This is a genomic window from Lachnoanaerobaculum sp. OBRC5-5, assembly GCF_000296385.1.
Lineage (GTDB): Bacteria > Bacillota > Clostridia > Lachnospirales > Lachnospiraceae > Lachnoanaerobaculum.
This window is the reverse complement of record NZ_JH815185.1, coordinates 223,631-338,973: the sequence shown is the minus strand read 5'-3', so window position 1 is coordinate 338,973 and position 115,343 is coordinate 223,631. Positions and strand designations below refer to the sequence as shown.

At 36.5% G+C, this 115,343-nt stretch carries 111 protein-coding genes, 1 pseudogene and 1 riboswitch (2 of these 113 running past the window's edge); of the genes and pseudogenes, 15 read left to right on the top strand and 97 right to left on the bottom strand.

All coding sequences use genetic code 11. The features are described 5' to 3' along the window. The 6 genes from HMPREF1135_RS01600 to HMPREF1135_RS01575 all read right to left on the bottom strand — a co-directional run. Window positions 1–32, bottom strand: partial view of a hypothetical protein gene (locus HMPREF1135_RS01600; protein ID WP_007591278.1) — the beginning only. Its footprint begins 838 nt before the window's first position; only the first 32 of its 870 coding nucleotides appear in the window; it begins with the start codon at window positions 30–32; the stop codon falls past the left edge of the window. Window positions 33–265: 233 nt separating this feature from the next. Continuing rightward, a complete protein-coding gene (locus HMPREF1135_RS01595) occupies window positions 266–805 on the bottom strand; it encodes a DUF1697 domain-containing protein (protein WP_007591277.1) in 540 nt (179 codons plus the stop codon). A gap of 25 nt (window positions 806–830) precedes the next feature. Then, on the bottom strand, window positions 831–1,376 hold the full coding sequence (locus HMPREF1135_RS01590; RefSeq protein WP_007591276.1) for a DUF6609 family protein: 546 nt from the start codon (window positions 1,374–1,376) through the stop codon (window positions 831–833). Between the two features lie 37 nt (window positions 1,377–1,413). Further along, on the bottom strand, window positions 1,414–2,442 hold the full coding sequence (locus HMPREF1135_RS01585; RefSeq protein ID WP_007591275.1) for a S66 family peptidase: 1,029 nt from the start codon (window positions 2,440–2,442) through the stop codon (window positions 1,414–1,416). A 149-nt stretch (window positions 2,443–2,591) separates the two neighbouring features. Beyond that, a complete protein-coding gene (locus HMPREF1135_RS01580) occupies window positions 2,592–3,554 on the bottom strand; it encodes a ComEC/Rec2 family competence protein (protein ID WP_007591274.1) in 963 nt (320 codons plus the stop codon). After that, window positions 3,551–4,096 carry a hypothetical protein gene (locus HMPREF1135_RS01575; RefSeq protein WP_007591273.1) on the bottom strand — a complete coding sequence of 182 codons (546 nt, stop codon included), beginning with the start codon at window positions 4,094–4,096 and terminating at the stop codon, window positions 3,551–3,553. Before HMPREF1135_RS01575 ends, HMPREF1135_RS01580 begins: the two co-directional genes overlap by 4 nt. A gap of 187 nt (window positions 4,097–4,283) precedes the next feature. Between HMPREF1135_RS01575 and HMPREF1135_RS01570 the strand changes: the two genes are divergently transcribed. Further along, window positions 4,284–5,780, top strand: coding sequence for a BCCT family transporter (locus tag HMPREF1135_RS01570; RefSeq protein ID WP_007591271.1), 1,497 nt, complete (start codon window positions 4,284–4,286; stop codon window positions 5,778–5,780). Here the strand turns inward: HMPREF1135_RS01570 and HMPREF1135_RS01565 are convergent. The 8 genes from HMPREF1135_RS01565 to HMPREF1135_RS01530 form a co-directional block, all read right to left on the bottom strand. Continuing rightward, entirely contained in the window at window positions 5,767–5,994 is a 228-nt protein-coding gene (locus tag HMPREF1135_RS01565) for a helix-turn-helix domain-containing protein (RefSeq protein ID WP_007591270.1), read from the bottom strand. The genes HMPREF1135_RS01570 and HMPREF1135_RS01565 overlap by 14 nt on opposite strands. Before the next feature lie 87 nt (window positions 5,995–6,081). After that, window positions 6,082–7,011 carry a glycosyltransferase family 2 protein gene (locus HMPREF1135_RS01560; RefSeq protein WP_007591269.1) on the bottom strand — a complete coding sequence of 310 codons (930 nt, stop codon included), beginning with the start codon at window positions 7,009–7,011 and terminating at the stop codon, window positions 6,082–6,084. Then, a complete protein-coding gene (locus HMPREF1135_RS01555; protein ID WP_007591268.1) occupies window positions 7,004–7,849 on the bottom strand; it encodes a LicD family protein in 846 nt (281 codons plus the stop codon). The genes HMPREF1135_RS01560 and HMPREF1135_RS01555 overlap by 8 nt, the downstream gene beginning before the upstream one ends. Window positions 7,850–7,951: 102 nt before the next feature. Next, window positions 7,952–9,298, bottom strand: a complete 1,347-nt coding sequence (locus HMPREF1135_RS01550; protein ID WP_007591266.1) for a hypothetical protein — start codon at window positions 9,296–9,298, stop codon at window positions 7,952–7,954. An 11-nt stretch (window positions 9,299–9,309) separates the two neighbouring features. Beyond that, window positions 9,310–11,160 (bottom strand): beta-carotene 15,15'-monooxygenase, encoded by a 1,851-nt coding sequence (locus tag HMPREF1135_RS01545; protein WP_007591258.1) that lies wholly within the window; start codon window positions 11,158–11,160, stop codon window positions 9,310–9,312. 8 nt (window positions 11,161–11,168) lie between these two features. Then, window positions 11,169–11,963, bottom strand: a complete 795-nt coding sequence (locus tag HMPREF1135_RS01540) for a glycosyltransferase family A protein (RefSeq protein ID WP_007591256.1) — start codon at window positions 11,961–11,963, stop codon at window positions 11,169–11,171. A 137-nt stretch (window positions 11,964–12,100) separates the two neighbouring features. Further along, window positions 12,101–13,768 (bottom strand): DUF5722 domain-containing protein, encoded by a 1,668-nt coding sequence (locus tag HMPREF1135_RS01535; protein ID WP_007591254.1) that lies wholly within the window; start codon window positions 13,766–13,768, stop codon window positions 12,101–12,103. Between the two features lie 102 nt (window positions 13,769–13,870). After that, window positions 13,871–15,553 (bottom strand): DUF2142 domain-containing protein, encoded by a 1,683-nt coding sequence (locus HMPREF1135_RS01530; protein ID WP_007591251.1) that lies wholly within the window; start codon window positions 15,551–15,553, stop codon window positions 13,871–13,873. A gap of 77 nt (window positions 15,554–15,630) precedes the next feature. Here HMPREF1135_RS01530 and HMPREF1135_RS01525 point away from each other — a divergent pair, with 77 nt between their 5' ends. Next, complete coding sequence (locus HMPREF1135_RS01525) at window positions 15,631–16,194, top strand: hypothetical protein (RefSeq protein WP_007591250.1); 564 nt, start codon at window positions 15,631–15,633, stop codon at window positions 16,192–16,194. A 22-nt stretch (window positions 16,195–16,216) separates the two neighbouring features. On the opposite strand, the gene HMPREF1135_RS01520 is transcribed toward HMPREF1135_RS01525, so the two are convergent. The 7 genes from HMPREF1135_RS01520 to HMPREF1135_RS01495 form a co-directional block, all read right to left on the bottom strand. After that, window positions 16,217–17,563 carry a citrate synthase gene (locus tag HMPREF1135_RS01520; RefSeq protein ID WP_007591248.1) on the bottom strand — a complete coding sequence of 449 codons (1,347 nt, stop codon included), beginning with the start codon at window positions 17,561–17,563 and terminating at the stop codon, window positions 16,217–16,219. A gap of 1 nt (window position 17,564) precedes the next feature. Next, the gene (locus HMPREF1135_RS01515; protein ID WP_007591245.1) at window positions 17,565–18,197 is read right to left on the bottom strand and encodes an AAA family ATPase; all 633 of its coding nucleotides are present in this window, start codon (window positions 18,195–18,197) and stop codon (window positions 17,565–17,567) included. A 22-nt stretch (window positions 18,198–18,219) separates the two neighbouring features. Continuing rightward, complete coding sequence (locus HMPREF1135_RS01510; protein ID WP_007591243.1) at window positions 18,220–19,017, bottom strand: ABC transporter ATP-binding protein; 798 nt, start codon at window positions 19,015–19,017, stop codon at window positions 18,220–18,222. Window position 19,018: 1 nt separating this feature from the next. Then, window positions 19,019–19,870 (bottom strand): ABC transporter permease, encoded by an 852-nt coding sequence (locus HMPREF1135_RS01505; protein ID WP_442852201.1) that lies wholly within the window; start codon window positions 19,868–19,870, stop codon window positions 19,019–19,021. After that, window positions 19,842–19,925 carry a hypothetical protein gene (locus tag HMPREF1135_RS14520; protein ID WP_432706863.1) on the bottom strand — a complete coding sequence of 28 codons (84 nt, stop codon included), beginning with the start codon at window positions 19,923–19,925 and terminating at the stop codon, window positions 19,842–19,844. The genes HMPREF1135_RS01505 and HMPREF1135_RS14520 overlap by 29 nt, the downstream gene beginning before the upstream one ends. 140 nt (window positions 19,926–20,065) lie before the next feature. Continuing rightward, window positions 20,066–21,055, bottom strand: coding sequence for an ABC transporter substrate-binding protein (locus tag HMPREF1135_RS01500; protein WP_007591239.1), 990 nt, complete (start codon window positions 21,053–21,055; stop codon window positions 20,066–20,068). Window positions 21,056–21,143: 88 nt separating this feature from the next. Beyond that, entirely contained in the window at window positions 21,144–22,010 is an 867-nt protein-coding gene (locus HMPREF1135_RS01495) for a patatin-like phospholipase family protein (protein ID WP_007591237.1), read from the bottom strand. Between the two features lie 132 nt (window positions 22,011–22,142). Between HMPREF1135_RS01495 and HMPREF1135_RS01490 the strand changes: the two genes are divergently transcribed. Continuing rightward, window positions 22,143–22,661: a COG2426 family protein gene (locus HMPREF1135_RS01490; RefSeq protein ID WP_007591235.1), complete on the top strand. Its 519-nt coding sequence runs from the start codon at window positions 22,143–22,145 to the stop codon at window positions 22,659–22,661. 45 nt (window positions 22,662–22,706) lie between these two features. Here the strand turns inward: HMPREF1135_RS01490 and HMPREF1135_RS01485 are convergent, their stop codons facing one another. The 16 genes from HMPREF1135_RS01485 to HMPREF1135_RS01410 all read right to left on the bottom strand — a co-directional run bounded on the left by HMPREF1135_RS01485 (window position 22,707) and on the right by HMPREF1135_RS01410 (window position 40,191). Then, window positions 22,707–24,311, bottom strand: a complete 1,605-nt coding sequence (locus HMPREF1135_RS01485; RefSeq protein ID WP_034243283.1) for a potassium/proton antiporter — start codon at window positions 24,309–24,311, stop codon at window positions 22,707–22,709. A gap of 2 nt (window positions 24,312–24,313) precedes the next feature. Beyond that, window positions 24,314–24,679, bottom strand: a complete 366-nt coding sequence (locus HMPREF1135_RS01480) for a phosphoribosyl-AMP cyclohydrolase (RefSeq protein WP_007591231.1) — start codon at window positions 24,677–24,679, stop codon at window positions 24,314–24,316. 37 nt (window positions 24,680–24,716) lie between these two features. Further along, a complete protein-coding gene (locus tag HMPREF1135_RS01475) occupies window positions 24,717–25,250 on the bottom strand; it encodes a Holliday junction resolvase RecU (protein ID WP_007591230.1) in 534 nt (177 codons plus the stop codon). Then, window positions 25,222–26,244, bottom strand: a complete 1,023-nt coding sequence (locus tag HMPREF1135_RS01470; RefSeq protein WP_007591229.1) for an RluA family pseudouridine synthase — start codon at window positions 26,242–26,244, stop codon at window positions 25,222–25,224. Before HMPREF1135_RS01470 ends, HMPREF1135_RS01475 begins: the two co-directional genes overlap by 29 nt. After that, complete coding sequence (locus HMPREF1135_RS01465) at window positions 26,244–26,783, bottom strand: hypothetical protein (RefSeq protein ID WP_007591228.1); 540 nt, start codon at window positions 26,781–26,783, stop codon at window positions 26,244–26,246. The genes HMPREF1135_RS01470 and HMPREF1135_RS01465 overlap by 1 nt, the downstream gene beginning before the upstream one ends. Next, on the bottom strand, window positions 26,780–27,424 hold the full coding sequence (locus HMPREF1135_RS01460) for an HAD family hydrolase (RefSeq protein ID WP_007591227.1): 645 nt from the start codon (window positions 27,422–27,424) through the stop codon (window positions 26,780–26,782). Before HMPREF1135_RS01460 ends, HMPREF1135_RS01465 begins: the two co-directional genes overlap by 4 nt. Beyond that, window positions 27,421–30,579: a DEAD/DEAH box helicase gene (locus HMPREF1135_RS01455; RefSeq protein WP_007591224.1), complete on the bottom strand. Its 3,159-nt coding sequence runs from the start codon at window positions 30,577–30,579 to the stop codon at window positions 27,421–27,423. Before HMPREF1135_RS01455 ends, HMPREF1135_RS01460 begins: the two co-directional genes overlap by 4 nt. Beyond that, a complete protein-coding gene (locus tag HMPREF1135_RS01450; protein ID WP_007591222.1) occupies window positions 30,576–31,277 on the bottom strand; it encodes a pseudouridine synthase in 702 nt (233 codons plus the stop codon). Before HMPREF1135_RS01450 ends, HMPREF1135_RS01455 begins: the two co-directional genes overlap by 4 nt. Then, a complete protein-coding gene (locus HMPREF1135_RS01445) occupies window positions 31,277–32,683 on the bottom strand; it encodes an RsmB/NOP family class I SAM-dependent RNA methyltransferase (protein WP_007591221.1) in 1,407 nt (468 codons plus the stop codon). Before HMPREF1135_RS01445 ends, HMPREF1135_RS01450 begins: the two co-directional genes overlap by 1 nt. Before the next feature lie 66 nt (window positions 32,684–32,749). After that, window positions 32,750–33,415 (bottom strand): hypothetical protein, encoded by a 666-nt coding sequence (locus tag HMPREF1135_RS01440; RefSeq protein WP_007591218.1) that lies wholly within the window; start codon window positions 33,413–33,415, stop codon window positions 32,750–32,752. After that, window positions 33,408–33,911, bottom strand: a complete 504-nt coding sequence (gene coaD / locus HMPREF1135_RS01435) for a pantetheine-phosphate adenylyltransferase (RefSeq protein WP_007591215.1) — start codon at window positions 33,909–33,911, stop codon at window positions 33,408–33,410. Before coaD ends, HMPREF1135_RS01440 begins: the two co-directional genes overlap by 8 nt. A 2-nt stretch (window positions 33,912–33,913) precedes the next feature. Next, window positions 33,914–34,468, bottom strand: a complete 555-nt coding sequence (gene rsmD, locus HMPREF1135_RS01430; protein WP_007591213.1) for a 16S rRNA (guanine(966)-N(2))-methyltransferase RsmD — start codon at window positions 34,466–34,468, stop codon at window positions 33,914–33,916. Between the two features lie 3 nt (window positions 34,469–34,471). Continuing rightward, window positions 34,472–36,031, bottom strand: a complete 1,560-nt coding sequence (locus tag HMPREF1135_RS01425) for a L,D-transpeptidase family protein (protein ID WP_007591211.1) — start codon at window positions 36,029–36,031, stop codon at window positions 34,472–34,474. A 10-nt stretch (window positions 36,032–36,041) separates the two neighbouring features. Then, window positions 36,042–38,093, bottom strand: a complete 2,052-nt coding sequence (gene recG, locus HMPREF1135_RS01420; RefSeq protein WP_007591209.1) for an ATP-dependent DNA helicase RecG — start codon at window positions 38,091–38,093, stop codon at window positions 36,042–36,044. Window positions 38,094–38,163: 70 nt separating this feature from the next. Continuing rightward, complete coding sequence (locus HMPREF1135_RS01415; protein WP_007591207.1) at window positions 38,164–39,819, bottom strand: DAK2 domain-containing protein; 1,656 nt, start codon at window positions 39,817–39,819, stop codon at window positions 38,164–38,166. A 12-nt stretch (window positions 39,820–39,831) separates the two neighbouring features. Further along, a complete protein-coding gene (locus HMPREF1135_RS01410; RefSeq protein WP_007591205.1) occupies window positions 39,832–40,191 on the bottom strand; it encodes an Asp23/Gls24 family envelope stress response protein in 360 nt (119 codons plus the stop codon). Window positions 40,192–40,479: 288 nt separating this feature from the next. On the opposite strand from HMPREF1135_RS01410, the gene HMPREF1135_RS01405 reads away from it, so the two are divergent. Continuing rightward, window positions 40,480–41,202 carry an AzlC family ABC transporter permease gene (locus HMPREF1135_RS01405; RefSeq protein ID WP_007591203.1) on the top strand — a complete coding sequence of 241 codons (723 nt, stop codon included), beginning with the start codon at window positions 40,480–40,482 and terminating at the stop codon, window positions 41,200–41,202. Next, window positions 41,195–41,497: an AzlD domain-containing protein gene (locus HMPREF1135_RS01400; protein ID WP_007591201.1), complete on the top strand. Its 303-nt coding sequence runs from the start codon at window positions 41,195–41,197 to the stop codon at window positions 41,495–41,497. The genes HMPREF1135_RS01405 and HMPREF1135_RS01400 overlap by 8 nt, the downstream gene beginning before the upstream one ends. A gap of 31 nt (window positions 41,498–41,528) precedes the next feature. Here the strand turns inward: HMPREF1135_RS01400 and HMPREF1135_RS01395 are convergent, their stop codons facing one another. The 5 genes from HMPREF1135_RS01395 to HMPREF1135_RS01375 form a co-directional block, all read right to left on the bottom strand. Then, a complete protein-coding gene (locus HMPREF1135_RS01395) occupies window positions 41,529–42,218 on the bottom strand; it encodes a response regulator transcription factor (protein WP_007591199.1) in 690 nt (229 codons plus the stop codon). 10 nt (window positions 42,219–42,228) lie between these two features. Next, complete coding sequence (locus tag HMPREF1135_RS01390) at window positions 42,229–43,260, bottom strand: sensor histidine kinase (protein WP_007591196.1); 1,032 nt, start codon at window positions 43,258–43,260, stop codon at window positions 42,229–42,231. After that, entirely contained in the window at window positions 43,260–44,444 is a 1,185-nt protein-coding gene (gene metK, locus HMPREF1135_RS01385) for a methionine adenosyltransferase (RefSeq protein ID WP_007591195.1), read from the bottom strand. The genes HMPREF1135_RS01390 and metK overlap by 1 nt, the downstream gene beginning before the upstream one ends. A gap of 60 nt (window positions 44,445–44,504) precedes the next feature. After that, window positions 44,505–44,600: riboswitch (SAM riboswitch) on the bottom strand. A gap of 191 nt (window positions 44,601–44,791) precedes the next feature. After that, the gene (locus HMPREF1135_RS01380) at window positions 44,792–45,394 is read right to left on the bottom strand and encodes a Type 1 glutamine amidotransferase-like domain-containing protein (RefSeq protein ID WP_007591184.1); all 603 of its coding nucleotides are present in this window, start codon (window positions 45,392–45,394) and stop codon (window positions 44,792–44,794) included. Between the two features lie 152 nt (window positions 45,395–45,546). Next, window positions 45,547–45,996 (bottom strand): hypothetical protein, encoded by a 450-nt coding sequence (locus HMPREF1135_RS01375; RefSeq protein ID WP_007591182.1) that lies wholly within the window; start codon window positions 45,994–45,996, stop codon window positions 45,547–45,549. Between the two features lie 200 nt (window positions 45,997–46,196). Between HMPREF1135_RS01375 and HMPREF1135_RS14515 the strand changes: the two are divergent. Then, window positions 46,197–46,391, top strand: a pseudogene (locus HMPREF1135_RS14515) (IS1634 family transposase); the annotation flags it as partial. Between the two features lie 93 nt (window positions 46,392–46,484). On the opposite strand, the gene HMPREF1135_RS01370 reads toward HMPREF1135_RS14515, so the two are convergent. Continuing rightward, window positions 46,485–47,450: a hypothetical protein gene (locus HMPREF1135_RS01370; protein WP_007591180.1), complete on the bottom strand. Its 966-nt coding sequence runs from the start codon at window positions 47,448–47,450 to the stop codon at window positions 46,485–46,487. After that, a complete protein-coding gene (locus HMPREF1135_RS01365; protein ID WP_007591177.1) occupies window positions 47,450–47,911 on the bottom strand; it encodes a DUF4869 domain-containing protein in 462 nt (153 codons plus the stop codon). The genes HMPREF1135_RS01370 and HMPREF1135_RS01365 overlap by 1 nt, the downstream gene beginning before the upstream one ends. Window positions 47,912–48,099: 188 nt before the next feature. Between HMPREF1135_RS01365 and HMPREF1135_RS01360 the strand changes: the two genes are divergently transcribed. Together HMPREF1135_RS01360 and HMPREF1135_RS01355 are read left to right on the top strand one after the other, a co-directional pair. Further along, window positions 48,100–48,696: a TetR/AcrR family transcriptional regulator gene (locus HMPREF1135_RS01360; protein ID WP_007591175.1), complete on the top strand. Its 597-nt coding sequence runs from the start codon at window positions 48,100–48,102 to the stop codon at window positions 48,694–48,696. After that, the gene (locus HMPREF1135_RS01355) at window positions 48,693–49,259 is read left to right on the top strand and encodes an NAD(P)H-dependent oxidoreductase (RefSeq protein WP_007591173.1); all 567 of its coding nucleotides are present in this window, start codon (window positions 48,693–48,695) and stop codon (window positions 49,257–49,259) included. The genes HMPREF1135_RS01360 and HMPREF1135_RS01355 overlap by 4 nt, the downstream gene beginning before the upstream one ends. A 143-nt stretch (window positions 49,260–49,402) precedes the next feature. Here the strand turns inward: HMPREF1135_RS01355 and HMPREF1135_RS01350 are convergent, their stop codons facing one another. From HMPREF1135_RS01350 to HMPREF1135_RS01190, 33 genes are all read right to left on the bottom strand, one after another. Beyond that, complete coding sequence (locus HMPREF1135_RS01350) at window positions 49,403–49,840, bottom strand: GNAT family N-acetyltransferase (RefSeq protein ID WP_007591155.1); 438 nt, start codon at window positions 49,838–49,840, stop codon at window positions 49,403–49,405. 1 nt (window position 49,841) lies between these two features. Next, window positions 49,842–50,807: a DUF4846 domain-containing protein gene (locus HMPREF1135_RS01345; protein ID WP_007591153.1), complete on the bottom strand. Its 966-nt coding sequence runs from the start codon at window positions 50,805–50,807 to the stop codon at window positions 49,842–49,844. A 44-nt stretch (window positions 50,808–50,851) separates the two neighbouring features. Next, window positions 50,852–51,469: an SAP domain-containing protein gene (locus tag HMPREF1135_RS01340; RefSeq protein ID WP_007591151.1), complete on the bottom strand. Its 618-nt coding sequence runs from the start codon at window positions 51,467–51,469 to the stop codon at window positions 50,852–50,854. Window positions 51,470–51,546: 77 nt separating this feature from the next. Continuing rightward, entirely contained in the window at window positions 51,547–51,957 is a 411-nt protein-coding gene (locus HMPREF1135_RS01335) for a GNAT family N-acetyltransferase (RefSeq protein ID WP_007591149.1), read from the bottom strand. Between the two features lie 80 nt (window positions 51,958–52,037). Further along, window positions 52,038–52,307 carry a hypothetical protein gene (locus tag HMPREF1135_RS01330; protein ID WP_007591148.1) on the bottom strand — a complete coding sequence of 90 codons (270 nt, stop codon included), beginning with the start codon at window positions 52,305–52,307 and terminating at the stop codon, window positions 52,038–52,040. 68 nt (window positions 52,308–52,375) lie between these two features. Continuing rightward, window positions 52,376–53,854, bottom strand: coding sequence for an ABC-F type ribosomal protection protein Lsa(C) (gene lsa(C) / locus HMPREF1135_RS01325; protein WP_007591146.1), 1,479 nt, complete (start codon window positions 53,852–53,854; stop codon window positions 52,376–52,378). Window positions 53,855–53,881: 27 nt separating this feature from the next. Then, on the bottom strand, window positions 53,882–54,271 hold the full coding sequence (locus HMPREF1135_RS01320) for a bleomycin resistance protein (protein ID WP_007591144.1): 390 nt from the start codon (window positions 54,269–54,271) through the stop codon (window positions 53,882–53,884). A 28-nt stretch (window positions 54,272–54,299) separates the two neighbouring features. Further along, window positions 54,300–55,058, bottom strand: coding sequence for a class I SAM-dependent methyltransferase (locus tag HMPREF1135_RS01315; protein WP_034243279.1), 759 nt, complete (start codon window positions 55,056–55,058; stop codon window positions 54,300–54,302). 108 nt (window positions 55,059–55,166) lie between these two features. Beyond that, window positions 55,167–55,388 carry a hypothetical protein gene (locus HMPREF1135_RS01310; protein WP_007591142.1) on the bottom strand — a complete coding sequence of 74 codons (222 nt, stop codon included), beginning with the start codon at window positions 55,386–55,388 and terminating at the stop codon, window positions 55,167–55,169. A 98-nt stretch (window positions 55,389–55,486) separates the two neighbouring features. Next, complete coding sequence (locus HMPREF1135_RS01305; RefSeq protein ID WP_242824831.1) at window positions 55,487–55,741, bottom strand: hypothetical protein; 255 nt, start codon at window positions 55,739–55,741, stop codon at window positions 55,487–55,489. Between the two features lie 47 nt (window positions 55,742–55,788). Next, window positions 55,789–56,775, bottom strand: a complete 987-nt coding sequence (locus HMPREF1135_RS01300) for an ORF6N domain-containing protein (protein WP_007591141.1) — start codon at window positions 56,773–56,775, stop codon at window positions 55,789–55,791. 46 nt (window positions 56,776–56,821) lie between these two features. Further along, entirely contained in the window at window positions 56,822–57,142 is a 321-nt protein-coding gene (locus HMPREF1135_RS01295) for a hypothetical protein (RefSeq protein ID WP_007591138.1), read from the bottom strand. Between the two features lie 47 nt (window positions 57,143–57,189). Beyond that, window positions 57,190–57,570: a hypothetical protein gene (locus HMPREF1135_RS01290; protein WP_007591136.1), complete on the bottom strand. Its 381-nt coding sequence runs from the start codon at window positions 57,568–57,570 to the stop codon at window positions 57,190–57,192. Window positions 57,571–57,843: 273 nt separating this feature from the next. After that, window positions 57,844–58,686 (bottom strand): AraC family transcriptional regulator, encoded by an 843-nt coding sequence (locus tag HMPREF1135_RS01285; RefSeq protein ID WP_007591134.1) that lies wholly within the window; start codon window positions 58,684–58,686, stop codon window positions 57,844–57,846. A gap of 137 nt (window positions 58,687–58,823) precedes the next feature. Further along, entirely contained in the window at window positions 58,824–59,150 is a 327-nt protein-coding gene (locus HMPREF1135_RS01280) for an inorganic pyrophosphatase (RefSeq protein ID WP_034243276.1), read from the bottom strand. A 33-nt stretch (window positions 59,151–59,183) separates the two neighbouring features. Further along, a complete protein-coding gene (locus HMPREF1135_RS01275; RefSeq protein WP_007591130.1) occupies window positions 59,184–59,606 on the bottom strand; it encodes an Imm12 family immunity protein in 423 nt (140 codons plus the stop codon). Window positions 59,607–59,705: 99 nt separating this feature from the next. Beyond that, the gene (ispD, locus tag HMPREF1135_RS01270; protein WP_007591128.1) at window positions 59,706–60,398 is read right to left on the bottom strand and encodes a 2-C-methyl-D-erythritol 4-phosphate cytidylyltransferase; all 693 of its coding nucleotides are present in this window, start codon (window positions 60,396–60,398) and stop codon (window positions 59,706–59,708) included. A 35-nt stretch (window positions 60,399–60,433) separates the two neighbouring features. After that, entirely contained in the window at window positions 60,434–61,450 is a 1,017-nt protein-coding gene (tsaD, locus tag HMPREF1135_RS01265) for a tRNA (adenosine(37)-N6)-threonylcarbamoyltransferase complex transferase subunit TsaD (RefSeq protein WP_007591125.1), read from the bottom strand. After that, on the bottom strand, window positions 61,437–62,348 hold the full coding sequence (locus tag HMPREF1135_RS01260) for a ribonuclease Z (RefSeq protein WP_007591119.1): 912 nt from the start codon (window positions 62,346–62,348) through the stop codon (window positions 61,437–61,439). Before HMPREF1135_RS01260 ends, tsaD begins: the two co-directional genes overlap by 14 nt. Next, on the bottom strand, window positions 62,342–62,782 hold the full coding sequence (gene rimI, locus HMPREF1135_RS01255; RefSeq protein WP_034242850.1) for a ribosomal protein S18-alanine N-acetyltransferase: 441 nt from the start codon (window positions 62,780–62,782) through the stop codon (window positions 62,342–62,344). The genes HMPREF1135_RS01260 and rimI overlap by 7 nt, the downstream gene beginning before the upstream one ends. Next, window positions 62,772–63,482 carry a tRNA (adenosine(37)-N6)-threonylcarbamoyltransferase complex dimerization subunit type 1 TsaB gene (gene tsaB / locus HMPREF1135_RS01250; RefSeq protein ID WP_007591114.1) on the bottom strand — a complete coding sequence of 237 codons (711 nt, stop codon included), beginning with the start codon at window positions 63,480–63,482 and terminating at the stop codon, window positions 62,772–62,774. Before tsaB ends, rimI begins: the two co-directional genes overlap by 11 nt. Then, a complete protein-coding gene (gene tsaE / locus HMPREF1135_RS01245; RefSeq protein WP_007591113.1) occupies window positions 63,460–63,921 on the bottom strand; it encodes a tRNA (adenosine(37)-N6)-threonylcarbamoyltransferase complex ATPase subunit type 1 TsaE in 462 nt (153 codons plus the stop codon). Before tsaE ends, tsaB begins: the two co-directional genes overlap by 23 nt. 2 nt (window positions 63,922–63,923) lie before the next feature. Next, window positions 63,924–64,412 (bottom strand): YcxB family protein, encoded by a 489-nt coding sequence (locus HMPREF1135_RS01240; protein WP_007591110.1) that lies wholly within the window; start codon window positions 64,410–64,412, stop codon window positions 63,924–63,926. 1 nt (window position 64,413) lies between these two features. Then, on the bottom strand, window positions 64,414–66,573 hold the full coding sequence (locus HMPREF1135_RS01235; RefSeq protein WP_304411942.1) for a Tex family protein: 2,160 nt from the start codon (window positions 66,571–66,573) through the stop codon (window positions 64,414–64,416). 18 nt (window positions 66,574–66,591) lie between these two features. After that, entirely contained in the window at window positions 66,592–66,945 is a 354-nt protein-coding gene (locus HMPREF1135_RS01230; protein ID WP_007591106.1) for a hypothetical protein, read from the bottom strand. Window positions 66,946–66,958: 13 nt separating this feature from the next. Further along, the gene (locus HMPREF1135_RS01225; protein WP_007591105.1) at window positions 66,959–67,300 is read right to left on the bottom strand and encodes a DUF2752 domain-containing protein; all 342 of its coding nucleotides are present in this window, start codon (window positions 67,298–67,300) and stop codon (window positions 66,959–66,961) included. Window positions 67,301–67,350: 50 nt separating this feature from the next. Next, entirely contained in the window at window positions 67,351–68,568 is a 1,218-nt protein-coding gene (locus tag HMPREF1135_RS01220; protein WP_007591103.1) for a homoserine dehydrogenase, read from the bottom strand. A gap of 3 nt (window positions 68,569–68,571) precedes the next feature. Beyond that, complete coding sequence (locus HMPREF1135_RS01215) at window positions 68,572–69,015, bottom strand: ACT domain-containing protein (protein WP_007591092.1); 444 nt, start codon at window positions 69,013–69,015, stop codon at window positions 68,572–68,574. A gap of 125 nt (window positions 69,016–69,140) precedes the next feature. After that, complete coding sequence (locus tag HMPREF1135_RS01210) at window positions 69,141–70,856, bottom strand: phospho-sugar mutase (RefSeq protein WP_007591090.1); 1,716 nt, start codon at window positions 70,854–70,856, stop codon at window positions 69,141–69,143. 71 nt (window positions 70,857–70,927) lie between these two features. Continuing rightward, window positions 70,928–71,776, bottom strand: a complete 849-nt coding sequence (locus HMPREF1135_RS01205; RefSeq protein ID WP_007591088.1) for a DNA-3-methyladenine glycosylase family protein — start codon at window positions 71,774–71,776, stop codon at window positions 70,928–70,930. Next, window positions 71,769–72,662 carry an RluA family pseudouridine synthase gene (locus tag HMPREF1135_RS01200; protein WP_007591087.1) on the bottom strand — a complete coding sequence of 298 codons (894 nt, stop codon included), beginning with the start codon at window positions 72,660–72,662 and terminating at the stop codon, window positions 71,769–71,771. The genes HMPREF1135_RS01205 and HMPREF1135_RS01200 overlap by 8 nt, the downstream gene beginning before the upstream one ends. After that, complete coding sequence (locus HMPREF1135_RS01195) at window positions 72,662–72,934, bottom strand: metal-sensing transcriptional repressor (protein WP_007591085.1); 273 nt, start codon at window positions 72,932–72,934, stop codon at window positions 72,662–72,664. Before HMPREF1135_RS01195 ends, HMPREF1135_RS01200 begins: the two co-directional genes overlap by 1 nt. After that, complete coding sequence (locus tag HMPREF1135_RS01190) at window positions 72,934–75,480, bottom strand: heavy metal translocating P-type ATPase (protein WP_007591083.1); 2,547 nt, start codon at window positions 75,478–75,480, stop codon at window positions 72,934–72,936. The genes HMPREF1135_RS01195 and HMPREF1135_RS01190 overlap by 1 nt, the downstream gene beginning before the upstream one ends. Before the next feature lie 267 nt (window positions 75,481–75,747). On the opposite strand from HMPREF1135_RS01190, the gene HMPREF1135_RS01185 reads away from it, so the two are divergent. The 3 genes from HMPREF1135_RS01185 to HMPREF1135_RS01175 all read left to right on the top strand — a co-directional run bounded on the left by HMPREF1135_RS01185 (window position 75,748) and on the right by HMPREF1135_RS01175 (window position 77,268). After that, the gene (locus tag HMPREF1135_RS01185; RefSeq protein WP_255347314.1) at window positions 75,748–76,047 is read left to right on the top strand and encodes an HU family DNA-binding protein; all 300 of its coding nucleotides are present in this window, start codon (window positions 75,748–75,750) and stop codon (window positions 76,045–76,047) included. Then, window positions 76,047–76,286 carry an RNA-binding S4 domain-containing protein gene (locus HMPREF1135_RS01180; protein WP_007591079.1) on the top strand — a complete coding sequence of 80 codons (240 nt, stop codon included), beginning with the start codon at window positions 76,047–76,049 and terminating at the stop codon, window positions 76,284–76,286. The genes HMPREF1135_RS01185 and HMPREF1135_RS01180 overlap by 1 nt, the downstream gene beginning before the upstream one ends. A gap of 94 nt (window positions 76,287–76,380) precedes the next feature. After that, window positions 76,381–77,268 (top strand): class I SAM-dependent methyltransferase, encoded by an 888-nt coding sequence (locus HMPREF1135_RS01175; protein WP_007591077.1) that lies wholly within the window; start codon window positions 76,381–76,383, stop codon window positions 77,266–77,268. Between the two features lie 93 nt (window positions 77,269–77,361). On the opposite strand, the gene HMPREF1135_RS01170 is transcribed toward HMPREF1135_RS01175, so the two are convergent. The 6 genes from HMPREF1135_RS01170 to HMPREF1135_RS01145 all read right to left on the bottom strand — a co-directional run bounded on the left by HMPREF1135_RS01170 (window position 77,362) and on the right by HMPREF1135_RS01145 (window position 84,900). Beyond that, window positions 77,362–78,681, bottom strand: a complete 1,320-nt coding sequence (locus tag HMPREF1135_RS01170) for an HAD-IIIA family hydrolase (protein WP_007591075.1) — start codon at window positions 78,679–78,681, stop codon at window positions 77,362–77,364. Continuing rightward, window positions 78,678–79,637, bottom strand: a complete 960-nt coding sequence (locus HMPREF1135_RS01165; RefSeq protein WP_007591073.1) for a carbohydrate kinase family protein — start codon at window positions 79,635–79,637, stop codon at window positions 78,678–78,680. Before HMPREF1135_RS01165 ends, HMPREF1135_RS01170 begins: the two co-directional genes overlap by 4 nt. 51 nt (window positions 79,638–79,688) lie before the next feature. Continuing rightward, window positions 79,689–81,095: a sodium-dependent transporter gene (locus tag HMPREF1135_RS01160; RefSeq protein WP_007591070.1), complete on the bottom strand. Its 1,407-nt coding sequence runs from the start codon at window positions 81,093–81,095 to the stop codon at window positions 79,689–79,691. Between the two features lie 67 nt (window positions 81,096–81,162). Beyond that, on the bottom strand, window positions 81,163–82,107 hold the full coding sequence (gene msrB, locus HMPREF1135_RS01155) for a peptide-methionine (R)-S-oxide reductase MsrB (RefSeq protein WP_007591069.1): 945 nt from the start codon (window positions 82,105–82,107) through the stop codon (window positions 81,163–81,165). A 103-nt stretch (window positions 82,108–82,210) separates the two neighbouring features. Continuing rightward, window positions 82,211–82,603: an RrF2 family transcriptional regulator gene (locus HMPREF1135_RS01150; RefSeq protein ID WP_007591068.1), complete on the bottom strand. Its 393-nt coding sequence runs from the start codon at window positions 82,601–82,603 to the stop codon at window positions 82,211–82,213. A 194-nt stretch (window positions 82,604–82,797) separates the two neighbouring features. Then, window positions 82,798–84,900, bottom strand: a complete 2,103-nt coding sequence (locus HMPREF1135_RS01145; protein WP_007591063.1) for a flavocytochrome c — start codon at window positions 84,898–84,900, stop codon at window positions 82,798–82,800. 196 nt (window positions 84,901–85,096) lie between these two features. Here HMPREF1135_RS01145 and HMPREF1135_RS01140 point away from each other — a divergent pair, with 196 nt between their 5' ends. Next, complete coding sequence (locus tag HMPREF1135_RS01140) at window positions 85,097–86,044, top strand: 3-hydroxyacyl-CoA dehydrogenase (RefSeq protein ID WP_007591060.1); 948 nt, start codon at window positions 85,097–85,099, stop codon at window positions 86,042–86,044. 49 nt (window positions 86,045–86,093) lie between these two features. On the opposite strand, the gene sdaAA is transcribed toward HMPREF1135_RS01140, so the two are convergent. Together sdaAA and sdaAB are read right to left on the bottom strand one after the other, a co-directional pair. Then, window positions 86,094–86,963 (bottom strand): L-serine ammonia-lyase, iron-sulfur-dependent, subunit alpha, encoded by an 870-nt coding sequence (gene sdaAA / locus HMPREF1135_RS01135; protein ID WP_007591058.1) that lies wholly within the window; start codon window positions 86,961–86,963, stop codon window positions 86,094–86,096. Window positions 86,964–86,971: 8 nt separating this feature from the next. Continuing rightward, window positions 86,972–87,637: an L-serine ammonia-lyase, iron-sulfur-dependent subunit beta gene (gene sdaAB / locus HMPREF1135_RS01130; RefSeq protein WP_007591056.1), complete on the bottom strand. Its 666-nt coding sequence runs from the start codon at window positions 87,635–87,637 to the stop codon at window positions 86,972–86,974. A 186-nt stretch (window positions 87,638–87,823) separates the two neighbouring features. Between sdaAB and HMPREF1135_RS01125 the strand changes: the two genes are divergently transcribed. Together HMPREF1135_RS01125 and upp are read left to right on the top strand one after the other, a co-directional pair. Further along, complete coding sequence (locus HMPREF1135_RS01125; RefSeq protein ID WP_007591048.1) at window positions 87,824–88,699, top strand: hypothetical protein; 876 nt, start codon at window positions 87,824–87,826, stop codon at window positions 88,697–88,699. A 69-nt stretch (window positions 88,700–88,768) separates the two neighbouring features. Beyond that, on the top strand, window positions 88,769–89,398 hold the full coding sequence (upp, locus tag HMPREF1135_RS01120; protein WP_007591047.1) for a uracil phosphoribosyltransferase: 630 nt from the start codon (window positions 88,769–88,771) through the stop codon (window positions 89,396–89,398). 128 nt (window positions 89,399–89,526) lie between these two features. Here the strand turns inward: upp and HMPREF1135_RS01115 are convergent, their stop codons facing one another. From HMPREF1135_RS01115 to eno, 4 genes are all read right to left on the bottom strand, one after another. After that, window positions 89,527–94,476 (bottom strand): N-acetylmuramoyl-L-alanine amidase family protein, encoded by a 4,950-nt coding sequence (locus tag HMPREF1135_RS01115; protein ID WP_007591045.1) that lies wholly within the window; start codon window positions 94,474–94,476, stop codon window positions 89,527–89,529. Window positions 94,477–94,493: 17 nt separating this feature from the next. Beyond that, window positions 94,494–101,441, bottom strand: a complete 6,948-nt coding sequence (locus tag HMPREF1135_RS01110; protein ID WP_007591043.1) for an N-acetylmuramoyl-L-alanine amidase family protein — start codon at window positions 101,439–101,441, stop codon at window positions 94,494–94,496. Window positions 101,442–101,454: 13 nt separating this feature from the next. Then, a complete protein-coding gene (locus HMPREF1135_RS01105) occupies window positions 101,455–103,062 on the bottom strand; it encodes an N-acetylmuramoyl-L-alanine amidase family protein (protein WP_007591042.1) in 1,608 nt (535 codons plus the stop codon). 806 nt (window positions 103,063–103,868) lie between these two features. Further along, on the bottom strand, window positions 103,869–105,167 hold the full coding sequence (gene eno, locus HMPREF1135_RS01100; RefSeq protein WP_007591041.1) for a phosphopyruvate hydratase: 1,299 nt from the start codon (window positions 105,165–105,167) through the stop codon (window positions 103,869–103,871). Window positions 105,168–105,391: 224 nt separating this feature from the next. On the opposite strand from eno, the gene HMPREF1135_RS01095 reads away from it, so the two are divergent. Next, complete coding sequence (locus HMPREF1135_RS01095) at window positions 105,392–106,447, top strand: tyrosine-type recombinase/integrase (protein WP_007591040.1); 1,056 nt, start codon at window positions 105,392–105,394, stop codon at window positions 106,445–106,447. A gap of 27 nt (window positions 106,448–106,474) precedes the next feature. Here HMPREF1135_RS01095 and HMPREF1135_RS01090 read toward each other — a convergent pair whose 3' ends face one another. From HMPREF1135_RS01090 to HMPREF1135_RS01055, 8 genes are all read right to left on the bottom strand, one after another. Further along, the gene (locus tag HMPREF1135_RS01090) at window positions 106,475–106,756 is read right to left on the bottom strand and encodes a LysM peptidoglycan-binding domain-containing protein (RefSeq protein WP_007591039.1); all 282 of its coding nucleotides are present in this window, start codon (window positions 106,754–106,756) and stop codon (window positions 106,475–106,477) included. An 83-nt stretch (window positions 106,757–106,839) separates the two neighbouring features. Further along, complete coding sequence (gene smpB / locus HMPREF1135_RS01085) at window positions 106,840–107,301, bottom strand: SsrA-binding protein SmpB (protein ID WP_007591038.1); 462 nt, start codon at window positions 107,299–107,301, stop codon at window positions 106,840–106,842. Continuing rightward, entirely contained in the window at window positions 107,285–109,426 is a 2,142-nt protein-coding gene (gene rnr / locus HMPREF1135_RS01080; protein WP_007591037.1) for a ribonuclease R, read from the bottom strand. Before rnr ends, smpB begins: the two co-directional genes overlap by 17 nt. Window positions 109,427–109,469: 43 nt before the next feature. After that, complete coding sequence (gene secG / locus HMPREF1135_RS01075) at window positions 109,470–109,700, bottom strand: preprotein translocase subunit SecG (protein ID WP_034212181.1); 231 nt, start codon at window positions 109,698–109,700, stop codon at window positions 109,470–109,472. A gap of 78 nt (window positions 109,701–109,778) precedes the next feature. Beyond that, window positions 109,779–111,263: a bacterial Ig-like domain-containing protein gene (locus tag HMPREF1135_RS01070; protein ID WP_007591035.1), complete on the bottom strand. Its 1,485-nt coding sequence runs from the start codon at window positions 111,261–111,263 to the stop codon at window positions 109,779–109,781. Between the two features lie 67 nt (window positions 111,264–111,330). Then, on the bottom strand, window positions 111,331–113,751 hold the full coding sequence (gene pheT, locus HMPREF1135_RS01065) for a phenylalanine--tRNA ligase subunit beta (RefSeq protein WP_007591034.1): 2,421 nt from the start codon (window positions 113,749–113,751) through the stop codon (window positions 111,331–111,333). Window positions 113,752–113,800: 49 nt separating this feature from the next. Further along, window positions 113,801–114,820, bottom strand: coding sequence for a phenylalanine--tRNA ligase subunit alpha (pheS, locus tag HMPREF1135_RS01060; RefSeq protein ID WP_007591033.1), 1,020 nt, complete (start codon window positions 114,818–114,820; stop codon window positions 113,801–113,803). Between the two features lie 70 nt (window positions 114,821–114,890). Then, a protein-coding gene (locus tag HMPREF1135_RS01055; RefSeq protein WP_007591032.1) for an adenylosuccinate synthase crosses the window boundary here: on the bottom strand, window positions 114,891–115,343 show its 3' portion. 825 nt of this gene lie beyond the right edge of the window; the window shows 453 of its 1,278 coding nt (coding positions 826–1,278); its start codon lies off the right edge, out of view; it ends in the stop codon at window positions 114,891–114,893.

The window sequence follows — 115,343 nt, the reverse complement described above, 5'->3', positions numbered from 1 at the left end:
ACTAAAGCAATACACCATATTCTTTTTTTCATTTGTTGCCCTCCACTACAATATTCATCAGTGTAATAAATATACACAGAATTTTTAATATTATATTTATCACTTTAAATATTTATATTAACAAAATACCCTACTTTATATATAAAAATATTACATTTAACTTTTCAATTAATCAACAAATTATTTTCTTAAGATTTATTTTGTATTATCTAAATGATATAAATACAGGAAAAATTAGGCCTTAGCTATTCATATAACCTGGCCTTTATTTTTCAAGGATCTTAGCTGTCTTTTCAAATGTATTTCCATTCCGTATTGTTACCTGCTTATAAAATTCCTGTTTTATAAGCTTTTTGTGGTATATAGTTTTCATGTATTCCGATTCATCATACTTTCCCCAAAATACAGCATTTTTACCAATGTAAACTATTTCATTATAAAACGTGGATTTGTCTATAAAGTCAAAGATTTTGCTTCTATCCAAATCATAGGAAAAGAATAAAACGTCTCTTCTTGCCATTTCTTCATACCACCATTTTGGAAGTCTCTCCTTCTCTTTCAAGTACTCTTCTTTACTAATTAAAGTAAAAGGGATTGAAAAGTTAAAATTTGTCTCCAATAAATATTTTATCTTAGAGATACAACTTTCATAGCTTTCCCCACTGTTAAAGAATAAATTCCCGCTGTTAATGTAAGAATCAACATCCTCAAATCCCAATTCAGTTAACAAAACTTTCAATTCACTCATAGCGACTTTATTCTTTCCACCAACATTTATACCACGCAATAAAAGTATATATCTCAACTTACTTACCTCTATACACTAAAATTCATCTCTGCTTTGACGGCTTTGAAAAAAACAACAGGTAAATTCCAATTATGAACTTAATTGCCGCATCAATATATGCAATCACAGTTACAGGAATGCCTGAGAAAATATATCCTGTCAAAATATTCAAGGAACAAACAGCACCTAAATAAATCATTGATTTTCCATGTACAAAGTAATACATAAAAAAGTGTATTGCGGTCGCCATCAATGCTCCCAACCAAATCAATCTCCAATTCTCATCGGCAAAGAACGGTCCACCAAGTAGTGACATTAATACAAGCAATAAAATAATTGCATATAACGACACTTTTCTTTGAAATTCAGAGGAACTTCCATCAGACAATTTATTTAGTACTTTTTTATTCATATTAACAGAAAAAAAGCTGATAATATATCCTAAGCAAAACACCTGCATATTTATGATTTGTTTTCCGCCAACAAAAGTAGCCGCTAAAATAACTGCTGCTACCAAAATCAACCATAAGCCACATGCCCTCTTATAATTGAATTCCGGCTTCTCGTTTTTATTATATTTTAAAAACACATAGCCTCCTTAAGTATTTCTGCAACAAGCATCCGATTTAATTATCAAAAACAATCACCTGCTTATCTACATTTACCTCGGCTTCAACTCCGAAAGGAATAATACACCTCGGTGTTGCATGCCCCACATTTATATTATAAACAACAGATAAGTCTTTATCTCCGATTTCCTCAAGTAAAATTTGCTTATACTCCTCATAATATACCTCATCTTGAGGCTTTCCGACTAAAACACCTGAGAGCACATCAAATATTCCATAATCTTTTAAAGCTTCGATCATTTTTCTATATAGTTTCGGTTCAGGTTTTTCCTCACTTGTTTCCAACAATAAAATTTTATTCTTCCAACCTTCAAGACTTGGGAATAAATCATATTTTTTACAAAGAGATACCGTATCTTCAAATCTTGAATTATCAAATATATCATAAATTGAATCAATGCAACCGCCCAAAATCTTACCTTTAAATACCGGCTTACCGCAAAGTAATTCAAATCCGGTATTTTTATATTTTTCCATATCAACTCCGATAGAATTCTCACTGAAGTCTTCTCTTTCCTTATACCAAAACTCACTTGGACGTATTTCTTTTATTTTTCCTGTTGTAATAAGCTCCTCAAAGTATTTTTTTGTATATGGCAACATATCATTTGAGAGCTCACATATATCAGGTAAAAATGCCTGACCGTAGAATGTTTTTATTGCCACTTTATTTAGCATAAAATGATTTTTGGTGGTATCTGAAAAGCCTAAGAATATTTTTTGTTTAACGTGCCTTTTCAGCTCATTGTTTTCAAACAGATATGGCAAAAGTTTATATGTATCTACTCCTCCTATTGCACATAAAATCATATCAATAGAGTCATCCTTAAACGCTTCTATCAAATCTTTAGCTCTACATTCGGGATGTTCTTTTATAAAGTCCATACCCTTAAGCGAATTAGGCAAAAATTTAACCTCTATACCGTATTTATTTAATCTTTCCACACCTATTTTAAGTTCATGCTTAATAAAACTTTCTCCTAAAACACCACTTGATAAACTGACTATTCCTATTTTCTTTACCATAAATACCTCAACATTCTTCTATCTGTTTCAACATCTTTATTATACTATCAATTTTCATAAATTCACTATATTATTTATCATTAAAACAAAAACCGGTACAAGTATTGAATCCACAACACCTGTACCGGTTCATCATTTTTGGTATTAAATTATTTGATGGTCTGGTCTCCGTCCTTTATAACAAAGTTCTTCTTTGTTCCCAACTCTTCCATCCAGGATCTAACCTCAAGAGTCTTATAATTTCCGGTATTGTAACCTGAACCTCCGTCATTGTCCCAAAGCCACTCAGGAGCATTCCACATAGCTACCTTAGGTGCTATAAGCTCATAAACATCTTTGTTTACACCGTACTGACCGTGATGAGCCATCTGTACGATATCAGCCTTTAACTCTGAAGCAGGTACATCCGCCTTAAGTCTCTCACCTGCTGCAGGTCCCATATCTCCTAAGAATAATACTCTGGTACCGTTGTCAAAGTCTAATCTGAAAACTACGGATGAATTGTTGATAGAGTTTGACTCTATCCAATAAGGATCATTGAGTACATGTATGGCTACACCGTCTACATAGTAAACCTCACCCTTGCTTGTCATATGAGATACACCTGCAGGTAATTTTGCTATTGAGTTTCTGATAGTATTTACCATCTCGGCTCTATAGCTTTCATATTTGTCATACCATGCCTGCTCTCTTATATTGTAGTAGAATGCATCTATCTGCAATCCCTCAAAACCGTTCTCTGCAAGCTTTGTAAATGCGCCGCCGTGATCGCTGTGAGGATGTGATAAAATCCATGCACTTACTTCATTACCGAAACTCTTTATAGTTTCTACCAAGTGTGGCTCATCTGCAGGAAGACCTCCGTCTACTACAATAATCTTGCCGTTCTTTGTCTTAATGACAAAGCTCATCATCTGACTCTTTGTAGATGAGGTGAGCATATGGATTTCGGCACCGTTTAAATAAGTATCCGCATCTGCCGGTGCACCCATTACAACCTTAGGATACTTTGATGAACTCTTACCTATAACACCTGCAAATGATGTCATACTTGTACTAAGTACCATCAATGAACATAATGACGCCATCAGAATTTTCTTTAGAAGTTTCATTTATCCCCCTTTTTTTTCTGTAATTCTAAGTTAGTATTAGTCCCTGCTTCAATAACCTGATTCACAATATATCTGGAGTTTTCCATGATATCATCTTCTCTAAAAAGCTGTACCTCAAGATCATACTTATCAAAGAGTCCGCCATAAGAGTTTTCGCTTGATTTTTCTATAGAAAAATCCTGAGTTGCGGCATAATCATTTACTGCTTTAATATATTCAGTTCCGTATGCCAATGCTTCATCATCACTGATTTCATTTGACAGTGACCATATAAGCAATACCCTATTTTCATCAGCCTTAAAAGCCATATCAATATAATCACTCATCGGGTATAGAGTTTTGTCATTGAATTGCTCTTCTGCGTCACTTCTTATTTGAGTCCAATCCAAAGTTATATTTTTTTGAGTTTCAAATACAGGCTCATCCACCTCTTTATTCATCGAGGAATCTCTGACGACTATATCCGAATTTGCACAGGCTCCTGAAGATAAGGCAAATATTATAGAAACAATTCCTATAATATGTCTTTTAAATTTAATCATACATGAATACCTTTCCTTAGACATTTACTAACTTTTATATTATATCAAAGGGTTTTGTTTTGTGTAGTGTTTTTTTGATTATTCCATATTTTTTAAGATATTTTTTATATCTTGATTTATCGCTATAAAAATGTTATCATGTTCAATATCTTAGTAAATATTTTGTTTTTGAACATTTGGAGGCGTTATGAAAAAATCTGATATTGATTATTTTGTCACTATAGTTCCTTTTTTACTTGTGATATCACTTGTAATATTATTTTTCATATTTCCTGCTCAAGCCGGAAATATACTTGCACAAATAAGGAGCTTATTAAACAACAGCCTGGGAATATTTTACCTTATATTCGGTTTGTTTATATTCTTATTATCCATATATATTGCATTTTCAAAATACGGCAGTATAAAGCTAGGAAGCGGCAAAAAGGAACATTCAAACTTTGCATGGGGCACTATGATGTTTACCGCAGGACTTGCGGCTGATATATTATTTTATTCACTGTGTGAATGGATGCTTTATGCAAATGAAGGCAGAATCAGTTCTCTGGGAGATACTACACTTTGGTCCGCCACCTATCCTTTATTTCACTGGGGTCCTATTCCATGGGGATTTTATGTTGTACTTGCATCATGCTTCGGCTTTATGCTTCATGTAAGGAAAAGAACAAGGGCAAAATATTCAGAAGGACTTAGAGTACTTCTGGGTTCCAAAGTTGACGGTATTTGGGGGAAAATTGTGGACTTGATAGCGGTATTTGCACTTATAGCAGGTACGGCCACTACATTTTCACTTGCCACTCCGCTTCTTTCACAAACAGTTGCCAAACTTTTCGGTGTTTCAAATAATAATATACTTACTATAGCTATTTTGATTGTGACCTGTATTATTTATTCCGCCTGTGCTTATTTGGGCATTGACGGTGTATCAAAACTTGCATCCTGCTGTACTTATCTGTTCTTTGCACTTTTGATATATGTATTCTTCGGCGGCGGACATGGAAAGTTTATACTTGAACTCGGTTTTACTTCACTTGGAAACCTTGTGAATAATTTCTTTTCACTTTCAACTTATATTGACCCTACCGGGCAGACAACTTTTGCACAGGACTGGACAGTATTTTACTGGGCGTACTGGATGGTATGGTGTGTAGCCACTCCGTTTTTTATAGGAAGTATCTCAAAGGGCAGAACAATTAAAGAGGTTATACTTGGCGGATATATATTCGGTCTTTCAGGTACATTTATGTCTTTTATAATACTTGGAAACTACGGTATTGCACTTAATGTGTTCGGACAGGTAGACTTATTAAAGATATACAATGAAAGTCAGAACCTATACCAAACCATAGGTGAAGTAATATCATCTCTTCCATTGCCTTTTATAGCAATGATACTTTTGATCCTTGCTATGATTACATTTTATGCTACTACATTTGATTCCATAACACTTGTAGCCGCATCTTATTCATATAAGGATCTTGAAGACAAAGAACCTTCAAAAAAGATAAAGCTTTACTGGTCAATACTTTTGATACTGCTGCCTATAGGACTTATTTTTTCGGACAACTCCATGTCAAACCTACAGACTGTGTCCATTATCGCGGCATTTCCTATAGGAATTATAATGCTTTTACTTATAATTTCATTCTTTAAGGATGCCGATATGTACCTTAACGGTAAGTGAAAATTTCGTGATTCCAAAACTCGCCTATGGATATTGAAAATCCTATGGCGAGTTTTTCTATACTCAAAATACTTGGATTTTTAGTCCTGCCTGAAATGATGTCTTTTATAGTAGTCTTGGGAACACCGGATCTTTTTGATAATTCATAGATTGTAATATTTTTCTCATAACATAATAATATAATTCTTTTAGAAATTGCCTGTGATATATTCATATGCTCTCCGATTTTAGAAATGTATTTAAATTTAGAAATATACTTTTATTCTATCAAAAAAAGAGCCGTTTTCACAGCTCTTTATATTTAAAAATTAATTTTTTCCTCAACTATATATAAAGGACGGTCCTTTTGCTCGGCCAGTATAAGTCCCAAATATTCTCCTATTATTCCCACTATAAAGAAAAGTACCGAGAACATAAAGCATATCAAACAGATAATTGTTGCATAACCGCTCGGTGTACCTACTCTTAAAAAGGATACAACAGTATAAATCATCATTATGATAGCCAAAAATGCCGCCATTCCACCGGCATACATTCCAAGTTTCAAAGGAAGATTTGAGAATGTCATTATAGTATTCATCGAAAATCTGAAAAGTTTTTTTATTGAATACTTGCTCTCTCCCGCATACCTTTTTCTTGCCTCATACTCTATATTTGTGGTATTGAAACCTACATTCTGAACATAACCGCGAAGGAATCTTGTCTTCTCTCTGTAGTTATTTCTTAAAATGTCGGCAACCCTTTTTGATATTCCGAAGAAATCGGATGCATTACTTACAAGCTTCATATCGCTTACTTTATTGATCACTTTGTAAAATCCCGCCGATGTTATATTTTTCAATATACCTGCCGATTTATTCTCGGTTCTGACCATATTTATTATATCAAAGCCCGAATCAAATTTTCTAATTATTTCAGGAAGTAATGTAGGAGGATGCTGTAAATCGGAATCCATACAGACAATATAGTCTCCGCTTGCATAATCTATACCGGCAATCATAGCCGCCTCATGTCCGAAGTTTCTTGAAAAATGTATAACCTTCACATTCTCATCATCTCTTGATAATTTAAACAAAGTGCTTCTTGATCCGTCAGTACTCCCGTCATTTACAAAAATTATCTCATATGGATTATCAATTAATAGAAGAACCTTTATTGTCTCTCTGTAAAATTCAAATAAAACTTCCTCTTCATTATATACAGATACAATAATTGAAATCTTCTTACTCATATACTTCTATCTCCGTACTTCCATGCGTCGGTACTCTGTCAGCTTTTGGAGGAGGTGTCATATAGTCTCCGTAAACCAGCTGTAATACATTTTCGTATTCATCTATAATTGATAATGAAATATCTTCAAACTGAATTTTGATATATTTCTCATACCATCTGCTGTTTACCTCTATGTCGATATAATCCGGTTGATAATTGCTGTAATACCAGGTGTTATTTTTTCTGCCTTTATAAAACAATTTTGAAATCTTATCCTGTATACGGAATAGAAATTTCATAGGTATTATTTTACCGAAGATGGAGAAAAACAATATGGCGATTTTCATCATACCCTTATACTTCTTGAAATCAAGCTTCTTTCTATGTCCCATGGAAAGAAGATATATAAGCTTTTGAGTAAATAGTGTAAACTTTTTTAATGTTTTTTTGTTCGGCAGCTTATCTATTATAAATATATCAACCCAAAGATGATTGAGTTTACCTTTATATGGATCTTTTTTATCCTGTTTTTTATGTCTGATACTGGGCTTATAAATGATTCTTGGAGTAAAATCGTAAAATACCTTTCCTCCTTGAAATTCATCAGGCATTATAAATTCCAGCTTATCCGATAATTCTCTCTTAACAATTTTTCTGAAAGACTCAAAATTAGCTCTTGTCATTGCAATATCGGCATCATCATCCCAAGGTATAAATCCCCCATGTCTGATAGCTCCAAGCAATGTACCAGAGTCCAAAGTATAGTTTATTTTGTATTTTGTACATATTCTATCTATTTCCTGTAAAATATATAGATTTGCTTTCTGCAAAGCCAACATTCCGTAAGAATTATCCATTTATAGGCCTCTTTTCAAAAATATTTATATTTAAATATTAACTACATCATTCTACACTCTTTATACCTTACAAATCAACAGGAAACTACAATATTTATATCACTATTCAGAAAAAATATTAAGTTTTTTTGACTTGATAATACCAAGTGCTTCTCTTGTCTTCTTCGGATTATGATATTGTAAGACTTTTTTCAAAGTCTCATCGCTTTCATTCTCGAAATTCTTTGCCACTTCCATCTTCACTTCAAAGCTTTCCAAACGATACTTTGCCATTCTAAGCTCATTTCCGGCAGTGGAAATATTTCCTAAAAATACAAGTAATACAAATACTGAGACCACCGCCTTTGCCAATGGTGACATACTTTGTTTCTCTTTATTTACATGTATTTTCATATAAGCGAATGTCAACATCACACCTATAAGCCCCGCACCAAATTGAAGTGCATATCTTGAACTCATGGCATACAAAGGATTTAAAAAAATCCACCTTGTCAAAATAACCATGGCATGACTTAAAAGTCCTGATACAAGCATAAGCATCGGGAATAATGTAGACTCATATATTTTATATTTAAAATTCAAATACAGAGCATACAGATAAAAAAATATAACTACAGCTCCTATAATACTTGTTACAATGATACCTATTTCATATCTTTCCACTATACCGATGCTTAAAATATCTGATGCAAAGGTATTTAGCCCGAATAAAACAAAGTACAACGGATTTCTTCCGAATACGGCAGTCAGACTTTCTGTTGTTGCACCTGCATGTTCCGTATAAGAATTTGCGTATGAATACATAAATGCAGTCAAGGAAAGTATCACAGGTATTGCGAGTGTAAACATAATTTTATTCTTTTTCTTAATTGTGTATAAAACATATACAATTATCAAAGTAACACCATATGCAAGTGAATATGAACCTGCTGCAAACAGTATCGTGAACACAGGCAGAATAATATTTAAACCAAACTTTACTTTTGTTTCCCTGTGTATATAAGAATCAAGTATGTAAAAATGCAGTGCAAACAGAAAGAATGTAAAAAAATGTACCCAACCTGTTCCGTTAGTAATCATTTCCCATTGAGAAAGTGAAAAAACCAGCAGCATTACAAGGATAAAATATCTGAGATTTAAATTTTTGTTTGCCATAAATATTCCGATTATAATTCCCATAAGCGAAAGGAATATAACTCCCAAAGCCATATCAAACATTGTTGAATATTTAAAAAAGGCTACATTTATCATTCTTTCAAAATATGTTATAGGCAATCTTGTAAGTACATCCTTGCCAAAATAAGGCTTCGGCGAAAACGGATCCTTAAGATAGGTATTTATTATCCTAATATAATCCGTATAGACCACATCAAGCATTGCACTTCTTATATATGCACTCAAATATATGGCTCCGAATACCGGCATGAAAAACGCTAAAAACTTCTTCATTCACACACTCTCTAATCTATTTTTATATTTAAAATATAACTCAATCTGTCTTCACCTCTTTGTTCCGAAGCATCAGGCAGGTAAAAATTGCTCTTCAAATGTATATCCGTCAATGAATTCGGAGCGGTATCTATTTCATACTGTGTTATATTTGATATAAGATACAATGTCTCCTTTTCTCCGTTGACTTCTATTTCTATTTCTTCATCTCCGTCAAGCTCACCCGGATACATTATCTCAAAGTGAATCTCACCGTTTTCTCCTGACATCACATTAAGTTTAGCTTCTTCGTCGGTCCAACCGTCCGAATAATGCCCGTATACATTTTCAATCTTTATATTCTTTAGAAAATCCGTTACATCCTGATATGAATTATTTTTCAAATCTTCGGATAAAACTATCATATCATCATCGATCTGACCTATGGATCTGTAGCTTTCAATAAAGGTAACGATATCTTCTCTGATATTTTGATCATAGGCTCTGAAAAACTCAAGTGAATCAAATTTACTGAGTTTAAAATCATTTTTTATTATAAAAATTCTTTTATCGCTTAAGTCCTTACCATACTTATAATATGTTTCATCTGCCAGCGAATTTGCTCTGTTTTGACCTATGAAGATATATATATTATCATAATACCCTCTGTAATATATATCTGCCGCTATCATGCAAAATGTCCATACGAAAAGTAACACTACCGCAGTAAATGATACATGGAAAAGCTTTCCCAGTGAGGCTTTTATCTTTTTACTTTTCAACCTCTTTACTATGATACTTTTATCCACACCGTAAATATATGAGAACAATAAAAGCATAAATAAATACGGTGCATATACCCATCTCATCTCCACTCTTATAGTAACGGCGGATGACACCATACTTCCTATTATAAATCCTGTAAAAAGTAAAATATTTTTTATCCACGACAGTTCAATTTTTTTTCTGTATACAGCTATCGAATAAATAAATTTTATTATAAAAGCAAATGCAGCCAATATTCCTATTATTATAACAAGCTTTAGCGCCGTATTTACATTATGAAAATTTATTCCGTTAAGATGTTCAGGTCCCGTATTGATACCCAAGAGATATAAAATTTCAATTCTCATTGACAGGAAAAAGTCCGCAAGATTAAATGTCTCACTGACTTTTGAACCTCCCGTACCCTCAGGTACAAACGACTTCAGTGCAAAAAGTCTTATAAGTGTTATCATTGCAAATAATGCTATAGATATTAAGGCATTTAAAATTTTTCTTCTTTTCCCGACAATTGCCGCAAATATAAGCATCGGCAAAAGAACCATAAATCTTTCATGTGTAAAGCAATTTAAAAAATAAAATCCGCATGCATAATAAAAGTGAATATTTTTTCCGTTATTGATGTATAGATATAAAAAATATAACATCAGGAGTGCAAATACCAAAGCCATGGCCTCCATCACACCCAAAAACTGCCCTATATTATAATATGAAAATCTGGATATCAAAAACATTGAAGCCGGTATAAATGCCAAACCTCTTGACTTTGCCATACTTTTTGCAAAAAAGTAAACTCCTATTGATATAATTGCAGCTATAATTATATTTATAGGTACTATAAGTGAAATATTGTTTTTTAAAATACCCTGATATATCCATGCAACTATCCAGTATACCGGTCTGAATTTTCTGGTTTGTTCAGGAAATACATATTTAAAAAATCCCACTCCTCTTCTGGTTGACCACATAAAGAGGTCATCCTGATAGAGTCCTCTTATACTCATTCCTGCATTTATCACAAATGCAATACCTATAAGAAGTATTGAAAGCATAACATCCTTCAGATACTCATACTTTTCCTCAATTTTAATAATTGCCATAAATCCTCCTAAAAGTAAGCATTGTATGAACTTTGATATATTTTCTTATAAATATCCGCAACCGGCTTCGGCAGTAAAGTATCAAACATTATACTTTCCTCCATCTGCCTTGAATTATCTATTATGCTTTTTTTAGTTGTAGCCTCGTCATGTATTCTATAGCAAATACCCGGTCTTTCAGACAGTACAATTCTTCCTTCAAGTTTAGAGAGCTTAAGAAGGCACTCCCAGTCAAGTGCAAATTTAAGCTCCGATATAAATAAATCCTTTGGACAAAGTCTCTTATCATATGCACAGCTTGGTGCAATTATAGGATTACCGAATGTGATTGCAAGTCTTTTTACAAAAGATATATTATTTAAAGCATTTACTCTAAGTGGTAATCTGAGTATTTTTTTTACAATTTCCACCTTGCCGAATTGCTTTATCCTGCCGTTTTTTAATGTAATAGATGATGTTGTAAAAAGAGTCATATCAGGATATCTTTTCTTATACTTAAGCAAATCTTTTGTATAGTTTTTTAAATAAATATCATCCTGATGTGCAATGGTTACAAGCTCGGTTTGTGCCGTATTATAGGCAAACTGCCAGTCAAATCCGATATTTGATACATTCTCAGGCTTCTTCTTATCATTTACAAACACTTCAATATTATATTTTTTTGCTATGTTATATATATAATCGTTCGGTGTGGATGTGGCAATCTTTATATCCGATTTTACAATCTGTGCCTTTAAAGATTTTATACAGCTTTCTAAATATGGTGATTCTTTATATGCGCAAATAACAAATGTATGTTTCATAACTTCCCCGTCTTTGCTACTTTCTTTTTATAATGTCCTTTATTATACCATGAAAAGACAGCCATTGCATTATGTAGGGACATTTAAAAAATCCATGAAAAAGATTTTGCTTCTTCATGGATTTAAATTAAAAGAAATTATCTTCTGTTTTCCTGTGCCGCCCATCTGAAGTTCGGTACCAATTCCTGCCACTTACTTATACCTAAGATGCTCTTTGCAAAATCGGTATTGTCAAGAGTGTACTTTGACTTGTCAATATATCTGTATACTGTCCAAAGTTTTCTCTTTGATATAGCCTGAATTTCATCTCCTACATTCATGCTGCAGGTCCAAAGTCCGAATGAAAGTCCCTGTCTTACCTCAAGCGGTGCATCCACCTGACGGCTTAAGATATATGCCTCTATATACGGGTTTGAATCTACAAGATAGTATGAGTATGCAAATGCCGCAGCCTGCTCATTTTCAAGATTTCCTCTTGTAGGATTTGTAGCTGTAAATCCTTCCTCTGTAAGCATAATATGTCTTACGGAACCGTCATGCTTTTTAAGTGCATCCTGTGCAAAATAATCTGTAAGCTTATTTAAGTTTGCAAAGTTTATTACAGGAGAATCAAAGCTGTCCTTTATCCATCCTGTCTTTTGGGCATCATCCCAGAATTCCGGATCTGTCATAGGTGCAGGATATGGGTGATATGCAAGTCCCCAATCAATATCTCCATGCTCAAGCACAAGAGAATTGAAATTGTCTACTATCTGCTTTCCACCGTATTTATTCTTATTGTTTATCTCATTATTCCAGTTATAATCAAGTGAATAGAATACTCTGTCTGTAGAAGAAGTTGACTTGATTGCATTATAGAAAATTCTGAATGCCTTCTCATATTTTCCAGTATAACTTCTTACATCCATATCACCGATATAATTCCACTGCTGGTTGTTGATCTCATTTCCTATAATCCAGTTGGATACCTTACCGTGTGCGGTATTTTTTCCGTTGTATCTTTCCGCAAGGAATGATGCTATAGCCTCAGTGGTCTCAGTACCCTCTTTTGAAGACGCATTGAACATATAGTAGAATATGCTGTCTCTTCTCGGCATATTCGGATACATAAGCTCAGGATGAGCCTCATTATAACCGTTCAAAATAATAGCTGTAACAGTCATATCTTTTCCCGAGAAAGCACTTATTGTCTTATCATAGCTTTCTATAAGCGCCTTATTGAAATGATATGTCTTGCCGTTATAATTGTAATCTATACCGCTTCCTAAAATCTGGTTGAAAGCAATATTTGTAGATGCATGCTTTACACCGAGGTTAAATGCATCATCAAGCATCTTAAGCTCTATCTGCAAACCTTTCTTTGATGCCTGTGCCTTGTACGCATCAGTATTTGCCGCAACCGCCTCAGGATTTGTAATATATTTAAGTGAACTTACCTGAACATATTTCGATCCGTCAAAAACAGCAACCGCATAACTGTTGTACAATCTGCTGTTTTCACTGCCTTTATTAAGCTGATATGATTTTGTAACATTACCTGCACTTACCTTTTCAAGATAGTCGGTTCTGTTTCCGATTCCTTCCTCATACGGCTGTAATTCAAAAAGATAAAAATTACCGTCGGTACCTGCCATATCACCCGAGTTATTCATAGTGATATCTACTGTAGACTTATTTTCTCCTATCACAACCGATTCAATATTTGATGTTGCACTAAGAGCATATGCATTACTATGTAATCCGAGTCCAAGCATTGTTACTATAGCTAATGCAGATGCAAGTTTTATTAAATTATTTCTCTTCATCTTGCCTCCTTCTTTATATATTATAACTTATTTGCAAAAAAGCTTTGTTAATTTTTTTTTACATTTTTGTTATATCGTAAGTAAGTCTGTTTGCCCTTTTTATTACAGTCTTATACATACTGTACTGAATATTTTCAGCAAAGATATGGCATTTATAAGTATAAACAGGAATATAATATTTCTCTTGGTCTCATCCTTTATCACTATCTTATTATTCCTGCATATCATAAGCAGAGGCAATAGTACCGGAATAAAATATCTTCCGCTCACACCTTCTATAAATTCGGAACTTATCGGAGTCCATGCAATAAGCATTGATAAAAGCACCAAAAATACGACAAAAAATATACTGATACCTGTAAGCACTCTCTCTTTTACCTGCAGCTGCTTTTCTTTTGCTTCCCCGAAAACAGAAAATGTCATGCCTATATTAAGTACTAAAAATCCTATATACGGAATACCTACCACATCATCCGCATGTCCGAGATATGCTCCGAACATTGTTTTATGGTAATATTCAAGTTGCAAAAGCAATGTATTATAAAACAGCTTTACGGCCTTTAATTTGTTGTGCAATAAATAACCTATGGTGTAGCTCTCCTCACCTGCCCAATCAAGGCTTGAAGTAGTACTTGTGGAATATCCCACAACTGTAGCTCTGTTTACCAGATACATTGCAAATACCCATGACAATAGCACAACTACCGCAGATGCAAGAAAAAAAGCTATATTTTCTTTTTTTATCTTGCCGTCCACCTTACCTCTGAACTTAAACTTATACAACGGTATACTGAAAAGCAGTAAAAGCATAGGGAAGTAAACCATTTTACATGGTAAAACAAGTCCTGCAATAAGGGAAACTATGACCAGATCCTTTATATCAAAGTCCTTTTTTTCATGTGCAAGATAAAACACATAGGACACAAAAAAAATCATGCTTGAAATCATAACCGCATCATAGGAATATGAAGCCGCCAGTTCAATTGTGGTAGGAAGAAGGCTGACTAAAAAAATAAATTCTTTAAATCTTGGCAGGAAATATATTCCGAGAGTTCCCAATAATATAAATAAAATCAGATTTGCCGTTCTTCCAAACAGTACAAGATAAATGCTGTTAAGCCCCATTATTCGGGCTACAGTGATACCTGTTGCAGGTAAAAAATATACACTCGGTATGGTATTTACAGGCGCGTGTAGCGACTGTGCCTTTTCATAATCTTTGCCGCCAAAACTGATATAATTATCAGTGCCGCGAATATTCCCCTCTCCATAAAAAACCTTGTAAGATGTTTCTTCAAGTTTGCTCGAAATAATTTTCCCATGACTTCCCTCCTCCGGTATTAAAACATTCTCCTCTTCACTCTTCATTTTATCAAAAGTGTACTCTCCGTCCACATCTTCCAGCCAAAGATCCCCGGCCCTGATTATCACATGACCGTCTTTAACGGTTGCCTGCTTTCCAAGCATCTTATTTGATATTTTATAAGCCGATATAAAATGTGCTATTTCATCAGGTGCAGACATGGCAGGAAAAACATACATATATCCAAGTCCGAATATAAGCATTACAATCGGATATATCTTAACTATACTGAATTTTGTTATATTCAAATATATTCCCGATACGAGTAACAGCAAAAGAGCTGCCACAGATAATATAATATAGCTCTTACTTAAAAAGTAATCACTTGTATGTGATACTCCCAAGTTTACATATAAGCTTTGAATATAAGCAATCACAATAAATCCTGCTATGCAACCAAATAAACAGATGACTTTTTTCATAAACTCTCCAAATAATGCTTGTACTTTTTATAAATAGATATTACACTGTAATTACTACTATTGTAAAGGAGGTTATTATGGCAGGTTTAAAAAAGTTAATGTTTTGGGCAACTGTTGCAGGTGCTGCGGCAGCCGGAGTGTCATATATACTGAAGTATAAAGAATATCAAAGAGAATTGGAGGGTGAATTCAAAGATTTTGAAGACGAACTTTCAGATTATAAAACAGAAGATGCTACCGCAAACAGAAAGTATACGGCATTAAAGTCTACTACAGATGAATTCGTTACGGCGGCAAAGGACACCGCAAACAGTGCAAAGGGCATGGCAAATGCGGCTAAGGAAATGTTAAAGGATGTGGCAAACATTATTACAGATAATGTTTCTGCTGCCGGTGATGTGGCAAAGGACAATGCAAAGCCTTTGTTTGAAAAAGCTAAATCAAGCGTTGAACCTGTAGTTGACAAGGCTAAAAAGCAGCTTGATAAATTCGGAAAAGATGCCAAAAAATCCGATATAGTTGAAAACGACCTTGATTCCGATGTGGAAGTTGAATTCTATGAGATGGACTCCGACGAGGACAAAAAAGACCTGGCACAAAAGATTGATGATATTTTAGAGAGCAGTAAAGATAATAAATAAAAAGAGGCCTATGGCCTCTTTTTTATCTGTCCTTAAAAGGTGTATATTCTTTTAATTCACCCACATACTTTGTTGCAGGTCTCATTATTCTACCGTCATAAAGCTTGTTTTCCACATTATGAGCTACCCAGCCTATATTTCTTGATATAACAAATAAAGGTGTATAAAGATCTTCAGGAATACCGAGCATGTTGTATGCAAATCCTGAGTAAAGGTCTACATTTGAAGAAATAGTTGTTCCCTTTCTCTCAAATACCACCTTCTTTACAGTCTTTTCAAACTCCTCATAGAAATGATACTCGTCCAGTCTGTCCTTATCTTTTGCTACCGTCTCACAGTACTCTCTTAAAAGCTCCGCTCTCGGATCTGTGATAGTATATACCGCATGTCCGAATCCATATACAAGTCCGCTGCAATCAAAGAAGTCTTTATCAAGCAGTCTGTTTACGATATTTCTTATCTTCTTCTCGTCTGTGGTTATACCTATTTCATCCTTTATAGCCTTCATCATCTGTACAACGGAAATATTTGCACCGCCATGCTTAGGTCCTTTTAACGATCCTATTGATGCCGCTATAGTTGAATAGATATCCGTACCTGTGGATGAAACCACTACATTGGTAAATGTAGAATTGTTACCGCCGCCATGGTCTGCATGAAGAATAAGTATTGTATCAAGAAGAGCCGCCTCATTCTTTGAAAACTTCTGATCTACTCTTAGCATCTGCAATATGTTCTCAGCCATTGAAAGCTTCTCATCAGGATAATGTATTATCAAACTGTCATTATAAAAATAATGTCTCTTTGCCTGATATGCATAGCACATAATTACAGGAAGTGATGCGGATATTCTAATACCTTTTACAAGAGTGGAATATACGTCCACATTGTCAGGTTCTTCATCATAGTTGTATAGAGTAAGTACAGCATTTTGAAGCACATTCATCAAATTTTTTCCGGGATTTCTAAGAAGTACACTCTCAAAAAAGTTGCTTGGCAGTGTATACATACTTCTGAATACCTTTGAGAAATTGTCAAGTTCCACTTTATTTGGTAAAAATCCGAATAAAAGCAAGAACATTACTTCCTCATATCCTCTTGTGGACTTTGCACTTCCGTCTACAAGATCGTTTAGGCTGTAACCTCTGTAGTATAACTTGCCGTCTACATTGGTTTTTACACCGTCTATTATATCATAGCCCACTACATCGGATACTTTTGTAAGACCTACTCTTACTCCTGTACCGTCTTCATTTCTGAGACCTTTTTTTACATTGAATTCACTGAAAAGCCCGTTCTTTATTTCATTATAATTTTGGCTCTTACCGAATTCCTGTGCCAAAAAGCTGTCAATATAATTATCCTTCATTCTATAACTTACCTCTGATTTTCAAGTATTCCAGTATCAAATCCACACCCTGTTCAAGTGTAATCTTTGATGTATTAAGCGGAAGATCGTAATGTGTCATATCATCCCATTCTTCGCCTGTATAATACTTGTAATACTCTTTCCTTATTCTATTGTTTCTTTGCACTCTTCTGAGCGCTTCCTTGGCATCAACTCCGTCAACTTCCATTACTCTGTCAACTTTCTTTGACAAATCGGCATATACAAAAAGTGAAATAAAATCATCTTCTCCTGCCGAACTGAGTACAAAATCCGCACATCTACCTATAAGTATGCAGGATTCGCTTGCTACCAACTCTCTTATAACTTCGCTTTCAAATCTGAAAAGATTGTCGGGTGAAACGATATCGTCTCCTATGGACGGCTTATTATTTGCATTCTTTATTCCGCCTATTATTCTTTGTAAAATATTATGCCCCGGTTTCTCATCATTCATTCTGAAATATTGTTCTGCTACAGCTGAATGTTCTGACGCCATTTTTATAATTTCATCATCATAATACGGTATTCCAAGCTTCTCTGAAAGCTGCTGTCCTATTATTCTTCCACCGCTTCCATATTCTCTGTTTATGGTGATAATAAGTTTCTTATCCATAGTCCCCTCCTATTTGAATTCACTAATTGGCCAACATCATTCTGTCATTGGCAAACTCACCGCCGCTTGCCTCTTCAAATTTTCTTAAAAGGTCTTCAACCTTAAGTTTCTTCTTTTCCTCACCGCTTACATCATAGATCACTCTGCCCGAATGCATCATTATAAGTCTGTTACCTATATTAAGGGCATCCTTCATATTATGAGTTACCATCATTGCGGTAAGATTTTGCTCGGCCACAATCTGCTCTGTAAGATCAAGAACCGTCTTTGCAGTCTGCGGATCAAGCGCCGCCGTATGCTCATCAAGCAGTAATAGCTTAGGCTTTTTTAGTGTTGCCATCAAAAGTGTCAGCGCCTGTCTTTGTCCTCCCGATAAGAGTCCTACCTTTGATGTCATTCTGCTTTGAAGTCCAAGTCCGAGTTTTGCAAGTATTTCCTTGTAAAGCTCTTTTTCGCTCTTTTTAATTCCCCAGGATAAACCTCTTTTTTCTCCTCTTCTGAAAGCAAGTGCAAGGTTTTCATCTATCTGCATTCCTGCACTGGTTCCCATCATAGGATCCTGAAAAACTCTTCCAATATACTTCGCTCTCTTATGCTCAGGCATTCTTGATATATCAACACCGTCTATTATAATCTGACCGCCGTCAATGGGATATACACCTGCGATCATATTGAGCATAGTTGACTTACCTGCACCGTTTCCTCCGATTATTGTTACAAAGTCTCCCGGATTCAACTTGAGTGATAATTTATTCAAAGCTTTCTTTTCGTTTATTGTACCTATATTGAAGGTTTTACTGACATTTATAATCTCTAACATCTTATTCTCCCTTCGGTGAATAGGCTCTTTTAGCCCTTATTTTTGCACTCATTACAGGTACGGCAAGCGCAAGTGCCACTATAATGGCAGAAAGCATTTTCATATCGTTTGCATCCATTCCAAGCTGTAATACAATTCCTCTGATTACAAAGTATACAACAGAACCCACAACAGCCGCAGAAAGCTTCATCCAGAAAGATATTACTTTTCCAAGTATTACTTCACCGATAACTATAGCTGCAAGTCCTATAACTATAGCTCCCGTTCCTGCATTGATATCGGCATACTTCTGGCTTTGTACTATAAGTCCTCCTGAAAGACCTATAAGTCCGTTACTTATCACCAAGGCAAGAAGCTTTGCATGACCTGTATTTACTCCGAGAGCTCTGATCATAGCTTCATTATTTCCGGTTGCTCTGAGCGCTGAACCGAGCTCCGTACCGAAGAACCAGTATAGTATCATTATAATAAGTACAATAATAATTCCGCCGAGAATAACTCCGGCTACGGCGTTACTCATACCTGTAGCGTCTGTAAGCCATGAGAATATGGTATTTGTCTTTAAGAGCGGTATATTACTCTTTCCCATTACTCTAAGATTTATAGACCAAAGAGAAATCTGAGTAAGTATACCTGCAAGAATAGCCGGTATTTCAAATATTGTGTGCAATGCTCCCGTGATAAATCCTGCAATCATTCCCGCAAAAGTTGCAAAAAGAAGTGCAAGTAAAGGATTCATGTTGAAGTTTACAATCATAACCGCACATACACATCCGCCAAAAGCAAAACTTCCGTCTGCTGTCAAATCCGCTATATCCAGCAGTTTATAGGTAATATATACCCCAAGCACCATTGCTCCCCAAAGTATTCCCTGAGCAACGGCACCTAACAGTGCTGTAAACATTTATACCTCCAAAAAATTATATTTCCATTTAGGCTTTCATTATTTTATATTATATCACAAATTACTGCAATGTTAATTTACATATGAAAAACCTGTATAAAATTAACAAAACCGGCATATACCGGTCTTATTAATCTTTATATCTCAGTTCATTGAAATATTTGATGTATCTATTCCAAGTTCCTTTGCAACCTCTTCATTTATTGTAAGTTTGCATTTATCCTTTGATAAATAAGCTATCGGAATATCTGCAGGTGACTTTCCGTTTAAGATTTCAACAGCCTGCTCTCCTGCAAGCTTTCCAACTTCGAAGTAATCAATACCGTATGTTGCCAAGGCACCGTTTTCCACATGTGCGGACTCCGCTCCGATTATAGGAATCTTATGCTCTGTAGTGGCAATCATAGCAACCGTTGTCATACCTGCCGCAATAACATTATCGGTAGGTACATATATGGCATCCACCTTACCTACCATTGACTCAACCACTGTCTGAATCTCATTTGAACTTGAAACTGTGTATTCAACTCCTGTAAGCCCCTTCTCTTTAAGAGCGTCCATAGCCATTTGCGCCTGCAACTTTGAGTTTGCCTCGGCTGTACAATAGAGTATACCTACATTCTTTGCTTCAGGTAAAAGTTTTGTCAAAAGCTCAATCTGATCCGCTACCGGTGTAAGATCCGAACTTCCTGTAACATTTCCTCCCGGTGCGTCATTGCTCTCCACAAGGCCTGAAGCTGCAGGATCCGTTACTGCCGTTATAACTACCGGAATATCTGAAGTTGCTCCTGCTACCGCCTGTGCCGCCGGTGTAGCTATTGCAAGAATCAAATCCTTCTTATCATTTACAAGCTTGTTTGCAATAGTCTGTGCCGCAGACTGCTCACCGCCTGCATTTTGCTGCTCGATATCTACCTCAATACCTGCTTCTTCAAGTGCGGCTACAAAACCTTCATTTGCTTTATCAAGTGCAGGATGCTGTACATACTGCAAAACTCCGATTTTTTTAGCATCGGCGCTTACTTCCGATGAAGAATCAGCCTTACCGTTTGTATTATCCACTTTTGATCCGCATGCCATAAGGCTTGCTCCAAGGAGCATTGCCATTGCTATTGTCAAAATATTTTTTTTCATAAACTTCCCTTCCGTATAAATAAAACTTATTATGCAAGGGATTATACTATATCTGTTTTATTACGTCAATACCTTAAGGCTTTAAACATCAAAACTTTAAAGCAATAAAGTTCTTTATATTCTCAATATTTTTTAATCCCTCTTCATAGCCTTCATTATACAGCTTTTCAAGTTTTACACTGCTGTGCTCAAGCCTTTGTACAGTCACCTTATTCTGCGGTCTGATAATTAAAAGCTTACCCTCTTTAGCCAGCCCTTCCATTTCTTCCTGCATCCTGTTGTATCTTTCCGGTACAGTCATCAATTTTTCAACCAAATTAGGAAGCGGCTTAAAATATCTTCTATAGATGCTTTCATTTATCTTATTTACCGGCTTTTTCCTGTATCCCTCTTCTCTTGTAAGTACTACTATTGCTTTTGAATATCCGACATAAAATGCTCTTTTATATGCAATGGAGGTTGATATACCTCCGTCAAGATATTTCCTGCCTTCCACATCTATCATCTTTGACATTACAGGCATGGATGCAGACGCTTTTACTGCCGATATAATATCGCTGCAATTATTCTTATCAAAAAACTTGCTTTCTCCGGTTATTACATCTGTAGCTACAACTTCATATTTTTTCGTTTTATCATTAAATGATTCCCAATCAAAAATATCGTATTTATTTGAAATATCATCAAATAAGAAATCGAAGTTAAATATCTGTCTGGATTTAAACATGTTTTTATAACTTATATATCTCTTATCATGCAGGTATTTTAAATTGATTCTCTTTGATCTGCCCCTTTGTCTTGAAATATAGTTCATTCCGTTCATCGAGCCTGCAGAAACTCCGTTCACATATTCAATATATACTTCATTATCAAGCAAAGCATCCAAAACACCAGCTGTAAACAACCCTCTTAAAGATCCGCCTTCCAGACACATTGCCCCTTTTAATAATTCCATCTTTCTACCTCCATATCTTAATATATTAGCACCTTGATTGTAATTACTCAATCTGTTACAATCTAACTTATTCTGATTTTGGTAGAATATAACAATGATTATATAAAAATATGTTAAAACGGAAGGTAGTTTATGGCAGAAAAATTAGCAAAATCACTTATAGGAATGATGGGAGGACTGCTCTCTCTCAGCTTCGGAAAGCAATTGATAGTATTTATTATATCAATGCTCCCTATTTTGGAACTCAGAGGAGGTCTTATAGCGGCTTCTCTTCTAAAGCTTTCACCTGTTGAAAGTTATGTTATAGCAATTGTAGGTAATGCTATACCGATTCCTTTTTTACTGCTTTTGATTAACAAGATCTTAAGTGCTATGGAAAAGTCTAAATTTAAGCTTTTTAATAAAATGCACTCATTCCTACATAAAAAGATTATGAAAAACAAAGACTCCATAGAAAAATACGGATTCTGGGGACTTGTAATCTTTGTAGGTATACCTCTTCCGGGTACAGGTGCCTGGACAGGTGCGATAATAGCCGCCTTCCTTGAGATGGACAGAAAGAAAGCCTTCCTTGCAATCTGCTTAGGTATGCTTATGGCAAGTATTATAATGATGATTATATCATTCGGAGTAATATCAAATGTTGTATAAAAATAAGGGACTGTTAACCGTTTTTTCTACGATTAACAGTCCCTTTTATTGTATAGGTCCGTTGTTTAAAACCAGAGTATCTCCCTCATAAAGAGTTGTCTCACCGTTTGGAATAATAAAATCATCCCCTCTTATAATAAGCATTACAAGTGCATCAAGTTCCCCTGAAAGCTCTGACAGTGTGGTACCTTTTGAGAGTAATTTCTTGGTTAAAACAAGCTCGGTCATAATATAATATTCTTCAAAGTCAATAGACTTTGCAGCAAGAACTATAGTATCACCGCAGCAAAGCACAGTTTGTCCGTTTGGAACTATATCCTCACCCTCTCGTTTAATTAAAACTATCAATGTATCAGGCGGCAGATTTATATCACTGATACTTTTACCGCACCAGTTTTGATTTTCACTCACCGTAAGCTGAATAAATTCTATAGGTATCTCATCTCCACTGTAATCCGAAAAGGTTTTCATTACATCATAGCCTTCATCAATCATATCAATTTTCTTAGATATAAACGGAAGCAGGCTTCCCTGTACCAGTATTGAAAATAATACTATAAAAAATACATTGTTGAATATATCATAGTTTGCATCGGTATTTAATAATGCTGTAATTGCAAAAACGATGGACGAAGCGCCTCTAAATCCCGACCATGAAACAAGAAATATCTGATTCCATGTTGCCTTAAAAGGTTTCATAATTATTGTAATAACAAGAGGTCTTACAACAAATGTTATAAAGCATGCCAGAGCAAATCCTGTACCTGCAACAAATAAAAGTCTTGACGGATAGGCTAAAAGCCCAAGCAGGAAAAATATCAGTATTTGCATAATACCTGTTATACCGTCAAAGAAAGGTACCAACTCTTTCTTTCCTCTGATATCCGAATTTCCAAGTATAATACCTGTGATATACACACTCAAATATCCGTTTCCGCCGACCACTGTCGGCAATGAATATGAAAGCAGTGCAACCGCAATTACAAGCACCATATTAAATCCGGGTGTATTTATAATAAATCTGTTTATCAAATATTTGAAGATAAAAGCGATTAAAACACCTGATAATGCTCCCACAAAAAGCTGTAAAAACAGCATGTAAAAAACACTGCCGACTGTAATACTTCCCGATATCATAGTCACTGCAATCATTGTAAGCATATATGCAAAAGGATCGTTACTTCCGCTCTCCACTTCCAAAATAGATGCGGTATTATATTTAAGATTCAAATGTCTATCTCTTAATATGGAAAATACACTTGCCGCATCCGTTGAAGAAATCACCGCACCTATAAGTACTGAGTTTATCCATGAAAATTTCAGAACCAGGTATGCAAACATTGCCACAAACATTGAAGTAAGCACTACTCCGATGCTTGACAAAAGTCCGGCCTTTAAAAGTACAGGCTTTGCCTCCTTTATATTTGTTCCGAATCCTCCGTAAAACATGATAAAAATAAGCGCGAATGAACATATGGTTTCCGCCCGTTTGAAATCATCAAATCTGATTTTAAATATACCCTCAGATCCGAATACCATTCCCAGCAAAATAAATGCTAAAAGTACGGGTACACCTATTTTACTTGTTATAAGATTCAGTACTATACAAAGTAAAATAATAACTGATACAATCAGCAAAATATGATTCATCATTATATTTCCTCTATCTCATTTGCAAAGCAGCTTTTTTTGCTGTCGTCACATGCCGGACCCATAGGATAAACTTTTATTAAAAGCGCATTCTTTTCTCCGTTTAAAAACAGTTCCCTGACATATTGATAATTTCCGTATTTTTTTCCCTTTACTATAGACCTCTTATGAGATTTTGAGTAATAAGTCAAAAGTCCTGTGGCAAGTGTTCTCTCCCATGCATCTTCGTCCATATATGTATACATAAGTACAGTATGATCTATATAATCCTGTACTATCACCGGAAGCAGACCTTCACTGTTTAATTCTAAATCTTTCCACTCAAAGTTTGTTTTTCCGTTATAAATTCTTGCATCTATTTGTTTCATTTATGTCTCCTTTATATCCAACTTTTTCAATCCTCTTTTAAGATTCCTTACTGAGATATAAGCTAAGGCTCTCTAAATAATGCACTATAATATCACCCTTTTTAGGTATCAAATACTCCTCATTAAGCTCTTCATACTTAAAACTTTTTTTACCGCCTTCATTCATCCTTTCAAAAAAAACTTTAAGATCCTTTAGCGGTAAATATATTATCTTATCAAGTGATTTAAAAAATATAATAAGAAAAGCTATACCTCCTTGCTTTTCAAACTCCTCCATGAACTTAAACTGATGCTCATGTACATTGGCGAGTGAAAAGCTTGTACTTGCACATTCTTTTGCATCAAAACATACAGGTATTCCCTGAACAACTCCTATATAATCAACTGTGGACTTTTTCTCAAAATAAGCCAAAGTGATATGCCTTGAAGCTTTGTCAATATCAATCGGAGTAATCGGAGTGGGAATCTTTTGAATAAGTGCAAGTCCGCTTTCTCTGTACTTTTCATTGGAGTAGTTGATATACTCTTCCAAAGCGGATCCCCTAAGGCCTCTTGTTTTCCAAGTACCCATCTCCTATCACCTTTCTGAAATCATTATTATATGAAGCCTCAAAGCACTTTCCCTTTAAAGCTTTAAATGTATCCGTATCTGAAATATCACTGTTAGGATATACAAGTCTGAATGAATGTAAAAGCTGAGACTTTATACCGTACTCCTTTTTAAACTTTTCATTCACAGACTTCTCTCCGTATTTGAAATCCCCTATTATAGGATGTGATATTGAGGATAAATGCGCTCTTATCTGATGAGTTTTTCCTGTTATAAGCTTTACCAAAAGCAGTGTAGCATCTTTAAAATAATCAAGTACCTCGTATTCTGTCTGTATAAAATCCGCACCTTCAAAGGACTTATTTTTGACGGTAACTTTATTGGTCTTTTCATCCTTATAAAGCCAGGCATTAATACTTCCCGTTTTTTTCACTCTGCCTTTTACCAAAGCCAGATAAAATTTGCTCACAGCCTTTGTTTTTATAAGTTCATTATTTACTCTCAGGCCTTCCAGAGTCTTTCCGCAAACCATAAGTCCTGAAGTGTTTCTGTCCAGTCTGTTACATATGGAAGGCTTGAATGTATTTAACGCCTTAGAATCAAATTCAAGATATTCAAGTAAAAGATCGTTTACCGATATATCATTTTCATTTGATTTCTGTGATAAAAGACCTGCAGGTTTATTTATTATAACAGTATTTTCATCCTCATATACTATATATGATTCAAAAGCTTCTATACTTTTTTTATCAGCTTTGGGCTTCCCCTCTATATCTTTTATATTTATCGCCTTTTTCCCTGATAATTTTTCAAAACTTTCATCTGAAAACCAAAGCTTGATACTTGCCCCCGGCTCAAGCCTTTCCTTACCGTCAGCTTTTTTATCATTTAAAGTAATATTCTTTTTTCTAAGCATCTTGAAAATAAATCCTGTATTTGCATTTACAAATATTTTTTCCAAAACCCTGTCAAGCCTTTGTCCGCTTTCGTTTTTTCCTACAATTATTTCAATCATTATACTGAAAGGCTTTTAAAGATAGCCCTTATCTCATCTAAATTTTTGTCATTTACATCTTTACTTTGAACAAACTTTTTCATTTCACTAAAGCTGTCACAAATCTTCACACTGACCTTGATACCGCCTATTTTCATCCTTTCTTTGATAAATTCCTCGGTTTTTGACTTATCCGCCTTATTGGAAAGAATACCGAAGATTCTTTCTTCATTGATATATATTATATCAAGAGGCATTACCTGCTCCTTCATTGTAAGGATTATATCAAATAAAAAATGCTTATCATCAAGGTATTCCTTTATCTTCTCATATTCAAAAGATTTGTACTTAAATACCACCAAAAAAGGTGACAAAAGATTTGCCATAGGAAGCACCGTAAGTATGGATGAAACCAGCAGTATCCTTGAAATATCGGCATTTTTTGTAAGCTTTGAAGATATAAAAAGCAAAAGTATAATAAAAACAAAAAATCCTATAATTATTCCGTTTTTTATTTTAAAGTACTTTCTGTACCCGTACTCGCCTTTTTTCTTTGTCATAGCAATTCCCTGTAGTCGTCTATATAATAATCCGCCAGTTCCTTTTTTCTTTCTCTGACATCTTTTGAGAAATCATCCTCTATTGCACAAACCTTCATTCCTGCGGCTTTTCCGGCTACAACACCTGCTACCACATCTTCAAATACAAGACATTTTTCAGGGTTAACTCCAAGAAGTTCTGCCGTTCTTAAATACACATCAGGTGCGGGCTTTCCCTTCTTCACCTCATCAGATGTGGTGATAACCTCAAAATAATCCTTCATATTTAAAGAATTAAGTACAGCATCCACCATGTTTTTGTTATTGCTGGTTGCAATTCCCATTTTGATTCCTCTTGACTTTAAATGTTCCAAAAAGCATGTGCATCCCGGCTTTTCTTTCACTTCATACTTATATTTATCCAGCGCCATATCTTCCCAGTCCTGACAGATCTTTTCCACACTGTCTTTTATACCGAACTTCTTTTTAAAATAAACCGCCGTTTCATGAAAGCTTACTCCGTCTATTTCATTTTTTAAATTGTCATCGTATTCAAATCCGAATCTTTCCAAATACTCGGCGTCAATATCAGGCCACATCCACATGGAGTCTACCAAAGTACCGTCCAGATCGAATATACATGCATCTATATCTTTTATCATAAACTACCTAAATCTGTATTCTCATCTATAAGCTCGGGATATTCCTTACTGTAAGCCGTTATAACCTTATTTATCTTGCTTATCACTTCACTTCCCAAACTCATATAAAGTTTTTTATCTCCTACTATATAAAATTCCTTCTTTGCTCTTGTAGCCGCCACATTCATCATATTGGCCTCACTTACCGCCCAGCTTGCGGCACCCTTACTGTTTGTATCCGCTCCAAGCACCATAAATACTATAGGAGCTTCCTTTCCCTGGAAGGTATGAATAGTTCCGATATTTGTGACTTTTCCGTTTTCTCTTCTTGTAAAACCTATCTCATACAGCTTTCTTGCCAGTCTGTAAGCAACATTTTTGAAAGGTGATATTATATAAATAGTGTCACTCTCGTTTTTATCCAATATTTCAGGATTTGACTTTGCCATATCCTGTATCTTTTTTAGAAGAAATTCTCCCTGTTCTTCAACATACTTATCTACAGCTTTACCGCTTATATCATACCATCCGGTCTTTCCATAGCCTTCATTGCCCTGTACCATAAGGTTTTGATAAGAAATCTCATTTGATATGGTAAACATAGGATATTTGCAGCGCCTGTGTACCCAAAGCGGAATACCTATCCATGAGTCCTCTTCCTTTTCTCCTTTTGTGTAAAAACCGTATTGACTTGCTGCATCCACCAAGGTCTGTACTGAAGCGGACTCCGACAAGTACTTTTCGCTGACATTATAGCTTTTTGAAAGCAGTGCAAGCAGACCACCGTCCAAAGTAAGTACAGGCTTTATTTGGAAAGGATCTCCTACAACCATAATATTTTTGCTTCTGAATATCGCACCCACCGCAGCCTGAGGAAGAGCCTGTCCCGCCTCATCCACAAATGTATGTCCCAGAACATTCTCGTCAATATTTTTTAACATCCTTGAAAAACTGGCAAAAGTGGAACTGATAACAGGAATTGTAAGATTTATCCAATTCCAAGAGATATTTATCAGTCTCTTATTTTCCATATATTTACTTTGATTTCTCCATATGCTTACGGCAGCCTTAATATTTTTTCTGTTTTCATATAAAAACTGCTTTCTTACACCAAGAGCCGATACAAAAAGCTTTGATTGCTCCACTCTGTAGTTTTCATCAAACCACGGATTTGAAAGTTGAAGCTTTTCATATTCACTTCCAAAGTCAAGTCCCTTAGATATACTTGTATTATCAGTATTGAATTCTCTTATTATCTTAGAGTATTTTTCTTTTCTGTTATTTAAGTTTTGCTTCCAAGCTTCATACTGAGTATTCTCATTATCTGCCGCATTACTTTGCGTATCTATTGATTTTTTCAACTCATTTATTTTATTTTGAAGCTCATTTTCAAGTTTTCTGTAGGTCTCATCCTCATCAAATAATGCCTGTAACTTATTTTGCAAAGCATTTAATTCATTTGTAAAGCTCTTGTTTTTCTCGGAATTAAAGATAGATGAAAAAAATCCCGGTTTTTGACTCTGTTTGGCTTCAAAAAGCATTTTTTGATTTGAAATACTTCCTGCAAGTTCTTCTCTTTGTTTTTTAGTATGACTGAGTGAACTTGAAGCCTCATTAAGGCTTACAATTTTCTCCTTTACAGACTCTTCAGCTTGCTCCCTTAACACAGCAATCCTTTTTCTTCTCTCTTCATCCTCATTCAATAAAGTATTCTCGATTTTATTAAGTTCGGACTTTGCATTATAATAAGCGTCAAACTTATTTTGTAAGCTTTTTGCATCATTTCTAAGTCCCGATACTTTTTTATATTGAGTTTTAAATTTATTGTAAATTTCATCATCCGGCTCATACTCATTTTCAAGACAGTTTATTATACATTCAATCCTGTTGAGTATATTGGTCATATTGTCGGACTTGCCGCCTTCAAGAGAAAAGGAGCCCCAGAACTTTTCTTCACCTGTATCCTCAAGTATCAGTTCTTTTTTACTCTTTCCGTCTTCCTTTACCCAATTTTCTTTTACATTCTTGTTTGCAATCTCTTTAAAATAGTCTATGTTTTCAAGTTCAGGCAAAATATTCTCATCAATTCCCTCTTTTAGAGGCAGTTCATTTACAATATTTTGAACCGCACCGTTATTTGAACTTGCAACAACTATATTGTTTTTTGCAATACGCTCAGGAAGCTCGCCTATAGAAGCCTTATCAAAATATCTTGTCAGCTCATTTCCTTTCACATACTTTTCAGACAATCCGCATATGTCAAAAGCCTGCTTTACGATAAGCTGTGCGAATATATCTTTTAAGAGTGTAGTCTTACCCGTACCCGGAGGTCCGTTTACACTTCTCATTTGATTATTATCATACCCTATAGTAAGATTTACAGCCACCTGCTGCATAAATGAAAGCGCAAACTTTGTATTGCTTGGGAATCTTCCGAGAGGATAATTTTCAGGACTTAAAATCTTTTCAAACTCCGACTTATTAAACCCATAAGAATCTTTTTTGCTGTCCAAATTTTTCCTTCCGGCTGTTTTTCCATAAAGGTAATCATTCAGATTTTTATTATCAATTCTCTTAGCCTTTGTCAAATCGTCCACGAAAAAAGAATGAAGATTTGTGGCATCGGTTTCTATATTATTTAAAAGCTGTACACGACAATTCTTTAAATCGATTCCGTATTTATTCAAAACAGTTTCAACAGTCTTATCAAATTTTTCAGGATTATCTTCACAGTTTTCAAATCTTTGTTTCAGCTCATCTTTTAAATCCTCTTCAAACTTATGAAACTCCGACTCTGTAGGCACTTTTTTATAATATCTCATATATGCGCTTGCACTGAAAAATAAATTTTCATCAATATAGCGCAAAGTTTTATCAAAATACAGTGCCATACTGAATTTATCACCGTAATTTATATCGCCTTCAGGCTTTGCTATTCCATATGTTTTTCTTAAGAAATCAACCACCTCTCTAAAGGCAAATATATCCAAATAAAATACCAAACCTGAATTCTTGTATCTTCTGATATTCGCTTTTTCAATCAATGAATTAAAATAATCAAAGTATTTTTTATCTGTTAAATCATCAAGTCTCAGATTTTTTTTATCTCTAAGACTTATATCTCCCTCAGAGAGATGTTCAACCATGATCCATGCGTCTAAAATATTATTTTTCATCTCTTCAGCATCTCCATCTCAATATCCGTTATTTTTCTGCTTTCCCCTTTTTTCAGTTTCAAATCATCAAGTCTGAGTCCTCCGAAGGCAACCCTTTTTAAATAAGTCACCTCTCCTCCTAAAGCTTTTACCATTCTCTTTACCTGATGAAATTTACCCTCATGTATTGTAAGTATTATTTCATTAGAAGATATAATTTCAAGCTTTGCAGGTTTGGATACTTCACCTTCACCGATGTCCAGCCCGTTTTTTGTCATCTCCACGGCATTTTCATTTAGTCTACCTTCAAATATCGCATAATAAGTCTTATCCACATGCGATGAAGGTGATACAAGTCTGTGATTTAAATCCCCGTCATTTGTAAGTATCAAAATGCCCTCGGTATCCAAGTCCAGTCTTCCTACAGGTACAATATTTTTTCTCTTTGAATCTATCAGCTCCATAACTGTTTTATGTACATTATCTTTTGTGGCACATACATATCCTGCAGGCTTATAGAGGATAAATGTTTCAAACTCTTCTACTTCCACCTCTTTGCCTTCAAAGAATAATTTGTCTACTTCACTGTTTAGTTTTTCCTCGGGCTTTTTTACTATATTGTCATTTATCCTTATCTTACCGGCTTTTACATATTTTTTTATTTCCTGACGGCTTCCAAAACCGAGCTCTGAAAGGATCTTATCAACTCTGACAATCATTACATCCATCTCCAACCTTGATAATACTTATTTTTACAGCTCTTTTTATTCTGCTTTACAAATCCGAGTGAAAATCCGTCCACACATACAAGTCTGATTCCCATATACTCATCATCAGCCTCTATGGTTTCGCCCTTTAAATACTTTATTACTCTTTCATCCGTTGCACTTAAGTTTAAAGGATTTTCCCATTCATCAAATTTTATATTCATTGCCAATGCCTGAAAAGGCTCAAATCTGTTCTTTTTTATCTCACCCAGTAGCAAACCGGTTCTTATATAATGTAAACTCTTATCTATCAAAGCATCCTTTGGAAGATAGTATGCATAATCCTTATTTATAAAAATTCTCTCATAATCCCAGTCTCTTTTAATTTTTCCAAGAAACTCAAGTAACTCTTCCGGAAGCTTCGGTGATTTTCTTTTCTTTTTGTCTTTTGTTTTATTTTCATTTTTTTCAATGGCTCTATCATCTTTTTTAAGCCTTGCTACAAAATGTCCTTCTCCCTTTATCTTGTGTGGGAAAAGTCTTATTGTTCCCGGTAAAATTTTAGACTCTTCAAATCCGAAATCCGGCTTTATTTTATCTATTTTAAAGTCAGGATGATTTTCTAAAAATTCCGATAAGCTTCCCTCATCTTCCACTTTAGAATATGTACATGTGGAATATACCAAGGTTCCGCCGGGCTTTAACATCTTCGCGGCCTCGTTTAATATGCCTACCTGTAATCCTGTGAAAAACTCCGGACCCCTTCCAAGATATGCCCTAAAAACAGCACTGTCACGCCTGAACATACCCTCACCGGAACATGGTGCATCCACTATTATCTTATCAAAATATTCAATATACACCTTTGAAAGATTCTTCGGATCTTCATTTGTTATCAAAACATTGTCAATTCCGCTGACCTCAATATTTTTTTGAAGCGCTTTTACTCTGGAAGCCGAAAAATCATTTGATACCAATAAACCTTCACCTTGAAGATATGATGCTGCCTGAGTCGATTTTCCTCCCGGAGCGGCACAAAGATCAAGTACCTTATCTCCCGGTTTTATACCTGCCACCATTGCAGGTGTCATAGCTGAAGGCTCCTGTATATAATAAAGCCCTGCAAAATAATACGGATTTTTAGATATACTCTTTATTTTTTCAATATTACTTAAAGAAGGTGTTGTCAGTACTCCCTTTTCTTCTTCAAAGTAAAATCCCTCTTTGACCCACGGAATCTCTTTAAAATCTCTGTCAAGAATCTCCTTAAGTTTTTCCCCTGTAAGCTTTAATAAATTTGTTCTGATACCTACATATGGTTTCTCATCCAGAGATTTGATATAAGCATCATAATCACCTTCTAAAAGCTCCTTCATGGCATCTACATAGGACTTCGGTAAATCCTTTTCCTGTATCATATATACCTCAATCTAAATCAATCTTATTACGCAAAAAAGGGCTTGTTGCAAGCAACAGCCCCATAATTATTCCTGTGTATTCTGATCTGTCGGAACAATACTGGTTGCAAGTTCCTGTCTGTTCTTATCGATCTCTCCTGTATAAAACTGTAATGAACTCAAATATTGATTGAATCTGTTCTGACTCTCAATCATTGTCCCGGAGATTATTCCCTGAAGACTTTGAAGCAACTCATCGGTATAAGATATAGCCGCCTGTCTGACACTGTTGGCCTCATTTCTTGCATCATATACAATATTGTTGGCTTCCATTCTTGCATATTCCAATATTTTATCGGATTCCGCATATGCAGTCTGCATAATTTGATTTTCATTTACAAGTTGTGACTTTAACTTGTTTGCCTCGTTCATTATAGCATCAGACTCTTTTCTTGCGCTCAGAACAATTGCATCAGCCTTTCTCTTTGCCTCATCCTTTATGGAATTACTTTGAATATTTGCATCGAGTATAAGCTTCTCAGCTCTGTTTTTTGCATCTGTTAAAATGCTGTCCTTATTGCTGATAACTTTTTGTGACTGTGTGACCTCCTCAGGTATCTCCTGTCTCAACTCGTTCAATAAGGCTATAAATTCTTCTTTATTTACCTTTATTATTGAATTGGACAGTGCAACGGTTTTACACCTCTCCACAAACTCCTCTATCTCAGTTATCACCTGTTCAATTCTACTCATGATCTCTCCTCAAACCTTTTTCAATCAGTCTTTTCGTTACCATTTCTCTGATATGGTCTCTTACAAAATGACTGATATCTCCATTATATACCGCAATTTCCTTAACAATACTTGAACTCAGATATGAGTATTTCAAGCTTGAACTAAGAAAAACAGTTTCCAGATTCGGTGCAATTATTTTATTTGTCTGAGCCAATTGTAATTCATATTCAAAGTCTGTAATTACTCTAAGTCCTCTAACCAATATATTACAATTTTGCTCATGTGCAAAATCCACCAATAATCCTGCAAATTCTAAAACTTCCACATTAGGCAAATGTCCCACTACACTTTTTATCATGTTCACTCTTTCAGCAGGTGTGAAAAGAGGATCTTTGGTGTTATTGATAAGTACTCCTACAATAAGCTTGTCAAACATCTTTGATGCTCTTTCAATAATATCGATATGTCCGTTAGTAATAGGATCAAAACTTCCCGGATAAATAGCTTTAGCCATAGTCACCCTCGCTTATGCATAAAAATATGTTTATTAGACTTATACTCTTTGACCTTATCTATATACCAATCCTTTGATAAATGTGTGGTATCAGTCTTAAATTCTTCTTCAATTATAACCAATGTATGCTCATCAATCAATGTGGAATTTATTAAAATATCCAAACATTTATCTTCAAATCCCTTTTGATATGGCGGATCGATAAAAACAATATCAAATTTCTTTCCATGTGTTTTTATCTTTTCTAAATTTGCTTCAAAGCTTCCCTTAAGTATGGTAGCTTTATCTATCAGCTTTGTGTGCTCAAGGTTTTCTCTTATACACCTTATAGCCTCTCTGTCTATATCACAAAAATATGCTTCTTTTGCGCCCCTGCTTAAGGCCTCGATACCTATTCCGCCGCTTCCGGCAAACAAATCAAGGAAGGTGGCGTTATAAAGTTCATTTGAAATTATATTAAATAATGTTTCTTTTATCTTATCGGTAGTAGGCCTTGTGGAAGTACCCTTTGGCGTTTTTAAAATAAGACTTCTTGCAGTTCCCGAAATTACTCTCATTTATTACTGTCCTATTTCAACAGCGGATTTGATTTCTCCTGCCTGTGTAGTGTCGCCTATCGGCTCTACAGTTGCCTCTGTCGCACTGCTCTCACTTGAAGATGAGGATTCTGTAGGTGCAGGAGCGGCGACAGTCGGTGCCAAATTGTAGCAAAGTACAGGAAAACCGCTGTCAACGTAATCGTATAATTGCTTTGCTATTGCAGGCGGAAGGTTTACACAACCGTGTGAACCTGAAGTTCTGTATATTTGACCTCCGAAAGCTGATCTCCACGGTGCATCATGAAAACCGATACCTCCGTTAAAAGGCATCCAATAATCTACCGGAGTTGAATATCCTTCACCCTTTAAAGTTGCATTTCTGGTCTTATAAGTAAGCGGGAATGCACCCGGAGGTGTAGTCCAGTTCTTTGCGATATTGCCCGATACAAAATCACTCTCAAGTACCTTTGAACCGTTCTTTATTAAAAACATATGCTGAGTTGTAAGGTTTACTTCAACATATGAATTGCCGTAGTCATTCTCACCGTGTGAAGCCGCTTTTCTTGAGAACTCGGGTTCTCTCTTTGTGGTCTCACCTGCCTCGATAAGAGATTTTATAGTTGCCTTTTCCTTTTCGGCATCAACTTTCCATCCGTATGATCCCCCTGATATTGTTACGGTAGGACCGTAAGATGTCTTCAATGTTTTCGGCTTACCTACAGTGTTATAAGCATTTGAAATTGTCTTTACAAATGAAGCAACTCCCTCATCCGATATATTTACAGATCCGTCACTGTTTACAGTTAACCATTTATGTATAGTATCACCGTTCAAAACATTGAGCTTATCATATGAAATTCTGGCAGATATATACTTGTTCAAATTTGTAAGTGCAAGGTTAAGTGTAGGATCGTCCGATCTTTTTGCCGGCTTTTCATACAAGTCGTTTTCTTCATAGTCAAGATTTATATCATCGTTTAAAACGATGAGCTGACTCTTTATATACTCTTTTGCCTTCTTTACATCAAGTGTATTTCCCTCAACTTCAGGTATGATGGAGTATCCCGAACCCTGAACAAAATCGGAAATTTTCGCATCTACAGGCGCAACAAATTTGGACTCGTCAAACGCTCTCAGTTTTGAAACGGTTTCCTCAAACTTGTTGTCATCCACCGTAAATGAGGATTTGATTTTCAAGTCCTTTTCACCGCTCATATTTGCAATCCATGCCATACTGTTTTGCTGATGTAATAAATCCTCAAGTGAAGAGTCCTCAACAAAGGCAAGACCTACATCACTTCCCTTTATTATCTCATCATTGTTATCTCTTGATCTTATTTTACTCTCAAAATTATCTATCTGCTTGGACATCACCTGTCTGACTTCATCAACGGTTTTTTCCGAAGCATCTATGCCGTTTATTATTGTATGTGGGAAAAATTTTGTCCTGTAAGTGTTTGCTTTTACAGTATAGCAACCCGCTATGAATACAATTCCAAGCACCGCCACACAGAGTGCAAACTTATTTCCCTTCTTCTCTTTTTTACCTCTTTTTCTTGGTTCTTTTTTATTCTCAGCCATACTACTCCTATTAAAGTGCTAACTTTTTATAATGTAAATCCATGTAGTTATTTATTCTTTCTTCAAGCTTTTTACTTTCTTCTTCCCCTATATTCTCGTTTTGCACCATATCCACAGCTTTTTTTGCCATCTCAAATATATCATTGTCATTGTATATATCCGCAATTCCAAAATCAAGTTCTCCGCTTTGTGCAAGACCGAAAAGCTCTCCCGGGCCTCTTAAAACAAGATCCCTTGATGCAATATAAAATCCGTCATTAGAATTTCCTATAATTTCCAGTCTCTTTTTTGCAATATTTGAATTTGAAGTTCTGACAAATATGGCATAAGATTGTAATTCGCTTCTTCCGACTCTGCCTCGAAGCTGATGAAGAGTCGCAAGTCCGAACCTTTCGGCATTTTCAATCATGATAACTGTTGCATTAGGCACATCCACACCAACTTCGATTACAGTTGTAGAAACTAAAATATCTATCTCTTTATTTACATACCGAGACATTATATCATCTTTTTCTTTCTGTTGCAGTCTCCCATGTAACACTTCTATCTTACAATTTTGTGAAAATTTATCTGCTATTTTCTTACTGTACTCTATTACATTCTCCGCCTCGATGTTCTCACTCTCTTCAACCATGGGACAGATTATATATGCCTGATGTCCTTTACCTATTTCAAGTGATATATGCCTGTAGGCTTTTTCCCTGTCATTTTCCGTGATAACAGCATTCTTTATAGGTAATCTGCCCACAGGTTTTGTTTCTATAGTGGAAATATCCAGATCACCATAAAGTATAATTGCAAGTGTCCTCGGTATCGGTGTAGCCGACATTACAAGTACATGAACATCCTCTCCCTTATCTGAAAGAGTTGTTCTCTGCCTTACACCGAAGCGATGCTGCTCATCTGTTACGACAAGTCCGAGATTTTTAAACTTCACATCTTCCACTAGCAGAGCATGTGTACCGACTACAATATCAATCTCACCGGCTTCTATTTTTTCATAGACTGCCAAATGTTCTTTCTTTGTCATAGAACCTGTTAGAATCCCTATTTTAGGAGGATTTTCCAAGTTCCCCAATGTCTCTGACATGGATTTAAAATGCTGTTTTGCCAAAACTTCGGTAGGCACCATAACAACACCTTGAAAACCCGATTTTACAGCCATATATAGGCATATCAAAGCCACAACGGTCTTTCCCGAGCCTACATCTCCCTGTATCAATCTATTTGTAACCACACCTCTTGACATATCGTTTAAAATTTCATCTATCACATTATTTTGTGAATCTGTGAGCTTAAACGGCAGAGTGGACTTTATTTCTTCCAAATATTTGATTTCTTTTGATACTATATTTTTCGATTTTACTCTGAGCCTTTTATTTTTCAAAAGTTTCATTCCATATAAGAATCTGAAGAAATCATCAAAAGCCAGCCTTTTTTTAGATTCAAAAAGACTTGACTTACTTATAGGATCATGAATATTTCTAACAGCTTTATTTCTGTCTTCCAAAGAAAACTCTTTAAGTATGCTCTCAGGTAAGTATTCTTCAAAATCCTTGTCATCTATATATTCAAAAGCCGATTTTATCAGCTTCTCCATTGCATTATTATTTATACCTGCCGTAAGTGCATATATAGGCTTAAAACTGCCTATCTTTTTCTTGTATTCATCTATGGTATAAATTGTAGGATGTTCAAGCGTATTCTTGCTTCTCTTTGAGAATTTCCCCACAAAAATATAACTCTCACCCTGCTTTAGGGTTGCCCTAAGGTATGGGGAATTATACCATATTACATCTAATACATCAATAAAGTCTGTAACTTTCGTTACAGCTATTTTTCTGTTCGGACCGGTAAGTGATATGCTCTTAGTGATTGTAGCCTTTATAACTATTTCCTCATCCTTGTTTGCTTCTGAAATTTTTGTAGGAGCTTTGTATTCCAAATATCTTATAGGATAATGTTTCAAAAGACCCTTAACGGTCTTTATATCAAGCTTTTCCAAATATTCTGCTGTTTTTGCTCCTACGCCCTTTATATTTTTTACAGATATATCTATCAAGCCTACCTCCCTACAAAGTTTTAACTAGGTCGCCAAATCAGATATTTGACAGACCTAGTTATTAAAAATCTTATTCTACAGATATGAAATAGTAGTAAACAGGCTGTCCTCCAAAATGTAATTCAAACTCTACATTCTCGTATTTGCCAACCAATTCATCGCATAACTTGGTAGCATCCTCTTCACTTACTTCCTCGCCATAGTAAAGGCATACCAATTCACTTGAATCATCAATCATATTGGCAAGTGCCTTGTCTACAGCTGAATCAATGCTCTTATCTACACCTATTATTCCACTGTCTCCCAATGCCATAACATCATTTTCATGTATTTCAACATCGTCAATAGTGGTATTTCTTACCGCATAGGTGATCTGAGCCGACTTCACATTTGAAATCTCTTCAGTAGCATTTTCAAGATTTTCCTCAGCGCTTCTGTCCTCTGAAAGACTTATCATCGCTGTAATTCCCTGAGGAATAGTCTTGGTAGGTATTACTACAACCTTCTTATCTTCAACTATTTTAGCCGCCTGCTCAGCCGCCAAAATAATATTTTTATTATTAGGTAATATATATATAGTTTCAGCGTTCAAATGCTCTACGGCATTCAAGATATCCTCTGTACTCGGATTCATTGTCTGTCCGCCTTCAACAACCACATCAACTCCTATTTCTTTAAAAATTGATGTAAGACCGCTACCTGCACTGACACTTATAACTCCCATTTTCTTTTTCTTCTTTTGAGATTCAAGGATTTGATCAACTCCCTTGATAACTCTCTCTCTATGCTCTTCACGCATATTATCAATCTTAAGATTGGTAAGCTCACCAAAAGTCAATCCTCTTTGAATAGCCAATCCCGGATCGTTTGTATGCACATGAATCTTAACCACTTCATCATCAGCTACACATACAAGTGAATCACCGATTGAAGTAAGGAATTCTTTAAACTCCTCTTCATCCTTATCTGTAAATTCCTTATTTAAATTTACAATAAACTCTGTACAGTATCCGAACTTGATATCTGAAGTATCGATATCCTCTCTTGCGGCACCGTTTGCACTACCCTCAGTCTTTGTTGAAAGTACCACATCGCCAAGCTCTATCACATTTCCCTTAAGGCCTTCAAGTATACCGTGAAGTATAACCATAAGTCCCTGACCGCCTGAGTCTACCACTCCGGCTTTCTTCAGTACAGGTAACATCTCAGGTGTTTTCTTTAAAGTCTCATCACCATATGCCAATACAGCTTCCAAAAATGCGATAATATCATCATATTCATCATGTATTTCAAGGGCCTTTTCACCCATTGCTCTTGCAACTGTAAGTATTGTACCCTCTTTCGGCTTCATTACCGCCTTATATGCAGTCTCACTTGCCTTATCAAATGCAAGTGCAATTTCAAACACATCTACAACAGGTGACTCCTTTAATATCTTGGCTGCACCTCTAAAAAGCTGTGAAAGTATAACACCTGAGTTTCCTCTGGCACCACGCAATGAGCCCTGTGCTATTGCCTTACACATAGATGCAATGTCATCGCCTTCTTCAGCCGCCAATGTCTTTGCCGCCGACATTATTGTCATTGTCATATTTGTACCGGTATCTCCGTCAGGAACCGGGAACACATTCAGTTCATTTATCCATTCTTTTTTTGCTTCTAAGCTTTTTGCTCCTGTTATAAAAGCACTCTTTAGTGATTGTGCATCAATCTGCTCTAGACTCACAAAAAATCCTCCTTAGTCTATTATTCGTACACCTTCTACGAATATATTTATTTTCTTTACTTCCATTCCGGTAAACTTCTCCGCCTTATACTGGATAGTCTCTATTAGATTTTGAGTTATAGCACTTATGCTAAGTCCATACGCAACTATGATATGGAAATCCAAAATCAACTTATTATCCTCTATTTTTACACTGATGCCCTTTGTGAGATTTTCTCTCTTCAAAAGCCTTGATATACCGTCTGTTACAGAAACTGCCGCCATACCAACTATACCGAAGCATTCAACCGCCTGTATTCCTACATAGAATGCTATAACATCCGGATTTATGCTTATCTGACCAAGATTTGTATTGATTTGACCTTTGTTCATATAACCCTCCAATCATTTTATCGTCAAAAGACTTTATACTGTGGTCCTGCCACTTAACTATGAAAGAGTAAATACTTTTCGTAGTTTTATAGATATTTTTAATATCTCCCAAATATGCTATTGAGGTCCATAACACATCTAAGATACTTAATCATAACATTTTTTTATAATAAAGACAATGCAAGCTTTTATTCTGCCAAATCGATTATACTGAAATCGGTATAAATTTTTATTCCACAATACAATTTTTGTAGTACAATAGATACATCATTTTTTAGAAGGTTTTTTATGGAGTATAAATTCAGCAAAAATAAAGAAATTTTCTTTCTCGGCATCAGAGACGGTATTCCGATTGCTCTCGGATACTTTGCCGTATCATTTTCTCTTGGAATAATGGCTACAAAATCAGGGCTGTCCCCTTTTCAAGGACTAATAGCAAGTTTTCTAAACAATGCCTCTGCAGGGGAATATGCCGGTTTTTCAATGATTGCCGTATCTTCAACTTACATAGAAATCGCCGTTATCACTCTCATAGCAAACGCCAGATATCTTTTAATGAGTATTGCCATGAGCCAGAGAATAAGAAAGGATACACCTCTTCACCATATATTTATAATCGCACATATGCTGACTGATGAGGTCTTTGCCGTATCCATTGCAAGACCCGGAGATATAAATCCGTACTACACCTTCGGTGTAATGCTTGTCGCCTCGCCCGCATGGTCATTCGGTACATTCTTCGGTGCAATAGCGGGGAATATATTGCCTGTGAGGTTGGTTTCAGCTTTCAGCGTGGCGCTTTACGGAATGTTTATTGCAATAATAGTTCCTGCAGCAAAGTCTGATAAGATAATACTTACTTTGGTTATCATCAGCTTTTCACTCAGCTATATATTCTCTTTTAAATTTTTTCATATATCTGAGGGAATAAAAACAATACTTTTAACTGTGATAATATCTGCTCTTGGAGCAATATTCTTTCCTTTAAAGAACGGAGTAGCCGATGAATAAATGGATCTATATTTTTATAATGTTTGCAGTTACATATATGATAAGGGTACTTCCTCTTACACTAATAAGAAAAAAGATTAAAAACACATTTATAAGATCTTTTTTATACTATGTACCGTATGTAACTCTCTCGGTAATGACTTTTCCTGCAATATTAAATGCTACAATGTCAAAATCAGCAGCACTTGTAAGCTTTATTGTAGGAATTATTGCAGCGTGGTTTGGAGCCAATCTTTTTAAGGTTGCACTTCTATGTTGCAGTCTTGTACTAATTATTGAATATTTTATTGTATAAATATAGGGCCGACCTTTGTCGACCCTTATCTTTATCCTCTAAATCTGTATCCAACACCCCAAATAGTCTCTATAAATTGAGGTTTTGAACTGTCCTGCTCTATTTTTTCTCTGATATTTTTGATATGTACGGTAACTGTTGAAATATCACCCATTGACTCAAGCCCCCATACTTCTTTAAAGAGATCTTCTTTTGAATATACCTTGTTCGGATGTTTTGCAAGGAAGTAGAGTATATCAAACTCTTTTGCAGTCAGTGTTTTCTCTTCTCCATAGCCCCAAACTCTTCTGGAACCTGCATCTATCTTCAAATCTCTGATTTCTACAATGTCCTTATTTGCTGTTAAAACACCTGCCAACCTGTCATATCTGTTAATATGTGCCTTTACTCTTGCCACAAGTTCACTGGGGGGAAAAGGCTTGGTCATATAATCATCCGCTCCCAGTCCAAGTCCTCTTATCTTGTCAATATCATTCTTTTTTGCACTGACCATGATAATAGGTATCTCTTTTACAGCTCTTATCTGCTTACATATCTCATATCCGTCAACTCCGGGCAGCATCAAATCCAATAATACCAACTCATAGTTTTCATTTAACGCTCTTCCAAGTCCTTCTTTACCGTCAGTTGAAATATCGACCTCAAAGCCGGATATTTCCAAATAATCCCTTTCCAGCTCAGCTATACTTACTTCATCCTCTATTATAAGAACTTTGCCCATTTTATATCTCCTACTTCTTTAACTCTATGCCAACCTCTGTTCCTACACCGGGTTTAGACATAGCTACAACACTTCCTTCATGATTTTCTATTACTTTTTTTACAATAGAAAGTCCTATACCGCTACCTCCAAGTTTAGTATTTCTTGACACATCACTTCTGTAAAATCTCTCAAATATATGCGGCAAATCTTTTTCGTCTATCCCTCTGCCGTTATCCGAGATTTGTATATTTATTGCATCCGACGTTTCTGTGACTCTAAAATGAATTTCAGGTTCTTCCTTGTCCATATATTTCACAGCATTTGAAACGATATTGTTTAAGGCTCTCTTTATCTGTTCTTTATCCATATCTATAACAGTATGTCGGCCTACATTAACTATATACTCAAATTTTATTTTTATTGTTTCAAGTTCCAGATACAAATCCTTTGCATATTCATCAAAAAATTCTTTTACATAAATCTTTTCGTATTTATAGGACATGTGTTTTTCTGCAACTTGCGAATAATACAGCAACTCGTCAATCAATGAAGTCATATCATTTGTCTTATTATATATTGTATTCAGGTAATCTCTTGTCTTTTGAGGTGATGAGGCAACACCGTCAAGTATTCCCTCCACATATCCTCTTATTGCTGTAAGCGGTGTCTTTAAATCATGAGAAATATTACTTACCAGCTCTTTTGCCGCATCTTCGGAACGCTTTTTTTCTTCTTCATCTTCCTTTAACTTGATTCTCATTCTCTCAAAATCATTATATAAAAAAGGAATTTCCGAAAAATCTTTTTCATCCAATTGGTAATCCAAATCTCCGTCTGCTATCCTCTTTGTGGCGGTTTGCAATTTATCCAGAGGAACAAGGATTCTTTTATAAATCCAAACCCACATAACAACCGCCACAATATCTATTATGGTTACAAGAATGGTAAGCCAGATACCTATATTACCCGTAGTATCATAATTCATACTGTATATGAGAAGTATAGACGGTATGATTATTATAAGGCAAAATATCGAAAATAAACCGGAGCCGATTTTCATCAGATAGCCTTCTTAAGTTCTTCTACCTTATCAAGTCTTTCCCATGGAAGACTCAAATCATCTCTTCCAAAATGTCCGTATGCCGCAGTCTGCTTGAAAATAGGCTTTCTGAGATCAAGCATCTTTATGATTGCGGTAGGTCTTAAATCAAAATGCTTTCTGATAAGCTCAACTATTGCACTGTCACTTATCTTTCCTGTTCCGAATGTATCTACTGAAATAGATGTAGGATGAGCCACACCGATAGCATAAGATAACTGAATCTCACATTTCTTTGCAAGTCCTGCAGCTACTATATTCTTTGCAACATATCTTGCTGCATAAGCTGCCGATCTGTCCACCTTAGTACTGTCCTTACCTGAGAAAGCACCTCCGCCATGTCTTGCATAACCGCCGTAAGTATCCACTATTATCTTTCTTCCTGTAAGTCCGGAGTCTCCGTGAGGTCCACCTATAACAAATCTACCTGTAGGATTTATAAAGTATTTTGTATTCTCATCGACCATATCCTGTGGAATTATTTCATCAAATACATATTTCTTTATATCCGTATGAATCTGCTCCTGCTCCACATCCTCATCATGCTGTGTGGAAAGTACAACTGTATCTATTCTTACAGGCTTACCTTCCTCATCATACTCTACTGTAACCTGTGTCTTGCCGTCAGGTCTAAGATACTTAAGAGTACCGTCTTTTCTTACCTGTGTAAGTCTCTTTGCAAGATTATGTGCAAGATATATAGGGTATGGCATAAACTCTTTTGTTTCATCTGTAGCATATCCGAACATAAGTCCCTGGTCACCTGCACCATTGTCCTCATCCTCTTTATCAATATGCTCTCTTGACTCAAGCGCCTTATCTACACCCATTGCTATATCACTTGACTGCTCATCAAGTGCTACAAGCACACTGCAGGTATCACAGTCAAAGCCGTATTTTGCTCTGTCATAACCTATTTCTCTTACAGTTTCTCTAACTATCTTTTGAATATCAACAGTTGCCTTTGATGAGATTTCTCCCATTACAAGTACCATACCTGTAGTTGTAGCTGTCTCACAAGCCACTCTCGAATTCGGGTCCGCACTTAAATATGCATCCAATATTGCATCTGAAATCTGATCGCACATCTTATCAGGATGTCCCTCAGTAACTGATTCTGAAGTAAAAAGTCTTCTCTCTTCCATTTCTCTCCTATCTTTACACTTATATATAAAAAAGTCCACCAAATGGTGGACTAAGGTTTCCACTCATTGCTCGATTTCTCGCTCAGGTTGGCACCTTCCTAAAAGGGGTTGCCGTGACATCACAGATCCTTAACTCTCCGTCACTCTTAATAAGTGTATATGTATATACCCTTCAGGGCAAAATTATTTTGTTGCAAGCATAGTATACCATTTTCATATAGTTATGTAAATATTGTATTTTCTTAACAATGAATAAAATTCCTAGGGTGAAAAGTTTATTTCCACTATCCCTATGATACATCTTCCGTATTTAATTTTATTCAGCTCGGCAAACAGAGATTTTCAAATTAGTCTTTACAAATTACCTTCGAACCTTCACCATCAATTACAATTCCCTGACGGTTGTTAATTGGTAATAGATTTAAATCCGAAAACTTAGTCATTATTTTCTCGGTAACTTTCTTAAATGGTGCCATAAGATAATGCGGAAGAACATAGAAATCAATCAAATCAAGACCTAAATCATCTTTTTGTGAGTAATCCTCCGGCTTCTCGTCCATTTGTTCAATATATTGTATGGTTTGAGCACATATAATCGCACCTGCCGATTCACCAATCATGAGTTTTCCATTTGCTAATTCTTTCTTCAACAACTCATCAGTTCCCGTTTTGCGTAGTTGATCCATAAGGAAAAAAGAATTTCCGCCAGTAAAATATATAATATCCGCATCTTCAAAAACAGACTTTATTGTTGAATAAGTCTCCGTTGAAATATCAATTTCAGTTACGGCTGCTCCAAGTTTTTTAAATAGTTTTCGAGCCGAGCCAACATAACCTGTATAGCCTTCACGCAGTGAAGCTGTTGGAATAAATGCGACTTTCTTGTTATCAATTTCTTCTTTTATCAAACTTCCTACACTTGAAAAGTGCGAACACAAAAACAGTTTCATCTAAATTCTCCTTTATAAATTCAAATTTACCCATACTAGCAAACTGTAAATTTATTATTATATAAATCGGTAGAAATTCCACACATACTATACCTCAATACTTTTTGAGTTGATTCTACTACTTCTAATTCTCCATTAGACCAATCATCTCGTCAACTGCAAATTTGCCTTTCCGACATATATTTTTGTATTTCGTCAAAAGTTAATTTTCTAATCTGCGTATTTGGATACTCTTTATATTCTTCCACACGGAAAACAGGAAACATCATTTCACAAGTTTTATCTTTATTATTTCTTAGATATACTCGCAAGTCTTCACTATCCGCAAAGATTTTGTATGATAATCTACCATTCTTGTTCTTAATCTCATAGATTCCACAAGATTTTTTCATTGTATAATCAGCAGTTCTCAAATATAACTTAGCAATTTCTAATGACTCAAAGGGGAAATTCCAGCGTTGCAATCCTCTCTTTGGATCTTTAGAAATACAAATGCAACGACCACAAGAACCACAAATATATTGTATATGATTTTTTAAACAATCAAATGGCTTTAAAAGTGGTGTTGTTCTATTATTATCAGCATAACATTCCTTGCACATTTCAATATCACTCTCCTTCCGTAAATTTGTTTTTCAAGTGGTCCACTATAAATTCAAACAATTGGCTTATATATTTTAGCATATTTCAAATTATTAACATAGCATATATTATAAATAATGAAAAAGCCAACATGACCCAAAGTCCCGTCTTCCGTCGAAGTACTATGAAAGTTCCGAAGTTTTAAATTTCTAATAGCCTATATGACTTGATCAACTTTATGAGTGATTTTAGGGTGGTAAATAAAGGTGATAATACATATATCAATATATCAAGAGATCAGGCTATTAACGAAAAGATTAAAAAACCGGTTGGTTTTAGTAACCTTGATGCCCTCTATTTAAACAAAGCTGAAGTCGACAATTTCTTTCAAAACTGCATGCTCTTGGACACCTAGAGTACTAGGTTTTGAGAGAAACGACGGAAGTCAGGTAACATTTTCATATAGTTATGTAAATACGGTATTTTTTACAATAGCTTTATAATATTTTTATGGCTCAAGTTTAAGATGTGGAATCTGATTTAGTATCTTTTCCTTTACAATAGGCTGTATATAATACTTCGGCAATCTGCTTTTATTATATTTTTTAGCCTTGTCATTTTTACTCAGTTCCACTAATAAATGTGTAAAATACTGTTCCCAACTTTTATATTTTGTACTGTCCACATAATTATATGTTTCATTTAACTCTTCTATCTCTCCAATTACACCTGATTTTAAAATCAGCCATTCAAACGATTCCGGTAAAAACAATGCCAATTTGCCATAGCTTAGTTCCTGTGCCTTAACAAGGCTCTCCATTTCAGGTCCTATCGCCGCACCGTCTGCCACAACAATAATATTTAAGTCTTTATATTCCTCAAGAAGCTTTTTAATACCGGACTTTCCTCCTGCAGGTATACATTCTATACCCATATCTTTAACTGCATTTTTAAAAAATTGATTCCCCGAATTACTGTCTTCGGTAATAATCAGATCCGGATGAAATGGAAATCTTTTAAGATTCGGATTGTCATAAAATCTGTCTCTATCCAAATAAATTTTTTCTAAACTCTTATTTTTACCCCTTCCTTTAATCCTATATATCTCATCCACACTATATGGCAGTTGTTCCAGATAATTCCTCGTTATAAGAAGAAAATAATTATCACAGGCATCTATCTTTTTTGCAAATTCAGGTGAGGATATAAATTTGCTTCCTTCATCAATCACTACAACAGTCTTCTCTAAATTATCAAGCTCTCTCTCCCAGTTTTTCCCTTCCAATACAGCAATTTTTCCACCACTTATTTTTACTCCACTTTCTTTTCCCAAATTATTGTAATCTCTTACCATATCATATAATGTGGTTTTTCCTGTGCCGCTATTTCCTCTGAGAATAGTAATATTTCGCTTTAATGTAAAATCGTAAGAGTTTCTTTGGTTGCTTACCTTGATACGTATTTTCCCAATCATTATTCTACCTTCCCCTTAAGATAATCATTCGCAACATCCAAAAACTCTCTCATATTATGTACAATAAGCTTTTTATTTTTATTATTAAGAATACGAATCTCAAAATCTTTCTTTCCAAAATCCATTATATGATATAAAGCTATGGTAAAATCTCTTTCCTTTCCAAGCTTTAGAATCCACTTTGCACAATTATCTCCACAGTTTGAAGCATTAAATGTTTTTGTTGATTCATTTTTCATTAAAATCAAAGCTTTTACCCCACCTGATAATTTATCCGGTGGAATTTGTCCAAGTACAGGACTTTTAATAGTATGGGAATCCAAAACCTCCGACCTGTCAATATCTTTAATAACAGCCATTGCAAAATCATCTGTAATCCAGCCATCTTTATACCGATTACTAAAATACACTGATGTATTATATATTACATTATCCCTGTCGCCAAACCATACTCTGAGCATAATACTCCTCCATGTTTTTATAATATAGGCTTTCTAATTCTTTCTTATATTGAATATCTATTATATCATAATTATTTTTAATTTTATAAAATAAAACTTCTCCCACTACCTTATATTTCCCCTTGACAATAAAAGTAGACAGTGTATACTAATATTGTAGACAGTGTATACTTTTAGAAGAGGCGAATATGAAAAGAAATACGGAAAAATTAAAAGAAGATCTTATTTTAACCGGGGTGGAAGAAATAAAGCAATCCGGAATTGATAATTTATCGCTTAGAACCGTAGCCAAATCCTGCGGAGTGACTCATGGTACTCCTTATCGCCATTTTGAGAGCAAGGAAAATTATTTGAATGTTGTATTAAAGCATATTTCAACCTTACTTGATAATGAGCTTATTAAGGATATGGATGTACAGCAAAGTGCAGGAGAACAGCTGGTTCAAATGGGACTTAATTTGATAATTTTTTCAAAGAAATATCCTTATTTTTTTGAGGCATTATTTATCAAATTCCCGTTTAAATATATGAAATTCACGGAAAATACCATTTCAGACACCTCTGATTTCCCGGGATTTTCAAAGTTTAAGCATATTGTGCTGATGCTTCGAAAAGAGGAAAACTTTACAAATAGCGAAGCCGAGTCTCTGCTCCACTTTTGGAGTTTTATCTCCGGTCTTGCTGTAATCTCAGGAAGCCCTATAGGAAATGAACTGGATAATGTAACCATACAAAGTACTATCAGGCATATGCTTGATATCTATATTAAAGGAGAAAGAAAATGAATATTTTGATTATTTACGCACATCCAAATTGTAAAAGTTTTAATAATGCAATACTAAAGCAGGTGGAAAGTTCTATTCCGTCTACACATAAGATTAAAACCATAGACTTATATAAAGAAAATTTTGATCCTGTACTGAAATTTGATGAAGAAAATAAAAGGCGTGATCTTGCAAAAAGTCCGGAGACTTGCAAATATCGTGATATGATCAAAGAAGCCGATAAGCTTATCTTTATCTTCCCTATATGGTGGAGCGGTATGCCTGCTATTTTGAAGGGCTTTATCGACAGAGTGTTTGTATCCGGTTTTGCTTATTCTTATAAAAAAATAGGACTTGAAGGGCATTTAAAGGGCAAATCCGCATGGATTATCACTACTATGGATGCACCTGCCATTGTATTGCCTTTCTTTAATGATTACGGCAAGGTTTTAAAAAATCAGATTTTAAAGCCCTGCGGTATTACACCTGCTAAATTAACCTCATTAGCTACTGTAGAGTCATCCTCACAGGAAAAAAGGGAAAGCCTATTGAAAAAAATATCACAAATAGCTTCAAATATATAAAATAAAAACCATTAATAAATGGCTGTATATAAAACCTTCTATGATAATAAAATGATAATCCGAAATTTTCTTTTTATTAACACAGCAGCTAAAAGGGTATATCAGGATTTTCCCCGATATACCCCTTATTTATTTTATAAATATTATTTAATCCACTGTATAAATGCTGTCTTATCGGCACAATTATAGCCCGCATTTTTATAAAAGTTTAATGTTGATTCATCCTTTGAGCCTGTTAAAAGCATCATCTTATAACAATTCTCTTTTTTAGCTATCTCTCCCACAAAATTTAAACATTCACTTGCATAGCCCATGCCGCGATAATCTGCATGAGTCACCACATTTTCTATAAATGCATAGCTCCTTGCATTTCTTGTTAAATTGGGAATTATAACACAGACACAGGAGGATATTATTTTTTCGTCTATTTCATTAACAATAATATGATGATTCTTATCTTTTATAATGCTAAGCCAGACCTCCTCAAGATGCTTTGACATCTCCGGCAGACTGCTTTCATGTAAATGCAAATACAGTTGAAGTAAATCATTTAATTCATTTTCTTTTATCTCTCTTACCATATTAATCTACCTCTAAATAATCAAGCCTTTTTAAACTCTCCTCATCAAAGGTATAATTCTGTGTTCTTAAAGGATATTTTATCTCGCCTTCATAATACCATGGGTCCTCACTGTGAGCGGGATTTTTAATTATATGAAAACTTTGTGCCGGCATAAATCCCTGTGCAAGTAAAAATGCCTTTTCTCCTGCTTCATTTTCACAGATATCAGCCACCATTACCACATGTCCGGGACTTCCTCCCTTTATAAAAATATCCCCCACTTGAATTTCAGAAATATCTACAGGTCTTGACTCTTTTTCCATAGACAATGTGGATGAATAGGCAAATACAATGCGAAGATACTTTTTAAATGTTTCCTCACCACTGTCAGGATTTGCACTTTGCTCCCAGTACGGTTTATCATTTGAAAACTTTACTCTATACCCCTGTCTCCAGTGCTTAAAATCGCATACAAAGCCGTCTACAAATGTAAAGCTTATTTTATCCTGCTCTCCTGTCTTATACAAATATTCGGCATATATTCTCATAATGCTGTCTGCACATTGCTGCAAATCTTCTTCCGCCACTTCCATAGAAAATACTGCAGCATGACCTTCTCCGCCCTTTTCCCTCTTATCAAAGTAATACACAGGAGTACCGTCAGGCTCAAGCGGATAATTCCCTATAAAATCCGCAAAGCTTCCCTCATCCGCTTCAACCCTTTTATATCCCTTTGGAGTGATAAAACGGGTAAAAAGAGTATTTCCTTCGGGATTTATAAAATCTGAAAGTTTCACAGCACTTTTCTCAGTGTTTTCTTCCTTGTTCTCATTATCATTTGTTTTTGTATCATTACTATTTTCAACAATTGTGCTTTCTGCTTCCTCATTTGTGACGGTATTCATATTTTTACTCTTGCAACCCCAGCATGTGCAAGCCATCATAATGAGCAGTAAATAAAATTTATTTCTCTTCATAAAATTCATCAATGTCTGTATACCCCCTTTCAAACTCTTAAAATCAGATTTATTTACTTTAAGTACTTATCTATTTTGTTTCTATATTTTTTTAGAAGTTCCCTTGAATAAACTTTTTCATTTTTTGAGTCTCTAACTTCTTTCCAAAGGATAGCTGCAGCTTTTAACTTATCAGAATAATGATTGCTGCATTCATCTAAACAAAAGTCCTTTAGAAATTGATTCCATTGACAAGCTGAATTATCATACTTAGCGTAATCTGATTCACCATAATATACTTTCAGCATATCTTGTATCGTAAAGCTTAAATCATTTTCGGCTTTTACTTTCCTCCAAGCTGTTGCCATATCAGCATTAAATTTAAATAGATTAACACCTGTTACAGCCGAAAAATAATCTCTAAATTTTTGGCTAAAGGAAAATCCACATTCAAGCAATGGCGTATTTAAATTTATCGATTCATTTTGATTTTTGTTTACTTTCCTTACAGATTTTTCCACTCTATTTCCCTTAAAAAATTGTTCTATAATTAAGTTCAGTTCTTGCTTTGTGCATCTATATTCCAGCCCAAGAGATTTACAAATTTGTGAAAGTTCTTCTCGATACCAATAATATCTGTTAAATTCTTCAAATGATTTTATATCTTTAAAATCCGGTCTAATATCTTTCATCATCCCTCCTCTATAAATACTGATTTATCTATAATATTTATCATAGTAAATAATCCAATTCAAAACTACATTTCAAATTATAACTCTTTTGTATAATAGTACCTCTCACATGTATAAGGGTATTTTCCCAAGGCAAACACTTCTTTATAACCATGTTTTTCATAAAATTTCGGTGCTTGAAAATTAAAAGTATCCACAAATGAATACTTACAGCCTCTATTTCTTGACTCGTTTTCCGCCATTTCTAAGATCTTTGAGCCTATTCCTTGTCCCCGTAAATCGTCACTGACATATAAATATTCAATCTCAAGCCAATTCCCGAAAGTCTCCGCTACCATTCCTGCAACTAAATTCCCCTGTTCATCTTCCAAATAAATATTAAGTGGTTCGCTTTTAGACGGTTCTCTATTGGATCTATTGTATACTCTGATTAAATTTGCCAGTTCTTGAGTTCTTTTCGATTCAATATTTTCTAATTTCAATTTCATACTGTATAAGTCCTTCGCTATTTTGTACTTCAATTTTTTAAATTCTAATTACCGAGCTTAGCAAACATGGAATTGTTAATCTATAAGACTGTGGATTTTCTATTTCCTAGTAAATTTACTACTACTGCTCCTATAATTAAAACCGGAATGACAGTTGTTAAGGCTCCTAATGCATCCACTATTAAAGTCCATTCATCACCATAATTTTTCATCATCAGTATTTGAACAAATATTGACAATAAGCACAATGTAAAACTTAGAATTATTTTTCTATCTTTGTTTCCCTGTTTAATAAATGGAATTATCCAACTACCTAAACCCAAAATTAAACCGGTTAAAACATATAACATATAACATATAATATCCCCCCTTAACTTCAAATTTACCAAGACCAGTAAACCGGAAGTTGTTGTTTAGTTTATAATCGTATTATTTTATTAGCTATATCTTCTACAAACCTCTTATCGTGTTCCACAAATATTAGTGTAGGATTTGCTTCTTTTATAATTTCCTCAATCTGTATTCTTGATATTACATCTATATAATTTAACGGTTCATCCCAAACAAATATATGAGCCGGCTTTGATAAACTTACAGCAATTAAAACTTTCTTTTTTTGTCCATCGCTATAGTTCTTCATATCCATTTCAAATAATTCTCTTGCAAAATCTAATTTTCTAAGAATTGTTTTGCACAATGTTTCATCAACACCTTGCTCATGAATATACTTATTTAGACTACCCGTTAAATTTGATGTATCCTGAGGAATATATGATATTTTTAAATCACTTGCTAATTTTACATCACCTGAATACTCATGATGTAACCTTAATAAAATTTTAATCAAAGTTGATTTTCCGCTACCATTACCCCCATATATAGCCACTATATCACCTTGCTTTATCTCAAAACTTACATTACTTAATATCTGCCTTTCTCCATAATATGATGATAAATCGCAAACTGATATTAGAGGATTTTTGTGGTGATCTAACGGATGCAATAATAGTCTTTCCTTTGTTTCAATATCTTTTAGTAAATTTTGTTTTTCTTCTATTGCCTTATTTTGTCTATTCTCTAAATTCTTAGATTTTTTCATTAGCTTAGCTGATTGATGACCTATATGTCCCTTGTCCGGTTTTACGCCTGATACTTTCACACCGTTTTTAGTATTTTCAACTTTATCAGACCAAATTTGACTTTGTCTTGCAGCTTCTTTTAATCGTTTAATATCTTTTCTTAATTTCTCGTTTTCACTGATTTCAAATTGGTCTTTCATCAATTTATTTTCATACCACGATGTAAAATTTCCCGATTGTACATCAATAGAATTCCTGTTAATAGAAATAACATGATTGATACAGCCATCTAAAAAATCTCTATCATGAGATATGAGCAAAAAAACTTTTTTACTTTTCAGATATTCACTGACAATTTTTCTTCCGTCCATATCTAAATGGTTCGTTGGTTCATCTATAAGTAAAAAACCATCTTCTCTTGTAAACAAAATAGCTAAAAGGATTTTTGTTTGTTCTCCTTTAGAAAGCGTTTCAAACTTTCTGTAAACAAGACTCTCATCTACATTTAGCAAATTAAGTTCTCTAAATAATTTCCATTCTTCCTCATCTGATATTAGTTCTTTATATAACTCAATACTGAACTTTGAAGTATCACTTAAATCGGGTGGGAATTTAATAAAATCAACGCTTTTGCTGATTTTACCTTGATAAACTTCTTGGTTTAGAAGTAGCTTAAATAGTGTTGATTTTCCAATTCCATTTCTTCCTATTAACCCTGTTTTCCAGTTCGTATCAAATGAAAATGCTACATTTTCAAATATAGGTTTTTCATAGCCATAATATGAGAAACTAAGGTTTTCAATTTTAATTGTTGACACAAAAACACCCCCTAAAATTGGAAGTTATCAGTTTGTAAATCTCAATAAATATCCATTTGGATCTTGGATCAAGAACTCCATCTGTATTTCTTCTATTCCGTTAACCAAATATACACTTTTAGTCAGTTTTTTGTAAATCTCTAATTTTTTGTTTTTAACTAATGTATATAGTTTTTCAATATCATCAACTGCTATGGAAAAATTTATTCCTCTTCCTAAAGGATAAATTAATTCTCCTGTGTTCCACCCCTCATCATGAATTTGTTCAAACATAAACTGACTATCTTGAAAAGACATAAAAATAAATTTCTCGTTCTGTCGTTCGTACTCTATTTTAAATCCTAATTCTTTGTAAAATTTTTTAGTTTGAAGAATATCAAAAACTGATAATTCAGGAATCAACTTATTAAAATCCATACCAACTTCTCCTAAAATTCAAATTTATCTATTTCGATAATTTAGCTGATTTAGTTGCAATATATGTTTTAATATTCATTTCATGCAACCTACCGGAACCGTTTGTATCCTCATATATATCAAGCAGAGTAAACCCTGCCTTTAATTGTCCACCTATCTGCTCAGTTATATTGTGAGAGAACTGAATTCCTGAATTTCCTTTAATCATATATTCTTTAGCCGCTTTATCTTTTAATGGATTAAAAGGCATTTTCCAAACAATTTCTTTTTCTTCGTCATCCACAATGTAGTTTATCTCATTATTTAAACCTGCAAGAAGAATCCCACCTTTTTTCAGAACTCTATATGCTTCATTAAAAACATGTTGCACATCTTCAACATAACAGTTTGAAACAGGATGAAACACTATATCAAAAGTTTCATTTTCAAAAGGCAAAATTTTTGTCATATCACCTTCAATTGCTTTAATATTATAGCCCTCTCTTTCAGCAACTAAAAATTCGTTTTCTATTTGCTTTGAAGAATAATCAAGCACAGTACATTCTGCCCCTAAAGCATTAAATATAGGCATTTGCTGACCTCCGCCTGATGCTAAACCTAAGATTTTCTTTCCTTTTAAATCTCCCAGCCACTCATGTGGAACCGGAAATGTAGGAGTAAGAAAAACTTTCCATTCTCCATTTTTCGCACTGATATATGCATCATGTGAAGTTGGTTTCCCCCATTCCCAACCTTCCTCAACCCATCTGTCAATAGTTTCTTTATTTATATCCTGATATGTTTTCATTATTTTACTTACCTCCATAACAACTAAAAATTCACTAACCTTGGTAAACCATGATTTAGCTATACTGTTTATCATAGTAAACAATCCACTTCCAAACTGCATTTCAAATCACAACTCTTTTGTATAATAGTATCTCTCCCCTGTATAAGGATATTTTTTCAATGTAAACACCTCTTTATAACCATGTTTTTCATAAAATTTCGGTGCTTGAAAATTAAAATTAAGAGGTTCACTTTTAGACTGTTCTCTATTGGCTCTGTTATAAGCTCTAATTAGATTTGCCAGTTCATGTGTTCTTTCCGATTCTGTATTTTCCAATTTCAATTCCATACTGTATAAGTCCTTCACTATTTTGTACTTCAATTTTTTAAATTCTAATTACCGAATTTAGCGAACATGGATTTATCTCTCCATACGAACAAGAAACTCTATAGTGTCTTCTTCATATTTCTTTTTATTTGTAGTGTCAAAACCATGTTTCTTATAAATACTATTGCTTTTATATTTTTTTCTAATACCCATAAAAAATCAACATCTTTTTCTGCTATTCCATATTCTAATAAATCAGCCCCAATAGATTTTCCTTGAAGAGTAGGTTCAACAAATAATCTCCTCACTTCCCGTTTTTCGATTTGAATAAACCCTTTTACAACACCATAATCATAAACCCAAATGCTATCCAATTTACTTTTTTAATAAACTTCCGAAAAGGTGTCCTGTTATATACATACTAAATTTCCAAATCTTTATTGTTTAACATTCCAACAAACATTGTATGATACAAATCCTTTGCTGATTCTTCTATCTTGGTAATACTTGAGATTTTATTTCCTGCATCCTTCGATGATGCTCCACAAAGATAAAATGCTTCATTTTCCGTTCCATAGTCTATTGAAATATACCTATCATGATACTTTTTACCTGCAATCTTTATTTTTAAGTTAATGTTAGGGTAATCTCTTATAAAATCATTTAAAATACTTTTTGTAAGCATATCTTTATTTCTAACATTATCGCTAAATATGATGACTTCCACATTATCTTTTGCAGTTCTTAGCAGCTCTAATGTTTTTAAGCCTATGTAGTTATCTATCACAAAAATACTTTTCTTTGCAGACTTATATATTTTTGTATAGGCAACATCCGCTTCAATCTTATCTCCATTCATCAAAAGGAAATGCTTATAGGTGTCCGGGTCTATGAAATTTTCCATCACTTTTTTCAAATCTTCTTTAGTAGCCATTTGAGATTTTATTTCTGCAATATCCTTTGTATTTTGGTTTGTCTGTACCGCAATTTGCAACAATTCTTTTGAACCAATAAAGTCTTGATTCTCAATAATAAAGTCTTTCATCTGCTTAAACATTCTTATTAAAGCCTTGCTTTGCTTAACAGCAAGTTCTCCTCTTAATACAGTCATAAGCATATAAATACCCTGCTCTGTAAAAGCATAAGGTGGTTTTCTACGACCGCCCCAACTTGATGTCGATTTTTTCGATATCAAGTTTTCAAACTCCGACTTCGTCAACTGAAACATAAAATCATCATCAAATTTCTCAGCATTGTTTTTTACTTGTTCGTTAAATCTTGTCGTTGTATACCCATAAATTTCAGCAAGTTCAAAATCAAGCATAACTTTTTGATTTCTTATATAGTAAATCTTGTTTTTTATTGTAGTTTCGTCTATTACCACTATTTCTTTATTTTCTTCTATCATAAAATGAACCTCACTAAATTTATACTGACCGGTAAACAGGGATTTCTTAATTACTCATTTTTTTAATTAAGCTTCCCAAAAGATTTCCTGTTGTTGCAATTATACCGTATATCAATACATAAACAGCTGCACTTTCATTATAAAATAAAAATATAGTCGGAACAAAGAGTATCATAATTAGCAATAAAAACATCAAGTTAAAAGAATGCCTAATCCCATAAATTAGAGAAGTAAAAAAACAAATAATCGGAATTAAAATTAGTAAGAAGAATATACCGGTTCCTGTATCATTAATTAAAACAGGTAACACATAAAAAGCTAGAATTATCACTATTAAGTAAAGAGACATTTCTCTTATTTTTTTCATTTTCTTTACCTCCGTAAATTCACATACTTTATTTCTACAAACCCGAATTATCCCTTAATAGATAATTTCATAGAATTCATAGGGATTACTTCCAGAACAAAATGTTCATCACTAATTCCGGTATTTGGATGTGAATCTGCAATCTTTATGTTAAAATCTCCAACATAATATGAATTATCATTTGAAAAAGTACCAAAAACAATATACTGTACTCCGATATAATCAAGCATCCCACTTTCATCCGGTTCAAGGCTAATAACCTCAAGGGGTTTTTCGATATCGACACCATATTTATCCAGCCATAATGCCAATTCCGAAAATTCTTTTCTTGACTTAGCATAGTAAAGCTTACAGTAATCACAGTCACATAGCAATCCTGAGGATAATGAATTGTAGTACTCTCTCGTTTTAACTATATCTATCTTCATCCTTTAGTTCCTCTCCCGGAATATTTCCCGATAATATTTCTAATATAGATTTTACTGTACTTTTCATATTCAGTCCATATTTTAGTCCCGGCCTGTAGAAAAACTTTTCTGTATCTGCTCCACTACTATGATACTCGCAGATTCTTCAAGCTTTACTACAACTTTTCCAACAAAATTACTGAATACAGAAAAAGCACATATCTGAAAGATTTTATAATCTTAAAGTTATGTGCTTAGCTTTTACGCTATTCGATTATTTAGACATACCGTTTTTTAGGCTTTAGTTATAGGAATCCAAAGTTCCATTTTATAGTCTTTACTATCCATATCACCTTCGTAATAATATTCAAAGTCAGGTTTACCTGAATGTACATAGCCATGCTCAGGGAAAAATACTTCCATCGCATATTTCCATCCGTTATGAATACAATCCGGAACACTTCCTATTAACTCTACAACAGCATACTCTGCTTCTTCCACTTCCAAAACATCTAAACCCATGCTTATGGCTTTGTCTACATCATTAACAATATAGCCTGCCATGTAGTTTATTTTGCTTGGATTTTCTACATCATGACAAACGCCCATACTTTGACCGCTTCCCAAACTTGCAAGTTCATCATAGCTATATTTTTTATATAGCTTATTCCATACACTCGGACATAATGATGAATTGATGCTTTGTTCATTTACACCTGCAACTGTAAATGCTTGTTTCTTTTGAATTGTAATGTTCATGCTTCTTCCTCCTCTTACACTTAGTGCTAATTGCACTCGTGATACTAATTTGAACGGTTTCCCATTTCTTACCTCAGAGGGAGTAAATCCATGAAAATTCTTAAATGCTGTTCCAAATGAATCTGATGACTCATATCCAAATTTGAAAGCAACATCAATAATTTTTTCATCCGTATTTCTTAATATAACGGCTGCTTCCGTCAATCTTCTGCTTCTTAAATATTCTGAGAGCGTTGTTTCGGTCAGAATAGAAAACAAGCGACTGAACATTGAATAAGAGTATCCTGATAACCGGGTTACTTTCTTTTCGTCAATTTCATCATCGAGAACTGTTTCAAGATAATCAATCGTATTGTTAAACGACTTGATAATATTCATTTCAAATCCCCCTTTTTTTCGGTTTATTTTAGTATAGAGGAAGATTTCTTTTCCTACCCTACAACATCCGTACAAGTTTTATAGGTTTTATCTCATGGAAACTTATAGTATGCCACGTTCAACAAATTCAGATTTGATCATAACATTTCAATATGAGACTTGAAATATTTCTCTTGAAATCTAACAGCTTCTTCAATTTCTTCTACTGTAAACTTTATTCCTATTGGAGCAATAACCCATTTTTCTTCTACATCATCGTCCCTTTTGATAACAGCAATTAATTCTCCTTCATATTCATCTACTGCTTTATCAACCCCAAGTATATATACGTCTTGTTCTTCCCCATCAGGAGCGATTATTCCTTCAATATAACCATAATTGATTTGATAAATATGTTCAGGATAATCAGGATGAGCACTCCCAAGCTTACGATCAACTTTAACTTTTACAATTTTGCCAATCATATCTTCCTTCACCAAATTCAAACCTAACATCATCTACAAATTCCCAAACACCCTTTTAATCCCATCTTCATAACACCTGCTATCAAAATTCGACTTATACTTCATCGTTTTCGTCTTAATGATATCCGAAAGCTCTAAAAGATAGTCCTTATACATTTTAAGAAACTTACTTACACTTTCTATCTTTTTTGAGTTCCACTCATCAGGGCTAAAATGAACATATACCATAAACTTCTCCGCCTTAGAATAATATCTTGCCTGATAAATTCCTGATTCAAGATAATACTTTGATATATTTCCGCTAAGACAAACGCAAATATCCATCTTCTGCAATGCCTCTATCTCAACGCTATCAAAAGTTTTTTTCATTTCTTTTCTTACCATTCTTGCGGCAGATAGTATATTATCCAATATATCATCCGTTCCGCCGACAATAATATTCATATTAACTTTCATATTTCCCTCAAATTTCGGCTGTGAAGTTAAAAAAATCCCCCGACACTTGATATAATACCCAAAAAGCCGATGCAACCACAGGCTGCATCGGCTTTTCCATCAGCAATTCCCTGCGTCCAAAAACGCCTTAGCTATCACTATATCCTCAGGTGTGGTTACCTTTATATTTTTATAATCACCCTCTATCAGTCTTACCTTGGTATCGGTAAATTTCTCAACCACCATCGCATCATCTGTGATGCCGAGAGTCTTATAGTTGGTTTTATACAGCCTTTCAAATGCAGACTTTATTAAAACTATATCAAAACACTGTGGGGTCTGGATAATGCAAAGTGTATTTCTGTCAATTGTCTCACCGCCAAATTCTCCCTCTCGCACTCTTATAGTATCTTTCGGAGTTACTGCAGGGACAACCGCCCTATATTTAACAGTCTCTTCTATACATCTGTTTATAAGCTCCACACTTATCATTGCTCTGGCAGAGTCATGTATCAGACAGATATCGCCTATGGCTTCTTTTAAACCGTTGTATACGGAATCATATCTTTCATCACCGCCGGCTACAATACTTGTTACTTTAGAAAATCCATATCTTTTTATGACATCTTCTCCTACAAAATCAATATCATCTTTTGAAGTGACTACAATTATATTATCCGTATTACTTTCACTGAAGGCTTTTAAAGAATAGTATAATAAAGGCTTATCAAAAAGCTCTACAAACTGTTTCTTTTTCTTGGAACTAAATCTCTTGCCGCTGCCTGCGGCAAGTATTATCGCCGTACTTCTCATAATCATATTCCAATATCAATAAATACTTTTTAAAATCACAGTTCCAGATTCGGCACTGCATTAAGAGTCAAATCTTTAAAGTTTTCATTTAAATACTCAAAGTATGCGGCTACACCTATCATTGCTGCATTATCTGTACAAAATATCGGTGAAGGGAAGTGAAGCTTCAATCCTTCTTCACTGCATTTTTCTTCCATCAAGCTTCTAAGTGCGGTATTTGAAGCCACACCGCCTGCCATAGCTACATTCTTTATATTGTAATCCTTTGCAACTTCAACGGTATGCTCCACCAAAACCTCTACAACAGCTCTTTGAAATGAAGCTACAAGGTCATTTACATTTATCTTTTCACCGGTCATATTTGCCTTGTTTTGATAATTTAAAACGGCAGACTTTACACCTGAAAAGCTGAAATCATATTTGGAATCATTTACTCTTGCCTTTGGAAACTCTATCGCATGAGGATTTCCGAGTTTTGCCGCCTTATCAATCTTTGGACCTCCCGGATATCCAAGTCCCACGCTTCTTGCCACCTTGTCAAATGCCTCACCTGCCGCATCATCTCTGGTGGTCGCAACTATCTCAAAATCATTGTAATCTTTTACAATCGCTATTTCAGTATGACCGCCTGAAACGATAAGACATACAAAAGGAGGTTTAAGCTCCTCATGCTCTATAAGATTTGCAAGCACATGCCCCTTTATATGATGTACACCTATAAGAGGCTTGTTAAGGCCGTAGGCAAGTGCCTTTGCTTCGCCTACTCCTACAAGCAATGCTCCTACAAGTCCCGGTCCGTATGTAACCGCTATTGCGTCTATATCATCAAAGGTGACATTTGCCTCTTTCAGTGCATCTTTTATTACAAAATTTATATTTTCTATATGCTTTCTGGAGGCAATCTCAGGAACTACACCTCCGTATATTGTATGCAAGTCTATCTGTGATGAGATAACATTTGAAAGCACCTTTCTTCCGTCTTCCACAACTGCTGCCGCAGTCTCATCACATGAACTTTCTATTGCAAGTATTTTTACATTACTCTTCTTCATAACCAAGCTCTACACTCCATCCATCTCTTGCGGTTTCTATAACCGGACAGATTTTTTTCAGCTTATCGATATACTCATCCGGTTTATTCATTGACGGTGAATAATGTGTCAGCCACATTCTCTTAGGATTAGCAACTTTTCCGAGATTTGCCGCCTCCATCATAGTCATATGCTTATGTTCTTTGGCATTTTCTTCCTTTTCATCTTCACCATACATACCCTCACATATAAAGAGATCACAATCTGTGGCATAATCTGCAATAATCGGAACAGGTCTTGTATCTGTACAATAATTCACCTTAATACCTCTTCTTGCCTCTCCCATTACCATATCGGGAGTATATGTGCTATCTCCGTCAGTGATAGTTTCACCATGCTGCAATTTATTCCAGTATTTTAACGGTATATCAAGCTCCTTTGCTCTGGCAGCATCAAACTTGCCCTTTCTTTCAATAGAAATTCTGTAGCCGTAACATGTTACTCTATGACTTACCTTATACGCTTCTATCTTATAAGGTGCAAAATCTATCACTTCCTCATTTTCTCTAAGTTCATGGAACTGAATCTCAAAAGGAAGCTCCGGTGCTATAACTCTCATAGCATTTACAACTCTTTCAAGTCCCTTAGGACCTATGATAAGGAGTGGGGTGGTCTTTTCACAATTTCCTATTGTAAGCAAAAGTCCCGGTAAACCGCTTATATGATCCGCATGAAAATGTGTAAAACAAATCACATCTATAGGTTTCGGACTCCATCCCTTCTCTTTTATGGCAACCTGAGTACCCTCGCCGCAATCTATCAAAAGATTTACTCCCTCACATCTGGCCATCATTGAAGTCAGCCATCTGTAAGGTAGCGGCATCATACCCCCGGTACCTAATAAACAAATATCTAACATTTTATATATCCTTCCATTAACAGAGCATCATCTGTAGGATTTGAGTAATATTCTTTTCTGATACCTATCTTTTTAAAGCCATAATGCTCATACAGACTTATGGCGTCTTTATTTTGGCATCTGACCTCAAGAAAAACTTTTTTTACTTTCATATCTCTAAGATTTGAAATCATAAAGTTCATTAACTTATGTCCACAGCCCACTCCTCTGTACTGTTTATCGGTAGCTATTCTAAACAGCTCCGCTTCATCTTCATTTACTCTGAAAATAATATATGCCAAGACTCTATAGTCTTCTTCAATAACGATGCAATAATCGAATTTAGATTCTATAGAGTCTTTTATATTATTTTCGCTCCAGGCATCACTGAAAATATCACTTTCTAAGCTTCTTATTACTTCCACATCAGAAAGAAGCATGGGTCTAATCCACATTTCTCTCCCTTTCAGCCTGACTTTTTCTAAGATATTCCGGTCTCATATCATCGGAAACCATAGTTTTTCCTTCTTTAAACATCTCCATACCAAGCATTGCAATATTTGATGCCCTCTGTCTGTTCAAATTTGCCGGTGCAAAATCATGTGCAATTTCAAAGTTCTCATCAATATACTCCCTGAAAACCGGAACTCCGTCACCCAGGAAAACTATTCTTTCTATTTTTTCTTCTCTATCTGTTTCTCTTAGTATATCAAGTAATTCATCTATGGAAATAGCCATTGATTCTCTTATAACTTCCAATTTAGCTGCATTTTTATATATACCTGTATATACCTGATTTCTTCTGGCATCCATTATAGGTACAATCAGAGCATTACTTGAGTATATATTTAATGCCATAGCATCAAGTGTAGGCACATGAATAAGTGGCAAATCAAGTGCCAGCCCAAGTCCCTTAGCACTCGCAGCACCTATTCTAAGTCCGGTAAACGATCCCGGACCTCCTGAAATTGCAATAGCTGAAAGCTCTTTTAGATCAACACCGGTCATTTTTACTATTTCATCCAACATAGGCAATAATGTCTCTGAATGAGTCTTTTTAAAGTTTGTAGTATATTCCGCTATTGTCACATTTTCATCTATTATTGCAACTGAAGCCACTAATGCAGCACTTTCAATTCCCAAAATCTTCATCATCTATGCCTTCCACTGCTATTTTTCTGTAATCAAATCCCTTTTCAAGATCCTTTGATATAACAACCCTTATAATATTTGCCGGCAATGCTTCTTTTATAAGCTTTGACCACTCTATAAGAACTGTAGCATCATCATATATAAATTCATCAAATCCTATTTCATCAAGCTCGGAGATATCGGAAATCCTGTATACATCAAAATGATGCAGTCTCTTATCACCCTCATAGCTTTTCACTATATTAAAGGTAGGACTTACAATATCTCTTTTTATTCCAAGCCCTGCACCGAATCCCTTTGCGAAAACGGTTTTACCGACTCCAAGATCCCCGTCAAGGCATACCACCGCAGAACCGGCTCTTGCCTTCAGATTATTTGCAATCCTAAAGGCAATATCAAATGTTTCCTTATCGGAAAAACTCTCAAATACCCTTGTATTCATAACTATAACAAACTTACCCTTGTCTTTTCTTTTAAAACAGCAACTATTTTTTCTTTGTTTTCCTTTGTATATCTGTCAGGTAATAAATAGCCTCTGACAGCATCCACATATATTATTATAATCCCCGGCACTATCCTTGAACGAAATCCGCTCTCCCATTTAAAATCAATACTCTCTCCCTTTGATGAAACAACAATTCCCTCATCATTCATCTCAAGTGAAAGCCCTACTCTTATAGCCTCGCTTCTTGCCTGTTTAGCAGATTTTAAGTAAAGCATTGCCGGCTGTATTATCAAAAACATATTTGCCAATAAAACAAACATAATTTTTCTTGGAGTATCAATTTTATTCCAAGAAGTAATCATATAATAATACATTACTACTGTAAAAAGCACATTAAATATCAGTAGGAAACCTCTGTTGCTGTGATACATGGAAAAAAGCCATATATCCTTTGCATTAAGCTGCATATCTATTTTTATCTTATTCATATCAATCCAATACCATAGACAGTGCTATTCTCTTCTTTTTAAGATCTACGCTGTCTACCCTTACTTCAACAATATCTCCCACACTCACTGCTTCAAGAGGATGCTTTATAAACTTCTTGCTAAGCTTTGATATATGTACAAGTCCGTCCTGATGTACTCCGATATCCACAAAGGCACCGAAGTCAATAACATTTCTGACTGTTCCCTTTAATATCATGCCCTCTTTTAAATCTTCCATCTCCATAACATCAGTGCGTAGTATAGGCTTTTGCATCTCATCTCTTGGGTCTCTTCCCGGTTTTTCAAGCTCTTTTACTATGTCCTTTAAAGTTATCTCACCTATGCCGATTTCATCGGATACCTTTTTAAAATCAGTAATTTTCTTTGAAATACCGTTAAGTCCGGCAACCGTGATATCCTTTGAACTGTAGCCTATACTCTCTAAAAGCTTCTTTGTAGCTTCATAGCTTTCAGGATGTACACTTGTCATATCAAGCGGCTCTTTACCGTCATTTATTCGAAGGAAACCTGCACATTGCTCAAATGCCTTAGGTCCAAGCTTGGAAACCTTTAAAAGCTCTTTTCTGGTCTTAAAGCTACCGTTTTCCTCCCTGTATACAACTATATTTTTGGCAACAGCCTTTGAAATACCTGAGATATACTCTAAAAGAGGTGCTGAAGCCGTATTAAGATCCACACCTACCTTATTTACACAGTCCTCTACAACTCCTGAAAGTGCTTCTGAGAGTTTTTTCTGATTCATATCATGCTGATACTGACCGACACCAATGGACTTAGGATCTATTTTTACAAGCTCTGCCAGCGGATCTTCAAGTCTTCTGGCAATAGAAGCTGCAGATCTTTGACCTACATCAAAGTTTGGGAACTCCTCTGTCGCCAGCTTACTTGCGGAATATACACTGGCTCCGGCCTCGTTTACAATAATATACTCAAGCTTTGTATCAACCTCTTTTATAAGCTCCACAATAACAGCCTCGGATTCTCTGGAAGCTGTACCGTTTCCAAGTGAAATAAGACTTATATTATATTTCTTTATCAGCTCTTTTAATATCTTCTTTGACTCTGCCACCTTATTTTGCGGTGCTGTAGGATATATAACCTTGGTATCAAGCACCTTTCCGGTTTCATCAACTACTGCAAGCTTACATCCCGTTCTGAAAGCCGGATCCCAACCAAGTACCACTCTTCCTGCTACAGGAGGCTGCATCAAAAGCTGTGTAAGATTCTTTCCGAACACCTTGATTGCCTCATCCTCTGCCTTTTCTGTAAGACTTGATCTGATATCTCTTTCTATTGAAGGCGCAATAAGTCTCTTATATGCATCATCAATAGTATCTTTTAATATCTGCTCTGTATGTTCATTATGCTTTTTTATAATGCATTTTTCCAGATATCTGATAATCTCCTCAACCGGAGGGTCAAGCTTTACTGTAAGTATCTTTTCTTCCTCTCCTCTGTTGATTGCAAGTATCTTATATCCTGCTGTTTTTGAAACACTCTCTGCAAAATTGTAATAATTTTCATATACAGATTCTACAGTTTCATCCTTTGCCACAGAAGTCAGTATACCCTGCTTAAATGAGAGATCTCTTATCTTATTTCTAAAAGCCGCATCATCAGAGATTTTCTCTGCAATAATATCCATAGCACCTGCTATAGCATCTTCATGTGTTTCAACCTCAAGGCCTTCTTTATCTGAAAGGTATTTCTTTGCTTCCTCAAGTGCAGGCTGCTTCAGCTTTTCCTCGTAAATATCTGTGGCAAAATTCTCAAGGCCCTTTTCAATAGCAATCATTGCTCTTGTACGTCTCTTCGGTCTGAAAGGTCTGTAAAGATCGTCAACCGCCACTAAGGTAAGTGCAGACTCTATTTCTTTTTTAAGTTCATCTGTAAGCTTTCCCTGCTCCTCAATTGCCGATAATACCTGCTCCTTCTTCTCCTCAAGATTTCTGAGGTACTTTAATCTCTCATCAAATTGTCTGAGTATTTCATCATTTAAAGAGCCTGTCACTTCTTTTCTATATCTTGAAATAAAAGGAATCGTATTGCCTCCATCTATAAGCTTTATGGTGGCCTCAACCTGTGTGGTCTTTATACCAAGTTCTTCTGCGAGTATTTTTACTATATCAGTCAAAGTCATCTCCTCCATTATCTACAATCACTGTGCTATATAAGTTTGAATATAATCCTGTAATATTTTGATTTGCTCAGGCTTAAACATACTCATAATATTTGGATCTTTTAATTGTGTGATAACAAAAAGTATCATTAAGTATATAATTAAGCCTATCAATATACCGAATATTCCTGTAATAATACCTGCAACCGCTCTTCCCCTTATCCCACCTTTGGCTGAAATAATTCCGAATGCAACAGCAAATATTCCCATAGGAATACCCAGTGGAACTCCTGATGTCGGCAAAGCACACATATTCAAAACTATCGAAACTGTTCCGAATAGCAGAGCTCTGTTTTCCCATCTTCTTTTTGCAATACTTACGGTATCTTTCATCTATAATCCTCGTCTATTTTAATAAATCAATTCCTCTAAAAATTAAAAACCAGTCTTTTATAATCCAGTTTAAAATCATTATGGCAATTCCTATATATAACATCGGCAATACAATCTTGTCCTTATTTAAATGCTTGCCACTAATCTTATACTTTACTACAAAAGCGAAAAAAATAAAAGTTGCAATAACAGTATAAAGTACTGTGGGGTTATAAATAAAGCTTTTCCATATATTTCCCCTTACCAAAAATCTCACTGCCCTAGTTCCTCCACAGCCCGGACAATATAGACCTGTAAATTCATGAAATGCACATGGAGGTACAAAACTTAATAAAAATTCTAATATCTTTCTCATTTTCTTCCCAAATATAATTTTGGCACCACCAATGGTAGTGCCAATAAAAATTAAACTATCTTTGTTCTTATATATTTTATCACACCGCTCAGATTATTCAAAGCACTAAGGAAATCTTTTTCCTTAAGTACTCCTGTTATCAAAGCGAATTCGTCCTTGCCGTCAAGGTATACTTCTCTTGAATCCTTGAATTCGGACTTGCATTTTTCTATAAACTCACTGTCTCTACCCATAAATCTTACAAAATATCTATGGCTTGTCTCCTGCATATCTACAACTTCCTGCTTGTTCTCACCCCAGCCGAAAGGTACATTTCCATGCTTATTCTTTGCAATTGCAACAATGTCTGCAACTACTGCACTTGCAGTAGGAAGCTTTCCTGCACCGCTACCGTAGAGCATGCTCTTTCCAAGCATATTTCCCTCTACCATAATTCCGTTAAATACATCATTTACCATAAAGAGCGGATGATTATTTTCAACCATTACAGGTGCTACGAATGCAAAAAGCTTACCATTTTCAAACTTTGCATCACCGAAAAGCTTTATAGATGTATTAAGATGCTTTGCATACTCAAAATCTGTTGTATCTATCTTTGTGATACCCTCTGTATGAATATTTTCAAAGTTTACTTCCTTGCCTGTTGCAAGAGATGAAAGTATTGCAATCTTTCTGCAAGTATCATGTCCTTCCACATCAGCCTCAGGATTTCTCTCCGCATATCCGAGATCCTGTGCTGTAGCAAGTGCCTTTTCAAAGCTCTCACCCTCTGCATCCATCTTTGTAAGTATATAGTTTGTAGTACCGTTTAAGATACCTGTAATCTCCTTAAAATGCTCACCTGCATAACTCTCTGTTAAAGTTCTGATAATAGGAATACCGCCGCCTACACTTGCTTCAAAGAAGAAGTTTACATTTTTTTCTCTTGCAATCTTTAAAAGCTCCGTACCGTGTGCCGCCACCAAAGCCTTGTTTGATGTGGTAACATGCTTACCTGACAAAAGCGCATCCCTTACAAACTCAAAAGCCGGTGATGTTCCTCCCATTGTCTCTACTACTACATCTATATCCTTATCTTCTATGATTTCTTTAATATCATGTACCAACAAGTTTTCCCACTCTGTTCCCGGGAACTCACGCAGATCAAGGATTTTTTTCACAGCTATATCCTCACCTGTCTTCTCCTTTAAAAGTGCATTATTTTGCTTTATAACTTCATATACGCCTGAACCTACTGTTCCAAATCCCAATATCGCAATATTAAACATAATTTACTCCCTAGCCAATATTTTTATATCAAAGATGCCGTCCAAATTTCCGATTTCATCTACCATCTTAGATAAGTCTCCTGTATCATTTAAAACCTCTATAGATAAAGAAATAGTCGCCACACCGCTTACGGGTATGGTCTGATGTATTGTCAGGATATTGGCATGATACTTTGCAACCACTGCCAACAACTCCGATAAAAGTCCCATTTCATCCGATATCTGAATAGAGAGGGTGATATTCCTTCCCTTTGAAGAATCATCAAATGGAAAGATATCATCTTTATATTTGTAAAATGAGCTTCTGCTTATACCGCATTTATCTGTGGCCTCCTTTACAGTCATCATCTTGTCCGCAGTCAAAAGCCTCTTTGCCTCAACCACCTTAATGAGTACCTCAGGTATTGCTTTATCTTTTACCACATAATATTTGATATTCTGTTCCATGTTCGCCCCTAAAATACATTTGTACGTCTACCGCACAATGATAGCACAGTAGATTTTAAATTGCAAGTAAAAATGTTTTATATTAATGCATTAAAAAAGAGGCCGTTTACACAGCCTCTAAAAATTTAAGCTAAACTCTTCTTTATTTCATTTGCTATTTTGCTCTCAAGTTCTCTTGCACTTGCTTCATTCTCACTGCTTATAGCAAGATAAAGCTTTAACTTAGGCTCGGTTCCTGAAGGTCTGAGTACTGCAGATGAGTTGCCCTCAAGCATATACTTGATAACATTTGACTTCGGTAAGTCTATTGCCTTTTTCTCACCTGTAGCAAGATTTGTCTGAGTGGAAGTCTCATAATCTCTTACTTCCAAAACCTTTACACCTGCAATTTCCTTTGGAGTATTGTTTCTGAAAGTATCCATTATTGCATCCATCTTCTTCATTCCGCTCTCGCCTTCAAACTCAAATGAATAAAGTGTATTCAGATAATATCCGTACTTCTCATATAATCCGTTAAGTACATCAAGTAATGACTTGTTCTCAGCCTTATAGTATGCAAACATCTGTGCAATCAAATATGCTCCGTTTACAGCATCCTTATCCCTTACATAGCTTCCTGAAAGATATCCGTAGCTCTCCTCAAATCCAAGGAGGTATCTGTCCACTTCACCGTCTTTTTCAAGATTTGCAATCTGATCTCCGATATATTTAAATCCTGTAAGCACATCTCTTGTCTCGATACCGTAGTTGTCTGCAACTCTGTTTACAAGATCTGTAGTAACTATTGTTTTAACAACTACAGGCTTCTTAGGCATAATTCCCATTGCAACTTTTCTCTTTGCAATAAAGTCTGTAAGTAAAACTCCTACTTCATTTCCTGAGAAGAGTCTGAAATCATCTCCCTGCTTTACTGCAATACCTACTCTGTCACAGTCGGGGTCTGTAGCAATAAGAATATCCGCTCCAACTTCTTTAGCAACATTCAAACCTACTTCAAGAGCTTCTCTTATCTCAGGATTTGGATATGGGCAGGTTGGGAAATCTCCGTTTGGAGTAGCCTGCTCCTTTACTATCTCAATATTTGTAAATCCGTTTTTCTTAAGACAGGTTGTAACACATCTTAAACCTGTTCCGTAAAGAGGTGTATAAGCAATTTTTACATTCTTATCAACATCATCACCTATAAAAGTCTGTGTTGAAACCGCATCCATAAAGGCATTAAAGGTATCTTCACTTATATACTCGATAATACCCGACTTAAGGCCTTCCTCAAAATCAACCAGCCCATAGTTTGAGAATGTCTCCACACTGTTTATCTCATCAAGTATTCTGTCTGCCGCCTCATTGGCTATCTGACATCCGTCAGCACCGTATACTTTATATCCGTTGTATTTTGCAGGGTTGTGGCTGGCTGTCACCATTATACCGCCGTCACATCCGAGCTCTCTTACCGCAAAAGAAAGTGCAGGTGTAGGCATAAGCTCTTTCCAGATATATACCTTTATTCCCGCTCCTGCAAATATACTTGCCGCTCTTTTTGCAAATACATCTGAATTGTTTCTGCTGTCATATGATATGGCAAGCTTAGGAGCCTTTGATATGGAATTTATATAATTTGCCAAACCTCTGCTGGCCTTTCCAACAGTATAAATATTCATTCTGTTGCTTCCAACTCCAAGCACGCCTCTAAGACCGCCTGTACCGAATGCCAATTCCTTATAAAATCTGTCATTGATAGCCTCTTCATCATTTGCAATGGATGCCATCTCTTTTACAAGAGCCTCATCAGCCAAGTCGGCATTTTTCCAGGTCTCATAAGCCTTTTTTGTAAGTTCGTTCATAATGCTCCTTTCATAGGAAATGTGTCCCTTTTCACCATTTTGATATGGTAATATAATATCAAATTTCTATGCTAATTACTACTATGTTTCACACTTTCTCTGCCATAATAGAAAATATATTGTTGAATAACACCTGCATAGCCTTCATAAAGCTCCAGTGGGAATTCTCCGTCATAGTGCTCATCAATCATTCTCTTTATCCAGACATCTATAGGAAAGGCTGCAATTCTGTGATAACCGAATAATGCCACACAGTTTGCCACCTTTATACCGACACCCTTAAGACTCATTAAAGCGGCTAAAAGTTCCGTATCATTTAGCTTTGCAAGTGCCTCAATTTCTATATCTTTTCTGAATACCGCCTTTGCAGTAGCCTCTATATATGGGCTTCTGTATCCGAGTGAGCAGGCATTTAACTCATCAATACTTGCATTTGCTAAAGCCTCCGGTGTGGGGAAACTATAAAATTCTGTATTCGGATCGATATTTTTAATAAAATCCGGAACTTGCATATCTATTTTTTTCCCGTACACCTTTGAAAGTTTTTCAACCGATGATTTAATAGCCGGTATACTCTTTCTTTGTGAAATAATAAATGATATAAGCATTTCCCATTTATCCTGATTTAATATACGAATTCCATATGAATATTCGGCTGCATTTATTAAAAACAGATCGCTCTTTGGAATATTCTTCTCATACTCTTTATAATCAAGTCTAAGGTCAAAATAATCCAACCAAAAATCATTAAACTCCTCTTCACTGCAAGAGAGTATATATCCGTCTCCGTCCTCTTTTATAAAGAGTAGCCTTTCACCTGCCACAAGGCTGAATTCATCCTCATAAATATTAAATCTGAATATCTGTCCGCTGTCTGCAATCTTTCTCATATCAAGATGTGGGTATTCTATTCTAAACATAATTCTTTCCTATCTTTTCTTTAAAATCTGCCGGTAAATCACACTCAAGATACATTCTCTCACCTGTTATAGGATGTGTGAACTCAAGGCTCTTTGAATGCAAGAGCGGTCTTACAAAGCTTTTACCGTAATCATTATCATTATACAAATAATCTCCTACAAGCGGTGCACCTATATGGCTCATATGTACACGTATCTGATGTGTTCTGCCTGTTTCAAGTCTAAGCTCTATTAAAGAGTATTTTTCAAATCTTTTCAAGACCTTAAAATGTGTCACAGCCCTTTGACCGTCAGAGCTTACTTTTCTCTTTATCAAGGTATCATCTTCTCTGGCTATCGGCAAGTCAATTGTATCTGCATCCGGCAGTCTGCCGTCATCTTTTACTATAGCATTATACACCCTTTTTATCTGCCTGTTTTGCATAGCTATATTTAAAATACCTGCACTTAAGAAATGCTTTGCCACTATTGTAAGCCCCGTAGTGTCCTTATCAAGTCTGTTAATGCATCTGAAAACAAAGTTTTTGCCATTATAATAGTGTATCAGAGCGTTTGCAAGTGAGTTCTCATAATTATTAAGGCTTGGATGAATCGGCATATCACCGGCCTTATTTATAACTATTATATCATCATCCTCATATTTTATATCAAGCTTGATGTCCACAGGTACTATATTTTCACTTTTTCTATTTTCACATACACGCACAAGAAGCCGGTCATTTACCGCCGGCTTCTGATTCATATAAGCCCAAACTCCGTTGAGCATTATACCGTTTTCATATTTTTTAAGATCTATAATATTTGAGGCCGAATATCCCTTTGCTTTTAAATAGTCTTGAATATCCTTATACTCCCCGTCTATTATATAAAGAATTTCTCTTTCCATTATTTCATCATCTTCTTTATCATATTTGACAGCTCAAATATCTTCTCTTTTCTCTCTTCCTCACTTCCTGTAGCTGCCGCATCCAAAATGCAACCCTCTATATGTGATTCCAAGATAATACGGTTTGTCCTTTCAAGAAGAGCTCTGGTGGCAAGAACCTGATTTGATATATCAATACAATATCTGTCTTCTTCCACCATCTTTATTATGCCCTCAAGCTGTCCTTTGGCAGTCTTTAACTGCCTTAAAACAGTCTTAGAATCGGCTCTCATTATACTACCTCATAGCCTGCATCTGTAATAGCTTTTTTCACCTTCTCCAAGTCTGTATCGGCACTATGCTCTATTGTAACATTTTTTGCGTCCAAATTCACCAGTGAATTGCTCACACCTTCTACACCTCTTGTCACCTTCTCCACAGTTGCCTTGCAGTGCTCACACATCATTCCGTTTACATTAATTACTGTTGTCATATTTTTATCCTCTTTTCTTTTATTTTCAATTAGCTCTATCTCATCATTTTCTATATTGTTTTTCTTTATTTCCTTCGACTTGAAGCCTCTTAGTCTGAGTGCGTTACTTACCACGCATACACTGCTCATTCCCATTGCGGCCGCTCCGAACATAGGACTGAGCTTCCATCCCATGCTTAAATAAAATACTCCTGCAGCCAAAGGTATTCCGATTGAATTATAAAAGAATGCCCAGAAAAGATTCTGCTTTATATTTCTGATTACCGCCTTACTTAAATCAATTGCCGTAGCCACATCCTTTAATGAGCTGTGCATCAGTACTATATCCGCACTCTCTATAGCGATATCCGTACCTGCACCTATTGCAATACCTACATCCGCTCTTGCAAGTGCAGGCGAATCATTGATTCCGTCACCGACCATTGCCACCTTATGTCCTGCTTTAATAAGCTCTCTGATATGTTCTTCCTTATCGGTAGGTAAAACTTCGGCAATAACCTTTTTAATGCCTGCTTCCTTTGCAATAGCCATTGCAGTGTTTTTATGATCACCTGTAAGCAATATGACATCAATATTTCTGTTTTTAAGAGCCTGTATAGCTTCCTTACTGTCTTTTTTTATTGTATCCGCAACTGCAATAATTCCAAGCAGTTTGCCGTCTTTCATAAAGTACATCGGTGTCTTACCCTGAGCGGCAAGCTCATTTCCCTTTTTAAATACTTCTGTAAAGTTTTCACTGTTTCCATACTGCTCTTTTATGGCCTGCTCATTTCCGGCAATAATTTTTGAACCGCCTACACTTGCAACAATACCTCTTCCTGATATCGCCTGAAACTCTGTAGGTGAAACAATCTCTAAATTCTTTTCCTTAGCCTTTTCTACAATAGCCTCAGCTAAAGGATGCTCCGAAGCGCTCTCAACTCCTGCAGCCAGTTTTAAAAATTCATTCTCGTCTATATCAAATGCCAAAATATCTGTAACTACAGGCTTACCCTCTGTTACGGTACCTGTCTTATCAAGTACCACAGTATCAATACTGTGAGTGGTCTCCAGTGCATCGGCAGATTTAATAAGTATTCCGTTTTCGGCGCCCTTTCCTGTGCCGACCATTATGGCTACAGGTGTTGCAAGTCCAAGTGAACATGGACAGGATATAACAAGTACCGCTATAGCACAATTTAGAGCAAATGAAAAATCATATCCCAGTGCCAACCATACTATGAATGTTATGAGTGAAATTCCCATAACAACCGGTACAAATACTCCTGCGACCTTATCAGCCATCTTGGCAATAGGCGCTTTTGATGATGAAGCCTCTTCCACCAAAGCAATTATCCTTGAAATAGCGGTATCCTCACCTACCTCTGTGGCTTTTATTCTTACACTACCGTTTTTATTTATAGTTGCGGCTATAAGCTTATCGCCTTTCTCCTTTTGCACAGGTATACTCTCACCTGTAATGGCACTCTCATCCACACTCGTACTGCCCTCAATTATCATTCCGTCTACCGGAATGCTCTCACCGGGTCTGACTATTACAATATCTCCCACTACAACATCTTCTGTAAGTATGTTCTCCTCTACACCGTCACGAAGTACATTTGCCCTCTTCGGTGATAAATCTATAAGCTTTGATATTGCATCTGTTGTTCTTGCTTTTGAACCTGTTTCAAAAAATTTTCCTAAAGTAATAAGAGTCAATATCATGGACACAGATTCAAAATAAAGATTCATTCTGTATTCCGTCACTGTATGCATATCTGCATTATTAAGTGCATAACCCATTACATAGATTGCAATTACTCCATATGTAAATGCGGCAACTGTACCTACCGCAATAAGTGTATCCATATTCGGTGAAAGATGGAAAAGAGATTTAAATCCGCTTATATAATACTTTCTGTTTACATACATTACAGGCAGTACCAGTAAAAGCTGTGTCAGGGCAAAGCCTACCGGATTACCCTCACCTGATAAGAATTTCGGAAGCGGTAAACCTATCATGCTTCCCATACTGAAATACATCAAAATAACCAAAAATACTATAGATACCTTCAACCTGAACTTCATAGAAGTTATTGCATCATCATTGGTCTTTTTTAAACTTTTCTCTTCTTTTTTTTGTTTGCTGTCTGTAGCCAAAGATGCTCCATATCCGGCATCGGCTATATTTTTTATTATATCATTTGAACTCAGCTTATCTTCCTTATATTCCACCTGCATGGAATTAGTCAAAAGATTTACAGATACATTCTCCACACCGTCAAGCTTGCCTACCACTCTCTCCACTTTGGCGGAGCAGGCGGCACAACTCATTCCGGTAATATTATATTTTTCTTTTACCATATTTCTCCTTTCTAAAACACCCCCACGGGGTATTAGTATAATACACCCTTTAACTATACTTTGTCAACTAAAAATATACTTTTTCTTAAATAAAATGACTTTATAGAGAAAAAACCCTTACAAAATGGCTTTTTTGCCTTATTCTTCTTGACAAATCAGCCTAAACAGACTATATAAATTATGTTATGAGTGGTATCATATCTCATAATGATTCTATATTGCCGACTGAATCCGGCAGTAATATTTTAGTATAATGTTTAGAACATTATTTTTAGGAGGAAGAAAATGAATAGAACAGAGTTAATCGATGCTATTGCTAAGAAGATGGATAATTCCGTTACAAAGAAGGATCTTGAGGCTACACTTAAGTCTTTTGTAGAAGTTGTTACAGAAGAGCTTGCTAAGAAGGAAAAGATCCAGCTTGTTGGCTTCGGTACATTTGAAACATCTGTAAGACCTGCAAGAGAAGGAAGAAACCCAAGAACAGGCGAGACAATGAAGATTGCTGAGAGCGTAGTTCCAAAGTTCAAGCCGGGTAAGGCACTAAAGGATGCTGTTAATAAATAATGCGTATTGACAAGTTTTTAAAGGTTTCACGAGTAATCAAAAGACGCACAATAGCCAATGAAGCATGTGATGCCGGAAGAGTTCTTATCAATGATAAGGTTGTAAAAGCATCTGCTGAAGTAAAAGTAGGGGATATTGTAGAAGTATTATTCGGTGGCAAGTCTGTAAAATTTGAGGTACTTTCCCTAAAGGAAACCACCAAAAAAGATGAGGCACAGGAATTATTTAAATATCTTTAGTAAATAGCCGGTTTAACCGGTACAGACAATGCCGTATTAGGTTGTGAATACAACCAAGCGGCATTTTTTATAATAAAAAACAGAGAGAAAAATTATGTGGATTGCAGATAATTGGAAGGACTATGAAATACTGGATACTTCAAACGGTGAAAAGCTTGAAAGATGGGGAGATTATATACTGGTAAGACCCGATCCTCAAGTACTCTGGAATACGGAGCATAAAAATCCTGCATGGAAGAAAAAAAACGGACACTACCACAGAAGTAAGGCCGGCGGTGGACATTGGGAATTTTTTAATCTTCCTGACACCTGGAGTATCGACTATGAACTGCCTTCATCAAAAATAACATTTAATCTAAAACCTTTTACATTCAAACATACAGGTGTATTCCCTGAACAGGCTACAAACTGGGATTTCAGTTATAATAAAATAAAAGAAGCTACAGATAAAAATCGTGAAATCAAAGTGCTTAACCTTTTTGCATATACAGGTGGTGCTACTCTGGCCGCAGCTGCAGCAGGTGCCAATGTAACACATGTAGATGCCAGCAAGGGTATGGTAGGCTGGGCAAAGGAAAATATGGTAAGCTCAGGGCTTTCCAATGCTCATATAAGATGGCTTGTGGATGATTGTATAAAATTTGTACAAAGAGAAATAAGACGTGGAAATACCTATGATGCCATAATAATGGATCCGCCTTCATACGGAAGAGGTCCTAAGGGTGAGATATGGAAAATAGAAGACTCCATATATGAATTTATAAAGCTGACAACACAGTTGCTTAGCAAAGAACCGCTCTTCTTCCTTATCAACTCATATACCACAGGTCTGGCTCCCGGTGTACTGACCTATATGATGAAGAAGTCTTTAGAAGAAAATAAGCTTCCTGCAGCAAGCATAGAAGCTATGGAAATAGGTTTACCTGTAAATAAATCGGACTTTATCCTGCCATGCGGTGCAAGCGCAAGATGTACTTGGTAGAAAAAACTTTAGAGGCTGTATTTTACAATCATTTGCAGTTGTTTTTAGACTGCTGCAACAATTGTAAAATTACCGGCCTCTTTTTTAATATTCTTATCTGAAATCTTTAATTATCTTCTCCACCGCATCAAAGAGATTTTTTGCCTCAATATCGCAGTTTCTGTCGTATTTGCCGTCATTTCCTGCAAAACCTGTATCTACAAGCACGGATTTTACTCCGGCATTTCTTGCCGTCTCAAGATCCATTGTGGAGTCTCCCACCATATATGACTTTGAAAGATCTATATTATATTTCTTTACCGCCTCGTCAATCATACCGGTCTTCGGCTTTCTGCATTCACAGTCAAATTTAAGTTCAGGCACTTCACCCTCAAATCCCTTATCAGGATGATGTGGACAATAGAAAATATCATCTACAAAAGCTCCCTTTTCACCTAGAAGAGTCTTCAGCTTATTGTGAATATTGTGAAGTTCTTCAAAAGAACACTCGCCTCTTGCAATAACAGGTTGATTTGTAATAACTATTGCCAACGCACCGCTCTTATTTATTGCCTTTATAGCCTCAATGCTTCCCGGGATCAGTTCAAGGTCATCAGCTTTTGATATAAATCCCTTTGAAACATTCATAGTACCGTCTCTGTCAATAAATATCGCTCTTTGCTTATTCTTTAAATTCTTTGACTGAATAAGTCCGCTCTTTAACTCCTCTACCGTAGCATTTATTCTGTCCACGGTACCTACATCCTTCACATACTCAGGTGTATGATATGCATAAATATTTGCTCCGAGTTTAACCTGATTTGCAAGTATATCCTTTTCAAAATCTGTCTTTACAGGTTCTTTTACCAAGTCAAGCAGTTTTCTGTTTATTATATATATTCCTGCATTGACCATGTTGTCATACCAGTAATCTCTTACATTATGCTTTGAATCAAATCCTATAACTCTTCCTTTATCATCCATCCTGATAAGGTCCGAGTCATACGGATGGCCGTTTGGATGTGCCAGAAGCGTAGTCAGGGCTGAATTTTTGAAATGAAAATCTTCCATTCTGTCAAAATCCATATCAAAGAAAACATCTCCGAAAACAAGCATGAAATCCTTAGCATCTATCTTATCTTTTAAATAATAAAATGCTCCTGCAGTACCAAGCGGTTCCTTTTCAAAAATATAGTCAATCTCCACTCCGAAGTCTTTTCCATCCTTGAAGTGATCTACAATTTTTTCACCCAAATGTCCTACAATCATTACTATCTTTTTGATACCATAGGATTTTAACTTCTCTACCTGATATTCAAGTAAAGGCTTGCCGTCCACAGGTACCATCGGCTTTGGTATTTCATCATTAGTTATGCTACGAAGTCTGCTGCCCTTTCCGCCTGCCATTATAACCGCTACATCGATATTTTTCATTGCTTTAACCTCTCTAAAGTTTCATCAAGTGAAGGTATACTTACAATTCCACCTCTTTTTTCCACACAAAGACTTGCTACAGCATTTCCAAATCTTGCAATATCATACATCTGTTTTGAAGTTATATTGTCAAGATCCATATTTTCACTTAAAAATCTTGCAAGCAGACCTCCCCAGAAGGAATCTCCTGCACCTGTAGTATCCACAACATTACTCTTAAATCCCGGTACTTCAACATATCCCGCTTTTGAAACGACCAATGCACCCTTTTCTCCAAGAGTAACCACAACGAGTTTTCTTCCTCTTTCCACCAAATACTTACCTGCCTCAAGCGGTTCCATATATGGTGTAAGAAGAGATGTTTCTTCATCCGATATTTTCATAATATCCGCAAACTCAGACATCAATCTCATCATCTCCATGGCCTTATCCACACTGTCCCAAAGCGGCTCACGGTAATTGGGGTCATAGGATATAATTGCTCCTGCTTCCTTAGCAAGCTTAACCGCCTCAAATGTAGCACTTCTTGAAGGCTCATCTGTAAGAGAAAGTGAACCCACATGAAATACTTTTGTATCTGAGAGAATATCTTTATTTATCTCATCTATAGTGAGTCTTGTATCCGCTCCCGGCTTTCTTGCAAATGAGAAGGCTCTCTCTCCTGTTATTGAGAGACTTACAAAAGCCAAGGTGGTAAATACTGAAGGGTCGGTAATCAATCCGCTTGTATCAATAGGGACGCTGTCAAGTACACTTCTTAAAAAGTCTCCATGCATGTCGGCACCTATCTTACCTATAAAAGCTGATTTTAATCCGACTCTTGATACGGCGGTCAGCATATTTGCCGGTGCTCCTCCCGGATTTTGCTCAAAAAGTCTCATGCCTGCAGGTGAAAGTCCTGCAGGTGTAAAATCAATCAATAATTCTCCTAATGCAACTACATCCAATTTTTTCATTGAAAACTCCATTCTTTGTAAAGTCAAATATGAGCATATACTAAGCCGATTTTACAGGCTGATAAATCCCAAGGTATTTAATATGGCACTCACCAATATTACGATTAAAAATATCGGTGCAAATACCCTCATTACTATATTATAAAGCTTTTTTCTCTTAAATGCTGAAGAATACGAAATTTCATCATCAATTTTCTTTAATGTAATCACTTTTACCACCAAATAGCAGGTGGCAAGTGCCGCTATAGGCATCATAATAGAGTTTGTGAGGAAATCAAGGAAGTCAAGTATAGGCATCTTAAATATCAAAACAAAATCCCATATACCGTATCCTGCCGCAGATGAACCTCCGACAAATACCATTATCACAGCCATTAAAATTATAGATTTATTTCTGCTTAAATTAAGCTCATCACAGAAAGTGGAAATACTTGTTTCCACAAGTGATATGGCACTTGTAAGTGCAGCCAAAAGTACAAGTAAGAAAAATCCTATACCTGCAATGCGTCCTGCTCCCATGCTTTCAAAAACCTTCGGCAAGGTAATAAACATAAGTGAGGGTCCGGCCTTAAGCTTTGCAGGGTCACCGCCTGAGAATGCAAATACCGCGGGGATAACCATAAGTCCTGCCAAAACAGCCACACCCGTGTCCACAAGCTCCACTCTTGAAGTAGATATCTCCACATCGACATCTCTTGTCAAATATGAACCGTAGGTGTACAAAATACCCATAGCAATGGACAGAGAATAAAACATCTGTCCAAGTGCCGCAACCACCGTCATCAAAGAAAAGTTACTGAAGTTCGGAACAAAGAAATATTTCACTCCGGCCATAGCTCCTGGTCTTGTAACCGAATAAGCCGCAACAATAATTGCAAGTATGATAAGCATTGGCATCATTATTTTTGACACTCTCTCAATTCCCTGCTCCACACCTCCAAGTATTACCACAAAAGTAGCTACTGCAAATATAATAAACCAGAAAAATACTATCTTTGTATCCCCTATAAAGCTGCCGAAATACCCTTCACTTGCAAGCCCCGATACATTTCCCTTTATATACTCTACCAGATATTTTACTACCCAACCTCCTATTACACTGTAATAAGGTACAATAAGTACAGGTACTATTGCATTTATAAATCCGCCCACCTTAAGTATCTTGCTGTTTCCAAACTGATTGAATGCACCTATTGCACTTCTCTTTGTCATTCTGCCTATGGTAGTCTCGGACATAATCATTGCATATCCGAACGTAAGAGTAAGTAAAAGGTAGGTCAATAAAAACATACCTCCACCGTACTTTGCCGCAAGATATGGAAATCTCCAAATATTACCAAGTCCTACCGCAGAGCCTGCCACTGCCAAGATATATCCAAGGCCTCCTGAGAAATTAGCTCTCTTTTCATTTGTCTCTTCAAGTTTCGTCTCTTCACCGTATTTAAAATTGTCAGTCATATTCATCCCCTTTATTTTTCTTTGTTTAGACTAACATTTTAAATGCTTTTTTACAAGGACAATTTACTTAAGAAACGTACTCTATCAGATAACCATACCCCTCTTCTTCCATTTTATCCAAAGGAATAAATCTAAGTGCCGCAGAATTAATGCAATATCTTAATCCGCCAAGCTCACTTGGGCCGTCATTAAACACATGTCCAAGATGAATATCGGCATTATTACTCCTTACCTCAATCCTTCTTCTTCCAAGGCTTAAATCCTCTTTGTAATGTACCAAATCCTTTTGTATAGGCTTTGAAAAACTTGGCCAACCGCATCCGGATTCAAACTTATCTGTAGAAAAGAATAACGGCTCACCTGATGTAATATCCACATATATGCCTTTTTCAAAATTTGAGTTGAATTCATTGTCAAAAGGTCTCTCTGTAGCCGCATTCATAGTTACATCATATTGTAGAGCGCTAAGTCTGTTTTTTAAAACCTCATCATCATCCTTTTTATATTCTTCCGACCTTACTATAGGTTCATTTGCCCAAGCAAGATTTATATGACAATATCCGTTAGGATTTTTATCAAGGTAATCTTGATGATACTCTTCCGCAGTATAAAAGTTTTCAATCGGCAATACTTCTACCGCAATTCTTTCTCCATACTTTCTTTGCTCTCTCTCAATTGCCTTATTTATTGCCGGCAACTGAGCTTCATCTGTATAATAAATGCCTGTTCTGTACTGTGTTCCCACATCATTTCCCTGTCTGTTTACGCTGACCGGATCTATTATTCTAAAATAATAAATAAGTAAATCCTCAAGGCTTAATACACTCTCATCATAATCAATCAAAACCGTTTCCGCATGTCCTGTATTGTGCCTGCAAACCTCCTCATAGCTTGGATTTTCCGTGTTACCGTTTGCATAGCCACAAGTCGTATCCATCACTCCTTTAATTCTTTTAAAATATCCTTCAACACCCCAAAAGCAACCGCCTGCAAGATATATTCTGTTTATCATAATCTGCCTCCTTAAAATTTTAACTTATAAAAATATTATAGCACTTTAAAGCTTTTTAACAATTAGATTTTTTGCAATTCTTCACAAATAAAAAAGGATAAACCTATAAAAGTTTATCCAAAGTGGTTTTCTGTAATTCTCTGTTCAATGCGCTTTGTATTCTTGTAAACTCTTTGTTCAGCATACATTCTCCACATCTGTTATTGATACAATCAAAACCTTCTCTTATACATTCCGTAATACTCATGTCCTCGCCTAATGCAATACAAATATCAAACAATGTGGTATCTGAAAGGTCGCATTTTAAATAGTATCCGCCGTTGACTCCTCTCATACTTCCAATCAATTTCGATTTCAACAGACTGTTTAAAACTTTATATGTAATAGCTTGTGGTAAATGTTCTTTTTTAGCCACCTCAGTTGCCGAAACTTTTGTCCCCTCTTTTAATGCTCTAATAATTCTTACAGCATAGTCCATTTCCCTGGTTATTAACAATTTGTCCCCCTAAATGCTTACTCTGTCTTTGTAGCACACTATAGTTGCTTAACATATAAATATTAGCATAAAGCACTTATTTTATCTATGTTAATTTATGATTTTTTTTGGATAATTTTAACATAATATATACCGACAGATTTTATTTATAAAAAGCCGATATCAAAAAGACATCGGCTTTTTTATAAATTTAACTACTGCAATGTAGCATTCTTTATAGCGTCACTTATACCCTTTGAGGTAATAGATGCTCCGGATACGCTGTCAACCTTGAACTCACCGCTTGACTGCATTTTTCTCTTTATTTTCTCCATGGCCTTTCCTCCTATTTCGGCGGTTTCCTTGCCTCCGCTTATAGAAAGATCGTTTACTATACCGTTTTTAACGGTAAATGTGACTTCCACATCTCCGCCAAATCCCTTTGCGCTTCCTTTATAAGAACCGTCTTTAAGATCTGTCTTTATATCCTGTGGAACAAAGTTTGCATCTTCGTTTTCTACGACTATGGTTCTTTCGGTATTTCCGCCGTTTGCAAGTACATATCCGTTTGCATTATCGCCTGAAATACGTCCGAATACCACTATATCCGCCACGGCATTTCCACCCAGTCTGTTGGCTCCGTGTACTCCGCCTACCACTTCACCGGCAGCGTAAAGTCCCGGGATAGCACTTCCGTCTTCTTTTAAAACCTGAGTTTCAGTGTTTATCTTTACACCGCCCATTGTATGATGGATAGCAGGTTTCGCAAGTCCTGCAAAGTAAGGTGCCTTTGTAAGAGGTACTTCCATACTCTTTCTTCCGAATTCACTGTCCTCACCTGCTTCCTGCATTGAGGCGTACTTATTCATGGTAGCTACAAGATTCTCTTTGTTAATACCTGTTTTTTCAGCAAGTTCTTCTATTGTATTTGCTTCTACAATAATTCCCTCATTTATATATTTTTCTATAGCACTGAGTGATTCTCTTACCGCCGTATCAAAAACGAGCCAGCTCTCTTCATTTGGCTGCTTAAGTATTGCTGCGGAAACAACATCTCTTGTCTCAAGTTCGTTTACAAAACGATTTCCGTCGTCATTTACAAGTATAGCACCGTTACCGCGAACACCCTCTGTATACATTGTTGCGGTATTCGGATTTACGGTAGGATGAGTTTGAATCTGCTCGATATCTGTAAGTCCGGCTCCCAATTCAAGTGCCATTTCTATACCGTCACCTGTAGCTCCTGAATGGTTCGTTGTAATAAATCCTGCAAGCTGTGGTGCATATTTTACCACCATATCGGGATTTGCTCCGAAACCTCCTGTAGCAAGTATGACAGCCTTGGTATTTATAACAAACTCTCCGTTTTCATCTTCGGCTTCCACCCCTGTTATCTTACTGTCCTTATCGGCAATTATCTTTGTAGCCTTGGTTTCAAGTAAAACAGGAATTCCAAGTTCATCAAGCTTTGCGTTTAAGGTCTTTACAAGCATAGGTCCTACCGCAGATGTATCACTTGGTCTGTGTATTCTCTTTACACTTGCTCCACCGAACTGAGCAACTACAGAAAGATCTCCGCCGATTTCATTTACCCAGTCAACTGCTGCAGCCGAATTTTTCACCAAAGTTCTTACAAGATCGGGGTCGTTTAAATTCTTTCCGCCCTTCATTGTATCTTCATAGAACAAATCATTGCTGTCCTCTATACCGTCTCTTTTTTGATACTGAGTTTCAGAAGCGTTCAAACCGCCTGTAGCCCTTACGGTGTTACCGCCTGTAAAAGGCATCTTCTCCAAAATAACTACATTTGTAGCGCCTTTTTGTGCCGCTTCTATCGCCGCACTCATTCCTGCACCGCCTGCACCTATTACTACAATATCTGCAGACTTTACTTCCATATTTTCTTTAACTTCTTTACCTCGAGCCTTCAGTAAAGCCTTTTTCAACGCTCTTTTCAAAGCTGTGGAAGTGACTGTTGCACCGCTTACAGAGTCAATCTCGGTATCAAGCACTGTTTTCATCTGTGCATTGAGTTTTTCAACAGCAGCTCCTCCTATATCCGGAGTTTCCTTAGACCCTTCAAATGAAATATTTTCTATTCCGTTATCTCCGACTGTTACTATGGCTTTTACCTTGCCACCAAATCCCTTTTCCGTAGCGGAATATGTACCGGCAATATATTTGATATTATCTTTTATAGTCTTTCTGATACCATCAGTAACCGGAAAAGCTATTATAATAGTAATAACAGCGGCCAAAATCATTAAACAGAGCCCTAAAGTGTTACCACTGTTTCGTTTTTTCGGTTGCTTACCCATTTAAAACCTCCTTAAACCTCTTACAATTTACCGGTACATTATATACTATATTTTCATAAAGTTAAAGTTTAAAACTTTAACAGTACGGTAAAATATATTCCCAAAATTATATAAAAGTGTTATAATATTTTATACAATTAAATATTGTACATTTACAATAATCTTTGTCCTTTATATAGGATATTAAGGAGGTAATATGAAAAATATAACAGTTGCAGGCGGTGGCGTACTTGGCTCACAGATAGCTTTTCAATCAGCTTTTTGCGGTTTCAATGTAAAGATTTGGCTCAGAAGTGAAGAGTCTATAGGAAGAACAAAGCCAAAATTGGATAGATTATATAATATTTACAAGAATACATTAAGTGAGGCTAAGAAAAGTATTGGTTCCGGAGTCTCATTGCCAAGAGGTTTGGCTCCTGATTCCGGATCCCTTACGGAATCGGATATAGATAAGCTTCTGGAAGCTACAGAGAAAGCCTACAAAGAAATAATTCTTACTACAAGTTTTGAAGAGGCTTGTAAGGATACAGACCTTGTAATTGAAAGTATGGCTGAAAATCCTGAAGCAAAGAAGGAATTTTATAAGGCTTTGGATCCACATCTTGAGGAAAAGACAATAGTTGCCACAAACTCTTCAAGTATGATTCCAAGCCAATTCCGTGATTGTCTTAGCAGGCCCGAAAAATATCTGGCTATTCACTTTGCAAACAATATATGGATAAGCAATACTGCCGAGATTATGGGGCATGACGGTACAGACAAGGATGCATATGAGGCTGTAGCAAAATTTGCATCGGATATTAAAATGATTCCGCTTCGACTTACTAAAGAACAACCCGGATATATACTAAATTCCATGCTGATACCTTTCTTAAATGCAGGACAGATGCTGCTTGCAAAGGAAGTCGCAGATCCTGCTACCATTGATCTTACATGGAGACTGGGCACAGGATCACCCTACGGTCCTTTCCAGATTCTTGATATAATTGGTTTAAATACAGCCCTTAATGTAGTATCAAACGATCCGCTTTCAAAGGATCCAAGTACTGTTCAAGGTAAAATAAAAGCTGTTCTTGAAAAATATATTTCAGAAGGTAAAACAGGTATAAATGCCGGTGAAGGATTCTATAAATATAATAAATAATTAAAATAAGCGATTACCCGATATGTAGTTATATCGGGTAATCGCATTTTTAGCTACAACCTCCGCAGGCATCACACGCGCTTTTTGTCACCGCACATCCTCCAAGCGCCGTTTCTCTAAGTTCCACCGGCATTCTCTTGCCTACTTTATACATTGTATCAAGCATTTCATCAAAAGGTATAAGCTGTTTTATTCCCGCCATTGTCAGCTCTGCAGCCACCAAGGCATTTGCCACTCCTGAAGCATTCCTGTTTTGGCATGGATATTCTACAAGACCCCCTACAGGGTCGCATACCAATCCCAGCATATTCATAAGCACTGTTGATGATGCATCCAAACACTGAGAAGGACTTCCTCCCATCAGTTCAACCGCACCTGCAGCCGCCATGGCTGCCGCCACTCCCATCTCCGCCTGACAACCGCCTACAGCTCCGGCTACGGTGGCGTTTCTCATGGCAAGATATCCTATTGCCCCCGCCGTAAATAATGCATCTATTATTTTCTCATCCGGAAATGAATATACATCCTGCATTGCCAGCAACAGTCCCGGTACCACACCTGATGAACCGGCTGTAGGAGCTGCGACTATAAGCCCCATGGAGGCATTGCACTCCAAAACGGCCATTGCATACATTATTGCCTTTGAAAGTACCGGGCCACCCATATTTTTCTCCTGCTTTTGATATTCGCTAAGCTTTTTTGCCTCACCTCCTATAAGTCCTCCCATTGATTTTATGGGTGTATTTATAGGTAATGTTGAAGAGTCTCTCATAATCTCAAGAACTCTTTTCATCTTGTTTATTATTTCTTCTTTTGAACTTGTACTCTCGTCACATTCCCTTATTTTCATTATCTCGGCAATCGACATGTTTTTCTTATCACAAAGTTCCAAAAGTTCTTTTGCATTAATAAAATCCATAATCTCTCCTATTGAACTATCCTTACCTGTGATATATGTTCATTTTTATACAGTCCCGGTTTTATATCGGGAGGTATCATTTCATCCGATTCTATAATAGTATATGCCTTATTTCCCTTTGACTCTCTGTAAAGCTTCATAAATGCAATATTTATATTATGCTCACTTAAAATCTTACTGATATATGCTATAACTCCCGGCCTGTCACGATGTACCAAAATTATGGCACTGTACTCACCTGAAAAGTCGATATCTACCTGATCTATCTTTACTATTCTTACCTTTCCGCCACCAAGTGATTCACCTCTGACTGTAACCTTTCTGCCGTCTTCATCCTCCATACATACATCAACCGTATTCGGATGAATCTCGGTAAGATCACTGTTTGGCGTAAATTTATACTCTATTCCTCTCTCGGCGGCAATACTGAATGAATCACGTATTCTTACATCATCCGTACCAAATCCCATAAGTCCGCCAAGTAATGCTCTGTCCGTACCATGTCCTTTGTAAGTCTTTGCAAAGGAGCCGTAGAGTATAAACTCTACCTTTTTGGGATTTCCTCCTATCATTTTTCTTGCCAAGAATGCAATTACACATGCTCCTGCCGTATGTGAACTTGAAGGCCCTATCATATTCGGCCCAAGCACATCAAAAACACTGATAAATGCCATATTATCTCCCCAAAATTAAATTTTGTTCTACTCATTCGCATTATTTTAACATATTTAAAATTGAAAGCAAACATATTATAAAAACTATAAGGTCGGTATTTTTTAAAATCTAATTTATAATTAAGATTTCTTTTTTCTGTTTTCATGTATAATGTACTTAAAGAAATCAAATCATATGGAGGTAAAATGAAGAAACTATTATTATATTTAACAATTCTTGCATTGCCTGTGATAAGTGCAGGATGCAAAAGTAAGGATACTTCAGATTTGAAAAGTATTATGACTACAGAAGCTAACGGTGCCATGTCACCTACTACTACCGCTGCCGAGGGTGCTAACGGTGCTATGTCACCGACCACCATTGCACCTACAAGTGACAGTAAAGAGTCTACCTCTTTGGCTGAGACAAAATCCGGTAAAACAACTACCGCTGATAAAAAATCATCATCAAAATCAAGCGTTACCGAAAATGCACAGAGCTATTCCAAGGATAAATCAAAAATCTCCTATCCTAAACTTAGCGGAATTGACTCTAAAATAGAATCATCAGTGAATAAAACTATTTCAGATAATGCAAGACTTGCTTTGGATTCATTTACTTCAAATGCCGGTTCAACTGCAGAATTAAAGTATAATGTAAAAAATCAAAGCAGAAACAGAATGAGCATAGTTTACACCGGAACGCTTAAAGCAGGAAATGAAAGTAAAAAGATTATTTTTACAAATAATATAAATCTTGATACAGGTGAAAGTATCGGACTTACTGATTTTGCCGATCCGCTTACCATTGCAAACTATATACTCTCAGATGATGTTGAACTTGAAAATGCTACAAACTCGCAGGCAGCCGGCTTTACGGAATACAAAAAGAATTTAACTGTGGACACTCTAAAAGCTTTACTTGAGGATGCAGATTTCCCTCTTATAAAGAAAAATGATGTGAATGAAGGTTTTCCGAAGCTTTTCTCTTATGAATCAGGCGGTGATATTTTTATCTCCATACCTCTTTCTCATGAGCTTGGTGACTATGTACTTGTAAAATATTCTCCAAGCACTAAATAATTTTTTCTATGTACTTATGTATTTATTTGCTCTATAATAAGGGAAGCAAATTTTAGATTGAGGTGTAAAATGTCAAAAGTTTATATTAATAAGCATCCGTTGGTTCAACACAAAATATCAATTCTTCGTGATAAGAACACAGGAACCAATGAATTCAGATCTCTTGTAGGTGAAATTGCAATGTTGATGGGATATGAAGCCTTAAACGACCTTCCTACAGAAGAAGTTGAAGTAGAAACTCCACTTGAAAAATGTATGACTGAAATGATTTCAGGTAGAAAAATGGCAATAGTACCTATACTTAGAGCAGGACTCGGTATGGTTGACGGTATATTACAGCTTGTGCCGGCATCAAAAGTAGGACATATAGGACTTTACAGAGATGAAGAAACTCATACACCTGTAGAATATTATTGTAAACTGCCAAGTCCTATTGAGGAGAGAATAATAGTGGTTACAGATCCTATGCTTGCAACAGGTGGTTCCGCTATAGATGCTATATCTCAGATCAAAAAGCATGGCGGTAAGAAAATAAAATTCATGTGTATTATAGCCGCACCTGAAGGACTTAAAGCTCTTGAAGAGGCTCATCCTGATGTACAGATTTATGTCGGTCATCTTGACAGGCAGCTTAATTCAGACGCTTATATTTGCCCGGGACTTGGAGATGCCGGCGACAGAATATTCGGAACAAAATAAATAACAGCAATAAATTATTCCGGCCACCTTCTGGTGGCTGTTTTATAAAAACAGAGGAGCCACACTTTCGTGTGACTCCCCTTTTTTATTTCGGACTGAGAATATCTACAAGTTTTATAAACTATATATTATCTCCAAGCTCCGCTTTCATTTACATGATAACCGTCAGGTGTAGTTTCATTCTGATACATTGAACCAAGAGGTCTTGAGTTCACATTACCATGATTCCATCTACCTGTTACATTATCAAAGAACCATGTCTGTGCAGGTGCTGTAGGATTGAGGAAGTAATACTCTCCTCCTATCTTGCTCCAGTTTGTATGCATAGCACCGCTTGAAGAATCAAGGTAATACCATCTTCCGTCCTGGCCGTCATGATGCCATCCCTTAATCATCTCACCATAGAATCCGTTATGATTCATTGACAGATAATACCATGTACTTCCGTCTAAGAACCATCCTGAATTCATGATTCCGTCTTCAGCAAAATGATACCACTCAGACTTTGTCTTTCCTTCATAAGTGTAGCTTAAGTACGCCCAACCCTTAGCTCTTCCGCCATTTGTAAGGTTGAATACCCACTTGCTGCTGTCAGGATTTGCTGTAGCTTCTACAGGATTTGTAAGCTCCCAGTTACCGTCGTAGCCTACTCTAAGACCTGATGTATATCCGCTTGATCTTCTGCTTGCATTTCCTGATCCGCCGCCTGAACCGCCACGGCCTCCTCGACCGCCGCCACCGTTTGGTACTCTTCCGCCTGCATCAACCACTGCATCATTAAGTGCCTTAAGTGCTGCTATAAGCTCAGGTGTAGATGACTTTCTGTTCATTCTGTCAATTACAGCCTGTGCCGCATTGATAGCCGCCTGAAGTGCTGCTCTCTTTGCCGGATCATTGATTCTGTTTAACTGATTGTTTGCATTCTTGATAGCCGCCTTTAAATCAGCCTCAGCTTTTCTACGCTCAGCCTTATCATTTGAATAGTAAACATAGATTGTCTCATCCGCTGTTACACGAAGAGTCGGATCATAAGGATCATACATTCCTCTGTCCTTACTTAATCCCTCGTAATGCCATGTAATACCGTCATTGTCTACATAGTCTGACTGTATTGCGCTTGCATAGAGTGACGCATAATCGTTTACTACCTTATTACTTGCTATTGTAAGTCTTGTTACAAGGTGATTATCTCTTCCGTCTATTACTTTTACCTTAAATGTGCTTGCAGGTAAAACATATCCGAATACATAGTTCATTCCGCTCTCAAATTCAAAGTTGAACTCTCCTGTGTATGCACTTCCTGCATTCTCATAATCTCCATGTTCCTCATTAAAGGTAGGAGCTGTTGCTGTTGCATTTGAAGGCGTTGCTGAATAGAACTTATACTCTCTATCCTGCATCAATACACCTGTCTCAACTACTCCTGATAACTTTGTTCCACTTGGTAAAGCATAATCTTCCCATGTACTTGTTAAAGGATTTTCCTTTTGTACTCTTGCACTTACCTGGAATTCTCCTCTATATGAGTCATCCCCTATAGCATCAGCCATCTGAGTTCTCAAAGTACTTCCTACAGGTGTCTTATCTATTACTATACGGAAGTTTCCTGAGTCTGTAATAATCGGCTGTATAATTCCAACATTTCTGCTTGGACTTACTCCGTTATTATACTGTACAGGAGCCCATGTCTGTCCCGGTGTTGAATATACCGCCTGTATTGTTACAGGGTTGTTTGGCATATCAAATGTCAAACGCTGATTTGTTGCCGCATTCATATTTGGCAGAGGTCCGCCGCTAACGATATTCCAATGATCAAATAATTGGCTGTTATTGTCAAGACCGCTTGCCTCTATCTCTACCTGTGTATCTTTTAAAAGTCCCTGTAAAACTGCAGGATCTGTTGATGCAACTCCGTTTATCTTGAAGTTACTTATTGCCGGTGCATCGTTTGCAATAGCTGTTATATTAAATCTGTTTACAGCCAATCCGATGTTTGATGTATCAACAGGTAATGATGCTCCGTCTGCTATACGTGCTGCAGGTGTCACATTTGTTCCTGTTGTTCGTGGTACAACTCTGTATATTGTATTCGGATTTAAGTTATTAAATGTTATAGATGCTCCCGGTGCACTTGGTGTTGTAAACGGGTACACTACATTTCCTGACGGATCTACCAATGCATAGTCGGTATTTGGTGATGTAGGATTTATCGTTATTATCGCCTGCCCTGCATTTGAAGGATCCTGTGATACTGTAGGTGTAACAGCTACAGGTATTGTAGCCGGTGCTGAAGGTCCTGCTACAGTTGCTATACTTGAAGGTATCGGTGCTCCTACTACTATACCTCCGGCATCTGTTGTAGGAACTGTACTTACATGATAAGTATTTCCTGCCTGTATTGCAGGATCTGTAACTAAACCGCCCTCTCTCATTACATCCACGCCTGACATTGTTGCTACAACATTTCCTGAAGGATCTGTTATAACATATGTAAGTCTTGAATCCATCTGTGCAGGTGTTGCAGGATCTATAGTTATTGTAGGCTCTCCTGTTGTAGGATTTAAACTTCCTGTAACATTTGGTACATATGGTGCTACCGGTGTTGTGCTCTCTCCATAAACATATAAATCTTTTCCTGCAAGTGTTGAAAGATCTACAGTTGCGGTATCTATCGGTGTAAGGTTCAATCTTCCTGTTGAAGGATCTACTGTACCCTCATACCACTTCGGTGTATATCCGGCTGCAACACTTATACCGTTATGAGCCTCATCTGTATAATCCTGAATCTCACTCCATGGAATATTAACTCTATCTACTCCTGAAGCATCTTTTCTAGGTATCTCCGCTACACTTCCGTTTAACAGTCCTATATGGCTGTCTCCCTCATGTAGAGTAAACTTATACCATGCATTTTGATCTTTCTTAAAGTTGGCTATAAGAGAGATTATATTTGTGGTTCCCGGTGTTATCTGTGTTAAAGTTGCCTCACCATTTGCATCAAATGTTACCTCTTGACCCTTATATGTCCATTTGTCAAATAAGTATCCTGCATTAGGAACAGGTGTAGGTAAGTCACTTCTCTTTATATCAAGATCATACTTAAGTGTAGCAGGATTGATATTCTTTCTTATCAACCTTGGGAATGTTCCTCCGTTTGTAAGATAGTTGTCATATGTAATGCTGCTTCCGCCGCTTGTTACATAAAGATCTCCACCTTCCAAAGACGCTGCCGATAACTCTGTAACGGCATTAGGATCTTGAGTATACTTTACTGTAAGTACAAAGTTGTCTGTAGGTCCGTTTGTTGATACCACATACTTAGGGCTTGCAGCACTCCATGTGGCATATAAGCTTGATATAGGAGTTGTATATGATGATGACCAGCTTGCCGCATCATCTACCTCTATACTTGGATGTGCCAGGTAACTTGTAAGCTCAGGTGCCTGTATTGTCATGTTGTATGCTGAACCTGTATTGTTTGCCTTTGCATAAATCATCTGTACAGGATCTGTTCCGTTTGCTTCTTTATAGAATGTTCCTGTTACTTCTGTTCCCGGTGCATCCGGCACTGCATTTCCTGCATCAGCCAACTTATCAAGCACCTTCTGTGTTATGTTATTTCCCTGATCATCCTCATACTTTACCTTTAAAGTTACAAAGTATGCAGGGTTCGGTATGTAGTTAAAAGTAATTGTAACAGGCTGATTAAGCATTGTTCCCACTACTTTTCTTGCATCTACATCATGTCCGGCATCTCCTACCATATTTGCTTCGGTAGTAATCTTTCTAAGATTATTTGCCGCATCATCCTTTGCAGGAATCAAGTTTCTTATAACACTTGGTGTTCCGCCGCCTACTGCCGGTGATGTGAAATATCCGTCCGCATTCGGTTTTCCGTTACCATATGTTACCGTTATTGGGTTTGTAGCATCAAGGATATATCTTGCAGGAGTATAGTTTGTTGTTCCTGTTGCAGGATCTTGAAACTTCTTTGGTAAGATAAGGTTTAAATTACCCTGAAGCGGTACATTCTGGCTTGTTCCGTATATTGTTGTCGGTATATTTGTTATATCCTCGATCTTTTTTCCTGCCTCAATTGCTGCAACTTCCGTAACTGTACGAGGCACAGTATATAATGGTGAGTTAGCATCTGTTTGTACTGTTCCGGCAGGTAATCCTGCATGATATGTAGCTACTGCTGCTGAGTTCTTAAACACAGAGTCCTGTACTGTAATACCGTTTGTCTGAGTAGGGTCAACAACATACTTATATGTTATCTCTACACCTTTATTTATAGATGTTCCTGTAACATACTTTGAGTCCGTATCATACGCTATATGTGTTTTTGATACATCAAAGTTATCCTGTAAAACAACTGTCTTACCGCCATCACCGTCATCTGTAGTACTTACATTTACTACTTTATATCCCGGAATTGTAAGAGGTGCCACTGATATACCTGACATTACAGGCACATTTCTATCAGGTACATTCTTAAATGCAGGAATTGCACTTGCATCATCAAGTCCCGGTATATAGTATCCGCTTGCAGCACTTGATTTTACATGATTGACCTTATAATAATAAGTCTTTGTATTATCAGGTCCAAGCTCTGCATAGTATGTCTGACCTCCATATGGATATATTGCAGGTACCTGATTCATATAAGGACTTGCTATACCGTTATTCTGTCTTGGATACCATGCTGTAATCAAATATCCGGTTAACCCTCTCTGATCCCAGTTAAGTGCCGATGCATCACCGGTTGCCTGGAATGTTTTGGTTGCATCAAAAGCTCCGCTGTCATTCATATATGGCAGTGCAATAGCACCTGTTCCGGTGTTTACCTGAAGTCCTGCAGGTGCCGGTGCTGTTGGAATAACAGCTCCTGCTGTTCCACTCAATGTTAAATCACTTGCAAAACGATCTACCGATTCATTCTTTCCGGTAAAATTAAACTGTATTTCTCCTGCTCCCGGAGCAGCTGCATATGCCGGCATTGCCGGTGCGAGCATGGCAAGAGCCATACTCGCAGACAATGCGGCAGTCAATTTTGCTTTTATTGTCTTTCTTTTCATTTTTTCTCCTACGTCACTTAGTTCCAAGCACCGTTTGCATCTACATTATATCCGTCCGGAGTCTTCTCTCCCGCATACATAGATCCAAATGGTCTTGCACTATTGTTTAAGTAGTTCCACTTGAAAGCATTGGCATCCCATGTATAAGTATTTTGCGGAGTATTGGTATTAAAGTAATACCACTTTCCGTCAATCTTTTGCCATCCGACAAGCATTTCGCCGTTTGAATTCAGATAGTACCATCTTCCGTCCTGCGGATCTTTATGCCATCCTGTCTTAAGGATACCTGTATTATCATTCATGTAATACCACTTATTTGTCTTTTCATCCTTTACCCAACCTAATACCATCTGGCCAAGCTCAGGTCCCGGTGTTGTGTTCATATAATACCAGTTGCCGTTCTTTGAGTCATATACCCAACCTGTTGCCATTGTTGAGCGTCCGTCAAAGTAATACCAACGTGATACCCTCTTACCTGTATTGTCGTTGAATGTGATCATTCCCCACATATCATTAAGTGGTGTTCCTCCGTTAAGTACGAATGACCATCCGCCTGTTACAGGATTTTTCTCCCAAGCACCGTCTACACCAAGTACGAATGCTCTTACATTACTGTTTTCATTGATAGCTGTGTTTTGTTGTGACTTCTCTCCAGGTGTCAAAAGTTTACTTCCTCTACCTGATGAAGAGTTACCGCCACCGCTGGCACCGCCGGTTCTTCTGTTTCTGTCTCCGGCTCTGTCGGCTGCTATCTTTGAATACTTGTCAATAAGTCTTCTAAGTGCATCTATTGCCTGCTGAAGCTCTGCCCAGTTTGCCTGTCTGAGATATGTAGTTCCGTCAGGAGATACAAGATCTCTTGCCTGTATAAGTGTCTCAACTGCATGTGCTATAGCCTCATTAAGCTCTGCCACCTCTGCTACCTTAAGGTATGGGTCTCCTGTGAGAATCTTTGCCTCTTCTATAGTACCACCAAGATCTACTCTTGCCTTTGCAACTTCTTTTCTGTTGTCGGAATAGTATGCATAAACAATTGTTCTCTTTGTTACAGGACTTGTTGTGTCATATACTGAAAGCTTATCTTCCTTCTTTGACCAGTTAACATAGTCATACTGTACACCATAGATATCTTCAAACGGTGTTACAAGTCCGTTTGCTACGTTATTTTGTGCATATGCCGTAACTACCGCATAATCACTTGAGTAGTAAGCATCCTCTACATTCTCTTTTCTTCTTACCTTAAACTTCTTATAGAAGTTTCTGCTTGTATCATTTAAGTGTAAATGATCAAGTACAGGCTTATTATCTACAAATGTTACCTTAAATGTCTTTGAATAAACAAGTACATATGAATGCTGCAAGTTACCTGTGAACTTAAGAAGTCCCGCATTGTTTGCTACATCTGTTGTAATTGTTATATCTACAGGATTGATATTACCTAAGCTGTCAGGTGTCACATCAAATAACTGGTAGTCAAGCTGATCTACGTCTTCTGCAGGAAGCTGTGCTATAACATCTACTGTTGCATTTGATGCTGTTGCAAGTATTCCGTTATTTACAAGTCTTCCGTTTACATATCTTTCAAGCTTGATATCAAGCCCGTATGCTGTTGTATGTGCATCCGGATGATCAACTCCCGATACTGAAACAGGCTTTACAGCTGTTTTCTCATTCGGTTTTGCATCTCTCTTGTTAAATACTACCTTGTATTCTACTGTTGCACCGTTCACACTGTTAAGTGTTCTGTCAAGTGGTGTTGTAAGATCATGTGCAAGTCCCGGTATCTGACCAGGGATAAGTCCGAACTCTCCTACACTACCGCCTCTTATTGTCTCTGTAAGGTCCGCATCATCTCCCGCTACCTTGGTAGGTTCGTATACAGCCTTAAGTACAATATTTGAATTTGAAAGAGTAAATGAGTAATCAGCCTGTGTTATATTTCCGCTAACTCCTACCGCTCTTCCTGCAAGTACCTGCCAGTAAAGGAAGTTCTTGCCGTTTGCATCTACAGGATCTGCATGGATTACCACTCCTTCTCCTGCTTTTGCCTGATCGTATGTGTCATTTCCTACACTTGTTGTTCCTACAGTTACTACACTTCCGCCCTTTGTCTCTACTACATACTTAGGTGCGTCCGCCATATCTCCAGGATTTGCTATTATCTGATTTCCGTCAGGTAGCTTTGTAAGCGGATTAGGAATTGAGCTGTCGCCCTTCTTTCTTGCCACTACCGTGTAGGTCTCATTTGGATTTAAGTTGTTGAAAGTAACTGTTGAAGGATTGTTTCCTACCGGAGTCATCCATCCGTTGTCACTTCCCGGATACTGCACTACATTTCCGTTCTCATCTATAAGCGCATAGTCTGCGTCAGGATCTGCCGGATTGATAACGATCTGTGCCATACCGTCATTTTCAGGATCATATCCTATGTTGTAGTTATTATCTACTGTAGGAACATATACATCCTGTGGTGTTGATACCGATGTACCTGTTATAGAAGAAATCGGCTGACCTACAGTTGCTACCGTATCAGGTGTTCCTTCCTGTACATTGTAGTGTGCTCCCGGTATAAGGTTTGGAACTACCGTTCTGTTTCCTGTTGAATCTCCCGGTACCACTGCTACGATATTTCCGTTCGGATCACTTATTACATATACATTACCCGGTGTTGTACCGTCTATTACTATCTCACCGCTTCCGTCATTTCCTATACGACCTGTAGGTGTGATAGATCCTATACCTCCAAATACGTTTGGATCCTGGCTAAAGAATGCTGTATATGTTGCATGATTTGTAAGTGTACTACTTCCCTGCATGAAGGCACCGTTAGGATCCTTCCAGCCGTTAAACAAGTAGTTTGCTACAGGTGTAGCTGTCGGAAGCTGTCCTGTTATCTGACTCCATGTGTAATCAAACGGTATATGAAGTGTTGCAGGTGCCGTGATAGAACCGTTACTTCCTGCCACGAAGTTGATATCAAACCACTTACTTGGGTCTTCTACAAACTTAGCATATACAGTTAAAGGTGTAGGATCTGTTGTTCTAAAGAAGTCCGTATCTCCTACCGGCTGTGTACATGCCGCATCCTTATACCATCCGTCAAACATATAGTAACGATTCGGTGTTACACTTGGCACATAGTTTAATGCCTTTATCTTGCTGAACTTATATGCTCTTGCATCTCCCGCGCTTGTTCCGTCACTTAATAAGATGCTGTTTGCTGTTGTTGCCCCTACACTACCGTTGTTATATGGTGCCGATGCTACTGCAAAGTTGATACTTGTCCACTTTGATGCATCTCTGCTTAACATCCAGTCCACCTTTGTAGGTGTTGCAGGTGGAAGTACAGGCATTGTTCCTGTAAACTCTCCGGTTGTATTATTTGTTATACTTCCCAGTGTTGTAGGATTTTGATCTACGCTTGAGCTTGTGTCCCAAACATATCCGTATATCTTTTCAAGATTTGCTCCTGATGTCGGTAATCCTTCCACAAATGTTGTTCCCGCCATATGTGGTACAACCTCACTTGCAAGTACCGTATTATCAACTCTGTCAAAGTATCTCTTTATCAGGTTGTTTCCTGAATCATTTGTATACTTAAATACTATTGTTACATTCTGGTTAGGCATCTTTGCAACAAAGTTACCGTTTGCCAAATCTTCATCAATTATAAGGTTATTTACTCCGTCATCAATACCGATTGTATATAGCGGTGTTGAAGGAGCTGTTCTACCCTGTGTAACTGTAAATGTAGAGTATGAGAATCCTGTAATATCATTCTTCTTTGCAGCACTAATCTGCTGCTCTGCCAGTCTTGTTACTGTTGTTGTAGGTGCTATTACATTACCCGCCAAATCCTCATGTCTTACTTCAAATGTAAATCTCTGTGAAGGATCTACCGAATACTTATAGTAAAGTGCGATTGCAAGCGGAGGCATACTTGTTATAGTAAGTCTTCCCGGATGCGCATCTGTAGCCGGCGCTATAGTTCCTGTAGCCGCTGTATTAGGTGTCTTTGTTCCACTGTCATATATATATCCCGGTATAGGTCCTATAGGATCCTTTGTAAAGTTGTCAGCTACATGATGTGTATTGTCAACATCTGTAAAGAATGTAATAGGAGTTGACAAACTCTTGTTTGTAAACTTTCTTGTGATTGCAAATGTTCCCGATCCCGGTGTCCACTTTGCATAGAACTTTTTAACTCCTGTTACAACAGGTGTCGGGAAAGTTCCGCTTGGATAAGGTATCACAGTACCTATGTCTGTATCACCTGAATCAAATATACCATTTCCGTTTATATCATTGTACTGTTGCCATCCTACAAGATCATATCCAAGCCTTGTACTCTGCGGAACTGAAATATTTGATGTGGCTCCTGTAGGTTCCGTTTTATCAGGAACCGCTGAACCGCTTTGTGGATCAAACTTATATGTAGCCTCATCTTTAATAAGATTGATTCTAATACTTACATTCTCACCCGGCATTGTACCTGTTAAGTTTCCGTTTGCATCTATTGATATCGAATCCGGAAGGTTCATAGCCGGATTTGCACTTGCATCATACTTATATCCGCTGATTGCAGGAATGTTATACTTTATCTCACCACCTGCAGGCGTTCCCTTTGAATAAGGGTTTGCATCTACATAGTTTTGTGTAGGAGGTACAGGTAAAGGTATTGTAAAATCTGCAAAGTTAAATGATGAACCGTCAGGCTTTAAATATGTCAAAGCAAAAGTGTATATAGTTGCATGTAAATATATAACCTTTGCATCCTCCAATGTTCCGGCTGCTTCATGTGCCACAGTCTTTACACCGTCTCCGGCTCCTATAGTCTGTCCTGAAATATCGGATTGGAAGTTTGCAGGAGAATATGGCAATGAGCCTCCTGACGTTCTGTCTGCATAGTCTGCCAACACGCTACCTTCAGTATTTGCTGTAGGTAGTGCATCACCTGTCATTCCTATTCCCATAGTTCCTGTTATAGAATTTCCAGATTCTACAAAAATAGGCTTCTTCCTTATTAAAACGTTTCCGTCTTTTGTTTTTACATCTGCAGTACCAAATGTACCGTTGTACATCTTTGAACCTGTAACATCAAGACTTCCGTTCACTGTAATAGGATATTTTCCTGTCGGTAAACCGGAATCTGTTGAATCAATAGCTGCACCGTCATCCAAAGATATATTGTTTTTAATAGCAGCGCTTCCTCCTGCAGCATTTATATCAAGAACACCGGTTCCTGAAATCTTAAATACTGAAGGTACTTTCGCTCCTGTTACCTTAAACTCTTTAATAACCGTTCCGGCTTTTACACTTACCTTACCTTTATCAAGATCAAAAGCAGGCGCTGTAGCAGTCGCATGGTCCTTATTTCCATCAACTATAACGTCACGGAAATTTAACATTGAGTCGTTATCACCCATCTTAAACAACTCACCTGTAAAACCGTCAGCTCTCTTTAAAGTGGCTGTATTTGATTTTATAGAAGGGCTAAACTTATGATATCCTGTATAACTTGCCAAACCCGGGTTATTAAAGTCTGCTGTCTGAATAGTTATCTCAGTACCGTTTGGAATAGTTAAGGTTTCATCAATCTTCGCATCATTTTGCAAATAGATATATGCCTTCTTGATTCCTCTTGCACTGATATCAGCTATAGCTTCCTTTACTGAGTTTATAGGTCTACCCATAAATCCTGCTATAATACCTGAGCTGCCGTCCACACCTGTATTGCCTGAACCGTCAGATACATAATATACAGAAGGCTTTATGGCAATCATAAATGTGGCGGTTTTTTGCTCCCTTGGCTTTAAGTTAAAGTATGCTGAAAATGCCGCAGCACTATCACCGGCATTTACCATTCCCGGGAATCCCTGTGAGAATACCCAATCTGTATGATAATGACTTCCTGTCTGTATATATCTCATACCCCAAACACGGTTTTCACTAGGGTCATTTGAATCTCTCTTTACCATTCCGGCTCCGTTTCCTGATGAATATACATCAAAAACGGTTAATGGATAGGTTGAAGATGTATGACTTTGGAAATGAAGTCCTTCAAATTTCTCTCCTGCACCATGTCTTGTAGTGAAAATAGGAACATCATCCTGAGAAGGAAGCATAGTATCTGTCTCATTACCGACCATAAAATCTATGGTATCTGTTGCACTAGGGTTGTATGCAGTATACTGTACCGCAATATACTGATCGTCATCAGAAGGTTTGATTTCCTGTCTGAGTTCTATTGTCTTTCCACCGTCAGTCAATGTCAAAACTTGACCATTCACATAAGTATGTCCGGCAACATGAAGTTCCTTCTTTCTTGAAGTACCCTGAAACTCCGTTGTCTGTGGCTGAGCGCCGTTCCATACAGTTGTATATACATCTGCAGGACCTACTGCAGGATTAGCTGCATTCGGCTCTGTGTATACAGTAGCACCTGATGCCGCATAATCTGTAAGCTCCGCATTGGTTCCTATACGGTATGGTCTACCAAACGAGTAGTATCCATGCCACCAGTTACTACCATACTGTGTAAATATATCCGGTCTGGCGCCCGGTGCACCAGTCTGAACAAATGTAGCACCCGGATAATATCCTCTTGTATTATTGGTTCTGTCTTTTGAACTCTTTAAACCGCCAAGTCCAAAGGTAAATGTATCTTCTCCACCTCGAGCGCCATAACCATCTGTACTATTATGCCCGTCAGCATTACCAAACGCAAATGTAGTTGAATCCGATGAGCCGTAAGTAAATGATCCCTTTGAAGGGCTAGAACTATCTTTAACCTGGCTTACCCATTTATTACTGTTTCCGTCTCCGGGACTTAAGTTTGAGTTTGGTGATAATCCTGCCGCCATCGCAGTCATATTGCCCAGTGGCGCCCCTGTAAGGACCATGGCTCCTGCAAGCAATCCGGCAGTCGCCTGCTTTACCTTCCTTATTAAATTATTTTTCTTCATATCTCTCCTCTAACTATCTGTCAAAGAGAACAAAATCACTGTCCAAGTTGTTCAATCCGTCTGTGGCATATGTGATTTCCGCTCCCCATCTGTCATGTCTGTCAGCACTTGAATCGTAGTGATAGAATCTTCCGTTCTTCTTTCTCGGTCTGTCACTGTCACTTACTCTTGCTACGAACTTTGAGTTTGAAACTATTATCCAGTTTCCCTCTCCGTCCTTAAGAATCTTTGTGCCTTTGACTACTTTACCGTTTGAGTCTACGACTACATACTCGCCGTGACCTGTTCTTGTATCCTTAAGAATACCGTACTTAAGGCTTGTGTCAGCATCCAGTCTTAAGCCGTTGAAGTAGAACTTACCGTCGCTCTTTGCAAGTGTGCATCTTGCTCCGATAGCCTTACCGTTGTCCTTGAAACCGAATACCACGTTTTGATCTCTAAGAGATACTGTAACCTCACCGGTAATCATTGAACCGTCATTAAGCTCATCTGTACCGAAAAGATATAAGCTTCCTCTGTCGATTGCAGCTATAGGTGAGTTGAGAGCGTCTGTAAGGAAGTCTTCCTTTGTCCACTCATCTACATCATATTTGATACCGAAAGTATCATCTTCCAACATGATTACAAAACCTGTCTGCATACGTCCGATTTCATCAAAAGCGTATCTTCTTCCAAGTACTGTAGCTATTTTATCTTTAATTACACTACCGTCTTTCTTTGTTCTGAACCAGCTGTGCTCTTCTGTATCATAGTCATGCTGACTCATAACTTCATTCGGTACTGTAAATGTCCAGTAATCGTCTTTAAGCTCACCGTCTGTATCAAGTGAACCGTACTTTACTTTAGCATTGCTTGCTGTAGCTCTTATGTTTGCGTTGGTCACGGAAAGTTGAGGTATCATTACACCGTTCTCATCAAACAGGTATGCTTTACCGTTTATCTCTCTCTGCCTTGACTGATCTGTGCTGCTTGCAGCGTACTTTCTTCCGTTAGCGCCGAAGTACAGCCACATCTCATCATACTCACTGTAGTTTCTCTGTCCGAGTTCTGAATATCCCGGATTCTCTCCTACCTGTGAATAAAGTAACCATTGGTCCGCATACATTGCTCCGTCATCACCGAAGTAGTATATTGCACTCTTAAACGGATTGTCATCTTCTACCGCTTTGCCCTCTGCATCAAAGAATCCTGTCTGCATTACTCCCTCTTCATCAAAAAGATATCTCTTTCCGTTGATTTCATGAGTATATACTCTTCCGTCTCTGCCCTTGTACGCTTTTCCGTCGGCACCGAAGTAATACCATGCATCATTATCGTCGATATCTTTTGCAAGAACCCAACGATTAGCTGCCATTACACCGTCGGCATTCAAATAATAAATGCCGTCTCCTACGGTAACAATTGAATCCTTTACCATGTTACCGTCATCACCCAGATAATACCACAGGTCACCCGACTTTCTCCAAGCCTCGGACACTGCATTATTGGCATTGTCCAGATATCTCCACTCACCGCTTGAGTTATCCCATCCTTCTGCATGCGCAGTGAACGGATTTGCCCAAAGGAAAAGAGCGGAAACCGCCAGTAAGCCCGCTTGACTTACTACCCTCTTTTTCTTCATCAAACCACCTCCTTGATTGTGTATCAACCGGAATATAAGGTCCTATACCATGCTCTACATGCATACTCCCATATCACTGTTTAATGTATCTGCATTAAATCAGTCTCTTTATATCCAGTTAAATTATTTATATATTTTCTCCATGCAAACAAAACAACCCACAAAGATGTGAGAAATATCTTTGTAAGTGATTTTTGTATAAAGAAATTTATATCATGTTATTACTGTAAAAACTTAAATTATGCTTGTTATACTGTTTGCTCTTATAGATATTTCAGAAAATATTTCTACAGTTCTTTTAATTTTTTTGCAAATTACTGTCTATCTGTTATTTAATGCCGGCACACGGATACCTGACATAATGTGTCCTATATAAGTTTATTCCACGCATATCTCACTCCACACTCTACTGCTTTAAGGTTACGTTAATATTATATTCATATAATATTATTATTTTAGCACTTTGTCAAATAAGTCAAATCTTTAATTATCGTTTTGTTTTTATATCTTTTGCTGTAATACTTTTTTCAGTTTTTATAAATTAAACAGCATATTTGAATATATTTTTTTATTTTTTAGCTCTTATTTTTAGTGATTAAAACAGAAGCAAGATTGTTTGCAATGTATTATACATCTACTCAAATAGTCAAGCTATTGTACACATGTCTTTTATCCATATCCTTATTCATTAAGTCCTGTTCTTAATATTTTCGTCAGAAATAAAGTTTTAAAAAGGCACAACAAAAAACCGGCTCCGGGCAAAGCCCGAAACCGGCAATATTGTTTTATTCAAATTTATATGTAAATTATCTCTTTACATTGAATGCGTCCATACCCGGGTAGCAAGCACTCTCACCAAGCTCCTCTTCGATTCTAAGTAACTGATTGTACTTAGCAACTCTCTCAGATCTTGAAGGTGCACCTGTCTTAATCTGACATGTGTTAAGAGCTACAGCAAGGTCTGCTATAGTTGTATCCTCTGTCTCACCTGATCTGTGTGAAGAAATTGAAGTATATCCTGCCTTGTGAGCCATCTTTATAGCCTCAAGTGTCTCAGAAACTGAACCGATCTGATTGAGCTTTATAAGAATTGAGTTTGCACAACCGTTGTCGATACCCTTCTTAAGTCTCTCAGTATTTGTAACGAATAAGTCATCACCTACAAGCTGAACTTTTCCGCCAAGTTCCTTTGTAAGAAGCTTCCATCCTTCCCAATCTTCCTCATCAAGACCGTCCTCGATAGAGATGATAGGATACTTCTCAACAAGCTTCTTCCAATGCTCAACAAGCTCTGCAGATGTGAACTCTGTTCCTGCCTTTGGAAGCTTATACTTTCCGATTGTACCTGTCTTCCACTCACTTGATGCTGCATCCATAGCGATCATGAAATCAACGCCCGGCTTATATCCTGCCTTCTCAACAGCCTTAAGAATGAACTCGATAGCTTCCTCATCGCCACCTGTAAGGTTTGGAGCAAAACCACCCTCATCACCTACACTTGTAGCAAGTCCTTCAGCCTTTAAAAGTGCTGCAAGGTTGTGGAATACTTCCGCACACCATCTAAGAGCCTCTTTGAAGCTTGGAGCTCCTACAGGCATAATCATAAACTCCTGAACGTCTACGTTGTTTGATGCATGAGCACCACCGTTTAAGATGTTCATCATCGGTACAGGAAGTCTGTTTGCATTTACACCACCAAGGAATCTGTAAAGCGGAATATCAAGTGAAATAGCTGCCGCTCTTGCACAAGCTATTGATACTGCAAGGATTGCATTAGCACCGAGCTTTGACTTATCCTTTGTTCCGTCAGCCTCGATCATTGCCTTATCTACAGCATAGATATCTGATGCATCCATACCTTCAAGTACATCATTGATAGTTGTATTTATATTCTCAACAGCCTTTGAAACACCCTTTCCGAGGTAACGTGACTTGTCACCGTCTCTAAGCTCAAGCGCCTCAAACTCACCTGTAGATGCACCTGATGGAGCTGTTCCTCTTCCGATTGTTCCGTCTACAAGATAAACCTCAGCCTCAACTGTCGGATTTCCTCTTGAGTCAAGTATTTCTCTTCCGATAACCTTCTCAATTTCTAAATAGTTCATTGGTAAAAACCTCCTTTTGGTCTCATATATCGCTTAACCTATATGATAAAATTATAACTCTATGCGACGATAGTATAATAACATAAATCTCAAGATAACTCTATATAAAAATATATAATTTTGTTATACTGTTGAATATTAGATTATATTGTGCCGAGCAATCAGGTACAAAAATGTAAACTTCGATGATTACTTCACTATTTTAGATATATTAAGGGGAATTTATGCCTGACTATAAGTATAATGAACAAGTCGATATAGAGAATATAAAGAAGCTCAGAACAATGCTTTCAGAGCTGCCTGCATTTTTTAAAGACTTTTTTAGAGGAATTGAGCCTCGTACACAATCAAGAACTCAAATTGCCTATGCCTATGATATAAAAATATTTTTGCAGTTTCTGCTTGAAGAAAATCCAAGTATTAAAAAATCCTATACCGATCTAACCGATATACCTATTTCAGTACTTGAAAGTCTTACTGTAACAGATATTGAGGAGTATATGGAGTATTTAAAATATCGTGACACTGACGGTAAGAAAATATCAAATAAGGAAAATGCCATAAAAAGAAAAATATCCACACTAAAAAGTGTATTTAAATATTTTTATCGTACCGAGAAGCTAAGCGAAAACATCATGGAAAGAGTGCAATTGCCGAAATTACATTCTAAAGAAATTATTAGACTTGATATTGATGAAGTCGCAATGATGATAGATGAAGCTGAAAACGGCGAAGGACTCAGTGACAGACAAAGAGCCTATCATGGAAAGACCAAAGTACGTGATGTGGCACTGCTCTCTTTATTGCTCGGTACAGGAATAAGAGTATCCGAATGTGTGGGACTTGATATATCCGATGTGGACTTTAAAAATAACGGGATCTTGATTAATAGAAAAGGTGGAAAAGATGTTACAATATATTTTTCGGATGAGGTAAAGGAAGCTCTGCAAAACTATTATGATGAAAGAGTTTTAATTCTGGAAGAAAGCGGACATGAAGGTGCATTTTTCTTATCAATACAAAACAAAAGACTATCCGTTCGTAGTGTTGAAAATCTTGTGAAAAAATATGCCAAGATAATCAGTCCTTTAAAGAAAATAACTCCACATAAGCTTCGTTCCACATATGGCACAAATCTATATAAGGAAACAGGTGATATATACCTGGTGGCTGATGTTCTGGGTCACAGTGATGTAAACACAACCAAAAAACACTATGCGGCTATAGAAGATGACAGGCGAAGAAGCGCCAGAAATGTGGTAAAGCTGAGGGAGAAATAATTTATTTCTCCCTCAATATATTTGGAATTATCTGTCGACCTTATAGCTTACAAGTATAAAGCAACCGGGATGCACCTTATTGCTGTCCATTCCGTTCATATCCATAATCTGTTCTATATACTCGCCATTAGATATACCTGTATTATTATATTTTTCAGATATACTCTCAAGGCTGTCGCCATACTCAACTTTAACTGATGTATATCTTATATTCTCTGTATCCATGCCGGCTCTTGTAGTATTTGCCCTGCCAAGTAAAAAACTTATTAAAAACAATGTAAAAATGAATGCTAAAAATACTTTTCTCATATTCTCCTCCAAACATTTGTTCTATGTAATAAGTCTACAATAAGAACATATGTTTGTCAAGAGAAAATCGAACATATGTTTTTTTACCTCATACTTCTCTTCATCGCCTTCTCTATTTCTCTTTGCTGTGTCTTTTTGGCAAGTGTCTCTCTCTTATCATAGTTTTTCTTTCCCCTTGCCAAACCTATTTCAACCTTTACAAGACTTCCCTTTAAATACACCTTTAAAGGTACTATGGTCAGTCCTTTTTCATTAAGCTTTGAATCGAGCTTTAATATCTCTTTCTTATGCATCAGAAGTTTTCTTACTCTCAAGGGATCTTTATTGAATATATTTCCCTTCTCATAAGGATTGATATGCATTCCCATGATAAAGACTTCACCGCGTTCGATTCTTATCCATGATTCCTTTATTGAAACATGACCCATTCTTACAGATTTTACCTCCGTTCCGAACAGCTCAATGCCTGTTTCATAGTTTTCCAAGATAAAATAATCAAAATATGCTTTTTTATTATTTGCTATTATCTTAATCCCCTCTGCCATCTCTCTCCTTTACAAGTTTAAAGTCAATTCTCTTTGCAAGTCTGTCTATATCATAGACTTTTACTCTTACCTTTTGACCCAAAACAAATTTCTTTTTTGTAATTTCTCCTACAAGTTCATATCCGGCTTCATTATAGACGAAGTAATCGCCTTCCAAGTCGGCCATTCTTATAAACCCTTCCACAGTGTTTTCAAGCTCTACAAATATACCGAAGCTTGTAACTCCGCTTATTATGCCGTCAAATTCCTCTCCCATATGCCCAAGCATATATTCGCATTTTTTATACTTTACAGTCTCTCTTTCGGCTTCCTCGGCTCTTCTTTCCATCTGTGATGATTGTAAAGCTACACCGCCCAAAATAGCTCTGTAGTGCTCTGTCCGTCTTTCGGAAAGTCCGTTTTTTATATTTTCTTTTATTATCCTATGTATCTGCAGGTCCGGATACCTTCTTATAGGTGATGTAAAATGTGTATAATACTTTGCAGCCAGACCGAAATGTCCTATGCATGATGTGTCATACCTGGCCTGCTTCATGCTTCTGAGCGCAATCCTTGATATAATGGCCTCGGCATCACTTCCTTCAATGCTTGCCAAAAGTTTTTGAAGTTCCTTCGGTGAGACCTCATCATTTTTTCTTCTGAGTGTAAAGCCGAAGTTATTTATAAATATTGCCAGACTCTTTATCTTTTCAGGATCAGGATTTTCATGGACTCTATAAAGAAACGGCAAATCCTGCCAGAAAAAATCCTCTGCTACGGTCTCATTTGCAGCAAGCATAAAATCCTCTATAAGCTTTGTAGCCGAATTCCTTTCATATGGCTTAATATCTACCGCCTTACCGTTTTTATCAAGTATTACCTTACTCTCCGGCAGGTCAAAATCTATAGATCCACGTTTTGTTCTTGCGCCTCTTAGAAGTTCGGATACAAGTTTGAAATTATTAAAAAGCTCAATATAATCGCTGTACCTTTTCTTTGTCTCCTCATTTGAATCTGTAATAATTTCATTAACCGCAGTATATGTCATTCTCTCATTTACATTGATAACGCTCTCACAGATATTATGTCCTATTATATTTCCCTTTTCATCTATCTCCATCAAACATGAGAGTGCAAGTCTGTCTTCACCCTGATTTAATGAACAGATTCCGTTACTTAGCTTTCTCGGAAGCATAGGAATCACTCTGTCTACCAGATATACACTTGTAGCTCTGTGTAATGCCTCCTTATCAAGTGCTGTATTTTCTCTCACATAATGAGTGACATCCGCTATATGAACTCCCAAATGCCATATATTACCGTTTTTCTCAAGTGTTATGGCATCATCCAAATCCTTTGCATCCTCACCGTCTATTGTAACGGTAACCAGATCTCTGAAATCCTGTCTTCCTTTTATATCTTTTTCAAGAACCGTACTCGGAATTTTTTTCAATTCATTTTCCACATCATCATTGAATTTTTCAGGGAGACCGAAAGCTCTGACTATGGAAAGTATATCAACTCCTGCATCTGTGCTTTTTCCAAGAATTTCGATAACCTTGCCCTCAGGCTTCTTTTTATCACCACCGAAATCTGTGATCTCAACAACCACCTTATCTCCGGTTTTTGCACCCTTATCTCTTGCTGCAGGAATATATATATCTTTTAAAATCTTTGTGTCGTCAGGCAATACAAAACCGAATTTATTATTCTTTTTGTAATAACCTACCATTTGAATATTGGCATGCTTTTCTATACCTATAATATGTCCTTCAGCTCTTTTTTCGCCGCTTTCAATATCTATAACAACTTTTACCTGATCTCCGTTCATGGCATTTGCTGTATAATCGGCAGGAATAAATATATCCGAATCTCTTCCTTCCACTCTTACAAAACCGAATCCCTTTGGATTTGCCATAAACTCACCGATTAAAAACTTATTCTCAGGCTTTTTATACTTACCTCTTTTGCTTATTTCAAGTCCGCCTTCAAGCAGCAACTCTTTCAATACTTCATCCAGCTCAGGTCTTCTTTCTTTATCAACGTTAAAAAAAACCGCCAGTTCTTTTGCCTTCATAGGCACGTACAGAGGGCTTTCTATAAAGTCCATCACTATCTTTTTTCTTTTTTCTAAATTCTTATCCATATAAACCTTTATAAATAAAAAGCACTCTTTTGAGTGCTTTTTGTTATTTAACAATATTTAAAACCAATGATAAAATCAAAAATAATGCCGCAGCAACCTTTGTAAGCTTCTCAAGTAAGCCTTCAACTGAACGGCCTCTGTTCTTACCCCAATATGTATCGGCAATACCGCCTATTGAACCAAGTCCCTGCTCATTTCCTTCCTGAAATAATACTACTGCAGTCAGGAAAACGCATACTAAAATAAATATTATTGAAATAATCCTGTTTAACATTAACATATTTACACTCCATTAAAATACAAAACTGTTCTTATAATATCACTAAACAGTACTAATTGCAAGCCGGATTTTTTACTCAATCCTTACATTGCTGTCACTGTTTTTCTCTTTCTCAGTCTGTGAAGACTCTTTGTTTCCTGTGACCTTTACCTTAGCACTGTTACTTACCCATATACTCGGCAAAATTTCATAAGAATATTTTACAGAGTAGTCACCTGTTTTACTTGTGTTCACATTAGACTCAACCTTTATTTTTCTCCTGTCAATTTCCGTAATCTCATCATCATTTTGAATCTTTGCGGTTACAAGATTGTCAAAGTTTTTCCACTCACTTCCGACTGTAATCTCAAGGTCTTTACAATCAAGAATCTTTTGAAACTCTACATATACCTTTGAAAGAGAATGATTATACTTATCCTTTTTACCAAGATGTAATTCAAGTCCTTCATCGTATATATGCTTTTTTTCTCCGACTATAAAACTGTATTTATCCTGTAATGAACCGTTTTTTATAAGGAGGGAATATCCTCTGTCATTTACAAGGCTCTGTAAATCCTTTGTATTGACACTGATATAGCTGTAATCGTTTACAAATGCGTCTTTCTTTTCATCTGTAGTAAACATCGAACAGAATGCCGCATTGGCTCCCGGAAGCTTTTCAATTATATCATTCGGCAATATATCATAGCTTTCCTCATCACGCCTTACTATACCTACTGTTTTTCCGTTTAAAAAATCTTCCGCCCTGTCACTTCCGTGGCAGGTTGCTATACTCATATTAAGTTCTTTCTTGATAGGATATCTGTAATCCAATTTGAAAACAAAGATATTATTTGTATTAACTTCTTTAATAGTCTTCAAATCATCCACAAAATCATCTTTTTTTTCTATTACCATTCTTCGCTCTATGATTTCCATAGGCAAAATGCCTTCAAATTTTTGTCCTGCAGCTAATTTCCCATCTATCTTTACAGAATTAACCTTATTAAAATCCACCTTTTTTCCGGACTTTCTTTCAGTCTCTGTGACAGTCTTTCCGTCAGTCACATACTTTATATCAACACCTGATAGATCTCCGGTAAAAATATCAAGACTTGAGTTTATAAGTCTAAGCTCAGACACACTGCCCTCCGTCTTAGGAGGCAGTGTTATATCAAAACTTATATCTCTTTCCACATCCGAACTGTTTTCAATATTTGCACTTAGACAGAGATTACTGTAAATATCCATATCCAGTATATCAGCAAAATTTTTTATAATACTTCTTCTATTATCATTCTCGCTCACGGAAATCAAGGACATAGCATTTGAACCATATTCGGTTTCTCCACTCAGATTATTAAGTACTCTAATTCTGAATGATGTCTTGACTCCGTTATCATTGCTTTCATAATCCGGATTTATAGGATTTTTAAATACGGCATTTCTTCCTTCTCCATAAGCTCTGGTGTCATCTCCGATTAGCGCAGAAGTAAGCAATATAACTGAAAACACAAAAAGACAAAAGTACCTGATGAAAGCTTTACTTTTCTTTTTCCTTCCTCTACTTCTAACCATATCTATCTCTCACTTTTCTAAAATAAAACACATATCTATCAAAGATTATCCCACAGCTTAATTTAAACTAGGATCTGATTCTGATATTCTTTTCCTCAAGCTTCTTTAATATCTTATCCATCACCTCATTAACATCGGCATCAAGAAGAGTTCTCTCCTTGTTTCTGAATGTAAGTGAATAAGCTACCGACTTAAATCCTGCCTCTATCTGATCACCCTCATAGATATCAAACAAATTGAAGGATTCAAGATTGCTTCCGCCGTTTTCAGAAATTATATCCTCAATCTCACCTACCAAAACGCTTCTTGGCACTACCAATGAAATATCTCTTGAAATTGCAGGATATTTTGCTATTCCTGTATATTTGATATCAAAATTTACAAAAGGAATTACATTCGGCAAATCAAGTACAGCTATATAGGTCTTATCACCCAATTTATAATTTTCACATACAATCGGATGCACTTCGCCCAAATATCCGAGGCGAACTCCGTCAAGCACTATATCGGCCTTTCTTCCCGGATGTAAAAACTCTTCCTTGCAACTTGGATCATAGTGAAGTTTACCGACAATTCCTATTGTATATAAGAATTCCTCTACCACACCCTTCATATCAAAGAAGTTTTCCTTACCGTAGAATCCAAGTACAAACTGCATTCTCTCATCAGGCAATTCCTTTAAAGGAAGCTCCTTTGGAATATAGATGTTTGCAAGCTCAAATAAATGCACATCCTTATTTCTTCTGTTGTAATTTGTTGAAAGAGAATTAAGTATACCGTTTACAGCCTGAGTTCTCATCATTCTGAAATCTTCACCAAGAGGATTTGATATTTCAATAGCATTTCTATAGTGGCTGTTTTTTGACAATCCGAGCTTGTCAAATACCTTGGCACTCTCAAATGAATAGTTCATTGCCTCTGAGAATCCCAAAAACTTTGCCACTTCTCTTGCAAGCTCTTCTATTTCAAGCTTCATGCTGATACCGCCTATGGTTGCGCTTGCTTTCGGCAATGTTGTAGGTATCTTGTCATATCCAAAGAATCTTGCCACTTCCTCAGCCAAATCCGCCATGAAGTGAATATCCTGTCTGAATGTAGGAGCCACAATCTCATTAGTCTCTTTATCGTATTTTAACTCAATTCTGTCAAAGATTTCAAGCATATCTTCTTTTGATATGGAAGTTCCAAGCAATTTATTGATTCTTTCAGGCTCAAAAGCTACTCTTGACTCTACCGCCTTTACCGGATAAACATCAATTGTTCCACCTACTACTTCTCCTGCCCCAAGTTCTTCCACCAAAGAACATGCTCTCATCATAGCATCATAAGCATTATTAGGATCAAGGCCCTTTTCAAACTTTCCTGATGAATCTGTACGAAGTCCTATTCTCTTTGATGAAAGTCTGATATTTGTACCGTCAAAAGTAGCACATTCAAATATCATTGTACTTACATCATCTGTAATCTTTGAGTTCTCACCACCCATGATTCCGGCAATAGCTACAGCTTTTTTGGCATCATTTATCATTAAAATATTGCTGTCAAGCTTTCTCACAACTCCGTCAAGAGTTTCAAACTCATCTCCGTCCTTTGCTCTGTCTACAACTATTTTTTGTCCTTCAATAAGATTGTAATCAAAGGCATGCATAGGCTGACCGTACTCCGCCATAACATAGTTTGTAATATCGACTATATTATTTATCGGTCTGATTCCCACTGCACGAAGTCTCTCCTGCATCCAAGACGGTGAAGGTGCAAGCTTTATATTTTTAACAACTCTTGCAACATATCTCTTGCAAAGAGTCTCATCCTTTACTTCCACAGATAAGTAATCATTTACATTCTCATTATTTCCTGTTGTTTTTACCTGGGGCATAACAAATTTTTTCTTGAATGTAGCCGCAGCCTCTCTTGCAATTCCTATTACTCCATAGCAGTCCACTCTGTTTGATGTAATTTCATACTCAAATACGGTATCTCTAAGTCCCAAAAGCTCTATAGCATCGCTACCGACTTTCGCATCCTTTGGCAGGATATATATTCCGTTTTCAGGTGCATCCGGGAAATAGTTCTTATCTTGACCAAGCTCGTCAATAGAGCACATCATACCGAATGACTCAACTCCACGAAGCTTACCCTTCTTTATTTTGATACCGTTTTCAGTCAACGGACTTCCGTCATGTCCGCCTGCAACTTTTCCACCGTCTAAAACTACAGGTACCTTATCACCCACTGAAACATTAGGTGCTCCTGTAACTATCTGTATTTTTTCATTTCCGACATCCACCTGACAAATAATAAGCTTGTCGGCATCAGGATGCTTATCTATTGAAAGTATCTCACCGACTACTATTTTTTCAAGATTTTTATCCAGTTCTTTATAACCCTCTACCTTTGTTCCGGTAAGAGTCATTGCATCTGTATATTCACTTGGAGTCACATCCAAGTCAGGCACATAGGCCTTTATCCATGATAATGCTGTATCCATTCTTCACCTCTGTTATTTACTGTAAATATAATCTCATGTAAAAGCTTTATTAGAATTGCTTTAAGAATCTGATATCATTCTCGTATAAAAGTCTCATATCATCGATTTCATACTTCAATAGAGCTATTCTCTCAAGTCCTATACCGAATGCAAAACCGTTATATTCATTCTTATCTACACCACACATATCAAATACATGAGGATGAACCATTCCGCAACCGAGGATCTCTATCCAGCCGCTGCCTTTACAGAATCTGCATCCGCTTCCATGACATTTAAAACATGTCACATCCATCTCGGCACTTGGCTCTGTGAATGGGAAGTGGTGAGGTCTGAACTTAACCTTTGTTTCTTCACCGAAAAGCTTTTTAGCGAATACTTCAAGTGTTCCCTTAAGATCGGCAAATGTAATATCCTTATCTACAATAAGTCCCTCTATCTGGTTAAAAGTAGGTGAATGAGTGGCATCCACTTCATCTGAACGATAAACTCTTCCCGGGCTTATCATCTTTATAGGAAGCTTTCCTGTTTCCATTGTTCTTGCCTGTACAGGTGATGTCTGTGTACGAAGCACTATATCCTTTGTAATATAGAATGTATCCTGTTCATCCTTTGCCGGATGATCCTCAGGGATATTCAATTTTGTAAAGTTATATTCGTCAAACTCTATCTCAGGTCCTTCCACAACCTCATATCCCATGCTTGTAAAGATTTTTTCAACCTCATGTAATGCAATAATATTTGGATGGCTGTGACCGAACTCTCTCTTGTTTGCAGGCAGTGTAACATCTATGGTCTCCGCCTTTAATCTGGCCTCAAGTGCAAGCTTTGCAAGCTCACTTCCGACATTATTTAATGTATTTTCAATAGCTTCTCTTGCTTCATTTACTACCTTACCGAATTCCGCTCTCTCTTCCGGAGCTACATTCTTCATATTTTTAAGAAGTGCGGTAAGCTCTCCCTTTTTACCAAGATATGCTACCTTAAGCTCATTTAATCTTTCTTTATTTTCTGCACTGTTTATCTTTTCTAAAGCTTCTTTTTGAAGTTTCTCTATTATGTCCAGCATTTTTTCTCCTTATTTAATGAATAGTCATGCCCCATATCAGTTTAAACTAATATGGGGCAAGGCAAAAGTCCTATCTATAGATAATATCATCTCTACCCGGTCCATTGCTTACCAACTTTACAGGTACTTCAAGTTCTTTTTCTATAAACTCAATATACTTCCTACAATTCTCAGGCAATTCCTCATACTTCTTTATACCTCTGATATCACAATTCCATCCCGGAAGATATTCATATACAGGTTTTGCAATCTTTAATTTATTTGTTGTAGGGAAGTCCTTGGTTATCTCACCATTTATATCATAGCCTACACATACAGGAATCTCTTTTAGATATCCCAGTACATCAAGTACTGTAAGTGCGACCTCTGTAGTACCCTGAATTCTTACACCGTATCTGGATGCTACAGCATCAAACCATCCCATTCTTCTAGGTCTTCCTGTGGTAGCACCGAACTCACCACCGTCTCCGCCTCTTCTTCTAAGTTCATCTGCAGCAGCCTCATCCTCTATCTCGCTGACAAA

Coding starts and splice junctions, on each gene's coding strand:
- HMPREF1135_RS01585 (WP_007591275.1), bottom strand. CDS start 2,442: ATGGTAAAGAAAATAGGAATAGTCAGTTTATCAAGTGGTGTTTTAGGA.
- HMPREF1135_RS01580 (WP_007591274.1), bottom strand. CDS start 3,554: ATGAAACTTCTAAAGAAAATTCTGATGGCGTCATTATGTTCATTGATG.
- HMPREF1135_RS01575 (WP_007591273.1), bottom strand. CDS start 4,096: ATGATTAAATTTAAAAGACATATTATAGGAATTGTTTCTATAATATTT.
- HMPREF1135_RS01570 (WP_007591271.1), top strand. CDS start 4,284: ATGAAAAAATCTGATATTGATTATTTTGTCACTATAGTTCCTTTTTTA.
- HMPREF1135_RS01565 (WP_007591270.1), bottom strand. CDS start 5,994: ATGAATATATCACAGGCAATTTCTAAAAGAATTATATTATTATGTTAT.
- HMPREF1135_RS01560 (WP_007591269.1), bottom strand. CDS start 7,011: ATGAGTAAGAAGATTTCAATTATTGTATCTGTATATAATGAAGAGGAA.
- HMPREF1135_RS01555 (WP_007591268.1), bottom strand. CDS start 7,849: ATGGATAATTCTTACGGAATGTTGGCTTTGCAGAAAGCAAATCTATAT.
- HMPREF1135_RS01550 (WP_007591266.1), bottom strand. CDS start 9,298: ATGAAGAAGTTTTTAGCGTTTTTCATGCCGGTATTCGGAGCCATATAT.
- HMPREF1135_RS01545 (WP_007591258.1), bottom strand. CDS start 11,160: ATGGCAATTATTAAAATTGAGGAAAAGTATGAGTATCTGAAGGATGTT.
- HMPREF1135_RS01540 (WP_007591256.1), bottom strand. CDS start 11,963: ATGAAACATACATTTGTTATTTGCGCATATAAAGAATCACCATATTTA.
- HMPREF1135_RS01535 (WP_007591254.1), bottom strand. CDS start 13,768: ATGAAGAGAAATAATTTAATAAAACTTGCATCTGCATTAGCTATAGTA.
- HMPREF1135_RS01530 (WP_007591251.1), bottom strand. CDS start 15,553: ATGAAAAAAGTCATCTGTTTATTTGGTTGCATAGCAGGATTTATTGTG.
- HMPREF1135_RS01525 (WP_007591250.1), top strand. CDS start 15,631: ATGGCAGGTTTAAAAAAGTTAATGTTTTGGGCAACTGTTGCAGGTGCT.
- HMPREF1135_RS01520 (WP_007591248.1), bottom strand. CDS start 17,563: ATGAAGGATAATTATATTGACAGCTTTTTGGCACAGGAATTCGGTAAG.
- HMPREF1135_RS01515 (WP_007591245.1), bottom strand. CDS start 18,197: ATGGATAAGAAACTTATTATCACCATAAACAGAGAATATGGAAGCGGT.
- HMPREF1135_RS01510 (WP_007591243.1), bottom strand. CDS start 19,017: ATGTTAGAGATTATAAATGTCAGTAAAACCTTCAATATAGGTACAATA.
- HMPREF1135_RS01505 (WP_442852201.1), bottom strand. CDS start 19,870: ATGGTGCTTGGGGTATATATTACCTATAAACTGCTGGATATAGCGGAT.
- HMPREF1135_RS01500 (WP_007591239.1), bottom strand. CDS start 21,055: ATGAAAAAAAATATTTTGACAATAGCAATGGCAATGCTCCTTGGAGCA.
- HMPREF1135_RS01495 (WP_007591237.1), bottom strand. CDS start 22,010: ATGGAATTATTAAAAGGGGCAATGTGTCTGGAAGGCGGATCTTTAAGA.
- HMPREF1135_RS01490 (WP_007591235.1), top strand. CDS start 22,143: ATGGCAGAAAAATTAGCAAAATCACTTATAGGAATGATGGGAGGACTG.
- HMPREF1135_RS01485 (WP_034243283.1), bottom strand. CDS start 24,311: ATGAATCATATTTTGCTGATTGTATCAGTTATTATTTTACTTTGTATA.
- HMPREF1135_RS01480 (WP_007591231.1), bottom strand. CDS start 24,679: ATGAAACAAATAGATGCAAGAATTTATAACGGAAAAACAAACTTTGAG.
- HMPREF1135_RS01475 (WP_007591230.1), bottom strand. CDS start 25,250: ATGGGTACTTGGAAAACAAGAGGCCTTAGGGGATCCGCTTTGGAAGAG.
- HMPREF1135_RS01470 (WP_007591229.1), bottom strand. CDS start 26,244: ATGATTGAAATAATTGTAGGAAAAAACGAAAGCGGACAAAGGCTTGAC.
- HMPREF1135_RS01465 (WP_007591228.1), bottom strand. CDS start 26,783: ATGACAAAGAAAAAAGGCGAGTACGGGTACAGAAAGTACTTTAAAATA.
- HMPREF1135_RS01460 (WP_007591227.1), bottom strand. CDS start 27,424: ATGATAAAAGATATAGATGCATGTATATTCGATCTGGACGGTACTTTG.
- HMPREF1135_RS01455 (WP_007591224.1), bottom strand. CDS start 30,579: ATGAAAAATAATATTTTAGACGCATGGATCATGGTTGAACATCTCTCT.
- HMPREF1135_RS01450 (WP_007591222.1), bottom strand. CDS start 31,277: ATGATTGTCAGAGTTGATAAGATCCTTTCAGAGCTCGGTTTTGGAAGC.
- HMPREF1135_RS01445 (WP_007591221.1), bottom strand. CDS start 32,683: ATGATACAGGAAAAGGATTTACCGAAGTCCTATGTAGATGCCATGAAG.
- HMPREF1135_RS01440 (WP_007591218.1), bottom strand. CDS start 33,415: ATGAGTAGAATTGAACAGGTGATAACTGAGATAGAGGAGTTTGTGGAG.
- coaD (WP_007591215.1), bottom strand. CDS start 33,911: ATGGCTAAAGCTATTTATCCGGGAAGTTTTGATCCTATTACTAACGGA.
- rsmD (WP_007591213.1), bottom strand. CDS start 34,468: ATGAGAGTAATTTCGGGAACTGCAAGAAGTCTTATTTTAAAAACGCCA.
- HMPREF1135_RS01425 (WP_007591211.1), bottom strand. CDS start 36,031: ATGGCTGAGAATAAAAAAGAACCAAGAAAAAGAGGTAAAAAAGAGAAG.
- HMPREF1135_RS01410 (WP_007591205.1), bottom strand. CDS start 40,191: ATGAACAAAGGTCAAATCAATACAAATCTTGGTCAGATAAGCATAAAT.
- HMPREF1135_RS01405 (WP_007591203.1), top strand. CDS start 40,480: ATGGAGTATAAATTCAGCAAAAATAAAGAAATTTTCTTTCTCGGCATC.
- HMPREF1135_RS01400 (WP_007591201.1), top strand. CDS start 41,195: ATGAATAAATGGATCTATATTTTTATAATGTTTGCAGTTACATATATG.
- HMPREF1135_RS01395 (WP_007591199.1), bottom strand. CDS start 42,218: ATGGGCAAAGTTCTTATAATAGAGGATGAAGTAAGTATAGCTGAGCTG.
- HMPREF1135_RS01390 (WP_007591196.1), bottom strand. CDS start 43,260: ATGAAAATCGGCTCCGGTTTATTTTCGATATTTTGCCTTATAATAATC.
- metK (WP_007591195.1), bottom strand. CDS start 44,444: ATGGAAGAGAGAAGACTTTTTACTTCAGAATCAGTTACTGAGGGACAT.
- HMPREF1135_RS01380 (WP_007591184.1), bottom strand. CDS start 45,394: ATGAAACTGTTTTTGTGTTCGCACTTTTCAAGTGTAGGAAGTTTGATA.
- HMPREF1135_RS01375 (WP_007591182.1), bottom strand. CDS start 45,996: ATGTGCAAGGAATGTTATGCTGATAATAATAGAACAACACCACTTTTA.
- HMPREF1135_RS01370 (WP_007591180.1), bottom strand. CDS start 47,450: ATGATTGGGAAAATACGTATCAAGGTAAGCAACCAAAGAAACTCTTAC.
- HMPREF1135_RS01365 (WP_007591177.1), bottom strand. CDS start 47,911: ATGCTCAGAGTATGGTTTGGCGACAGGGATAATGTAATATATAATACA.
- HMPREF1135_RS01360 (WP_007591175.1), top strand. CDS start 48,100: ATGAAAAGAAATACGGAAAAATTAAAAGAAGATCTTATTTTAACCGGG.
- HMPREF1135_RS01355 (WP_007591173.1), top strand. CDS start 48,693: ATGAATATTTTGATTATTTACGCACATCCAAATTGTAAAAGTTTTAAT.
- HMPREF1135_RS01350 (WP_007591155.1), bottom strand. CDS start 49,840: ATGGTAAGAGAGATAAAAGAAAATGAATTAAATGATTTACTTCAACTG.
- HMPREF1135_RS01345 (WP_007591153.1), bottom strand. CDS start 50,807: ATGAATTTTATGAAGAGAAATAAATTTTATTTACTGCTCATTATGATG.
- HMPREF1135_RS01340 (WP_007591151.1), bottom strand. CDS start 51,469: ATGAAAGATATTAGACCGGATTTTAAAGATATAAAATCATTTGAAGAA.
- HMPREF1135_RS01335 (WP_007591149.1), bottom strand. CDS start 51,957: ATGAAATTGAAATTAGAAAATATTGAATCGAAAAGAACTCAAGAACTG.
- HMPREF1135_RS01330 (WP_007591148.1), bottom strand. CDS start 52,307: ATGTTATATGTTTTAACCGGTTTAATTTTGGGTTTAGGTAGTTGGATA.
- HMPREF1135_RS01320 (WP_007591144.1), bottom strand. CDS start 54,271: ATGGATTTTAATAAGTTGATTCCTGAATTATCAGTTTTTGATATTCTT.
- HMPREF1135_RS01315 (WP_034243279.1), bottom strand. CDS start 55,058: ATGAAAACATATCAGGATATAAATAAAGAAACTATTGACAGATGGGTT.
- HMPREF1135_RS01310 (WP_007591142.1), bottom strand. CDS start 55,388: ATGGAATTGAAATTGGAAAATACAGAATCGGAAAGAACACATGAACTG.
- HMPREF1135_RS01300 (WP_007591141.1), bottom strand. CDS start 56,775: ATGATAGAAGAAAATAAAGAAATAGTGGTAATAGACGAAACTACAATA.
- HMPREF1135_RS01295 (WP_007591138.1), bottom strand. CDS start 57,142: ATGAAAAAAATAAGAGAAATGTCTCTTTACTTAATAGTGATAATTCTA.
- HMPREF1135_RS01290 (WP_007591136.1), bottom strand. CDS start 57,570: ATGAAGATAGATATAGTTAAAACGAGAGAGTACTACAATTCATTATCC.
- HMPREF1135_RS01285 (WP_007591134.1), bottom strand. CDS start 58,686: ATGAATATTATCAAGTCGTTTAACAATACGATTGATTATCTTGAAACA.
- HMPREF1135_RS01280 (WP_034243276.1), bottom strand. CDS start 59,150: ATGATTGGCAAAATTGTAAAAGTTAAAGTTGATCGTAAGCTTGGGAGT.
- HMPREF1135_RS01275 (WP_007591130.1), bottom strand. CDS start 59,606: ATGAAAGTTAATATGAATATTATTGTCGGCGGAACGGATGATATATTG.
- ispD (WP_007591128.1), bottom strand. CDS start 60,398: ATGAGAAGTACGGCGATAATACTTGCCGCAGGCAGCGGCAAGAGATTT.
- tsaD (WP_007591125.1), bottom strand. CDS start 61,450: ATGAAGAAGAGTAATGTAAAAATACTTGCAATAGAAAGTTCATGTGAT.
- HMPREF1135_RS01260 (WP_007591119.1), bottom strand. CDS start 62,348: ATGTTAGATATTTGTTTATTAGGTACCGGGGGTATGATGCCGCTACCT.
- rimI (WP_034242850.1), bottom strand. CDS start 62,782: ATGTGGATTAGACCCATGCTTCTTTCTGATGTGGAAGTAATAAGAAGC.
- tsaB (WP_007591114.1), bottom strand. CDS start 63,482: ATGATGAAGATTTTGGGAATTGAAAGTGCTGCATTAGTGGCTTCAGTT.
- tsaE (WP_007591113.1), bottom strand. CDS start 63,921: ATGAATACAAGGGTATTTGAGAGTTTTTCCGATAAGGAAACATTTGAT.
- HMPREF1135_RS01240 (WP_007591110.1), bottom strand. CDS start 64,412: ATGAATAAGATAAAAATAGATATGCAGCTTAATGCAAAGGATATATGG.
- HMPREF1135_RS01235 (WP_304411942.1), bottom strand. CDS start 66,573: ATGACTTTGACTGATATAGTAAAAATACTCGCAGAAGAACTTGGTATA.
- HMPREF1135_RS01230 (WP_007591106.1), bottom strand. CDS start 66,945: ATGAAAGATACCGTAAGTATTGCAAAAAGAAGATGGGAAAACAGAGCT.
- HMPREF1135_RS01225 (WP_007591105.1), bottom strand. CDS start 67,300: ATGAGAAAGATATTAGAATTTTTATTAAGTTTTGTACCTCCATGTGCA.
- HMPREF1135_RS01220 (WP_007591103.1), bottom strand. CDS start 68,568: ATGTTTAATATTGCGATATTGGGATTTGGAACAGTAGGTTCAGGCGTA.
- HMPREF1135_RS01215 (WP_007591092.1), bottom strand. CDS start 69,015: ATGGAACAGAATATCAAATATTATGTGGTAAAAGATAAAGCAATACCT.
- HMPREF1135_RS01210 (WP_007591090.1), bottom strand. CDS start 70,856: ATGAACGAACTTACAAAAAAGGCTTATGAGACCTGGAAAAATGCCGAC.
- HMPREF1135_RS01205 (WP_007591088.1), bottom strand. CDS start 71,776: ATGTTTAGAATAGAATACCCACATCTTGATATGAGAAAGATTGCAGAC.
- HMPREF1135_RS01200 (WP_007591087.1), bottom strand. CDS start 72,662: ATGGAAAGAGAAATTCTTTATATAATAGACGGGGAGTATAAGGATATT.
- HMPREF1135_RS01195 (WP_007591085.1), bottom strand. CDS start 72,934: ATGAGAGCCGATTCTAAGACTGTTTTAAGGCAGTTAAAGACTGCCAAA.
- HMPREF1135_RS01190 (WP_007591083.1), bottom strand. CDS start 75,480: ATGGTAAAAGAAAAATATAATATTACCGGAATGAGTTGTGCCGCCTGC.
- HMPREF1135_RS01180 (WP_007591079.1), top strand. CDS start 76,047: ATGCGTATTGACAAGTTTTTAAAGGTTTCACGAGTAATCAAAAGACGC.
- HMPREF1135_RS01175 (WP_007591077.1), top strand. CDS start 76,381: ATGTGGATTGCAGATAATTGGAAGGACTATGAAATACTGGATACTTCA.
- HMPREF1135_RS01170 (WP_007591075.1), bottom strand. CDS start 78,681: ATGAAAAATATCGATGTAGCGGTTATAATGGCAGGCGGAAAGGGCAGC.
- HMPREF1135_RS01165 (WP_007591073.1), bottom strand. CDS start 79,637: ATGAAAAAATTGGATGTAGTTGCATTAGGAGAATTATTGATTGATTTT.
- HMPREF1135_RS01160 (WP_007591070.1), bottom strand. CDS start 81,095: ATGACTGACAATTTTAAATACGGTGAAGAGACGAAACTTGAAGAGACA.
- msrB (WP_007591069.1), bottom strand. CDS start 82,107: ATGATAAACAGAATATATCTTGCAGGCGGTTGCTTTTGGGGTGTTGAA.
- HMPREF1135_RS01145 (WP_007591063.1), bottom strand. CDS start 84,900: ATGGGTAAGCAACCGAAAAAACGAAACAGTGGTAACACTTTAGGGCTC.
- HMPREF1135_RS01140 (WP_007591060.1), top strand. CDS start 85,097: ATGAAAAATATAACAGTTGCAGGCGGTGGCGTACTTGGCTCACAGATA.
- sdaAA (WP_007591058.1), bottom strand. CDS start 86,963: ATGGATTTTATTAATGCAAAAGAACTTTTGGAACTTTGTGATAAGAAA.
- sdaAB (WP_007591056.1), bottom strand. CDS start 87,637: ATGGCATTTATCAGTGTTTTTGATGTGCTTGGGCCGAATATGATAGGG.
- HMPREF1135_RS01125 (WP_007591048.1), top strand. CDS start 87,824: ATGAAGAAACTATTATTATATTTAACAATTCTTGCATTGCCTGTGATA.
- upp (WP_007591047.1), top strand. CDS start 88,769: ATGTCAAAAGTTTATATTAATAAGCATCCGTTGGTTCAACACAAAATA.
- HMPREF1135_RS01115 (WP_007591045.1), bottom strand. CDS start 94,476: ATGAAAAGAAAGACAATAAAAGCAAAATTGACTGCCGCATTGTCTGCG.
- HMPREF1135_RS01110 (WP_007591043.1), bottom strand. CDS start 101,441: ATGAAGAAAAATAATTTAATAAGGAAGGTAAAGCAGGCGACTGCCGGA.
- HMPREF1135_RS01105 (WP_007591042.1), bottom strand. CDS start 103,062: ATGAAGAAAAAGAGGGTAGTAAGTCAAGCGGGCTTACTGGCGGTTTCC.
- eno (WP_007591041.1), bottom strand. CDS start 105,167: ATGAACTATTTAGAAATTGAGAAGGTTATCGGAAGAGAAATACTTGAC.
- HMPREF1135_RS01095 (WP_007591040.1), top strand. CDS start 105,392: ATGCCTGACTATAAGTATAATGAACAAGTCGATATAGAGAATATAAAG.
- HMPREF1135_RS01090 (WP_007591039.1), bottom strand. CDS start 106,756: ATGAGAAAAGTATTTTTAGCATTCATTTTTACATTGTTTTTAATAAGT.
- smpB (WP_007591038.1), bottom strand. CDS start 107,301: ATGGCAGAGGGGATTAAGATAATAGCAAATAATAAAAAAGCATATTTT.
- rnr (WP_007591037.1), bottom strand. CDS start 109,426: ATGGATAAGAATTTAGAAAAAAGAAAAAAGATAGTGATGGACTTTATA.
- secG (WP_034212181.1), bottom strand. CDS start 109,700: ATGTTAAACAGGATTATTTCAATAATATTTATTTTAGTATGCGTTTTC.
- HMPREF1135_RS01070 (WP_007591035.1), bottom strand. CDS start 111,263: ATGGTTAGAAGTAGAGGAAGGAAAAAGAAAAGTAAAGCTTTCATCAGG.
- pheT (WP_007591034.1), bottom strand. CDS start 113,751: ATGGATACAGCATTATCATGGATAAAGGCCTATGTGCCTGACTTGGAT.
- pheS (WP_007591033.1), bottom strand. CDS start 114,820: ATGCTGGACATAATAGAGAAACTTCAAAAAGAAGCTTTAGAAAAGATA.